The sequence below is a fragment of the Polyangium sorediatum genome (genome assembly GCF_029946465.1).
GTDB classification, from domain to species: Bacteria; Myxococcota_A; Polyangia; order Polyangiales; family Polyangiaceae; genus Polyangium; species Polyangium fumosum.
In genome coordinates, this window is the sequence record NZ_JARZHI010000016.1 from 57,672 (window position 1) to 173,014 (window position 115,343).

At 68.9% G+C, this 115,343-nt stretch carries 96 protein-coding genes and 3 pseudogenes (1 of these 99 only partly in view); 46 read left to right on the forward strand and 53 right to left on the reverse strand.

The features are described from left to right. From QHF89_RS19630 to QHF89_RS19645, 4 genes are all read left to right on the forward strand, one after another. Positions 1-3,689 carry the 3' portion of an AAA family ATPase gene (locus QHF89_RS19630; RefSeq protein ID WP_136966435.1) on the forward strand. 955 nt of this gene lie to the left of the window's left edge, so the window shows 3,689 of its 4,644 coding nt (coding positions 956-4,644); the start codon falls outside the window, past its left edge; it ends in the stop codon at positions 3,687-3,689. A 109-nt stretch (positions 3,690-3,798) separates the two neighbouring features. Further along, the gene (locus tag QHF89_RS19635; protein WP_136966434.1) at positions 3,799-5,940 is read left to right on the forward strand and encodes an alpha-amylase family glycosyl hydrolase; all 2,142 of its coding nucleotides are present in this window, start codon (positions 3,799-3,801) and stop codon (positions 5,938-5,940) included. A 23-nt stretch (positions 5,941-5,963) separates the two neighbouring features. Next, complete coding sequence (locus QHF89_RS19640) at positions 5,964-8,003, forward strand: alpha-amylase family glycosyl hydrolase (RefSeq protein WP_284720703.1); 2,040 nt, start codon at positions 5,964-5,966, stop codon at positions 8,001-8,003. 47 nt (positions 8,004-8,050) lie between these two features. Next, complete coding sequence (locus tag QHF89_RS19645) at positions 8,051-9,274, forward strand: cytochrome P450 (protein ID WP_284720704.1); 1,224 nt, start codon at positions 8,051-8,053, stop codon at positions 9,272-9,274. A 3-nt stretch (positions 9,275-9,277) separates the two neighbouring features. Here the strand turns inward: QHF89_RS19645 and QHF89_RS19650 are convergent, their stop codons facing one another. Then, positions 9,278-11,455, reverse strand: a complete 2,178-nt coding sequence (locus tag QHF89_RS19650) for a hypothetical protein (RefSeq protein ID WP_136966431.1) — start codon at positions 11,453-11,455, stop codon at positions 9,278-9,280. A 211-nt stretch (positions 11,456-11,666) separates the two neighbouring features. On the opposite strand from QHF89_RS19650, the gene QHF89_RS19655 reads away from it, so the two are divergent. Next, on the forward strand, positions 11,667-12,224 hold the full coding sequence (locus tag QHF89_RS19655) for a protease complex subunit PrcB family protein (protein WP_136966430.1): 558 nt from the start codon (positions 11,667-11,669) through the stop codon (positions 12,222-12,224). Positions 12,225-12,316: 92 nt separating this feature from the next. On the opposite strand, the gene QHF89_RS19660 is transcribed toward QHF89_RS19655, so the two are convergent. The 3 genes from QHF89_RS19660 to QHF89_RS19670 all read right to left on the reverse strand — a co-directional run bounded on the left by QHF89_RS19660 (position 12,317) and on the right by QHF89_RS19670 (position 16,155). Beyond that, the gene (locus QHF89_RS19660) at positions 12,317-14,545 is read right to left on the reverse strand and encodes a MopE-related protein (protein WP_136966429.1); all 2,229 of its coding nucleotides are present in this window, start codon (positions 14,543-14,545) and stop codon (positions 12,317-12,319) included. 128 nt (positions 14,546-14,673) lie between these two features. After that, positions 14,674-15,639: a hypothetical protein gene (locus QHF89_RS19665; protein WP_284720705.1), complete on the reverse strand. Its 966-nt coding sequence runs from the start codon at positions 15,637-15,639 to the stop codon at positions 14,674-14,676. A 60-nt stretch (positions 15,640-15,699) separates the two neighbouring features. Next, positions 15,700-16,155: a hypothetical protein gene (locus QHF89_RS19670; protein ID WP_136966428.1), complete on the reverse strand. Its 456-nt coding sequence runs from the start codon at positions 16,153-16,155 to the stop codon at positions 15,700-15,702. 128 nt (positions 16,156-16,283) lie between these two features. Here QHF89_RS19670 and QHF89_RS19675 point away from each other — a divergent pair, with 128 nt between their 5' ends. After that, complete coding sequence (locus QHF89_RS19675) at positions 16,284-16,967, forward strand: hypothetical protein (RefSeq protein WP_136966427.1); 684 nt, start codon at positions 16,284-16,286, stop codon at positions 16,965-16,967. Positions 16,968-17,271: 304 nt separating this feature from the next. Here the strand turns inward: QHF89_RS19675 and QHF89_RS19680 are convergent, their stop codons facing one another. Next, the gene (locus tag QHF89_RS19680) at positions 17,272-19,464 is read right to left on the reverse strand and encodes a tetratricopeptide repeat protein (protein ID WP_136966426.1); all 2,193 of its coding nucleotides are present in this window, start codon (positions 19,462-19,464) and stop codon (positions 17,272-17,274) included. Then, positions 19,461-20,792, reverse strand: a complete 1,332-nt coding sequence (locus QHF89_RS19685; RefSeq protein WP_136966425.1) for an AAA family ATPase — start codon at positions 20,790-20,792, stop codon at positions 19,461-19,463. Before QHF89_RS19685 ends, QHF89_RS19680 begins: the two co-directional genes overlap by 4 nt. Positions 20,793-20,938: 146 nt before the next feature. On the opposite strand from QHF89_RS19685, the gene QHF89_RS19690 reads away from it, so the two are divergent. Genes QHF89_RS19690 through QHF89_RS19700 form a run of 3 tightly spaced genes read left to right on the forward strand, consistent with a single transcriptional unit; the run spans position 20,939 to position 22,797 of the window. After that, positions 20,939-22,027, forward strand: a complete 1,089-nt coding sequence (locus QHF89_RS19690) for a MaoC family dehydratase (protein WP_284720706.1) — start codon at positions 20,939-20,941, stop codon at positions 22,025-22,027. Positions 22,028-22,058: 31 nt separating this feature from the next. After that, positions 22,059-22,472, forward strand: coding sequence for a methylmalonyl-CoA epimerase (mce, locus tag QHF89_RS19695; RefSeq protein WP_284720707.1), 414 nt, complete (start codon positions 22,059-22,061; stop codon positions 22,470-22,472). 10 nt (positions 22,473-22,482) lie between these two features. Beyond that, a complete protein-coding gene (locus QHF89_RS19700) occupies positions 22,483-22,797 on the forward strand; it encodes a cupin domain-containing protein (RefSeq protein ID WP_136966423.1) in 315 nt (104 codons plus the stop codon). 75 nt (positions 22,798-22,872) lie between these two features. Here QHF89_RS19700 and QHF89_RS19705 read toward each other — a convergent pair whose 3' ends face one another. Beyond that, positions 22,873-23,301 carry a hypothetical protein gene (locus QHF89_RS19705; RefSeq protein ID WP_136927094.1) on the reverse strand — a complete coding sequence of 143 codons (429 nt, stop codon included), beginning with the start codon at positions 23,299-23,301 and terminating at the stop codon, positions 22,873-22,875. A gap of 107 nt (positions 23,302-23,408) precedes the next feature. On the opposite strand from QHF89_RS19705, the gene QHF89_RS19710 reads away from it, so the two are divergent. From QHF89_RS19710 to QHF89_RS19745, 8 genes are all read left to right on the forward strand, one after another. Further along, complete coding sequence (locus QHF89_RS19710) at positions 23,409-24,377, forward strand: quinone oxidoreductase family protein (protein WP_136966422.1); 969 nt, start codon at positions 23,409-23,411, stop codon at positions 24,375-24,377. A gap of 45 nt (positions 24,378-24,422) precedes the next feature. Continuing rightward, entirely contained in the window at positions 24,423-26,102 is a 1,680-nt protein-coding gene (gene hutU, locus QHF89_RS19715) for a urocanate hydratase (RefSeq protein ID WP_136927096.1), read from the forward strand. Positions 26,103-26,109: 7 nt separating this feature from the next. Next, positions 26,110-26,535 carry a SpoIIAA family protein gene (locus tag QHF89_RS19720; protein WP_136966421.1) on the forward strand — a complete coding sequence of 142 codons (426 nt, stop codon included), beginning with the start codon at positions 26,110-26,112 and terminating at the stop codon, positions 26,533-26,535. Positions 26,536-26,548: 13 nt separating this feature from the next. Continuing rightward, on the forward strand, positions 26,549-28,759 hold the full coding sequence (locus QHF89_RS19725; protein ID WP_136966420.1) for a prolyl oligopeptidase family serine peptidase: 2,211 nt from the start codon (positions 26,549-26,551) through the stop codon (positions 28,757-28,759). A 111-nt stretch (positions 28,760-28,870) separates the two neighbouring features. Then, positions 28,871-33,667, forward strand: a complete 4,797-nt coding sequence (locus QHF89_RS19730; RefSeq protein WP_136966419.1) for an AMP-binding protein — start codon at positions 28,871-28,873, stop codon at positions 33,665-33,667. After that, positions 33,664-34,665: an NAD-dependent epimerase/dehydratase family protein gene (locus QHF89_RS19735; RefSeq protein WP_136966418.1), complete on the forward strand. Its 1,002-nt coding sequence runs from the start codon at positions 33,664-33,666 to the stop codon at positions 34,663-34,665. Before QHF89_RS19730 ends, QHF89_RS19735 begins: the two co-directional genes overlap by 4 nt. A 65-nt stretch (positions 34,666-34,730) precedes the next feature. Beyond that, positions 34,731-35,783 (forward strand): hypothetical protein, encoded by a 1,053-nt coding sequence (locus QHF89_RS19740; RefSeq protein ID WP_136966417.1) that lies wholly within the window; start codon positions 34,731-34,733, stop codon positions 35,781-35,783. 21 nt (positions 35,784-35,804) lie between these two features. After that, positions 35,805-36,662, forward strand: a complete 858-nt coding sequence (locus tag QHF89_RS19745; protein ID WP_136966416.1) for a CvfB family protein — start codon at positions 35,805-35,807, stop codon at positions 36,660-36,662. Positions 36,663-36,681: 19 nt separating this feature from the next. Here QHF89_RS19745 and QHF89_RS19750 read toward each other — a convergent pair whose 3' ends face one another. The 4 genes from QHF89_RS19750 to QHF89_RS19765 form a co-directional block, all read right to left on the reverse strand. Continuing rightward, entirely contained in the window at positions 36,682-37,680 is a 999-nt protein-coding gene (locus QHF89_RS19750; protein ID WP_136966415.1) for an energy transducer TonB, read from the reverse strand. Then, positions 37,677-38,303 (reverse strand): RNA polymerase sigma factor, encoded by a 627-nt coding sequence (locus tag QHF89_RS19755; RefSeq protein WP_136966414.1) that lies wholly within the window; start codon positions 38,301-38,303, stop codon positions 37,677-37,679. The genes QHF89_RS19750 and QHF89_RS19755 overlap by 4 nt, the downstream gene beginning before the upstream one ends. Positions 38,304-38,407: 104 nt before the next feature. After that, a complete protein-coding gene (gene mutL, locus QHF89_RS19760; protein WP_136966413.1) occupies positions 38,408-40,429 on the reverse strand; it encodes a DNA mismatch repair endonuclease MutL in 2,022 nt (673 codons plus the stop codon). Continuing rightward, on the reverse strand, positions 40,426-41,118 hold the full coding sequence (locus QHF89_RS19765; protein WP_136966412.1) for a hypothetical protein: 693 nt from the start codon (positions 41,116-41,118) through the stop codon (positions 40,426-40,428). The genes mutL and QHF89_RS19765 overlap by 4 nt, the downstream gene beginning before the upstream one ends. Before the next feature lie 96 nt (positions 41,119-41,214). Between QHF89_RS19765 and QHF89_RS19770 the strand changes: the two genes are divergently transcribed. From QHF89_RS19770 to QHF89_RS19780, 3 genes are read left to right on the forward strand one after another with little or no spacing between them, the layout of a single operon-like run. Beyond that, positions 41,215-42,381, forward strand: coding sequence for an RNA polymerase factor sigma-32 (locus QHF89_RS19770; protein ID WP_136966411.1), 1,167 nt, complete (start codon positions 41,215-41,217; stop codon positions 42,379-42,381). A gap of 3 nt (positions 42,382-42,384) precedes the next feature. Continuing rightward, positions 42,385-43,245, forward strand: coding sequence for a 16S rRNA (cytidine(1402)-2'-O)-methyltransferase (gene rsmI, locus QHF89_RS19775; RefSeq protein ID WP_136966410.1), 861 nt, complete (start codon positions 42,385-42,387; stop codon positions 43,243-43,245). Then, the gene (locus tag QHF89_RS19780; RefSeq protein WP_136966409.1) at positions 43,242-44,126 is read left to right on the forward strand and encodes an alpha/beta fold hydrolase; all 885 of its coding nucleotides are present in this window, start codon (positions 43,242-43,244) and stop codon (positions 44,124-44,126) included. Before rsmI ends, QHF89_RS19780 begins: the two co-directional genes overlap by 4 nt. A 7-nt stretch (positions 44,127-44,133) precedes the next feature. On the opposite strand, the gene QHF89_RS19785 is transcribed toward QHF89_RS19780, so the two are convergent. The 11 genes from QHF89_RS19785 to dapA form a co-directional block, all read right to left on the reverse strand. Next, complete coding sequence (locus QHF89_RS19785; protein WP_136927110.1) at positions 44,134-44,403, reverse strand: hypothetical protein; 270 nt, start codon at positions 44,401-44,403, stop codon at positions 44,134-44,136. Between the two features lie 54 nt (positions 44,404-44,457). Continuing rightward, the gene (gene rsgA, locus QHF89_RS19790) at positions 44,458-45,543 is read right to left on the reverse strand and encodes a ribosome small subunit-dependent GTPase A (protein ID WP_136966408.1); all 1,086 of its coding nucleotides are present in this window, start codon (positions 45,541-45,543) and stop codon (positions 44,458-44,460) included. 52 nt (positions 45,544-45,595) lie between these two features. After that, positions 45,596-47,680: a glycine--tRNA ligase subunit beta gene (gene glyS / locus QHF89_RS19795; RefSeq protein ID WP_136966407.1), complete on the reverse strand. Its 2,085-nt coding sequence runs from the start codon at positions 47,678-47,680 to the stop codon at positions 45,596-45,598. A 93-nt stretch (positions 47,681-47,773) separates the two neighbouring features. After that, positions 47,774-48,199, reverse strand: a complete 426-nt coding sequence (locus QHF89_RS19800; RefSeq protein WP_136966406.1) for a hypothetical protein — start codon at positions 48,197-48,199, stop codon at positions 47,774-47,776. Beyond that, positions 48,199-48,876: a hypothetical protein gene (locus QHF89_RS19805; RefSeq protein WP_136966405.1), complete on the reverse strand. Its 678-nt coding sequence runs from the start codon at positions 48,874-48,876 to the stop codon at positions 48,199-48,201. The genes QHF89_RS19800 and QHF89_RS19805 overlap by 1 nt, the downstream gene beginning before the upstream one ends. 60 nt (positions 48,877-48,936) lie before the next feature. Beyond that, positions 48,937-49,716 (reverse strand): tetratricopeptide repeat protein, encoded by a 780-nt coding sequence (locus QHF89_RS19810; RefSeq protein WP_136966404.1) that lies wholly within the window; start codon positions 49,714-49,716, stop codon positions 48,937-48,939. After that, a complete protein-coding gene (locus QHF89_RS19815; RefSeq protein WP_136966403.1) occupies positions 49,686-50,513 on the reverse strand; it encodes a hypothetical protein in 828 nt (275 codons plus the stop codon). Before QHF89_RS19815 ends, QHF89_RS19810 begins: the two co-directional genes overlap by 31 nt. A 318-nt stretch (positions 50,514-50,831) precedes the next feature. Beyond that, positions 50,832-51,509 (reverse strand): ankyrin repeat domain-containing protein, encoded by a 678-nt coding sequence (locus tag QHF89_RS19820; RefSeq protein WP_136966402.1) that lies wholly within the window; start codon positions 51,507-51,509, stop codon positions 50,832-50,834. Between the two features lie 74 nt (positions 51,510-51,583). After that, the gene (locus QHF89_RS19825; protein WP_136966401.1) at positions 51,584-52,711 is read right to left on the reverse strand and encodes a hypothetical protein; all 1,128 of its coding nucleotides are present in this window, start codon (positions 52,709-52,711) and stop codon (positions 51,584-51,586) included. A 138-nt stretch (positions 52,712-52,849) separates the two neighbouring features. Next, positions 52,850-53,599: a 4-hydroxy-tetrahydrodipicolinate reductase gene (dapB, locus tag QHF89_RS19830; protein ID WP_136927192.1), complete on the reverse strand. Its 750-nt coding sequence runs from the start codon at positions 53,597-53,599 to the stop codon at positions 52,850-52,852. A gap of 29 nt (positions 53,600-53,628) precedes the next feature. Then, complete coding sequence (gene dapA, locus QHF89_RS19835; protein ID WP_136966400.1) at positions 53,629-54,540, reverse strand: 4-hydroxy-tetrahydrodipicolinate synthase; 912 nt, start codon at positions 54,538-54,540, stop codon at positions 53,629-53,631. Positions 54,541-54,753: 213 nt separating this feature from the next. On the opposite strand from dapA, the gene QHF89_RS19840 reads away from it, so the two are divergent. From QHF89_RS19840 to QHF89_RS19850, 3 genes are all read left to right on the forward strand, one after another. Then, the gene (locus QHF89_RS19840) at positions 54,754-54,990 is read left to right on the forward strand and encodes a hypothetical protein (protein ID WP_232379325.1); all 237 of its coding nucleotides are present in this window, start codon (positions 54,754-54,756) and stop codon (positions 54,988-54,990) included. Between the two features lie 129 nt (positions 54,991-55,119). Continuing rightward, complete coding sequence (locus tag QHF89_RS19845) at positions 55,120-55,722, forward strand: hypothetical protein (RefSeq protein WP_136966399.1); 603 nt, start codon at positions 55,120-55,122, stop codon at positions 55,720-55,722. A gap of 105 nt (positions 55,723-55,827) precedes the next feature. Then, positions 55,828-56,616, forward strand: a complete 789-nt coding sequence (locus tag QHF89_RS19850; RefSeq protein ID WP_136966398.1) for an RMD1 family protein — start codon at positions 55,828-55,830, stop codon at positions 56,614-56,616. Here the strand turns inward: QHF89_RS19850 and QHF89_RS19855 are convergent, their stop codons facing one another. From QHF89_RS19855 to efp, 8 genes are all read right to left on the reverse strand, one after another. Then, positions 56,617-57,084, reverse strand: a complete 468-nt coding sequence (locus QHF89_RS19855; protein ID WP_136966397.1) for a hypothetical protein — start codon at positions 57,082-57,084, stop codon at positions 56,617-56,619. It abuts the gene before it with no gap. Beyond that, positions 57,081-57,389, reverse strand: coding sequence for a hypothetical protein (locus tag QHF89_RS19860; protein ID WP_136966396.1), 309 nt, complete (start codon positions 57,387-57,389; stop codon positions 57,081-57,083). The genes QHF89_RS19855 and QHF89_RS19860 overlap by 4 nt, the downstream gene beginning before the upstream one ends. Continuing rightward, positions 57,373-58,563 (reverse strand): radical SAM/SPASM domain-containing protein, encoded by a 1,191-nt coding sequence (locus QHF89_RS19865; RefSeq protein WP_136966395.1) that lies wholly within the window; start codon positions 58,561-58,563, stop codon positions 57,373-57,375. Before QHF89_RS19865 ends, QHF89_RS19860 begins: the two co-directional genes overlap by 17 nt. Continuing rightward, on the reverse strand, positions 58,547-58,843 hold the full coding sequence (locus QHF89_RS19870) for a hypothetical protein (protein WP_136966394.1): 297 nt from the start codon (positions 58,841-58,843) through the stop codon (positions 58,547-58,549). Before QHF89_RS19870 ends, QHF89_RS19865 begins: the two co-directional genes overlap by 17 nt. Next, positions 58,840-59,853, reverse strand: a complete 1,014-nt coding sequence (locus QHF89_RS19875; RefSeq protein WP_136966393.1) for a hypothetical protein — start codon at positions 59,851-59,853, stop codon at positions 58,840-58,842. Before QHF89_RS19875 ends, QHF89_RS19870 begins: the two co-directional genes overlap by 4 nt. Before the next feature lie 106 nt (positions 59,854-59,959). Beyond that, positions 59,960-60,958, reverse strand: coding sequence for a hypothetical protein (locus QHF89_RS19880; RefSeq protein ID WP_284720708.1), 999 nt, complete (start codon positions 60,956-60,958; stop codon positions 59,960-59,962). A gap of 262 nt (positions 60,959-61,220) precedes the next feature. Further along, a complete protein-coding gene (locus tag QHF89_RS19885) occupies positions 61,221-61,463 on the reverse strand; it encodes a C1orf53 family protein (RefSeq protein WP_136966392.1) in 243 nt (80 codons plus the stop codon). A 105-nt stretch (positions 61,464-61,568) separates the two neighbouring features. Then, positions 61,569-62,135: an elongation factor P gene (efp, locus tag QHF89_RS19890; protein WP_136966391.1), complete on the reverse strand. Its 567-nt coding sequence runs from the start codon at positions 62,133-62,135 to the stop codon at positions 61,569-61,571. Between the two features lie 104 nt (positions 62,136-62,239). Between efp and QHF89_RS19895 the strand changes: the two genes are divergently transcribed. Both QHF89_RS19895 and QHF89_RS19900 read left to right on the forward strand, forming a co-directional pair. Beyond that, entirely contained in the window at positions 62,240-63,100 is an 861-nt protein-coding gene (locus QHF89_RS19895) for a tetratricopeptide repeat protein (RefSeq protein WP_136966390.1), read from the forward strand. A gap of 494 nt (positions 63,101-63,594) precedes the next feature. Next, positions 63,595-64,026, forward strand: coding sequence for a hypothetical protein (locus tag QHF89_RS19900; protein WP_136966389.1), 432 nt, complete (start codon positions 63,595-63,597; stop codon positions 64,024-64,026). Positions 64,027-64,104: 78 nt separating this feature from the next. Here the strand turns inward: QHF89_RS19900 and QHF89_RS19905 are convergent, their stop codons facing one another. Then, positions 64,105-65,472 (reverse strand): alpha/beta hydrolase, encoded by a 1,368-nt coding sequence (locus tag QHF89_RS19905; protein ID WP_136966388.1) that lies wholly within the window; start codon positions 65,470-65,472, stop codon positions 64,105-64,107. 78 nt (positions 65,473-65,550) lie between these two features. Next, a complete protein-coding gene (locus QHF89_RS19910; protein WP_136966387.1) occupies positions 65,551-66,912 on the reverse strand; it encodes a serine/threonine protein kinase in 1,362 nt (453 codons plus the stop codon). Between the two features lie 119 nt (positions 66,913-67,031). Between QHF89_RS19910 and QHF89_RS19915 the strand changes: the two genes are divergently transcribed. Further along, entirely contained in the window at positions 67,032-68,267 is a 1,236-nt protein-coding gene (locus QHF89_RS19915) for a vWA domain-containing protein (RefSeq protein WP_136966386.1), read from the forward strand. 6 nt (positions 68,268-68,273) lie between these two features. Here QHF89_RS19915 and QHF89_RS19920 read toward each other — a convergent pair whose 3' ends face one another. From QHF89_RS19920 to QHF89_RS19940, 5 genes are read right to left on the reverse strand one after another with little or no spacing between them, the layout of a single operon-like run. Further along, entirely contained in the window at positions 68,274-69,119 is an 846-nt protein-coding gene (locus QHF89_RS19920) for a hypothetical protein (RefSeq protein WP_136966385.1), read from the reverse strand. 50 nt (positions 69,120-69,169) lie between these two features. After that, a complete protein-coding gene (pxpB, locus tag QHF89_RS19925) occupies positions 69,170-70,675 on the reverse strand; it encodes a 5-oxoprolinase subunit PxpB (RefSeq protein WP_136966384.1) in 1,506 nt (501 codons plus the stop codon). Beyond that, positions 70,672-71,382 (reverse strand): LamB/YcsF family protein, encoded by a 711-nt coding sequence (locus tag QHF89_RS19930; RefSeq protein ID WP_136966383.1) that lies wholly within the window; start codon positions 71,380-71,382, stop codon positions 70,672-70,674. The genes pxpB and QHF89_RS19930 overlap by 4 nt, the downstream gene beginning before the upstream one ends. 20 nt (positions 71,383-71,402) lie before the next feature. After that, positions 71,403-72,458: a hypothetical protein gene (locus tag QHF89_RS19935; protein WP_136966382.1), complete on the reverse strand. Its 1,056-nt coding sequence runs from the start codon at positions 72,456-72,458 to the stop codon at positions 71,403-71,405. 28 nt (positions 72,459-72,486) lie between these two features. Further along, positions 72,487-74,523, reverse strand: a complete 2,037-nt coding sequence (locus tag QHF89_RS19940; RefSeq protein WP_136966381.1) for a hypothetical protein — start codon at positions 74,521-74,523, stop codon at positions 72,487-72,489. A gap of 47 nt (positions 74,524-74,570) precedes the next feature. Here QHF89_RS19940 and QHF89_RS19945 point away from each other — a divergent pair, with 47 nt between their 5' ends. After that, a complete protein-coding gene (locus QHF89_RS19945; protein ID WP_136966380.1) occupies positions 74,571-75,752 on the forward strand; it encodes a class I SAM-dependent rRNA methyltransferase in 1,182 nt (393 codons plus the stop codon). A 49-nt stretch (positions 75,753-75,801) separates the two neighbouring features. Here the strand turns inward: QHF89_RS19945 and QHF89_RS19950 are convergent, their stop codons facing one another. From QHF89_RS19950 to QHF89_RS19980, 7 genes are all read right to left on the reverse strand, one after another. Continuing rightward, positions 75,802-77,466: a serine/threonine-protein kinase gene (locus QHF89_RS19950; RefSeq protein WP_136966379.1), complete on the reverse strand. Its 1,665-nt coding sequence runs from the start codon at positions 77,464-77,466 to the stop codon at positions 75,802-75,804. Positions 77,467-77,596: 130 nt separating this feature from the next. Continuing rightward, positions 77,597-78,787: a M20/M25/M40 family metallo-hydrolase gene (locus QHF89_RS19955; RefSeq protein WP_136966378.1), complete on the reverse strand. Its 1,191-nt coding sequence runs from the start codon at positions 78,785-78,787 to the stop codon at positions 77,597-77,599. Between the two features lie 544 nt (positions 78,788-79,331). Further along, positions 79,332-80,096, reverse strand: coding sequence for an acyl-ACP--UDP-N-acetylglucosamine O-acyltransferase (gene lpxA / locus QHF89_RS19960; RefSeq protein ID WP_284720709.1), 765 nt, complete (start codon positions 80,094-80,096; stop codon positions 79,332-79,334). A gap of 119 nt (positions 80,097-80,215) precedes the next feature. Then, on the reverse strand, positions 80,216-81,034 hold the full coding sequence (locus QHF89_RS19965; protein WP_284720710.1) for an SIMPL domain-containing protein: 819 nt from the start codon (positions 81,032-81,034) through the stop codon (positions 80,216-80,218). A gap of 213 nt (positions 81,035-81,247) precedes the next feature. Further along, the gene (locus QHF89_RS19970; RefSeq protein ID WP_136966376.1) at positions 81,248-82,984 is read right to left on the reverse strand and encodes a serine/threonine protein kinase; all 1,737 of its coding nucleotides are present in this window, start codon (positions 82,982-82,984) and stop codon (positions 81,248-81,250) included. Positions 82,985-82,992: 8 nt separating this feature from the next. Continuing rightward, positions 82,993-83,634, reverse strand: coding sequence for a hypothetical protein (locus tag QHF89_RS19975; protein WP_136966375.1), 642 nt, complete (start codon positions 83,632-83,634; stop codon positions 82,993-82,995). 116 nt (positions 83,635-83,750) lie between these two features. After that, positions 83,751-84,458: a hypothetical protein gene (locus QHF89_RS19980; protein WP_136927147.1), complete on the reverse strand. Its 708-nt coding sequence runs from the start codon at positions 84,456-84,458 to the stop codon at positions 83,751-83,753. A gap of 243 nt (positions 84,459-84,701) precedes the next feature. On the opposite strand from QHF89_RS19980, the gene glgC reads away from it, so the two are divergent. The 7 genes from glgC (at position 84,702) to QHF89_RS20015 (ending at position 91,859) form a co-directional block, all read left to right on the forward strand. Next, positions 84,702-85,967: a glucose-1-phosphate adenylyltransferase gene (gene glgC / locus QHF89_RS19985; RefSeq protein ID WP_136966374.1), complete on the forward strand. Its 1,266-nt coding sequence runs from the start codon at positions 84,702-84,704 to the stop codon at positions 85,965-85,967. Between the two features lie 9 nt (positions 85,968-85,976). After that, entirely contained in the window at positions 85,977-86,666 is a 690-nt protein-coding gene (locus tag QHF89_RS19990; protein ID WP_136927149.1) for a metallophosphoesterase, read from the forward strand. Between the two features lie 57 nt (positions 86,667-86,723). Next, on the forward strand, positions 86,724-87,626 hold the full coding sequence (locus tag QHF89_RS19995) for a hypothetical protein (protein ID WP_136966373.1): 903 nt from the start codon (positions 86,724-86,726) through the stop codon (positions 87,624-87,626). A gap of 50 nt (positions 87,627-87,676) precedes the next feature. Further along, on the forward strand, positions 87,677-88,573 hold the full coding sequence (locus QHF89_RS20000; RefSeq protein WP_136966372.1) for a 50S ribosomal protein L11 methyltransferase: 897 nt from the start codon (positions 87,677-87,679) through the stop codon (positions 88,571-88,573). Further along, a complete protein-coding gene (locus tag QHF89_RS20005) occupies positions 88,570-89,298 on the forward strand; it encodes an RsmE family RNA methyltransferase (RefSeq protein WP_136966371.1) in 729 nt (242 codons plus the stop codon). Before QHF89_RS20000 ends, QHF89_RS20005 begins: the two co-directional genes overlap by 4 nt. 84 nt (positions 89,299-89,382) lie before the next feature. Further along, positions 89,383-90,930, forward strand: a complete 1,548-nt coding sequence (locus tag QHF89_RS20010) for an ATP-binding protein (RefSeq protein ID WP_136966370.1) — start codon at positions 89,383-89,385, stop codon at positions 90,928-90,930. Positions 90,931-90,935: 5 nt separating this feature from the next. Further along, a complete protein-coding gene (locus QHF89_RS20015) occupies positions 90,936-91,859 on the forward strand; it encodes a response regulator (RefSeq protein ID WP_284720718.1) in 924 nt (307 codons plus the stop codon). 7 nt (positions 91,860-91,866) lie between these two features. On the opposite strand, the gene QHF89_RS20020 is transcribed toward QHF89_RS20015, so the two are convergent. Together QHF89_RS20020 and QHF89_RS20025 are read right to left on the reverse strand one after the other, a co-directional pair. After that, positions 91,867-93,345, reverse strand: a complete 1,479-nt coding sequence (locus QHF89_RS20020) for an STAS domain-containing protein (RefSeq protein ID WP_136966368.1) — start codon at positions 93,343-93,345, stop codon at positions 91,867-91,869. A gap of 99 nt (positions 93,346-93,444) precedes the next feature. Continuing rightward, positions 93,445-95,100 carry an FAD-dependent oxidoreductase gene (locus QHF89_RS20025; RefSeq protein ID WP_136966367.1) on the reverse strand — a complete coding sequence of 552 codons (1,656 nt, stop codon included), beginning with the start codon at positions 95,098-95,100 and terminating at the stop codon, positions 93,445-93,447. Between the two features lie 277 nt (positions 95,101-95,377). Here QHF89_RS20025 and QHF89_RS20030 point away from each other — a divergent pair, with 277 nt between their 5' ends. From QHF89_RS20030 to QHF89_RS20040, 3 genes are all read left to right on the forward strand, one after another. Beyond that, entirely contained in the window at positions 95,378-96,706 is a 1,329-nt protein-coding gene (locus tag QHF89_RS20030) for an amidohydrolase family protein (RefSeq protein ID WP_284720711.1), read from the forward strand. 66 nt (positions 96,707-96,772) lie between these two features. After that, a complete protein-coding gene (locus QHF89_RS20035) occupies positions 96,773-97,894 on the forward strand; it encodes a Type 1 glutamine amidotransferase-like domain-containing protein (RefSeq protein ID WP_136966366.1) in 1,122 nt (373 codons plus the stop codon). A 5-nt stretch (positions 97,895-97,899) separates the two neighbouring features. Continuing rightward, positions 97,900-98,871 carry an alpha/beta fold hydrolase gene (locus QHF89_RS20040; RefSeq protein WP_136966655.1) on the forward strand — a complete coding sequence of 324 codons (972 nt, stop codon included), beginning with the start codon at positions 97,900-97,902 and terminating at the stop codon, positions 98,869-98,871. Positions 98,872-98,875: 4 nt separating this feature from the next. Here the strand turns inward: QHF89_RS20040 and QHF89_RS20045 are convergent, their stop codons facing one another. The 4 genes from QHF89_RS20045 to QHF89_RS20060 all read right to left on the reverse strand — a co-directional run bounded on the left by QHF89_RS20045 (position 98,876) and on the right by QHF89_RS20060 (position 104,769). Next, on the reverse strand, positions 98,876-99,469 hold the full coding sequence (locus QHF89_RS20045) for a hypothetical protein (RefSeq protein WP_284720712.1): 594 nt from the start codon (positions 99,467-99,469) through the stop codon (positions 98,876-98,878). Positions 99,470-99,530: 61 nt separating this feature from the next. Continuing rightward, the gene (locus QHF89_RS20050) at positions 99,531-100,103 is read right to left on the reverse strand and encodes a hypothetical protein (protein WP_136966364.1); all 573 of its coding nucleotides are present in this window, start codon (positions 100,101-100,103) and stop codon (positions 99,531-99,533) included. A gap of 13 nt (positions 100,104-100,116) precedes the next feature. Then, on the reverse strand, positions 100,117-103,197 hold the full coding sequence (locus QHF89_RS20055) for a serine/threonine-protein kinase (RefSeq protein ID WP_136966363.1): 3,081 nt from the start codon (positions 103,195-103,197) through the stop codon (positions 100,117-100,119). 144 nt (positions 103,198-103,341) lie between these two features. Beyond that, positions 103,342-104,769: a hypothetical protein gene (locus QHF89_RS20060; protein ID WP_136966362.1), complete on the reverse strand. Its 1,428-nt coding sequence runs from the start codon at positions 104,767-104,769 to the stop codon at positions 103,342-103,344. A 72-nt stretch (positions 104,770-104,841) separates the two neighbouring features. Here QHF89_RS20060 and QHF89_RS50205 point away from each other — a divergent pair. From QHF89_RS50205 to QHF89_RS20075, 4 genes and pseudogenes are all read left to right on the forward strand, one after another. Beyond that, a pseudogene (locus QHF89_RS50205) lies at positions 104,842-105,285 on the forward strand (protein kinase domain-containing protein); the annotation flags it as partial. A 67-nt stretch (positions 105,286-105,352) separates the two neighbouring features. Further along, a pseudogene (locus QHF89_RS50330) lies at positions 105,353-105,802 on the forward strand (sigma 54-interacting transcriptional regulator); the annotation flags it as partial. Between the two features lie 57 nt (positions 105,803-105,859). Next, complete coding sequence (locus QHF89_RS50335; RefSeq protein WP_483880024.1) at positions 105,860-106,000, forward strand: helix-turn-helix domain-containing protein; 141 nt, start codon at positions 105,860-105,862, stop codon at positions 105,998-106,000. A 170-nt stretch (positions 106,001-106,170) separates the two neighbouring features. Further along, a complete protein-coding gene (locus QHF89_RS20075; protein ID WP_136966359.1) occupies positions 106,171-106,527 on the forward strand; it encodes a hypothetical protein in 357 nt (118 codons plus the stop codon). A 12-nt stretch (positions 106,528-106,539) separates the two neighbouring features. On the opposite strand, the gene QHF89_RS20080 is transcribed toward QHF89_RS20075, so the two are convergent. The 3 genes from QHF89_RS20080 to QHF89_RS20090 form a co-directional block, all read right to left on the reverse strand. Further along, positions 106,540-107,478, reverse strand: coding sequence for a hypothetical protein (locus QHF89_RS20080; protein WP_284720713.1), 939 nt, complete (start codon positions 107,476-107,478; stop codon positions 106,540-106,542). A 73-nt stretch (positions 107,479-107,551) separates the two neighbouring features. Continuing rightward, positions 107,552-108,226, reverse strand: coding sequence for a DUF2490 domain-containing protein (locus QHF89_RS20085; protein ID WP_170228780.1), 675 nt, complete (start codon positions 108,224-108,226; stop codon positions 107,552-107,554). Positions 108,227-108,272: 46 nt separating this feature from the next. Then, entirely contained in the window at positions 108,273-110,402 is a 2,130-nt protein-coding gene (locus tag QHF89_RS20090; protein WP_136966357.1) for a protein kinase domain-containing protein, read from the reverse strand. Between the two features lie 892 nt (positions 110,403-111,294). On the opposite strand from QHF89_RS20090, the pseudogene QHF89_RS50210 reads away from it, so the two are divergent. The 5 genes and pseudogenes from QHF89_RS50210 to QHF89_RS20110 form a co-directional block, all read left to right on the forward strand. Then, a pseudogene (locus QHF89_RS50210) lies at positions 111,295-111,552 on the forward strand (RCC1 repeat-containing protein); the annotation flags it as partial. Between the two features lie 96 nt (positions 111,553-111,648). Continuing rightward, positions 111,649-112,407 carry an RCC1 domain-containing protein gene (locus QHF89_RS20095; RefSeq protein WP_284720714.1) on the forward strand — a complete coding sequence of 253 codons (759 nt, stop codon included), beginning with the start codon at positions 111,649-111,651 and terminating at the stop codon, positions 112,405-112,407. Positions 112,408-112,701: 294 nt separating this feature from the next. Continuing rightward, positions 112,702-113,313, forward strand: coding sequence for a DUF6896 domain-containing protein (locus tag QHF89_RS20100; protein WP_136966355.1), 612 nt, complete (start codon positions 112,702-112,704; stop codon positions 113,311-113,313). A 54-nt stretch (positions 113,314-113,367) separates the two neighbouring features. Further along, entirely contained in the window at positions 113,368-114,288 is a 921-nt protein-coding gene (locus QHF89_RS20105; protein ID WP_136966354.1) for an ATP-grasp domain-containing protein, read from the forward strand. A 90-nt stretch (positions 114,289-114,378) separates the two neighbouring features. Then, positions 114,379-115,155, forward strand: coding sequence for an alpha/beta fold hydrolase (locus QHF89_RS20110; RefSeq protein WP_136966353.1), 777 nt, complete (start codon positions 114,379-114,381; stop codon positions 115,153-115,155). Positions 115,156-115,343: the final 188 nt, after the last annotated feature.

The following is a 115,343-nucleotide window of genomic DNA, read 5'->3' on the forward strand; positions in this document are numbered from 1 at the left end:
TCGAAGACCTCGCGTCCGTTGTGGCCCTCGTCCTCGGGCCATCTCCATCGCTGCCCGATCTCGGGGCCGCCGAGGCGCGCCGCCGCGTGGGGCGTGCGGTTTGCCTTTTCCTTCGGGTCTTCTGCGAGCACTGGCCCCTCGTCGCCGTTTTTTTCGACGACCTCGATCACGCCGACGCCGACACGCTCGCCATTCTCGCCGACGTCCTCGCCGACGAAGGCCTCTCGCGTCTGCTCGTCCTCGGCGCAGCGCACGAGGAGGACACGGCACCCGCGCGGCCGCTCGGCGCCTTCCTCGAATCCATCACCTCGCGTGGCGTCTCCCTTCAAAAAATCGTCCTCGGCCCGCTCGAACCCGAGGACGTCGGGCGTATCATTGCGGACGTCCTCTCCGTGGCCGAGCACGAGGTCGCGGCGCTTGCGCGCCTTTTGCACCGCAAAGCACGCGGCAATCCATTTCTCGTCCTGCACGTGCTCGACGCCCTCTTTTCCGAAGGCCTCGTCGATCGGGATCCCACGACGAACGCCGTTTGCTGGGACGAACGGCGTATCCTCGAAGTGCCGATTCCCGACGACGCCGCCCGTTTCGTGGCCGACCGGCTGAGCAAGCTCTCGCCCGGGGCGCGCCGCGTCCTCGCCGCCGCGGCCGTGCTGGGACAGGGATTCGAGCAAAACAAACTCCTGGTGATCCTCGGCGCACCCGAGGCCGACCTCTCCGAGCCGCTCGCCGAGGCGATCGATCTGGGGATGATCGTCCCGGGGACCGGCACGTACCATTTTGTGCATGAAAAGGTGCGTGAGGCGGCCCGAGCGCTGCTCAAAGGGGACGCGCGTGCGCGCGTGCACCTCGCCATCGGCCGCGGGATGCGCGCCGAGACGGGCGCCGAAGGCGATCGTCTCTTCGAGATCGCCCACCATTTTCGTGAAGGCGCCTCCCTGCTCGACGACGGGGACGAACGCCTCTCCGTCGCGCACCTGCTCTTCGAGGCGGGCCGCAAGGCGCAATCGCAGGCTGCGTTCCGCGTCGCCGTCGATTTCTACGACGCCTCGGCTGCGCTCCTCTCGGCGTCCGCGCTCGCCACCGATCCCGCGTTTGCCCTCGTGCTTTTTTCCTCGTGGGCCGAATGCGTGTACATCGAGGGACACGCCGAACGCGCCGAGGCGCTCTTTTCCGAGGCGCTCTCGCACGCTCGAACGCCGCTCGAACGCGCGCGCGTGCACGGGCAGCGCCTCGCCCTCCAGGTCTCGCGCGGCCGGTACATGGATGCCATTGCGGCCGGGCGAGAAGGTTTGTCCGAGCTCGGCGTCCTTTTGCCTGAGCGAGGGGCCGAGGCTGCTTCGCTCCCTGCGGCGCTCGCCGATATCGCGCGCCTCGTCGGCGGGCGCACGCCGGTAGACCTCGCCCGCGCCCCGCGCATCGCGGATCCGCGTGTCGTCACGCAGCTCGATCTGCTCACGGCGCTCGTCCCGCCCACGTACATCGCCGATCAGGCGCTTTACCTCGTCGTCATCGTGCGGCTCGTCGCCGCTTGCGTCGAGCACGGCCATGCCGACGTCGCGTCGTACGCGTATGCCAGTTACGCGCTCATGCTGGCGATGATCCTCGGCGACGGGCCAGCCTCGCGGGCGTTTTTCGACCTCGCGGTGCTGCTCGAAGATCGCATCGAAAACCCGGCGCTCCGCGGCAGGACATCCTGGACCCTCGGCGCGTGCTCCACGCCTTTTTTGCCCGTCCGGCGCGCGCTCCCGTTCGTCGAGCGCGCGCTCGTCCATAGCCTCAGAATGGGCGACGTCCCGTACATCTCGTATTCGCTCTACCTCGGCGTCGCCCTGCGGTACTGGGCGGGCGAGCCCCTCGCCTCGGTGCGCGAGGCCTGGGCCAAGGCCACGGTGATCCTGCCGGACGTGCGGGATCCGCTCGCCACATACACGCTCGCCGCGTTCGGTCGGATGCTCGCCGCCCTCGACGGGCGCACCCGGGCGCCGGCCTCGTTCGACGGCGAGACGTTCGACGATGCGTCGTTCGTCGCGACAATCGAACGCAACTTCGGATTTGCGGCGTGTATGCACCACGCCCTGCGGACGCAGCTCTGCTTGCTCCACGGCGATCTCGACGGCGCGCTCGTATGGGCCGAGCGCACCGAGGGGCAGATGGCCGCGGGTATGTGGCTTTATCTGGAGACCTTCGCCACCTTCCTCGTCGCCCTCACATTCGCGGTGCGTCTCGCCGGCGCGGACGAGGCCGAGCGCGCGCGCTTGAAAGAACGCCTCGCGCCGTACCACGCGAAGCTCGGTGCCTGGCTCGGGCTTTTTCCGGACAACTGTCTCCCGTTGCATCGCCTCATCTCCGCGGAGATTCACGCGGCAGAAGGGCTTCATGGCGAGGCCCGCGAGCTTTACGACGAGGCGATCGAATCATCCCGGACAAACGGCTTCGTTCACCATGAGGCGCTCGCCTCCGAGCGTGCGGCGCATTATTACGCCAGCCGCGGGCGGCACGAGCTCTCGCGCCCCTACCTCGAAGCTGCGATGCGCGCGTATGCGCGCTGGGGCGCGACTGCGAAGGTGCGTGACCTCGAAGCGCGGCACCCCGACGTCTTCGGAGGCACATCGTCCGGACAGGGAGGGAGCGGTCCCGCGGACAAACCGGCGCGCGTCACCGATCGCCCCTCGCGCGGCGGCAGGTCGCTCGACGCCATGGCCATCGTGCGGGCGGCGCAGGCCATTGCCGGCGAAATGGACCTCGATCGCCTGCTCGAACGCCTCCTCCGCACGGTGCTCGAGGTCGCGGGCGCCGACCGCGCCGTGCTTGTCCTCGCGCGTGAAGGAGAGCTTTTCATCGGCGCGAGCTTGACCGTCGACGGCGCGGAGGTCGGCGCCATGCGCCCGCTCGCCGGAGCCTCCGGCGTTGCGCCGAGCGTCGTGCAATACGTCGCGCGCACGCGCTCGCCGGTCGTCATGGGTCGCGGCGCGGCCGGCACGCCGTTCGAGGCCGATTCGCACCTCGGCCTCGCTGCGCCCCGTTCCTTCCTCGGATTGCCGCTCGTCCACCGCGACGCCCTCTCGGGCGTCCTCTATCTCGAAAATCGCCTCGTCGAGGACGCATTCTCGGAGGACCGCGTCGAGCTGCTCTCGCTCCTCGCGTCGCAGGCGGCGATCGCCCTCGAGAATGCGCTCCTCCTCGCAGACGTGCGGCGCCGGACGGACGACCTCGCGCGGGCGAACGACGGGCTTCAGGCCGAGCTTTTGCGCCGCGCCAAGGCCGAGGCGGAGCGCGCCTCGTTCGAGCAGGCGATGATCGAAATGCAGCGCGCGCGCCTCGCCGAGCTTTCTGCGCCGCTCGTTCCGATCACCGACAAGGTCATGGTGATCCCGCTCATCGGCGCGATGGACGCCGGGCGCGCCGAGGATCTCCTGCGCGTCGCGCTCGAAGGCGCGAGCAAGCGGCCCTTGCGCGCGCTCATCATCGACATCACGGGCGTCCGTGTGGTCGACACCCACGTCGCGAGCCGCCTGCTCGACACGGTTCGCGCGGTCGAATTGCTCGGCGCCGAGGTCGTGATCACCGGTATCCGGGGCGACGTCGCGCAGGCGCTCGTGAAGCTCGACATCGACTTCGGCGCGAAGGTCCCCACGCGGAGCACGCTCCAGGCGGGGATCGCGTATGCTCTTTCCCGCTGTCGGCGCTAAAATCGATTCGAACCAGGAACCCCGCCGATCCGTCCCCGCGCTCGGGCGTCGCTTCGTGCTCCATGCATGACGAACGGCCGTCCGGTGTGGTAATGCATAACGAGGAGCCATGCGAACGACGTCCTTCCTTCACGCATGGGTTTTGGTGCTCGGGCTTGCCTCCGCGGGCTGCGGCGGACCCGAATTCCCGCGGCGTGATTGCGCGACCGTGATCTGGGCCGAACCCGGCTCGGGAGACGACATCCGCGTCGAGGGGAGCTGGGACGGCTGGGCCGAGGCGAAGCCCCTGGAGCAACGCGACGACGGATGGTTTCTGCTCCCATTGAATCTTTCCCCCGGGGAGTACGGATACCGCATGGTCCAGGGGGGCAAGCGCTCGATCGACAGGCTCAATCCGCTGACCACGTGGAAGGGCGAGGAGGAGGTCTCGCTCGCGATCGCCGAGAGCTGCGGCGCGCCGGAGATTCGTGTCGACGCCGTGGATGTCTCCGGCGACGAGGTCACCGTGAGCGGCGTCTTTCTGGCGTCGCCCGAGGGATCCGCGCTCGACCCTGCGTCGCTGCGGGCCGAGCATCGGGGCGGCGGCGAGATATTGCCCTGGAATGCCCAGGCGGCAGACGGGCGATTCACGTTCGTCGCGCGCGGGCTCGGCCGTGGCAAGCATACGTTCACCCTTCGCGGCGCCGACGAATCCGGGGCCGAGGCGAGCCCGAAGATCGCCGTCGCGTGGGTCGATCCGGCGCAGAACGCGTGGCACGAGGGGCTCCTGTATCACCTCATGATCGACCGTTTCCGCGGCGACGGGGGCGCGCCGCTCGCGCCGTTGCCTCCGGACAAATCCGGCTCCCGCGCGGGCGGGACGCTCGACGGCGTGCGTACGGAAATCGAGCGCGGCACGTTCGACGAGCTCGGCGTCACGGCGCTATGGATCTCGCCGGTCTACACGAATCCCATCGAGATCCGCGAGGGCCGCGGCGACGGCCGGCCTTATGAGGGATATCACGGCTACTGGCCGCTCGAATCACGCGGGGTCGAGCCGCGCATCGGCGGCGAGGACGCCCTGCACACCATGGTCGACGAAGCGCATCGGCATGGGATCCGCGTGATCTTCGACCTCGTGCCGAATCACGTCTACGAGCACAACGAGCGATATCTCGCGAACCGGAACAAGGGCTGGTTCAACGACGGCCTCGACAAATGCGTGTGTGGCTCGCCCGGCTGCGGCTGGGGCGAGAAGCTCTCCACGTGCTGGTTCACCTCGTACATGCCCGACGTGCGATTCGAGCACCCCGATTCGATGCGGGCCCAGGTCGACGACGCCGTCTTCTGGATGAAGGAGTTCGACGCGGACGGCGTGCGTATCGACGCGGTCCCCATGATGCCGCGCGCGGCCACGCGCCGGATCACGCACGCCTTCGGCCGCCTTGCGGCCGGCAAAGACGCGCTCTTTTCGATCGGCGAGGTCTTCACCGGCCCCGGCGCGGTCGGCATCGAGAGCATTCGGTATTTCCTGGGCCCGCATAGCCTCTCCGGTGCCTTCGATTTCCCGCTCATGTGGAAGCTCCGTGAGGTCTTTGGCCTCGACCGCGGAAGCCTCTCCGAGCTCGAAGACATCCTCGTCTCGACCGACGCGGCTATTGTTGGCTCGGGCGCGGTGCTCGGCCGCATGATCGACAACCACGACACGTCGCGGTTCGTCTCCGAGGTGACGGGCGACGGCGCGAACGACCCCTGGTACGACAAACCCGCGCAGCCGACGGATCCCATCGTGTATGCGCGCGCGAAGATGGCGCTCGCGTTCATCCTGACGCTCCACGGCCTGCCCGTCCTCTATTATGGTGACGAACTCGCGCTCGCGGGCGCGGGGGATCCGGACGCGCGCCGGGTGATGCCGGATCCCTTGGCGATCGGGTCTTTGCAATCGGAGGTGCGGGATCTCGTCCGAAGGCTCGGCCATTTGCGCCGTTGCTCGCCTGCGCTCCGTACGGGCACGCGCAGGCCCATCGTGGCGACCAAGGACGAATATGCTTATTTGCGGGACGCGGGGGATGGGGATCCCGTGCTCGTGTTTTTCGCGCGCAAGACGGCGCTCGTCTCCGTGCCGACCGGCGCCGTGCCGCTCGGCAACTACATCGACGTCCTCTCCGGCGAGACGATCGAGATCACCGCCGGCGGCGCCGTTCCGCTCGAAGCCCACTCCTTCCGCGTGCTCGTGCGCGCGGGGAGCCCTTGCCGCAACCCCTCACCTTGACGGGCCTCCGAATGAAAACTTCGATGAATACGTTCACAGCGCTCGCCCTCTCGGGCCTCCTCGTCGCGCCACTGCTCGGCGCGGCGTCCTGTTCGAGCGACGAACTCAATGGTTATCAGCCGCCCGATGGATTGGGCGGCTACGATCCCGGGGAAAAACCCCCGGTGCTCAGCGGCTCCGGCTCCGGCGTCGGCGCGGGCGGCCCTACGGGCCAGGGCGGCGCGGGCGGCGGCGAGCCTCCGGGCCCGCCCATGTGTGACGATAGCTTGAAGCGCTGCGAATACATCTTCACGCTCGCCGACATGGGCCAGACCAGCGTGGTCGTGCGCGGCAATTTCGCCGCTGACGGCTGGGACGTGGGCGTCTCCATGACGAAGGCGAACGGGCAATGGGAAGCCACCGTCCCGATTCCCTACAACCAGCCCGTCCAGTACAAGTTCGTCATCGACGGGAACAACTGGATCAATGACCCGGGAAACCCGAACACGATCGACGACGGGTTTGGTGGGAAAAACAGCCTCGTCTCGCCGACGACCTGTGACCCCTGGACGTGCGACGATCCGCCGGAGGACAGCCCCGTCGAAGCCTGGCGCGACGCGGTCCTTTATTTCGTCTTCGTGGACCGCTTCCTCGACGGCGACCCCTCGAACAACGGCGCGGCCGTGCCGAACGTCCCGACGGCGTCCAATTACCAGGGCGGCGACTGGCAGGGCGTCATCAACAAGATCAAGGACGGGTATTTCACGAAGCTCGGCGTGAACTCCCTCTGGCTCACGGTCCCGATCGACAACACCGAGCTCGCCGGCTTCGGCAACGACGGCAAGAACTACAGCGCTTACCACGGCTACTGGCCGAAGGATTTTTACAAGGCCGAGGAGCGCTTCGGCACGATGGCGAAGCTGAAGGAACTCGTCGACGAGGCGCACAAGGTGAACATCACCGTCCTCATCGATTATGCGGCGAACCACGCGCACGACTCGGCGCAGGTCTACAAGGACAACACGAGCTGGTTCTGGCCGAACACGAACGGCAGCGGCGGCAACTGCGTCTGCGGCGAGGGCTGCTCCTGGGACGGCGCGACCACCGAAAAATGCTGGTTCACGCCCTACCTGCCCGATTTCAATTACGAGAACGCGGCGGCGCGCAAGTACAGCATCGACAACATGGTCTGGTGGTGGCAGCAGACAGGCATCGACGGCTTCCGCCTCGATGCGCTGAAACACATGCACATGTCGTGGCTCACCGATCTCCGCTCGCGCGTCACGGCCGAGATCGACTCCGTCACGGGCAAGCATTTCTACATGGTCGGCGAGACGTATACGGGCGACAAAGCGCTCATCAAGAAGTACGTCAATCCGTCGACCATGCTCGACGGCCAGTTCGATTTCCCGCTCCGCGCCGAGATCTGCTCGAAGGTCCTCATGCGCCAGGGCACGATGCAGCAGCTCGAAGGCTTCTTGAATGGCAATGACGACGCCTACGGGAACGGCGTCATGAGCACGTTCATCGGCAACCACGACCTGCCCCGTGTCATTCACCTGGCCCAGCAAAACCCGCTCTGGAGCGATTCCTGGGACGGCGGCAAGAACATGAACTGGCAAAACCAGCCGGGTCTGCCCGCCGGGCAGGACGCATTCGAGCGCATGGCGAACGGGTTCACGCTCATCATGACCACGCGCGGCGTCCCGCTCATCTATTACGGCGACGAGATCGGCTTGCCCGGCGCGGGTGACCCGGACAACCGGCGGTTCATGCAATGGAACGGGTACTCCGCCGGCCAGACCCTGCTCCGCACGCACCTCGAAAAGCTCGGGCAGATCCGCAAGGATCACGTCGCGCTCCGGCGGGGCAAGCGCTCGTCGTTATGGGCCTCGAACGATACGATGGCCTACAAGATGGTGCACTCGACCGAGACGGTTTACGTTGCCATCAACCGCGGCGACACGCAGGGATCCGTCGGAAACCTGCCGAGCGGCAACCTTACGAACTTGCTCACGGGTCAGGCCGTGAGTGGACCCACCGTAAACTTGCCGCCGCGCAGCTCGATGATTCTCGTGCAGTAATTTTCCACGTCCGGCGGGCGTCGTCATGGCGTGCTATGCATACGCTCATGACGACGCCCGCACCTCTGCGTTACGATCCCATGGATCCTTCGTTCACCAAGGATCCGCACCCCTTGCTCGCTCGCTTTCGTGAAGAGTCGCCCGTCTACCACTGGGAACAGGGAGGCGGGTACATCTTCTTCCGCTACCGGGATTGCATGGCGCTCCTGCGAGAGTCGAGGCTCGGAGTCGATCCCACCCTCGGTGCCGGCTTTCCTCCTGAATTGAAGTCCGCCTTCCCCGAATTCGCGGCGCTACGCGAAAACGACCTCTTCATGGTCCCCCCGGCGGCGCACGCGCGGCTGCGCAAGCTCCTGAACCCAACGTTCGGCCCCCGCGCGGTCGAGGCGCATCGCCCGAAGGTGAAGGCGATCATCGCCGCGCTGCTCGACAAGCTTCCGAAGGAGGGCGAGGTCGACATCTCCACCGAATTCACCCGGCAATATCCCGTGCGGGTGATCGCCAGCATCCTGAACATCCCCTCGGACCACGTGCCGGAGTTCGTGGCTTTCGCCGAGGCCCTCATCTCCACGATCATGCCGGGGCTCTCGCCCGAGCAATTCGCGGCGTGCATGCCGATCATCTCGCGCGGCATGGCGATCGTGCGCGCCGTCATCGCCGATCGCCGGGCGAACCCGATGCCGAACGACCTGACGACCGAACTCATCAACGCGTGTGATGAGCAGGATCGGCTCTCCGACGCCGAGCTCGTCTCGCTCGTCGCGGGTCTGCTCGTCGGCGGCACCGACACCACGTACCACGGGACGAATCAGGCGATCCTGACGTTGCTCCAGCACCCCGAGCAGCTCGCGATCTTGCGAGATGACCCGAGCCTCGCGCGGAATGCCTTCGACGAGACCCTCCGGTTCAACATCTTCGGCCGGGTGCCGATGGTTCGGTATGCAACGGAGTCATTCGCGTACGGGGACGTCCACCTGGAGCGGGGCCGACCCGTCTTCCTGTTCCTGATGTCGGCGTTCCGGGATCCGGAGTATCTGGCCGATGCGAACACGTACGACATTCGCCGCCAGCACACGGGGACCCACTGGTTCGGGCTGGGCCCCCATTTCTGCCTCGGCGCCTCGCTCGCCCGCATGGAGGCTGAGATCGCGCTCCAGAGCCTGTTCGCGCGGTATCCGACGATCGAGATCGCGGGCGAGCCGGTCTATGGGATGCACCCGATCATGCGCACCATGGACCAGTTCCCCATCCGCGTCAGCGCTTCGGCCTGACGTTCATTCAGGACAAACTGTCCGCTCCGCGAGCGTCTGCCCGTCGATCCCGAAGACCACGATGTCTTTGCCGGTCACCGCGGCGCCGAACGCGCCATACCCATAACTCGACAGGAGCTTCCGCTCGGGCCGGCGCACCTCGCCGTTCGGCCCGAGTTCGATTGTGACGACTTCCCGCGCGAAAGGCCCGGTCGCGGCAATCAAGAAGCCGTCGGCCGTGCCGATCACGGACGGATTCCGCAGCAAGGCGTAGGGCCCGGATGCGAGCGACGGGGCGCCGATCGCCTTTCCCGTGTCGTCGAGGCGCGCCACGCGGATCACGCTCGTCTCGGTCCGCTCGGTGCCGGTCACGCACGCGACGAGCAGCCCCTTCGGGCCATGGCCGAGCGCGCAATCGCCGGGCTGGAAGGGGAATCGTGCCGCCGGGGCGGGCTGCGAGACGATACGCGCGGCGCCGTCGAGTAGCGCCGTCACGACCGCGCCCCCGCGCGCGTAGGCGACCACGAGGCCCTTGCTCGTCCAGGCGAGGCCAGGCCGGCTCGTCATGGGGTCTCCGGGCAGGCGCGTCGTTTTCCGCATGGCGCCGGCCTCGTCGATTCTCCCGACCTCGACGCCGCCCTGTTCGTCGATCCACGCAGCCGCGAATCCCCCGGGCACGCGCGCGAGCGTTGGCTCGCGTCGACCTGCCGCCGCGGGAAGGACGGCGCGCGTCGTGGTTTTTCCTTCGCGATCGACGCGCACGAAAATCATCTCCTCCTTTTCGAGGCGGAGCGCAGCCCAACCGCCGTCGTCGAGCGAAAGGACGGACGCCGCGCCCGTGTTTGGTTGCAGGCGCAAGGCTTCGGGCGCGGGACGCGTGCGCGCATCACACGGGCCCGCCGGGGTCGTCTCGCTCGGCGCCGGGGCTTCACGGCAGGCGAGGCGGGCGGCCACGACCTCGGGCGTTTTCCCTTTCTGCAATCGATCCCGGTTGTATACGACGAGCCATTCTTTCCCGATCCAGAGGACGGCGGGCATTTCTCCGGACGAATCCTTGTCGTGCAGGGTCAGCGGCGGCGCCGCGCCGCCATTCGGATCCACAATCGTGATCAGCGCCTCCGGATCCCGCGCGACGATGACCGACGCGTGGAAATGCGCCTCGTAGGCCACCGCGAACCGCACGCCGTCCCAGGCGAGGACGGGCTTGCGCGGCGACGCAATGGGGTCGGGGTGTGTCGCGACGACCCGCGGCGCGAGCTTGGGATGGCCCGCGGCGTCGAGGACCGCGAGCCATATCTTGTGGTCCTGATCCCAGGCGACGGCGAGGCCCGCGGGCGTGGGCAAGAGGAAAGGATTGACCCCGCCCTGGAGCGTCGCGCCCACGCCCGAGAGCCCATTCTCCGTGAGGCGACGGATCTCGATCGTGCCGCGCGTCTCGCGCGAATGCCAGCCGACCCAGTACGCCTCGCCGTCCCACACGATCGAGGGGACGCCGGGATTCTCGCCCGTGGAGAGCTCGAAGGTGCGCTTGACCTTGCCCGTCTTCGCGTCGACGAGCGCGACACGCACCGACTCGTGCATGGGATAGGGGCCGCGTGTCCAGGCGACGGCGATCTCGTCCTTGCCCCACGCGATCGCGGGCGTGCCGTCGAGCCGCGGCGAAGGATCGACGCGCGCCGACCAGAGCGGGCGATCCTGCGCGTCGAGCCGCACCAGCTCGATATCGGCCTCCTGCTGCGCGTGATACACGACCGACGCGACCACGACGTCGCTCCCGCGGAAGGCCCCCACGACGTGCGAGCGCTCGTGTTTGTCCGGGAATACAATTTCGCGCACGCTCTTCGCCGCGCCCGAGGCTTCGAGCCGCGCGACGAATGCTTTCTGGCTGTCGTGATCGAGGTACACGTACCCCGCGCCCGCATCCAGCCTGCCGAGCGAGGGCCGGTCCTCGTAGAAAAACGCGGACGCGCCGCGGGCGACGTCCACCGAGGCGCGCGCCTCGAGCCCGTGCGCGCACGAGGCCGGCGGCGCCTCGGCCCCCGGGACCGACGGCGTGGGGCCCTGGTCCGGCTCGGGCGTCGTGGGCGCCGGGACCGGCTCGCTCTTCGTGGGCACGACAGGGGTGCCACATCCGAGCCAAAGACCCATGAGCGCAGCCGGGAGGCCGAGGGAAAGGCGCTTGCCTCGCGAAATCGTCATCATCGTGCTCTCCAGACCAGGCGACGAGCAGGCTGAGCCTAGCGCGCGGCCCGCCGCCCGTCCATGGCCCAGCGCCGCGCCCGCCGCCCCGAACCTGGGCTTTCTTCGAATTCGGAATGCCGAGTGATTCCACCTTCGGGGAGCTGGAAAAGCGGAATGCGTGGTCCAGCCTGGTCGGCCCGGCTCTTGCCGGGCACCTCGCCCTGGGGGAATCATGAAGACGTTTTCCCGGAAGAACGTGCTCGGCTGGGCTCTCGTGGCGATCGTTTCGTGCACGGCCCTCGGTGACGCCTTGGCCAGGGAAGGAAGCAGACGTGCGCCGCGGGCTCCGAACCCGGGCGAGATCGCCGTGCCTTTCACGGAGCTGGAAGTGCGCGCCTCCGGCCGGCCGCGCGGCGAGCTGCGGACCCTCCTGACGTCGCCGCGGATGTACCAGGCTTTCGTCGGCAGCCGGCCGCCGGAAGACCTCGATTTCCAGCGTGAATGGGTGATCCTGTACGCGCCCGGCACGATGCCGACCGGCGGCTACGAGGCCGACATCTCGTACATCGGGCAATCCACGGACGGGCGTACGCTCACGATCGAGACCCGGCTCTTCGAACCGGGCCCCCATTGCTTCGTGACGCAGGCGCTCACGAATCCATACGTGCTCGTACGATTCCCGCGGCCGGAGACCGCGCGGCGCGTGGTCTTCAGCCACGTCACGGAGGAGCGCGACTGCACCTCGGAGCCGATGCTCTCGCGCCCCGGCGACGAGGCGTCGAGCGAGTGAACGCGTGAGCGGATGAGCGAGGCGCGCACGCCCGCGGCCCTCTGCGAGCCGCGGGCGTGCGTTGAAGGGTGTGTCCTTCCGTTACATTCGGATCACTGCGCGAGCTTCATGACGACCGCGTCCTCGCCGCCCGCGTTCGTCGTGAAGGTGCCGTCGCCGAAGAGGACGTTGTTGCTCCGGTAGCTGCCGCCGATCCACACGTTGGCCGAGCTGTCCGCGGCAATGGTCTCGCCCGACTCCGTCAGGCCGCCGCCGAACTTTTTGGTCCAGGCCGCGGTGCCGGCGGGGTTGTACTTCGCGACGAAGATGTCGTGCTCGCCGTTCGACGAGACGTCGCCCTTGCCGAAATTGGTGGTGGCCCAGAATTGGCCCGTGACGAGCACGTTGTTGAACGCGTCGACCGCGATGTCCTTGCCGCGCTGCGTGCTGATGCCGCCCATGGTCTTGCTCCACATGTGGAAGCCGGAAGGGCTGTACTTCGCGATGAACACGTCCTCCGCGCCGCCGCTCGTGACCGTGCCATTGCCGAGGTCCATCGAGCCGTTGTACTCGCCGGTCACGAGCACGTTGCCCGCGCTGTCGATCGTCACGGCGTTCGCGCGCTGGAGCTCCGCGTCGCCCGCGCCGATCACGAAGACGGGGTTGCCCATGGTGTCGAGCTTCGCGACGAAGATGTCATAACCGCCGACGCTCGTGAGCGTCTTGCCGCCGCCGAAATCGAGGCTGCTCTGGAACGCGCCGGCGAGCGCGATGTCGCCGGCGGGCGAGACCGCGAGGTCGTAAATGTATTGCGTCCCCGGCCCGGTGTACGCCTTCGCCCAGAGCGCCGTGCCATTCTTGTCCATCTTCGTGACGAAGAGCTCGAGCCCACCCCCCGCGCTCGGGGAGATGACGTGCGCGCCGATCGTGAGGTTGGCCGAGAACGTGCCGGAGACGTAGACGTTGTCCGCCGCGTCGACCGCGACGCTCGCCTCCTCCTGCGTGTACGCGTTCGCGATGGCCTGGCTCCAGACTTGGTTCCCCGTGGCAGCGGCGAGCTTCGCCACGAAGATATCACGCGAGCCCATGTTGCTCGTGAGCGCCCCGTCGCCGAAATCGATGGAGCCAAGGAACTCGCCCGTGATGAGCACGTCGCCCGCGCTGTCGATGGCAACGCTGGACACGTCCTGCCCGGCCGCGGTGCCGTACTTCTTCGCCCATACGACGGTGCCCGCCGAATTGTATTTGATGACGAAGAGGTTGTCGTTGCCCGTGCTGGTCAGCGTGCCGATCGGCGCGGGGAGGGTGATCGCCCCCGAGAACCTGCCGGCGACGACGCCATTGCCCTGCGTATCGGTCGCAGAGGCCAGCACGATCTGGGCCTGGTTGTTGCCGAAGGTCCGCACCCAGCTCGTGTCGCCGGTGCACGCAGGCGCCTGGCCATTGCAATCGTCGTCGCCGCTGGTCGCGCAGTTCTCCGGCGTCGGCACGATCTCGCCCACGCACGGCCCGTATCCGGAGCCGTTCGGCGCGCACGTCTCGATGCCCATCTTGCACAGGCCCACGCCTGCCGTGCCATTCGGCCCCGTGTAGCAGGCCTTCGTCGAGTTCGGCGCGCACGCGCAGTTCGCGCCGTCGTCCACGAACATGTCGCAATCGTCGTCGACGGCATTGCAGGTCTCGGCCTGCGGCAGGACCTGGCCCGCGCACGCGCCGTACGAGAGGCCGTCGGGCGCGCACGTCGCGGTGCCGCCCTTGCAAATGCCGACGTTTTGCGTGCCGTTCGGGCCCGTGTAGCAGGGCATCGAAGCGCCCGGCGAGCACAGGCAGCCCGCGCCGTCGCCGACCACGCCATTGCAGTCCTCGTCGGTCAGGCCGCACGTCTGGGGCCCCGGGACGACCTCGCCCACGCACGGGCCGTAGCTGAGGCCGTCGGGGTTGCAGGTCTTCACGCCCGCCATGCAGGCGCCGACGCCCATCGTGCCGTCGGGGCCCGTGTAGCAGGCCTGCGTGCTGCCCGGCGTGCAGCAGCCCTCGTCGACCTCGCCGTCGCAGTTGTTGTCCTTGTTGTCGCCGCAGACCTCGGGCGTGGGGACACACGCCATTCCGCCGCCGCCGCCCATGCCGCCGCCGCCCATGCCGCCGCCGCCCTGGCCGCCCACGCCGCCCTCCCCGCCCACGCCGCCGGTGCCGCCGCCGCCCTGCCCACCGGTGCCGCTCGAGCTGCTCGACCCCGTGATGTTCGGAAGCGGCTCGTCGCCGCCGCAGCCCGCGAGTCCCGCGCCGAGGACCAGCGCGAGGGACGAAAGTGTGAACGAAGCAAGATGACGCCGATGCAACATGGAACGAACCTCCGGAATGGAACGGGCTGCGAAGCCAAATGCAGCGCATCATCTACGAAATTGGGGCCCGCGCACAATAGGTCAGGCAAGAAATGCGCGCCGCGGCAAATTTGGAGATGTGGTCGGCGTTACTGATCTGTCGTCGGGAAGATCAGCACGAACGAGCCCTTTGCGGGTCGAAAGACCGTGGTCTTCGTGGGATGGGCGTCCCGCTTGAAATGCGGCATCCAGGGCAGCGCCTTCCACGCGTCGTTGTCCTGAATGAACTCGGGCACCACGAGGTCGAGCTCGACGTACCGGTCCGCGGTCGCGGCCGCGAGATCCGGCCCGAACGTCCACTTCTCGCGCCCGGGGCGCGCGGTGAGGTCGTTGTGAATGGCGCCGCCGTACGTGAGGACCATCTTGCCCGCGCCGGCGTTCGCGTTGCGGGAGGCGAGGGCCTTGGCCTTTTCATCCATGAGCCGCGTGATCATCTCCAGCATGACGATGACCGAATCCGGCCCGGCCTTCACGATCGCGTCGTAATCGGCGCAGCTCGCACGCAGGATATGGGGCTTCACGCCGAGCGCGTACGCCGCGTCGCCGAGCGTGACGAACTCGTTCTGGTTCGTCTTGGCCTGGCCTTGCGTGACGGGCTTCTGCTGCTCCGCGACCTGCGCCTCTTTTTCCTTCCCGCATTTGCCTTCGGACACCCAGATCTCGAGCACGATGTCGCTCGCCTTGCCGGCGAGCATGGGCAAAAACGTGTCGGTGAAGCGCTTCGTGGCCGTGGGGATGCCCTCCTTGCCCTTCTGCGCGTGCGACTCGCCGATGCCGAGGATGAGCGGGTTTTCCGCGAGGATCGCGGCAAACGCGGCCTGGGGCGTGTCGTAGAGCAGGCACCCCATCTCGCCACAAGGCTCGGGCGGAGCCGCAGGAACGGGCGCGGCGCTCGTGGAAGGGGCCGGGGCGGCGCTCGCGATCGGGGCGGGCACGGCGCTCGGGGTCGCCGCGGCGGTGGCCGTCGCGGGCGGCGGAGGCGAAGCGCTGTCGGGCGTGCGGCACGCGGCGAGAGAGACGAGGCAAAGGAGCGGGAGGAGGCGAGCGCTCAGCATGGCGGCAGGAGTGACGCGAGGACACGGAAGTTCCTCGGCGCTGTCAAGCGCTTCCGCGGCTCAGCGGAGGCCGGCGATTCGTTCGAGCTGCATCTGGTACGATTTCGAGAGCTTCGACTCGTCGACCCGCGGCCGGAGCGCCTTCAGCGCCGATCGCGTCGGCACGTCGACGTCGGCGCCGAGCCGCGCCGCTTCGAGGTGCAGCTCGAGCGCGCGCTTGTAGCCCGTCTGCGCCTTCCACACGTCGCCGCGCAAATCGTCGAGCTCGGCCCGATGCTGGGTGAGCATTGCGCACGCAGAGACCTTCTCGCGGCTGCCGAGCATCATCGCCGCGCTCGATGCGTCGTGCCGCGAGAGCGTCTCCCACATCGGGCCGAAGAGATGGATGGCCGTCGTGTGGACGAGCTCCACCGCTTCGTCGAGCCGTCCCGTCCGCTTCAAGCCGACGACACGACCGAAGACGTCCGCGAGCTGCTGGACCATACGGACCTTCAGGTCCTTGTGCGTGCTCGACATGCGCTTTTCCCCCGCACCCCTGGCGGAACGTGAACGTTACCAAACGGAAGTCCGCGGGTCGATATTCCGGCGGACGTTGACGGCGCGGCGCCCGTGCATGGTAGCTTCGACCCCGCAGGGAGGAGCCTATGGCCACACATCTCCGCGAAGACATGGCGGCCCAGACCGCCGCGGACATCTGCGCCGCGATCACGAGCGCGCTCGACAGTGATCCGATCACGCGGCCGCTCGCACCGTTATGGGACGCGCTGGCGCAGAAGGGGGACGGGCTCGCCGCGCAGCGCCGCGCGCTGGAGCGCGCGCTCGGGCGGGCGAGGGCGCGTCTGTCCGTGGCCGACGCGCGCTGGGACGCGGAGACGGCGAGCTTCGGTCGAGATGTCGTCAACGAATCGGAGGGGCGGCGCGATCGTCCGCCCTACACGCGGTTCTTCGTGGGCGTGACCCCTTCGGACGCGCAGGCATTCGGGGTCGATCGGGAGGTGAAGCAAGGGCGCGCGTGGATCGAGGAGCTCGGGCGCGAGCCGGGCGCGGCGCTCGCGACGAAGTGGACGCCGCGCCTTTCGAACGCGACAGACACGCTGGAGACGAACAGCAAGGAGCGTGAGGCGGCGATGTCCGCGCTCGCGCTGCAAGGGACGTCGGAGTTGCTTTACATCGGGGAGATCAACGTGGAGATCGACAAGCTGGAGGGCGCGTTGCTCCAGCACTTCCCCGGGCAGCCGAAGCGCGTCGCATCGTTCCTCGCGGCGACGAAGCCGCGCCGGAAGCGAAACGACGACGGAGACGAGGGGCCGTCGGGCAGCGAAGGCTGACGGACAGCGAGAGGGCGTCGCTCGAAGGGGGGAGCGAGCGACGTGGCTCACGCGAGAGGGGGGATCGACGCGGGGAGGAGGGATCTTGCGTGGCGCATGTGGGGTGCCCGGCGCGGGGGTGACAGGGGCGTGCGTGACGCACGGAGGTCCCTCGGCGCGGCGAGTGAGCATCTTGCGTGGCGCGCGGGGGTGGATCCTCACGTCGAGGAGGGGTCGTGCGTGACGCACGAGGGGGCGCGGAGGCGTCGAGGAAGGGCCGTGCGTGTCCCGGGGGACGAGGCATGGGGTGAGTGCGTTGTCAAGCTCACGAGGCGGGCGGAGGTTCGCCGAGATCCCGGTCGCGTTGCGCTTCGACCTCGGCGGCTTCGAGGTGGCGACCTTGGGAGCGGAGGGCGGCGGCGAGCTCGTTCCAGAGTTCTTTGCGGTTCTGGGGGTGAAGCTGGATGCGAAGCTCCGTGTCGCGCACGAAGGCAAGGAGCGCGTCGCGGGACGCGAGGCCGAGGAACCGAGATTCGAAGTCCGGCTCGACCGGAAGCGCGAGGAGCCTACGGAGCAAGACCTCGGCGTCTGCGGCGCGTCCGGCGCGGTTGAGCGCGATGGCAACGAGCGGCACGCGGTGAATGCCTTCCGGGGCGATAGCCGAGGAATACGGGTGCTCTCTCTTCAATGCGGCATCGGCGATCGTGAGAGCTTCCCGCGGCTCACCTCGCTCGAGGCGTAGCCGGGTCCGGAAGTGGTCGATGTCGAATCGCAGGTCCTTGTAGGAAGACGTATTGTGATCGTTCGCCAGACCTTCAGCGATCGCATCAGCTTCCTCGAAGCTCTTCCGCGCGTGTGCGCACTGAGCGAGCGCAAAGCAGATCTGCGCGCGCTCCTTACGATCTCCCGTTCTTCCAAGTGCCGACGTCAGGATCGCCTCAGCACGCTCCACGTCGCCAGTGCGCCGCAGCAGTTCCGCGATGCGCCTCAGATCCTTTGGCCGGGCTCGCGGCTCGTCCACGAGCATGACTGCGCGCTGGATCTGCCAGACGTTCCCTGGTGCAATGCCGCGACTTAACTCCATTTCAGCGAGCCGCGAATAGAGCGTGAGCATGTCCTCGGGCGGCACGTCGGGGTCGAGCATCTGCTCGGCACGGAGGAGCGCGTTCCAGGCTGTCGGCATCAACGTCGTCGCCTCTGTAAGACCGGCCTCCCAGGTGATGCGTCCAAACTCCAGCAGTGCGATACCCTGCAGAAAGTAGGCGTTCGCGTTCTCCCTTATAGTCAGCGATCGCGTTGCCCATACTGCAGCGGCTTCGAAATCACCGTGTTCGTAGGCGAGTCGCGAAAGGTCGATCCAGCGCTCTGGCAGCCGCTCACCTTGACAGAGGAGGAATTCGATCCGCAGTGCGCGGCCTTGGAGGAGAGAAAAGGGGCCGTCTCTATCCGCGAATTCCCACCCTTCGACCTCTCGAGCTGGGCGCCGAGAGGGACGCCACAACCCGATGCGTTTGCCGAGGTAGCGCTGGACCGAAGGAACGATGAAATGACCCTGGATGGGTGCCCGCTCCAGGCCAGCGCTTAGAATCCTATCGCTGAGCCTCGCGCCCGGGTCCGCGGAGCAGAGCATTGCTTCGAGGAGTTCATGCTCTGGATAGCCCCTCCGTAACAGTTCGATCAGGTATCCGATTACGACCGTCTCCTGTCCCGAGACCGCTGCGAGCCGTCCTGGATGTGTGGCGCCCGCATTCGCCAGCAGCTTTATCACTTCGTCGAGCTGGCTCCACACATCGTCCAAGATGTTCCAGAATCTATCCTCGTAAGGGTAGGGGACGAGCAGGATTGCCCTCGTCTTGCGCCGCGCCTCCATGAGAGCCAGCCGAAACCGCTCGGCTTCTTTGCGCCTAGTGACGTCACACGCGACCCACGCTCGCCCTGCATGTTGGATTTCGAGAACGATCTCCGCATAGGGCTTCGTCGCATGGATCCACCGGAGGCTCCGTCCCGGCAAAGCCTCTCGAAAGATCCGCTCGAACCGCTCGATTCGCGCCTGCTGATTCTGCAGGGACCGATGCTCGTTCCCATACGCAAACAAGATCCCCGGCGCCCGACACCGCAGCGCCTGCCGGATCCCAAAGACCGCATGCTCCGCCACGCCCGGCGGACACTCGTGCCGCTGCGCGATCCAATCGTAAAAATCGGGCGCCTCCCGGGCCAGCACCTCCGTGACCTCGCGCCGACAGAACAGCACGACCTTCAGCGATTTTCGCGCGAAGACCGGGCGGTTCATGTTCAGCCAGGACGCGTCCTCGGCTTCCGGTACGAGCACCACGACCGAGCCGTCGGCGAGCGTGGGCAGCTCGGCGGGCCTTGCCAGCACTTCGAGATCGGGATGGTCGACGAGCAGCGCGCGCACGAGCCCGCCGAGTCGCTCGGGCACCGCTTCGTCCACCAGGATGAGGACGCCTCGCGGGCTCAGCCGAAGGCCCAGGCGGATCTCTTCGATCCAGTCGTTCACAATTTGATCATGTGCCGGAGCAGGAGCGGGTGCGGGAAATACCACTCCGAGTCGTTCGGATACGGCAAGAGCGTGCCGTACGTGAGGAGTTCCTGCGCCAGGTTGCCCTCGGGGAGCCGATGATCCTGATCCTTCGCGATCTCCTCCAACGTCCGGATGTGGCCCTTGTTGAGCCCCGTCTCGCGCTGCCGCCGGGCCTCTTCGAGCACGCGCTCCACGAGCTCGTCCGTGGCCTGCACGAGGTCTTCCCGATGGGCGAGGCCGGCGATGCGAAAGACGAACTTCACGAACTCCCGCGCTCGGCCGCCGGAGTAGTAGGCGAGGTTGTCGATCTGCTCTGCCGTGAAGAGTTGATGCCCGCCCGGGAGATCCGCCACACGCCGCGCGAAGAGCTCCCGGAAAAACGCCACCCCAGGCCCCCGTTCCTTCGGGTTGTCCTTGCGGAGGACCGGCTCGTTCACGAGCGATGGGACATCGTGAAATCCCCGGATGGCTGCCGTCGCCGGATGATGCCGCAGCGCGAAGGGACCGCAGACGACCATGGGGCAGGCGAGCTGCGAAATGAGAACCGAATCGAGGAAGAGCGCCCTTGCGCGGTTGAAATCGCGGATCCTGTCGAGCCCGTCGATGATGAAGAGCACGCGTGATCCGCGCTGCTGCACGAGTCCGATCAGCGTATTGACACAATCGAGCAATGCCTGGACGTCGGACTCCTGGTCCGCGAGCGATTCTCGCGTTCTGCCAAAGGGCGCCGTCCACTTCACGGCCTCCGCGCCGGCCTTGAGCACCTGGAGCCCCGTACCCACGGCCCCGGGCGCGCCAGCGGCGGCGGAGGATGCCAGCACGACCATCGATTTCGCGAGCGAGGCGATGTCGATCTGCGGCGGCGCATCCGCGTTCGTCCTTTTCGCGAGCGCCGCCCATCGTTTTTCCAGGTCCTTGCGGTGCGCCTCGGGGAGCTCGTAGGCGAGGCGCTCCTCGGCCGCGCGAAGAAGCGCGACGCCCATGAGGAAACACACCTCCCAGGGGCTCACGCGCTCGATCGCCTGCGCGTCGTGCACGACCTCAGAGCAATGGCGCTCGAGGTCCACGAAGACCACGAACTCCTTGCCGGTCCGCTCCTCGGCGATGCGCTGGAGCTCCGTGGTTTTGCCCGTCCCGATCGTGCCCGTCACGAGGAGCCGCGGGATGCCACGCGGAATGTCCAGCCACTCGCAGATCGTCCCCGCAGGGCTCCGGCTTCGCGGCGCGCGCCACGCAGGGTTTCGTGGCGAGAGCTCTGGATCGAACCGATCGATCACCGTGAGCCATGTGTCGCGCCGGGACATGCGTGGAAGGGCTCCTCCGACGCGCACTTCTGCACGAAGGTCCGGCGGACGTCAAGCAAGCGGCAGAGCGCGCTCTCCCTTCGCATCCGCCCCGAACTCATGCCATGCTCGCCCCCGCTTCGTCCTCGGCACTCCTCCGATCCCGAATGCTCCACACGATCCGCTACGGTAGGCTCTTCGACGATTTCGTTCCCGGGTCGATCTACGCTCATCCTTGGGAAGTGACGGTCGACGAGGGCATGCTCGCCTTCTTCGCCGCCTCCTTCCAGGACGCGATGCCGACCTACGCGAGCCGGCGCGCGGCGCAGGAGCTCGGCCTCCGCGACAGGCCCGTCCACCCGCTCTTGCTGCTCAACCTCGGCCTTTCCTTCAGCGTGCACGACGTGAGCGAGCAGGCGATCGCTCACCTCGCGTACATGGACGTGCGCTTCCCGAACGCCTGTTACCCGGGCGATACCGTGGTCGCCGCGTCGCGGGTCATCGGCACGCGGCCCGTCTCGACCGGCGACAAAGGCGTGGTCCACGTGCGCACCGAGGTCTCGAACCAGGACGGCGAGGTCGTCTGTTCGTTTGAACGCAAAGTGCTCGTGCGCGTGGGCAAGGTCGCCGGGCGGGCCGCGATCGCCCCGCAAAGCCCGGTGGACGAGCGCGCCGCCGTGTCGGCCACGCCCCGCGCGCCCGCCGCGCTCCTCGGGGATCTGCCGGCGCCGCGCCGGGCGGTATTTCCCACGTTCTGGGACGATTTCGAGGTCGGCGACGTGTTCGCGCACGAGGGCGGACGCACCGTGAGCGAGGCCGAGCACATGCAGCTCACGACGCTCTTTCGGAACTCGCATCCGATGCACGTGGACGAGCGGTATTGCCAGAAAAGCTCGTTCGCCAAGACGCGCGTCGTCTTCGGCGGCCTCGTGCTCGCCTGGGTGCTCTCGCTGTCGAGCCGCGACACCGCGGGCAATGCCGTGTGGGACCTCGGCCTCGACGATGGCGCGCACCCGAGCGGCGTGCTCGCCGGTGATACGCTCTACGCGGCGTCGTCGGTCGTCGCCAAGGAAGAGCGCGGCAAGGACACGGGGGTCGTGGTCCTGCGCGTGATCGGGCTCAAGAACACGCCAGCGCGGATCCTGCTCGAGCGCGGCGCGGATCTGTTTTCGCCCGAGCTCGGCAAGACGGCCGGCCGCGTGCCCGAGAAGGCCGTCGAGATCACCCGCACGCTCCTCGTGCGGCGTCGCACGTGAATTGCATTCACTCACCGGCCCGGAGAGCATCATGATCAAGATCAAGCGCATCGATCACGTCGCCATCGCCGTCGACAACATCGATCACGCGCTCGTGAAGTGGCAGCAGGCGCTCGGCCTCGAGCCCACCGTGCGGGAGCTCGTCTCCTCGCAGAAAACCGAAGCCGTGCTGCTGCCCGTGGGCGAAAGCAACGTCGAGCTCATCGAGCCGAAGGGCAACGAGGGGCTGCAAAAGTTCCTCGAAAAAAGAGGGCCCGGCCTGCACCACATCGCCGTGGAGGTCGAGGGCCTGGAGGCCGCGCTCGCGCTCTTGAAATCGCTCCACGTCCCGCTGATCGACGAGACCCCGCGCATCGGCGCGCGCGGGCACAAGGTGGCGTTCGTGCACCCGCGCGCGACGGGCGGCGTGCTCGTCGAGCTCGTCGAGCCCGAGGCGTCGCATTGACGAGCACGCCATGACGATCACCCCGATCCGGCTCGGCGAGGCGCTCCGCGGCGAGGGCGATCGCGAGGTCCGCACCGTCCTCGCCGACGAGCGCCGCAAGCTCGTGCTCATCGCGCTGCGCGCGGGCGCGGTGCTCGCCGCGCACCACGCGATCCACCCGATCACCATCCATTGCCTCGAAGGCCAGGGCGAGCTCCGCGTGGGCGAGGAGGTGTTCCCGATGTCGCCGGGCGTCGTCGTGCCGCTCGACGCCCACGTCGTGCACGAGGTGGAAGGGAAACCCACGCTCGTGCTGCTCGTGACGATGTTTCGCGACAAGAAGTGAGGTCGACGCGTTCGTCGGGGCCGATCGAATTGCCCGGACGAACGTCGTTTGTCCAACCCTACGATTGTCGTTCGGCTACTTGCGCCTCTCGGCGGCGGCGACGGCGGCGACCACCTCGGAAAAGTCCCACTTGTCGGTCGCGGCGTCCGCGCTGCTCGGCGGCGGTGGCGGGAACGCGCTCTTCCGGGCGACGGCGGCGAGGAGCTGCCCGAGCGTCACCTCGGCCTCGCGTGGGCTGCCCGCGACCCCGAGCTTCGCGCCCACGTCCTTCGCCACCATGTCGAATGCCTCGGGGTCGAAGTCGTAGAGCTCGGCGTCCACGAGGAGCACGAGCGGCCGATACTGCGCCGAGTCGCTGCGCAGATCGAGCAGGTTCGACTCGCGCAGGCCCACGCCGGAGGGCTCGAGCACCACGCCCGCCCGCGTGAGGGTGTCAGGCGGCAGACCCACGGCGAGGACCGTCGGGGCATGGAAGCTCACGGGGGTCGGGCGATCGAAGGCCATGGCTCCCCCGCAATACCAGAATCCGATCGGCTTTGGAATGTGGCCGCTCGTTCTCGGCCACCCATCGAGCCCTTGACGCTCGGGGCCACCTCGGCGAATTGCAACGCATGCGCGCCATCGCCGTTTCCACGCCGGGCGGCCGGGAGGTTCTCTCCCTCGCCGAGATCGACACCCCCACCCCAGGACCAGGTCAAGTGCGCGTCCGCGTCGAGGCCGCGGGCGTGAACTACATTGACGTCTATCAGCGCACCGGTCTCTACAAGATGCCCCTTCCTGGGCGGATCGGCCTCGAAGGTGCCGGTGTGGTCGAGCTCGTGGGCCCCGAGGTCACGTCGCTCGCGCCCGGCCAGCGCGTCGCCTGGTCGAGCGTGCCCGGCTCCTATGCGAGCCACGTGATCGCACCCGCGGACAAGCTCGTCGTCGTGCCCGACGGCGTCGACACGAAGACGGCCGCGGCCGTGATGCTGCAAGGCATGACCGCGCAATACCTCGTGACCTCGACGTACGCGCTCGGCCCGGGCGATACGTGCATCGTGCACGCGGCCGCGGGCGGCGTGGGCCTGCTTTTGTGCCAGCTCGCCGATCACGCGGGCGCATTCGTGTTCGGCACCGTCTCGACCGCGGAGAAGGCCGCTCTCGCGCGCGCCGCGGGCGCCGACGAGGTGATCCTTTACCGCGAGGTCGATTTCGCCGCCGAAGCCCGGCGTCACACGGATGGCGCAGGCGTCGACGTCGTGTACGACTCCGTCGGCAAAGACACCTTCGATCGTAGCCTGCTGGCGCTCAAGCGGCGCGGCATGCTCGTGCTTTACGGGCAATCGAGCGGCATGGTCCCGCCCTTCGATCCGACGCGCCTCTCCACGGCGGGTTCGGTGTTCCTGACGCGGCCGAGCCTCAACGACTATACGGCCACGCGCGAGGAGCTCGCTTCCCGCGCCGCGCAGCTCTTCGCGCGGATCGTCGAGGGCGCGCTTTCCGTCCGCATCCACGCTGAGCTTCCGCTCGCGGACGCCGCCGAGGCCCACCGCCGCCTCGAAGGCCGCGAGACGACGGGCAAGCTCCTCTTGATCCCGTAGCGCCGAGCGGTCCCCATTCTCCGGCTGTCGTGGTAAAGCGGGGGCATGTCGACCCGCCAATCAGGTCCCCGTCCGGTCCGCGCGCCCCGCGGTTCCACCCTTTCTTGCAAGGGCTGGGTGCAGGAGGCCGCGCTGCGCATGCTGCACAACAACCTCGACGCCGAGGTCGCAGAGCGGCCGGACGATCTCGTCGTGTACGGCGGCACGGGCAAGGCGGCGCGCTCGTGGGAGGCGTTCGATGTCCTCGCGCGCGAGCTTCGGGATCTCGCGGACGACGAGACGCTCCTCGTGCAGTCGGGCAAGGCCGTGGGTCGGTTTCGCACACATCCGGACGCGCCGCGCGTGCTCATCGCGAACTCGAACCTCGTCGGCCGCTGGGCGAACTGGGACGAGTTCCGCAAGCTCGAGCAGCTCGGCCTGACGATGTACGGCCAGATGACGGCGGGCTCGTGGATCTACATCGGCACGCAGGGCATCTTGCAGGGCACGTACGAGACGTTTGTCGCGGCGCGCAAGGCGCACGAGGCGCGCTCGGGCCGCGAGGGCGGGCGCTGGGTGCTCACGGCGGGGCTCGGCGGCATGGGCGGCGCGCAGCCGCTCGCCGCGACGATGGCCGGCATGTCCTGCCTCGCGGTCGAGATCGATCCGCACCGCATCGAGCGCCGCCTGGAGACGAAGTACGTCGATCAGCGCATCGACGACCTCGGCAAGGCGCTCGCCGCGATCGAGGCGGCCGTCGAAAAGAACCAGCCCACGTCGATCGCGATCTGCGCGAACGCGGCCGACATCTTCCCCGAGCTCGTGCGGCGCGGGGTGGTGCCGGACCTCGTCACCGAGCAGACGGCCGCGCACGATCCGCTGATCGGCTACATCCCCGACGGCCTCTCGCTCGCGGAGGCGGCCGCGCTCCGGGCCTCGAACCCGAAGGAGTACGTGACGCGGGCGAAGCGCTCCATGCGGATCGAAGTCGAGGCCATGCTGGAGATGGCGCAATGCGGGTCGGAGGTCTTCGACTACGGCAACAACATCCGCACGTGCGCGCAGGAGGCCGGCTGCGAGCGCGCCTTCGACATCCCGGGCTTCGTGCCCGCGTACATCCGTGAGCTCTTTTGCCAGGGCAAGGGCCCGTTCCGCTGGGTCGCGCTCTCGGGGGATCCGGAGGACATCCTGGTCACGGACCGCGCGGTGCTCGAAGCCGTGCCGAACGATCCCGACCTCGCGCGGTGGATCAAGCTCGCCCAGGAGCGCGTCAAGTTCCAGGGTTTGCCCGCGCGCATCTGCTGGCTCGGGTATGGTGATCGCGCCAAGGTCGGCCTCGCGTTCAACGAGCTGGTTCGTCAGGGCAAAGTGAAGGCGCCGATCGTGATCGGCCGCGACCACCTCGATTGCGGGTCGGTGGCGAGCCCGTTCCGCGAGACGGAGGCCATGAAGGACGGCTCGGACGCGATTGCGGACTGGGCGATCCTGAACGCGCTGGCGACGACGGCGGGCGGCGCGTCCTGGGTGAGCTTCCACCACGGCGGCGGCGTGGGCATCGGCAATTCGCTGCACGCGGGCATGGTCATCGTCGCGGATGGAACGGACGCGGCGGCGCGGCGGCTCGAACGAGTATTGACGATCGACCCTGGAATGGGCGTGATTCGCCACGCGGACGCGGGGTACGAGACGGCGCTGCACGTCGCCGAGGAAAAGGGCGTCCGGGTGCCACACCGGGCGAGAGGCTGAGGGCGTCGTGAGGGCGGGGGCGCACGACATCGATATAGAAAAGCCGGATCTCGTGGTTCTTCGTATCCGCGGTGAGATCTTTCCCGCGGATGCGGAGGCCTTCGGCACGGCCATGAAGTCGCATGCCGTGGGGGGGACCGGCTTCATTCTCAGCATCGTCGAGGGCGAGATCGCGATGAACGCGACGAGCCGGAAGACGTTCATCGCGACGATGCGCGGCGTGCCTCGCCTCGTCGACGCCGTGGTCGGCGCGAGCTTCGGCGCCCGCGTGCTCGCGCAGCTCGTCGCGACCGCCGCGCGCGTGCTCGTGCGGAGCGGGTTCGACCTTGGCTTTTTCGACGACGAGCCGAGCGCACGGGCGTGGCTCCGCGCCCAGGGGTGTGTCGCGTGCGGGGCGACATCCGGACCTGACAGATCGTCCGGATCGTCGTAACCTCCGCCCCGACATGACCTTGGTCCGTTCGTTCGCGGCGCTCGCGCCCCTCGCGCTCCTCCTCCTCGCCTGCCCCGGCACCTCGCCGGTCACCGGCCCGAAGGATAAGGCAGGCCCGTCCCCGTCGGCCTCAGCGTCCGTCGAGGCGCCGGGACCCGAGCTCGACGCGCCCCCGCCCACGCCCAAAAAGGCCGTGTTCAAGGAATACCACGGCGAGAGCGTCGCCGACGATTACCAGTGGCTCGAAGACGGCACGAGCTCCGACGTCAAGAGCTGGGTCGGCGACCACAACCGGCGGACGCGGGCCTTCCTGGACATCCTCCCCGGCCGTCAGGCGCTCTACACGAGCGTGCGCAAGTTCGTCGAATACGGCACGCCCGCGTTTTACGCGTTCCAGCACAAGGGCGGCGTCCTCTTTTCGATGCGCTGGCGCCCGCCGAAGCAGCAGCCGTTCCTGGTCACGCTCACGCCCGTCGACAAGCCGAACGCCGAGAAGGTCCTCCTCGATCCGAACACGGTCGATCCTTCGGGCAATACCTCGATCGATTATTACGTCGCCTCGCCCGACGGCGGGAAGGTCGCGGTCTCGCTCTCGAAGGGCGACCGCGCAGGCGGCTCGATCCGCGTCTTCGACGTGGGCTCGGGCCGCGAGATCGCCGAGGTCGTCCCGCAGGGCGCCGGCCGTTACAAGGGCAAGAGCATTGCCTGGAATGCGGGCGGCACCGGATTTTTCTATACGCGGTATCCCGCGGAGGGCGAGGGCAAACCCGAGGATCGCGGGTTTTTCCAGAAGGTCTATTTCCACAAGCTCTACACGCCCGTGAAGGACGACGCGCCGGCCATCGACAAGCTGCCGCGCCTCGCGCAGATCGACCTCGAGACGAGCGGCGACGGCAAATTCGTCACGGCGCGCATCGAGAGCGGCTACGGCGGGCCGAAAGAGCACCACGTCTTCCGCCAGGGCGGGGGTTTTTCCAAGGTCGCGGACGCCGCCGACGAGGTCGAGCGCACGGTCGCGGGGCCCGACGGCGACCTCTACATCATCTCGAAGAAGGACGCGCCGCGCGGCAAGCTCCTGCGCACCTCGGCGTGGAAGCCGCAGCTCGCGAAGGCCACGGTCGTCGTGCCCGAGGGCGAGTCGGTCCTGCTCGACGTGCTCCCCACGCTCCAGCGCATCTACGTGCGCAGCAGCGCGGGCGGGCCCTCCGAGATGCGCTGGTTCGACCTCAAGGGCAAGCCCGGCGGCGTCGTCCCGACCTTGCCCGTCTCCGCGGTGCACGAGGTCGTGCTGCTCCAGGAGGACGACCTCTACTTCGAGAACGAGAGCTTCACCGAGGCCTCGGCCTGGTATCGCTTCCGCGCGTCGAGCGGCAAGGTCGAGAAGACCGCGATGGCCCAGCCCGCGACGGCCGATTTCGGCGACGCGACCGTGGTGCGCGAGACGTGCACCTCGAAGGACGGCACGAAGATCCCGCTCAGCATCCTGCGCCGCAAGGACGCGAAGTTCGACGGGCAGAACCCCACGATCCTCACGGGGCAGGGCGGCTTCGGTGTGGTCGTCTCGCCGGACTACGACCCCACGCGGCGCGCCTGGCTCGACGTCGGCGGGATCGTCGCGGTCGCGAACCTGCGCGGCGGCGGCGAGGGCGGCGACGGCTGGCACAAGGCCGGCATGCTCACGCAGAAGCAGACCGTGTTCGACGATTTCTTCGCCTGCGCCGAGCGATTGTTCGAGCTCAAAGTGACGAAGAGCGACAAGCTCGCGCTCCTCGGCGCGCCGCAGTCGCCCTTGCTCATGGGCGCGGCGCTCACGCAGCGGCCCGACATGTTCCGCGCCATCGTCGCGCGCGGCGGCATCTACGACATGCTCCGGCTCGAAGGCACGCCGAACGGCGCGTACGACGTCCCCGAGTACGGCTCGATCGCCGACGAGAAGCAGTTCAAGGCGCTCTACGGCTACTCGCCGTACCACCGCGTCGAGGACGGCAAGCCCTACCCCGCGACGCTCCTGCTCACCGGTGAAAACGACCCGCGCGGCGATCCTTCGCACGCCCGCAAGATGGCCGCGCGCCTGCTCGCGGCGACGAGCGCGAAGGCGCCGATCCTCCTGCGTTCGAGCGGCGACACGGGCCGCGGCGTCGGCACGCCGCTCGACCACGCGGTGCTCGAAGCCGTGGACGTCTACACATTTCTATTTCACGTGCTCGGCATCCGGAAGCCGTGAACGTGGTGCGAATCGAGTGCGAATCGATCTTCGCGCCACGTCGAGCTTGACTTGATCGGCGCGGGACCCGAAATCCTCTCCCTCTCACGGGGGGGAAACGAGGCGAATTCCATGAGCGAGACGGAGACGACTGGGGGTTTGGGGGCGGCGCAGCCCGGCACCGCCGGGCATAGCCCCCAAGCGGTGAACGGAGCTGCACAGAGCACCCCGCTGCTCCCTTCGCGTGTCCTCTCCGGCAAGCGGCTGGTGGTCGTCGGCGGGACGGGCTTCCTCGGCAAGGTCTGGGTCTCGATGCTGCTGCATCGGTTCCCCGAGATCGGCCATCTCTACCTGCTCGTCCGGCCCAAGGCGGGCCAGACCGCCGAGGAGCGGTTCTGGTCGCAGATCGCGACCTCCGCCTCGTTCGACCCGATCCGCGAAGCGCACCCGGGCGCCGAGTTCGAGGCCTGGGTGGCCCAGAAGATCACGGCGATCGCGGGCGACATCGTCCACCACGAGTGCGGTCTCGACAAGGACCTGCTCGCGCGCATCGACGGCACGATCGACGCGGTCGTCAACGTCGCGGGCGTCGTCGACTTCAACCCGCCGCTCGACGAGGCGCTGGAGGTCAACGCGTTCGGCGTGACGAACCTCGTCTCGCTCGCCCGCCGCCTCGGGGCGCCCGTCCTGCACACGAGCACGTGTTACGTCGCCGGCTACCGCTCCGGCCTCATCGAGGAGGTCGACCCGCGCGAGGTGCCTTTCCCGCGCGCCGAGGGCGAGACCTGGTTCGGCGCGGGGATCGCCGAGCGCACGCTCGAACGCTCGCACTGGGATCCGCAGCGCGAGATCGACGAGTGCCTCGACCTCATTAAGCAGGCGCGCCACCGCTGCGAGGACGCGTTCCGGCAGAGCGCGTTCCTCGACGAGGCCAAGGAGAACCTCCAGGCCCGCGGCGAGCCTTGCCGCGGCACGGCGCTCGACGCCGAGCTCGCGAAGGTGAAGCGCCGCTTCATCGAGAACCAGCTCACCGACGCCGGCACCGAGCGCGCGCATTTCTGGGGCTGGACGAACATCTACACGTACACGAAGAGCATCGGCGAGCAGGTCCTCGCGGCGAGCGGCGTGCCGTACACGATCGTGCGTCCGGCCGTCATCGAGTCCTCGTGCGTCTATCCGTTCCCCGGCTGGAACGAGGGCATCAACACGAGCGCGCCGTTCATCTACATGGCCATGCAGGGCCAGGTGCAGATCCCCGGCGACCACCGGGTCCACCTCGACATCATCCCCTGCGACATGGTCACGAGCGGCATGATCGCCTCGCTCTGCGAGCTGCTCGAAGGCAAGGCGCCGGCCGTGTACCAGTACGGCACGACGGACACGAACGGCTGCCGCATGACGCGGTACTACGAGCTCATGGGCCTCTACAAGCGCAAGCTCGCGTACGAGGGCAAGCGGAGCGCGCTCTTCGACTGGGTCAAGGCGTACTTCGAGCCCGTCGGCCTCACGAAGAAGCAATACGAGCAGCACGGCTCGCACCAGATCGCGAAGGCGATGAACACGCTCGGCGGCGTGCTCGGCAAGCTCGCGGGCGGGCCGGTGCGGCCGCTGCTCAAGCCTGCGTCGGACATGCTCCTCAGCGCGGCGAAGGCCGAGGAGAAGATGGCCGGCGTGATGGACATCTTCCTCCCGTTCGTCGCGGAGGCGGACTGGGTGTTCTCCTGCGCGAACACGCGCGCGGCGATGGCGCGCATGCCCGAGGACGAGCGCGCGAAGTTCTACTGGGAGCCCGAGAAGCTCGATTGGCGCTGGTTCATGTGGGACATCCACATCCCGGGCCTCGAAAAGTGGGTCTTCCCGCTCATCGACGAGAAGCAGAACAAGCAGCTCAAGGCCCTGCGCAAATACGACCAGCTCATCGACCTGATCGAGGAGATGGCCGAGCGGCACGACCACGCCGTCGCGCTGCAGCTCCTCACGGACGAGGGCCTCACGCGCACCACGTTCCGCGAGTTCCGGGACGGCATGCTCGCCACGGCCGCGCGCCTCGCGGCGGTCGGGGTTCAGCCGGGGGATCGCGTGCTGCTCGCGGGCGAGAACCAGCCTGCGTGGCCCGTCGCGTACTTCGGCATCCTGCGCGCCGGCGCGGTCGCGGTGCCCGTGGATCCTGCGCTGGAGGAGCGCCAGCTCGCGAACATCCTCCGCTCCTCGGGGGCGCGCATCGCGCTCTGGGATCCGTTCGTCGAGGGCAAGGGCGGCAAGGGCGCGCGCGCCTCGTTCCCCGAGCTCCGCGTCTACGATCTCCCGAGCTTCGCGGACCCCGATGTACACGAACAACTGCCCCCGCCCGAGGTCACGATCAAGGGCGAGCACATCGCGAGCATCATCTACACGAGCGGCACGACGGGCGATCCGAAGGGCGTCATGCTCTCGCACGACAACTTCACGGCGCTGCTCGCCTCGCTCGCGCCGATCTTCCCGCTCGCCCAGCACGACCGCATCCTGAGCGTCTTGCCGCTGCACCACACGTTCGAGTTCACGTGTGGCTTGCTCCTCCCGATCTCGCGCGGCACGCGCATCATCTACATCGGCGAGCTCAGCGGCGAGCGTGTCTCGAAGGGCCTCGCGGAGGGACGCATCACCGCGATGGTCGGCGTGCCCGCGCTCTGGCAGATGCTCGAGCGCCGCGTGACCGCGCGCGTGAAGGAGCAGGGGCCCGCGGCCGCGGCGGCCTTCGATTGGGCCCTGGAGCTGAACCGCTTGCTCGGGGAGAAGGCCGGCCTGAACCTCGGCCGCCTCTTCTTCGGCACGGTGCACAAGGCGCTCGGCGGCAACGTGCGTTTCCTGATCTCGGGCGGCGCGGCGTTGCCCAAGGACACGGCGAACGTCTTCCGGGGCCTCGGTTTGCCGCTCAGCGAGGGCTACGGTTTGACCGAGGCGGCGCCCGTGCTCACCGTGGCCAAGGCCGCGCCGGGCCTGCGCCCGGGCACGGTCGGAAAGCCCATCCCGAACGTCGAGATCAAGATCGACAAACCCGACGCGGGCGGCGTCGGCGAGGTGCTCGCGCGCGGCCCGAACGTGATGCTCGGGTACGCGGGCAACGAGGAGGCGACGAGCGCCGCGATCGACGAAGCCGGGTGGCTGCACACGGGCGATCTCGGCAAGCTCGACAAGAAGGGCCGCCTCGTCATCGTCGGCCGCAAGAAGGACGTCATCGTCACGGCGAGCGGCGAGAACGTGTACCCGGACGACGTCGAGAATCTCCTCGGCGGCACCCCGCACGTCCGCGAGATCGCGATCGTGGGCATCGATGACGGGCAGGGCGGCGAGCGCGTCGCGTGCCTCGCCGTGCCCGAGCGGGACGAGGGCGAGCCCGTGGAAGGCGAGAAGCGTCCTTCCCGCGCGGAGCGCCACGAGCGCGCGATGAAGGCGTTGCGCGAGGCGTTCCAGAAGTTGCCGAAGGTCGCGCAGCCGTCGGTCGTGCACCTGTGGGATCACGACCTGCCGCGCACCGCGACCCGCAAGGTCAAGCGCAGCGAGGTGAAGAGCGTGCTCGCGAAGCTCGCGAGCGCGTCGGCCATGCCCGCGGGCGAGGGCGCGGGGCAGGCGACGAGCGCGTCGGCGCGCCACGCGATCGCTACGATCGCGAACAAAAAGTCGGCCGATCTCACGCCGGGGATGAACCTCCGGGGCGATCTCCGGTTCGACTCGCTCATGGCGATGGAGCTCGCGGCGGCGCTCGAAGCGCAGACGGGCCGGGCGATCGACACCGACCGGCTCTCGCGTTGCGACACCGTGGGCGACGTGGAGGCGCTCGTCGTCGAGATCGGCGGCGAGGCGGCGCACGAGGTCGAGCTCGCGAAGGTCGACGAAGGCGAGGACGAGCCGATCAAGTTCCCGAAGCCGCTCGCCGACATGGCCAAGCAGCTCCTCGGGAAGGCCCAGATGAACTTCTACGACCGGGTGATGCACCCCAAGGTCTACGGAAGGGCCTACATCCCGCACAACCGGAACACGATCGTCGCCTCGAACCACGCGAGCCACCTCGACATGGGGTTCGTCAAGTACGCCCTCGGCGCGTACGGCGACGAGCTCGTCTCGCTCGCGGCGCAGGACTATTTCTTCGAGTCGGGGAAATGGCGCCGCGCGTATTTCGAGAACCTGACGAACCTCGCGCCCTTCGATCGCAAGGGCGGCCTCCGGCAGGCGCTCCGCCAGGCGGGCGACCTGCTCGATCAGGGCAACACGATCCTGATCTTCCCGGAGGGCACGCGGAGCACCGACGGCCAGATTCACGAGTTTGGCGCGGCGATCGGCCACCTCGCGCTGCACCACGAGGTGGACATCCTGCCGGTTTGGCTGGGCGGAACCTACGAGGCGCTGCCCAAGGGCGCGAATTTCCTGAAGAAGCGCGACCTCGTGGCGCGCGTCGGGCCGCCGCTCGAGGTGCGTGAGCTAAAGCGCCTCACGGCCGGCATGAAGACGACCGTGGCGTGTCGCAAGGTCGCGGAGCTGACGCGGCAGGCGGTGGTCCTCCTCAAGGAGGGCAAGGTGCTCGACATCCGGCACATCGACCGGATCGAGGAGGCGACGCCGAAGCAGGAGCACCCGCTCGTGCTCCTGTTCCGCGACCTCGAGACGAAGTTCGTCCCGAACCGCGTGACCGCGCCGGTCACGTATTACTTCACGCTCGGCAACGAGAACGAGGCCAAGTGGACGCTGCGCGTCGAGCCGAACAAGTGCGAGGCGAAGATTGGCAAGCCCGAGGGCGCCGCGGCCGATTGCGTGCTCAAGACGTCGCCGGAGATCTTCCTCAAGATCGTGCGTGAGGGCTACACGCCGAGCCCGATGGAGTTCATGTCGGGCGCCGTGAAATCGAACGACATCTCGCTGCTCTTGACCTTCCAGAAGGTATTCGATCTCGTATGAGCCGCTATCTCGTCACGGGTGCCACGGGGTTTCTCGGACGTCACCTCGTCTCGGTGCTGCTCTCGGGCGGTCACCAGGTGGTGGCGCTTTGCCGCAAGGAGCCCGCGGGCTTCGCCGGAAAAGAGGGTTTTTCCGTGGCGCGCGGCGACGTGCTCGACGCCGAGAGCGTCAAGCGCGCGGCCGAGGGCTGCGAAGGGCTCTTCCATTGCGCGGGCCGGGTCTCGCGGCGGCCGGAGGACGCGGAGGCGCTCTTCCGGGTGCACGTCGAGGGCACGAAGATCACGCTCGACGCGGCGCGGGCCGCGGGCGTGCGGCGTGTCGTCCTGGCGAGCACGAGCGGCACGATTGCCGTGAGCCGCGAGGCGAAGATCATCGACGAGACGGCGCTCGCGCCGCAGGACGTGATCGCGCGCTGGCCGTATTACCGGTCGAAGCTCTATGCCGAGCGCGCGGGGCTCGACCGCAGCGGGCCCGGGTTCGAGGTCGTGTCGGTCAATCCCTCGCTCCTGCTCGGCCCCGGGGACGTGCTCGGCTCGTCGACCGGCGACGTCGTGAAGTTCATGGAGAAGCGCGTGCCGATGATCCCGAGCGGCGGCCTCTCGTTCGTGGACGCGCGCGACGCCGCGGCGACGATGGTGGCGGCGATGGAGAAGGGCCGGGCGGGCGAAAAATACCTGCTTGGCGCGAAAAACCTGACGTTCGAGGCGTTCTTCGGGATGCTCGAGCGCGTGACGGGCGTGAAGGGCCCGAGCGTGAAGGCGCCGAAGAGCTTGCTCCTGGCGCAGGCGGGCGCCGAGATCATGGAGCGGATCGCCAAGCGGATGAACACCGAGAGCCCGATCGATCGGGTGAGCGCGGAGATGAGCCAGCATTATTGGTACCTCGACGCGAAGAAGGCGACGCGGGAGCTCGGCTTTTCGCCCCGGGACGCGATCGAGACGCTCTCCGACACGGTCAAGGATCTGCGCGAGCGCGGGGTCGTTTGGCCGAAAGACTAGGTCGAGGACGGCCCCACGGGGACCATTGCGACGCACGCAGCCCTCGACTAGGGTCCGCGGGCGACATGTCCCACAGCAAGCTCGTTTCTCCTACGATCCTCGCAAGCCTCGTCCTCACGGTCGCCGCATGCGGTGGCTCCACCGCGGAAAACCCGCCCCCGGCGGACCCGGCGACGGCCACGTCGACCACGCCGAGCGCCGCTCCTTCGGCCGCTCCGACGGCGACGCCGACCGCTACGCCCGAGGCCAAACCCGAGGCCAAGCCCGCGGCCGAGCCCGAGAAGCCCAAGGGCCTCGTGCACGACGCGGATGGCCCGGATGGGGTTCGTCGCTGGGCGCTCTGGGATGGGCCGAAGACCGGCGCGGCCATTACGACGCCGAAGGCGTGGGTCGTCGCGCCCAATATGGGCAGCCTCAAGGAGACGAAGGATTCGTTCGGCGCGGTCCGGATCAAGCTCGTCACCGTCGCGAAGGCCGACGCGAACGAGGTCGTCTACGAGGAGCGGGGGAACAAGTACGCGGTGCCGGCGGCGCTCGCGCGGCCCGCGGCGCCGCCGAAGGGGCTCAAGAAGGGCGCATTCGCGATTTGCAACTTCGGGCAAAGCCACTGGGTCGGGCGCATCGAGGCGGTGGACGCGAAATCGGCGACGTGCGCGCTCCGGTTCATGAAGAAGCTGCGCAAGGAGAAGCTCCCGCTGGAGGAGGTGCTCGCGTTCGAGGCGCCGCTCGGCATGGGGAGTTACGCGATGGTGCGCTTCGAGGGCGGCCCGGACACCGATACGTCGTATGCCGCGCAGGTCTTCTTGGTGAGCGGCGAGGACGCCTGGGTCACGGTCGAGACGCAGTTCGGCAATGGGTACGGGGCGCGCGAGGGGCGGCGTGTGCACAAGGTCAAGGCGTCGAACCTGACGCCCATCGATGTCTCGAAGCCCCTCGCGGTGGGCGCGCCGTGTCTCACCGAGGATGTCGTGCGCTTCGGGGCCTGCACGGTCAAGAAGGTGTTCGACGGTGGCCTCGCGTATGTGCTGGCCTTCAAGGACAACGAGTCGCCGATCCAAGAGGAATGGGACCTCGGCACCGTGGCGCCGCTCCCGAAGGAGGCGAAGCCGGCCAAGTAAAGGCCGTTCGCGACAACCCGCATGCCTTACGACGATCTCCTCGGCCGATTCGTGACCCTGCCCGTGCGGCGCCTGGGGCCGCCGGGCGTATTCCTCGCCGTCGATTCGACGGATCCGCGCCCGAATGCGCCGGTCTTGCTCCTGCCGCGCAGCGAGGTCCCCGAGGGCACGAAGGAAGGGGACGAGCTCCACGTCTTCGTGTATCTCGATTCGGACGACCGGCCCATCGCGACGTTGCGCACGCCGAAGGTGACGCTCGACGAGGTCGCCTTCCTGCAGGTGACGGACGTCAATCGGTACGGGGCGTTTTTCGATTGGGGCCTGGTGAAGGAGCTGCTCGTGCCGTACGGCGAGCAGACGCGCGACGTGCGCGTGGGCGAGCGGCATCCGATTGGATTGTTTCTCGACGATCGGGGGCGGCTCGCCGGGACGATGCGCGTGAGCGAGCTCTTGCGCGATCAGGGCGAGTACGATCTCGACGCATGGATCGACGGGGAGGCGTGGCGGAACGATCCTGACATCGGCCTGTTCGTCATTCTGGAACGGCGGGTCGTCGGATTGGTCCCGGCGTACGAGCCGCACGGGCTTTCTCGCGGGGAGGCGGCGCGTTTTCGCGTGGCGAACATCCTCCCCGATGGGAAGCTCGAGCTCTCGTTGCGGGGACATGCGCACGAGGAAATCGAGAACGACGCGGCGTGCGTGCTCGCGGTGCTCGGGCGCCCCGGTGCGCCGCGCGTGGGCGATCGGTCGAGCCCGGACCAGATTCGGTCCCTTTTTCAGCTCAGCAAGAAGGCCTTCAAGCGGGCCGTGGGGCACCTCTTGAAGGAGCGCGCCGTCTCGATCGACGCACAAGGGTTCCTCGTGCCAAACCGGCGTTAGCGGCGTCAGAGCGGCGGCGTCAAATCCCGTTCTTCCAGCGCACGAGGGGCACGCCGCGGGCCGTCGCCGGTTGGTCGTTCCCTTCGCGCAGGGTGATCGAGATGCGCCAGATGTGATCGCTGTTGTCGACGGGCCGACCGTCGACCGTGATCGGATCGGACCGGCTCGCGCTCAAGGCCTGGAGGATCGGCTCGTCCAGGAAAGGCAGGCCCCGCAGAATTCTGCAATTCGTGTTCCTGCCGTCCGCGCGGATCGTGCACTGGACGCTGACCTCACCCTGGACACGTTCATACGCAGCCATGCGCGGGTACTTCAAATCGAACCCGTAGAGCTTGGCAGGACGAACGATCTTCGGGGCATAGCTGCGCGCACGGCTCGGCGTCTGGACCGGCTCGGCGTTCGTCGCGGGCTCCGGAGCGGGCGCCTTTGCCTCGTTGCGCGCCTCGGACTCGGCGCGGGTCTCGGGCGCCGGCGGCGGCGCGGGCTCGTCCTGCCGCGACGGCGCCCTGGGAGGCGCGGGCGCGACGGGCCTCGGGGCGCGCAGGGGCTCCGCGTTTTCGCTCTCGTCTCCGGTCGGTACGGCGAGCGCGAGGGGCTCGGGCGTGGGCAAAAGGGTGTCCGGCTCGTTTTCGAGGACCGTGACCCTCGGCTCGACGACAGGCTCGCCCGTCACGTCCACGGCCACATCGCGGCGGCCCACGCCGAGGCCACCCGCAAGGAGCAGCGCCGCGACGCCGAAGGAAATGGCGATCTCCGGCGCGAGGGGGCGCGACGCGGGCGCCTTTCGCGGGGCAGGCTCCGCATTCGTATCGCTCGCGCGGAGCACGCGCGCCTGCCACCCGATCGGCGGCTGCACCTCGGGCTCGGCGTGGGGCAACGCCGCGAGGATACGCTCGTATTTGCGCTGCGCGGTCGCGCAGGCGGCGCAATCGATGAAATGCGGGTCGAGGGGCTGTCCCCGCTCGATCTGGAGGATTCCGTCACGCTCGAAGCGGTCGCACATGGCCATGGTGTTCATCGCGGATCGACCCCTTTGTTTTCGAGGCATTGACGGAGCAAGGGCATGGCGCGCGCAACGCGCGCCTGGAGCGTGGCGGGTCTCTCGCGGCAGATACGCGCCATCTCCTCGTACGAAAAACCTTCCTGATACCGGAGCACGACGGCGACGCGCACGTGCGGCTTGAGCTTGCCGAGGCACGCTTCCAGGGCCTCAGGCAGGTCGCGCGCGGCCACCTGCGTCTCGGCCGACGGCGCCGCGTCCATTTCTTCGGGCGGCTCTTCGCCGAAGACGAAGCGCGCGAACCACCTGCGGTTCGCCTTCAAGGCGTCGAGGCATCGGTGGTTCGCGATGGCATAAAGCCACGGCCGGAATCCGTTCGAGCCGGAGAACGTGCCGAGGTCCTCGAAGGCCTGGATGAAAACGAGCTGGTGCACGTCGTCCGCGAGGGGGCGGCTCCGGAGCACCTTGTGGCAATACCGGTGGATGGCGGCGCCGTATTCCTGCATGAGAAGGACGAGCGCGCCGCGGCGATCCCCGCACGCGAGCGCCTCCTGGGCGCGTTCGTCCGGGCCGAGCTTCCGAGGCGCGTCGTCCACCGCCTCCCACCCGTGGGCCCGTCCTGCAGCGATCACGTGTGTCATCGGTTGCCCTCCCCTCCATGGGCGACGGAGGGCGGCCGGGGACAACAGAAAAAATTCGGGCAGGCGCTACATGCGCGAAAGAGCTTGGTTCTTCGTCCGGCCGGTCAGCGCCGCCCGACCTTCTGTTCGAGCTCGGCCCACCGGATCCGCATCACGACGGGGCGGCCGTGCGGGCAATGGCCGGCGAAATCGACTTCGTCGAGCGCGCGGAAGAGCGCCTCGGCTTCTTCCTTGGAGACGGCGTCGCCGGCCCGGATCGAGCCGTGGCAGGCCATCGTGGCGAGGGCGAGGTCGATCGCGCCGGAGAACGCGCGCTCGCCGACGCGCGAGAGCTCCGAGAGCAGATCGCGCAAGAGGACGGCGGGCGTCGCGCGAGCGGCGAGGATCTGCGGGACGGCCGTGATCGCCGCGTCGCGGATGCCCCGCAACGAGACGTCGAGGCCCGTGCGGCTGATCGCGTCCTGCGCTTCCTCGATGATCGCCGCCTCTTCGGCCGTGACCGTGACCATTTCGGGGATCAGGAGCCGTTGCGAGGCGACGGCGCGTGTTTCGTAAGAGCGGCGCAGGCGTTCGAAGGTGACGCGCTCGGCTGCCGCGTGCTGGTCGAGGACGAAGAGGCCATCTTGCCCCTCGCAGACGAGGAACGTGCGGCGGACCTGCGCGACGAACGAGAGCGAGCCGAACGCGCCCGGTCGGTCGGCCGTCTGCGCGCGCTCCTCGGCCGTCGGATACGGCATCGCGCGGGGAGGGGCGGCGATCGGCGGCGGCGTCGGGGTCGGAACCGGCGGAGGCGGCGGCGTGTCTGCGGCGAGGCCCCACGGGTCCGGCTCGGGCGCGGAAGGAATGGTTTGTCCCGAAGGATCATTCCGAGGCTCCGGCAGCGGCAGCTCCCCCGAGCCATTCCAGGTCGTGACCGGCGGCGTGGCCTCGTCGACCGGCTTTTGTTTTCGCTGGCCGAAGGGGGCAGGGCCGGAAGCATCGGCAGGGGCCGATGCGGGGCCCTTGCCGAAGAGCCCGGGCAAAAATGCCGTCGCCGGCGGCGGGGGCGTGGCGGGCTCGGGCGGGAGGTTGCGCTCTTCCGCGCGATTCTTGTGGTAATGCGCCCACGGCGAGGCGCCGGGCGCGGGCAAACCAAAGGCGCGGGCCAGCGGCGCGGCGATGATCTTGTAGAGCGCGTCCTGGATCGCGCGGCCGTCGGCGAATCGGACCTCGGCCTTCTGCGGGTGCACGTTCACGTCGACGAGCTCGGGCGGCAGGTCGAGGTGGACGACGCCGACCGGATAACGGCCCGGCTCGAGCACGCTGCCATAGGCATTGGCGACTATACGCGCGAGCGTGCGGTCCTTGACCGGACGGCCATTCACGAAAAACAGGAGCCGCGTCGCGCCCGCGCGCGCTCGCTCGGGACGCGAGAGGAAGGCTTCGACCGCGAGCGGGCCGCGCTCGCCCCGGCACGCCGCGAGGGGCTCGTCGTCGAAGACGTCGAGCGCGCGCTCTTCGCGGCTCTGCGTGCGCAGCCACTCGCGCGCGACACGCCCGTCCCGCGCGAGGACGAGCGTGACGTCGGGCCGGCAGAGCGCCGCAGCCTCGACGACCTCGGTGACGTGCGCGCTCTCCGTGCTCACGGCGCGCAGGAACTTCCGCCGCGCCGGGACGTTGAAGAAGAGGTCGCGCACCTCGATGCTCGTGCCCGCCGCGACGCCACACGGGCCGACGTCCGCGGGGCTCCCGCCCTCGATCCGGACGAGCGTGCCCTCGTCGTCCTCGGACTTGCGCGTGCGCAGCGAGAAGCGGCTGACGCTGGCGATCGAGGGAAGCGCCTCGCCGCGGAAGCCGAAGCTCTGGATGCGGCGCAGGTCGTCGATCGATCCGATCTTGCTCGTGGCGTGACGGAGGACGGCGAGCGTGGCGTCCTTGCGGTCCATGCCGCTGCCGTCGTCGGTGACGCGCACGAGCGTGACGCCGCCGCCCTCGATGTCGACGCGGATCCTGCGCGCGCGGGCGTCGAGCGCGTTCTCGACGAGCTCCTTCACCACGCTCGCGGGGCGCTCGACGACCTCGCCGGCGGCGATCTGGTTGGCGAGGTCGTCCGGAAGAACGTGGACACGCCCGAGCGGCTGCGTCACGAGTCCTCGGTCTGCTCTTGCGCGGCCGCGACCGCTTCGAAAAACGCCTTCGTGCGCGGGCTCGTGAGCGTGATCGTCGCGAGGACGAGCGCCCCCACGTCGAACAAGATCAGCCGCGCGCGCGGCAGCCAGAGCCAGAGGCGCCGGTCGAGCAGGAGCGGCCACGCCTCGCGTTGATCCGCAGGCGCGGTCGAGGGGAGCGCCGGCAAGACGTCACCGACGCGCATGACGGAGTCGACCCACGCGTACCGCGCGTCCCGGAGGAGCCAGAACGTCACGGTCGCGAGCGCGGCGTTCGCGAGGAGCGCCTGGATGGCGAGCATGCGCGCCCCGGGCCTGCCGCTCATGGCCATGCCGCTCGCGATGACGAGGAGCACGGAGAGCAGGAAGCGGCCCACGGAGAGCGGGAAGGCGAGGTGGCTCATCTCGCCGAGCGTCCGCAAACGCGCGGCTTCCTGCAGGGCCATGAGCGACTCGATCGGCTCGGCGGCGTCCTTCAGGTTCGACGTCAAGGTCGCGACGTCGGGCAGGTTGCCCTCGCGCAGGTACACGAGTGTCGCGAACGCTTCGGAGAGGCCTTGTACGCCGATGAGCCATGCGAGGATCATCGCCGCAACGAGGTACCAGGGCCGAAGCGTGCGCTTGCGCGCGGACGAGGACGGGGGCGGAGGCGGCGCGGAAGTGCTCACGCAGGGGGGGCTCTAGCACGTTCCTGCGATGCCGCGAACCACAGGTGGCGCGCCGCCGCCCACGTGTACTAAGAAAATGCCCGCAAGAGGTACTGGGTGGCCACCAAGAAGACCGAGCCGGGTAAAAAGACGACGAAAGCCTCGGCGGGCGGGGCGACCAAGCGAGGCAAGCGGAGCGACGCATCCGCCGCGGCGAAAGCCGAACGCCAAGCCTCCGCCACGAGCGCCGAGCCGGCCGATGGCGCCGATGGCGCGGGGGACGACGAGGATCGCGCGGCCGAGCCGGAGGGCGCGGACGGCGAGGTGGTCGAGGCCGACTTCGAGATCGTCGACGACGATGCGGATGCGGGTTCGTTCGGCAAGATGCCCCTCGCGGAGCGCAAGGGCTCGCAGAAGAGCGACGCCGCGCTCTCGCGCACCGATCCGCTCCAGGCCTACCTGCGCGAGGTGCAACGCCATCCGCTGCTCACGCCCGAGGACGAGCAGAAGCTCACGCGGCACTACGCCGAGACGCAGGACGTGAAGACGGCCGCGCGCCTCGTGACGGCGAATCTCCGGCTCGTGGTGAAGCTCGCGTACGAGTATCGCCGCGCCTACAAGAACATCATGGACCTGATCCAGGAGGGCAACATCGGCCTGATGCAGGCCGTGAAGCGCTACGATCCGTATCGCGGCGTGAAGCTCTCCTCGTACGCGGCGTGGTGGATCCGCGCGTACATCCTCCGGTTCATCCTGAACAACTGGCGGCTCGTGAAGCTCGGGACGACGCAGGCCCAGCGCAAGCTCTTCTTCAACCTGAACAAGGAGAAGGCGCGGCTCTCGGCGATGGGCATCGAGCCCACGGCCGGCGAGATCGCGCGGCGGCTCTCCGTGGACGAGAGCGAGGTCGTCGACATGGATCGGCGCCTGTCGAGCGGCGAGGCTTCGCTCGACGCGCCCGTCGGCGACAGCGAAGGTCGCTCCGTGTCGCGGATCGATCTCATGCCCTCGTACACGACGGGCCCGGATGCCGCGTTCGAGTCGCAGGAGATGGCCGAGATGGTGCGCGAGCGGCTCGCGAAGTTCCGCGAGACGCTGAAGGGCAAGGACGTCATCATCTTCGACAAACGCATGGCCGCCGAGGATCCGCTCACGCTCCAGGAGCTCGGCGATGAGTTCGGCATCTCGCGCGAGCGCGTGCGGCAGCTCGAAGCGCGGCTGACCACGAAGCTACGCGAGTACCTGCGCGAGGAGCTCGGCGACGCTGTCGGCGGCGCGAGTTAGGCCGTGAGCGGCGCGCCCGAGCGAGGGGTGCTCTCCGTGGTGGCCACGCCGATCGGCCACCTCGGTGATCTGTCGCCACGTGCGGCGGAGACGCTCCGCAATGCGGCCCGCGTGGCCGCCGAGGATACGCGCAGGACGCGCGGGCTGCTCACGCACCTCGGCATCACGGGCAAGCCGATCGACAGGCTCGACGCGCATGCCTCGGCGCACGACGTGGCGCGCGTGGTCGAGCGATTGCTGGCGGGGGAAGACGTCGCGCTCGTGACGGATGCGGGCACGCCCGTCGTGAGTGATCCGGGCACGGACCTCGTGCGCGCGGCGGCCGAGGCCGGCGTGCGTGTCGTGCCGATCCCGGGCCCGAGCGCGGTGATGGCGGCGCTCTCGGCGTCGGGCCTGTGCACGGGCGCGTTTCGGTTCCTCGGCTTTTTGCCGCGCAAGGGGCCCGAGCGGCGCGACGCGCTCGAGCTCGTGCGCGCGACGCCCGAGTCGGTCGTGCTCTTCGAATCGCCGGAGCGCACGGCCGAGACGCTCGCCGATCTCGCGACGAGCATGCCGAACCGGTCCGGCGCGGTCGCGCGCGAGCTGACGAAGGTGCACGAGGAGATTCTGCGTGGCCCGCTCCCCGAGCTTGCGCGTATCGCCGCCGCGCGCGAGACGCTCGGCGAGGTGACGATCGTGATCGGGCCGGGCGAGGCGCCGAAGGGCCCGCTCGTCGGCGAGGAAGAACTCGATCGGCTCATCGACGAGCACCTCGCGCGCGGCCGGCGGCCGAAGGACATCGCCGACGAGCTCGCGCTCGTGTCAGGCCGTCCGCGGCGCGAGCTCTACGCACGTGTGCTCGCGCGGAAGAGGGACGAGCGGTGACGGACATCCACGCGGTGGTGTCGCGGCCGGGCCCGGTCGAGGCGGCGATCCTCGCGTCGCTCGGCGATTCGTTTGAGGTCAAGCGAAGGGCGCTGCCGCCGGTGACGTTGCGGACGCTGGAAGGCGGGCAAGGCGCGCCGGTGCTCTTCCTGCACGGGCGGGGGGATGCGGGGACGATCTGGGCGCCGGCGCTCGTGGAGGTCGCGCGCTCGCATCGCGTGATCGCCGTGGATTTGCCCGGGTTCGGTCACTCGTCGTCGCTGCCGTTCCGCGGCGAGGATCGCGACGCGGCGGTGCGTTTTTTCGTCGAGCCCATCGCCGCGCTCGTGCGCGAGCTCGGCCTCGCGGAGGCGTCGCTCGTCGGGCACTCGCTCGGCGGGCTCGTCGCGCTGGAACTCGCGCTCGGCGGGCATGTGCGGCCGCCGAAGCTCGCGCTCGTCGCTTCGATGGGGCTTGGTCCCTTTGCGAGCCTGCGGTCGCGCGCGTTCTTTCGCCTCGGGCCGGAGCGCATCGCGCGGACGCTCGGCGCCCTGGCGTTGCCGCGCGCCGCACAGGGAGATGCGTGGAGCGAGCGCCTCACGCGCCTCGAAGTCGAGCTCTTCTCCGTGCTCGGTGGCAAGGCGCCGCCGGTGCGGGCGTTCGACGCGCTCTTGCCGATCGTCGGCCCCGCGTACGAGCGATCGTCGGAGCTCCAACGGATCGACGCCGACACGCTCCTCGTGTGGGGCGAGCGTGATCCGTTCTTGCCCGCGCCGATCGCGATCGGCGCCGCGGCCGCGATGCCACACGCGCAACTCGTGATGTTGCCGGGGCTCGGGCACACGCCGCACATCACAGACGCGGCGCGTGTTACCGACTTGCTTTCGTCGTTCCTCGCGTAGGAGCGCTTCAGGCGAGGTTGACGTCGACCTCGTGGAAGCCCGCGACGTGGTCGTGGGCCTCGATCTGACGGCGGACCCAGGGCGCGTCGCGGCGCGCGACGATGATGATGTTCACCTCCTGGCCGGGCTTCGCCGTGATTCCGGACGTGGAGAAGCCCATCTTGCCGGCGTCGTCGAGCGACATCACGACGGCCTGCGTATCGCGCTTGGTCTCTTCCGAGAGGAGCGTGTCGGCGTCTGCGCCCTTCACCATGTGCACCACGAAGGCAACGTGCATGGGCGGTATGGTCGCCTCGATCGTGGGGCGAGCGCAAGGGGCAGCGAATGCGGGTCAGCCGCGCTTTTTCTGGAGGTGCGCCCGCAATGCGCGCGCCTGCACGCGGTTTTTGCGAATCTCCTCGGTACGCGCCCGCGGGTCCGAGGCCATTTCGAGCCGATCGCCCTCTTTTTGAAGATTCTTGTAACTCGCGAGCCGATCGGCCGAGAGCGCGCCCTCCGCGACGGCTTTCTGCACGGCGCATCCAGGCTCTTTTTCGTGACGGCAATCGCTGAAGCGGCAATGGGCCGCGAGAGCCGCGACGTCGTCGAAGGCCTCGTCGAGCCCCGAACCCGTGTCCCATAGGCCGATCTCGCGCATGCCCGGCGTGTCGATCACGATGCCGCCCGTCGGGAGCACCACGAGCTCGCGCCGCACGGTCGTGTGGCGGCCCTTGTCGTCGTCGTCGCGGACCGGCGAGGTGGCGAGGCGATCCTCGCCGAGCAGGCGATTGATCAGCGTGGATTTGCCGACGCCGGAGGAGCCGAGCAGCACGCCGGTCGTGTTGTCGCGCAGGTAGCCGTGCACGATCTCGATGCCCTCGCCCGTCAGCGAGCTCGACGCATGAATGGGCACGCCGCGCGCAATCGCCGCGGCCGCTTCGATCGCAGGGCCGGGGTCGACGAGGTCGGCTTTGCTCAGGAGGATGACGGGCTCGGCGCCGCTCTCGCGGGCGAGCGCGAGGTAACGCTCGAGCCTGCGCGGGCTGAAGTCGCGGTTGAGCGAGCTCACGAGGAAGACGTGATCGACGTTCGCCGCGACGACCTGCGGCTTCTTGTCGAGCCCCGCCGCGCGGCGAACGAAGGCGGTGCGGCGCGGCAAGATCGCCTGGATGACGGCGCGTCCTTCCGTGTCCGGCGTCTCGTCGAGGACGACCCAATCGCCGACGGCCGGCATGTCGAGCGCGCTCTCGGCTTCATGCCGCAGCCGGCCCGTGATGACGGCCCAGCGCTCGCTCGTCCCGTCGTGCACGCGGTAGGCGCCCCGGTGCTCGGTGACGATGCGGGCAGGCCGCCGCGCGGACGCATGCTCGGCGGCGTGCGCGGCGAAATGGCCGGCGAAAGGAGGGGTGAATCCGAGTCGGACGAGGTCGGGGTTCATGCGGGAGGTGTCGCTGCCCCGAGACCTTAGCAGAGGAGAGGACGGCCTTCCGTCAGGCTTCTTTCCGTTCGCCGAGCAGCTCCAGCCGCGCGATCGTCGCGCACGTCTCGCTGATGGCCCGCATGAGGCGCAGGCGATTCTCGCGAACGGGCAGGTCGTCCGTCATGACGTACACGTCGAGGAAGTAACGGTGAAGCAGCGGCGCGAAGCTCGCGACCTCGCGCAGCGCGCCCGCATAGTCGCCCACGCGGCGCAGATCGACGAGCTTGGCCGCGAGCACGAGGTAGCCGTCGTGCACGGCCTTCTCGCTCGCATGATCCTCGGCCCGCGGCGGGGTCGGCGTGCCGGCCGACGCGCCGCTCGCGATGTTGGTGGCGCGCTTGAAGACCTCGCCGACCCGCGCACGCGTGTCCGCGTCGAGGCCCGCGAGCGCCGTCGCCCGCGCCCGCGCGTCGAGCGGACGATCGGAGGCAACGGGCAACGCCGCCGCGACCGCGTCGCTCGGCAGCTTCGCTTCGAGCAGGCCGCGCAGGCGCTCGGTGAAGAAGTCGCCGAGTTTGTCGCCGAGCTCGCCGGGCCCGAGGTCGAGCGAGACGCCGCCGTAGCCGTCGTACGCCGCGCGGAACGCGTCCGAGAGGCGCAGGTCGAACCCTCGATCGAGCACGGTGCGCAGGATGCCGAGGCACGCGCGCCGCAGGCCGTACGGATCGGCCGCGCCCGTCGGCGTGAGGCCGATGGCGAAGCAGCCGACGATGGTGTCGAGCCGATCCGCGATCGACACGAGCGCGCCCGCGTCCGACGGCGGCGTCGCTTCCTGCGCGCCCTTCGGCTGGTAATGCTCGCGGATCACGTCGGCGACCTCGGGGCTCGTGCCTTGCGCGAGCGCGTAGGAGCGCCCCATCTCGCCTTCGAGCTCGGGGAACTCGCCGACCATGAGCGAGACGAGGTCACACTTCGCGATGTGCGCGCCGCTCACCGCGGCCATGATCGTAGGCTCGGGGAGCTGGAGCAAAAGGCCGAGCTCACGCGCGAGCCGCTCGACGCGCTCGGCCTTGCCGAGCATCGTGCCGAGCCGCTTCTGGAAGACGATGCCGGCGAGCTTCGTGCGCCGCTCGGCGAGGGGCACCTTGACGTCTTCGCGGTAGAAGAAGCGCGCGTCCGAGAGCCGCGCCCGCATCACGCTGTCGTTGCCGCGCCGGATGTTTCCCGGGTTCTCGGCGGTGTTCACGACCGAGAGGTACTTCGGCAGGAGCTTGCCGTCTTGCCCTCGCAGGCCGAAGTACCGCTGGTGGCCCTTGGCGACCGCGAGGATCACGCGCTCGGGCAGCTCCAGGAACTCGTCGCCGTAGCCGCCCACGATCACGTGCGGCTCCTCGACGAGCGAGAGGTTCTCCTCGATGAGGAAGTCGTCCTCGATGAGCGTGCCGCCCGCGGACTTCGCGGCTTCGAGCAGGCGCTCGCGCATCCTCCGCGCGCGCTCCTCGGGATCGACGAGCACGTGTGCGGTGCGGAGCGCGTCCACGTATGCGCCGGCCGAGCCGATCGAGATCATGCCCGGCGCGAGGAAGCGGTGGCCGTAGGTGACGCGCCCGCTCTTCACGCCGGCGACCTCGACGTCGAGCACGTCCTCGCCGAAGAGCGCGATGATCCAGTGGATCGGCCTGCCGAACGCGAAATCCCCCGCGCCCCAGCGCATCGATTTGCGGAAGGGGATCGACGTCGCGATCTGCGCGAGGGCCTCGGGCAGGAGCGCGGAGGCGGCCTTGCCGGCTTCGCGCCGCGTGCCGACGAGGTACTCGCCTTTCGGCGTCTCGACGCGGCGCAGATCTGCCACGGCGCCGCCGATCTTCGACGCGAACGCCTCGGCCGCCTTCGTGGGCACGCCGTCCTTGAACGCGGCTTTGACGGGCGGACCCGTGACCTCTTCTTCGAGATCCGGCTGGCGCTCGGCGACGCCGGAGACGAGCACGGCGAGCCTGCGCGGCGTACCGAGCGCGTGGATCGCGCCGTGCACGAGGCGCAGATCCGAGAGGCGTTTCTTCAGGAGATCGGGGAGCGCGCGGAGCGCGGCGTCGACGAACGAAGCGGGCAGCTCCTCGCAGCCGATTTCGAGCAGGAGGTCGCGGGTCTGGGACATGGGGCGCGCAACGTAGCGCAAACGGGCGGCTTGGGGCAGGGGAAGCGTGGGGGACGGCTGGGCGCGGCTGGGTACGTCCCAGGCGCGTGCCGGTTACTCCGCCAGACGCGCGAGCCTGCCCTCGGCGGTGAGCTCGCAGGTCCCCGTCAAGGCGCCCGAGAGCGTCGCCGTCAACGCGAGCTCCACGCGCAGCGACGTGTCGGTGAGCGTGAGGGTCCCGTCTTGGATGGTCAGGCTTCGTGTCGTCCCGTTGACCGTCTCGGCGGGGCAACTGGTTTGACGCACCCGCGCGGTATCCCCCTCCACGTCGGCGATGACCGTGGCGCCACACGCAGCGTCCCACGCGACGGTGTCGCCATTGTCGTACAAGGTCAGTTCGAGGGTCTCTTCCGTTTCGGGGACGGACGAACCATCGGAGCAATCACCGCTCTGCGAGAGGTCCCCGACGAAGGTGCCATTCCAATCGGGACCGCAGGCGACGAGGCAGAGGGCCAGGACCGAAATCGAAAGCTCCTTCATCACCCCTCGCTCGTGGCGCCCTTCTTCTTTCGCGGCTTTGCGAATCGGCTGAAGTACGACTCCACCCGCGCGGAGTCGTTCGGAAACTTCTTCGTCAGATCCGCGTGCAGCTTGATTCGCTCCTCCACCCAGCGGCGCTTCACGTCCGCGAGCGTCTTCTCTTTCAAGAACGCGAGCTCGTCCTCGACCTTCGTGCACGCGGCGTCCGCGGCCTCGACGGCCTCCACGGCGCCGAGGAGCCGGGCGAAGTATTCGCCGTGGAGTGGCGTGAAGCCGGGCTTGTCCTTGTCCTCGTCGAGGGCCTTGAGGAGGGCGCGGACCCTCTTGGGCACGACCTCGCGCGCGTCGGCCTCCGTCACGGAGCGGAGACCTTCGGGGAAAGAACGCCGATAACGCGGATCGTCCCGGTTCTTGTTGCAGAGGTCGAAGAGGCGCAGGTCGAAGGAGCGGACGAGCCGATCGACGACACGGTCGCAGCCGGAGATCACGGCCTCGTGCACCTGGACCTGCTCCTCCAGGTCCTCTTGCTCGCGATGTTTGGTCTTCAGCTCGGCGTGGACGGCCGCGAAACCGGCCTCCATCCCCTGCGTCTCGGCGTCCGCGCGGACGGCGGAGAGGGTGAACGCGCCGCGCGTGCGGTACTGGTCGGTCGGGGTGTCCTCACGAGGGTTGTCCATCCGTGCAGAGTACGTCCGCCCACTACACGAGGGCAAGGCCGTTGGTGTGCTCGGTGTAGTTCACGGCTCACCTTCGCTGGTTCCGCCGCCGTGTTTTGCTTCCCACTCCCTCTGCCTCTTCGACGGCATTTCTCGGGTCATCTCCGCGAGCGCGAGCATGCTCTCGCCGAGCGAGCCCCGGACGGGCATCTCGACGGCAAAGTCCTCCGCTCCCGCCTCCGCGACGCACCGCCATTTCTCGTCGACCGGCTGGCCGACGGCGTCTGAAAAATCGACCAGCCAATGCAGGTAATAGGGAATGGCCGACGCGTACCTCGGATCCTGATGGCTGAACGCCTCCTCGAAGATCGAAAGGGCTTCTTGAGGCCTCCCGAGCGCCTGCACGATTTGCGCTTTTACGCTCCCGTGGAACCATCGATCCGTGACGTTATCAAAGGGGAACCGCCCCCACGCATCACACGCCTCGTCGGCCTCTGGGTAACGGCCCGCCTCGAACAGGACCGAGGATCGATCTCGGGTGATGCTTCGAGCCAGCCACTGGTCGTGATCGCGGTGGCGGTTCGCCTCCAGGAAGGCACCGATACCCGCGAGCACTTCCTCGTATCGCTCCTCGTCCTCCAACACCAGGAAATGGAGCCATGCGTGCTCGTAGGCATCTTGCACCTGCAGCCGGTCGAGGCAGGTCGCGCACACCCTTTTGGTAGACTTGGGCTGGATGTAAAGTTCGGTCGCGGGCTTCTTCCGGCAAAACCAGCAGAGCGGATGGGGTTCGTCGACGGACGGCATGTCGTCTCCCTCCTGCATCGGATTCAGTTCGGTTTCCAACCCGGCGGCGGACATTTGTAGTTTGGCCATTGGCCCTTGTCCTTTTTGCACTCGTCAAAACATGAACGACAGTCCTTCTTTTCTCCGAACATTTCCTGGTTCCAATCCGGCTGAGATTTATTTCCGAGACACTCGTCGAACCGGGGCTGGCACTTTTCCAGGACCTTCCTGGGCCACCTCTTGATCGCCTCGACCACCTCCTCCTGCGGCTCGTCCTCCGACAACACCACAGCCGCGATGACCACGACGACCACGACCACAACGATCGTCACCCCTCCGGGGGCCGCGACGACCACCTCGGCCAGCTTGACGATCTCGGGCAGCACCGTGACGTTCGCCAGCACGCCTCGCGCGGGCAGGTGCCCGCCGTAGGAGACCAGCTCGGTCCTATCCGTCGAGAACCCCGCGTCCGCCATCGTCCGCAGCGCATTCATCATGCACCGTTCGAGCCCGGCGTCGTCGAGCCGCGGGCCCTTGGGCGCCACCGCCTGCACCCGGTCGTCCGTGAGCTCGACCTTGAAACCGATCTCGTACGCCTGGCGCCGAAGCCGCCCGGTACCCTCCTCCGCGCACGCTTGCAGCGCACGGACCGTACGCGCAGGGAGCGAACCCTGCGTCCGCTCGGGCGCGACCGCATGTTCCTCGCTCGACCCGCACCCCATCGGCGCCACGCACACAGCTACGCATGTAGCCAGGAGCGCTGCCCACGCAAACCGCCCACCGCTCGCCCGCTCGCGCCGGAAGGCGGAGAGGGCGAACGCGCCGCGCGTGCGGTAGGGGTCCGTGGGCGCGTCCTCACGAGGGTCGTCCATCCGTGCAGAGTAAGTTTGCTCGCGTTATGGGTGCAAGGCTCCGCACTTCGAGGACGGCGCAGAGGGGCTTTGGAAGCTTCCGCGGCGTGCAGGGATGTGCACCGAGGGCGCTTGGCGCAGTCCGCGTCGTTCAGCGGAAGCGCACGAAGGGGGTTCGGTGCGCGTCCTCGCATGCAGCGATCCGCGCGGCGGGCGGTTCGTGTCGTTCCCCGCATGCCGAGGAAACGTCCGAATGCCCGAAGTGCACGGCGTGGCATGAAGAGGACGGCGGGCAGGGGCCTTGGAAGCGCGCGTGGTCCGCGAGGGGATGACGTCCCCTCACGGCTGCGCGGCGCCGTGGCGGCGCAAGAGCTCGACCCCGTCGGCGCACCTTGCCTTCGAGGCGATGTGCAGCAAAGAATCGTAACCGGCGGGCGGCTGCATGTCGGCGCCGAATGCAGCGAGCAGCAGGTCGAGCACGGCGAGGGACTTTTTTTCCGATCGCGTGACGAATTCGGCCGTCACAAAGAAGCAGGTCTCATGCACGGGCGGCCGGGCGAGCAGCGCCTTCACCGCCTGGGTGCGGCCGAGCTCGCAGGCGATTTGGAGCGGCGTGAAACGCGTGGGGGGACGGTCGCAGATGGCATTCGGATCGGCCCCGGCGTCGAGCAGCGCCTTGAGGACGGGCGGCCCCGCATTCGCCGCGGCGAGGTGGAGCGGCGTGCCGCCCGGCGACGCGAGGTTCACGTCGCCGCCCGCGGCCACGAGCATCCGAACCATCTTCGCGTCCCGCACGAGGTGGAGCCCGGCCAAACCATCGACGCGGGTCTCGTTGGCCGAAAAGCCTCGCGAGAGGAGCAGATCGAGCGACCGGTGGGCTTTCATCAATGCCGCCATCGGCACGAGCGCCGGGCTCTTCGCGGGGAGGTTGTCGAGGAGCGCGGCGAGCGCGCTCGGATCATCATGACGAAGGACGGCGACGAGGGCCTGGGCGGAGCCGGCGGGCGTGATCGTCATACGTCATCGAACCACCCGTAGCTCCGGGGGTCAACGATGCATCCGCGCGAACGGTGATCGCAGAACTGCGACGGTCAGAGCAGATTCGCGGCCGCGAGCGAGAACATCGGGCCGTCCGCGCCGGTCGCGCCGCTCTGGCTCTCCAGGCCTTTGACGAAAAGCGTCCCGGTACCGACCGCCACGGGGTACTTGTAGACGACGCTGTTGTCACGCGCGTCGAGCAAGAGCGGCGTCGTGGTCTCGTTTTCGAGGTCGTAGGCGAAGAGCCCGAAGTTGCCCTCGTAGACGATCTTGTTCTTGAATTTGCACCACGTCATGTCGTGGCCCGGGTGATGCGCCTCGATGAACGTCTTGTTCATCGAATAACTGGCCTTGATCTTCTCCGTGATGTTCTCGCGCGTGTCGGTGGCCTTGTCATAGCGGAAGAACTCGCGGTCCTGCGAGTAGACGGCCCCGCCGGGATAAAAATCCGCGCCGCCGACGCGCTTGTCGTTCTGCACCCATTTCGCCTTCATGTCGGTGAGCTCCGCGAGCCAGAGGCGGCCCCCTTCGCTGAACATGAGCGTCGTGCCGTTGACGGCGAAGTTCGTGAATTCACCCATCACGTTGGGCGCGATGAGGTCGTCGAGCGCGAGCACGTCCGTCGGGTTCGCCTGACCGGGCGTCCACTTTTGAAGGACGTACTTGCCGGTGTCGCCGTGGATCACCGTGACGTAGAGATCGTCGCCCGTCACCGAATAGGCCCACCATTTCTGGCCGAAGGGCGGCGCGGGCAGGACGAGCTTGCCGCGTGGCATTTCGGGCGAACCGGCGGCGTAGGTGTTCGCGCCGTCGAGCTGGTTCATCGAGGCGACCATGGTGCTCGACGCCGCGAAATTGATGTTGTCCACCGGGTTCGGGCTCGAGACGCCCGTGAGGTAGGGCTTGAAGGTGTAATCGGTGCGCTGCTTCTTGCTGTCGTCGAAGCTGCGGAGGAGCGGGTTTCCGCTCCCGACCTCGACCCAGTAGAGGGTATTGCCGGTGGCGAAGAAGTCCTGCGCCGGCGTCTCGATGAAGACGTCGCGTCTCCCTTCGAGCTCCTCGCGCAGGGCCTCGAACTCGGCGAGGTCCTCCTCCTGCGTCTGCTCCTCGCCGCCATTGGCTCCGCAGCCGGCGAGGAAGAAGGCCGTGAGGCAAGCGGCGACCGTTCGAAGACCGTTCATGAGAGGCTCCTTTTTCGGGAGCAGAGGATAGGAAATTCGCCCGAGGCATCAAGGCATTGTTCACCCCGGAGGGGATGAACAATGTCCGAGCACGAGCAAGGGGAGGAAGGGCTCTCGTGGAAGGGGGCGCGACGCCGGTTACCCGAGCACGTCGGCCATCGAATACCGGCCCGCCGGTTTTCCGAATAGATACCGCGCCGCGCGCAAGGCCCCGCGGGCAAACAGGTCCCGGTTCGTCGCCCGGTGCGTCAATTCGAGCCGCTCGCCCGGGCCGAGGAGGTGCACCGTGTGATCGCCGATCACGTCGCCGCCCCGCACCGCAAAGACGCCGATTTCATCCGCCGCGCGAGGCCCCACGTTGCCCTCGCGCCCCGTGACCGTGCGCAATCCTTTTCGGGCGTCGCGCGCCGCGTCCGCGAGCCGCGTCGCCGTGCCGCTCGGCGAATCCACCTTCGCCTTGTGGTGCGTCTCGACGATCTCCACGTCGAACCCGAGGCCGAGCCGTCGCACCGCTTCGGCCACGATCTCGGCGAGCACCTGCACGCCGAGGCTCGTGTTCGGCGCCCAGAGCACGGGGATCGTCGCGGACGCCTCGTCGAGCTTCTTTTCGGTGTCCGCGTCGAGCCGCGTCGTTCCGCTCACGACCGCGACGTTCTTCCGCCGCGCCACCGTGAGCACACGCGAGAGCGCCTCGGGGCGCGAGAAGTCGATCACCACGTCCGCCCCGAGGAGCGCCGAGGCCACGTCGTCGCCGATCGCCACGCCGAGGATGCCCGCGCCGGCCACCTCGCCCACGTCACGCCCGAGGTGGGGGGATTGTGGGGAGGCAAGGGCCCCGACGATCGAAAACCCCTCCTGCGCGGCGAGGCGCACGATGCTTTGCCCCATGCGCCCCGTGGCGCCCGCGATCGCGAGCTTCACGAGGCGGCCTTCGGGAAGCTCGCGTCGAGCTGCGCGAGCGCCTCGGCCACCTTGCGTTGCGTGGCGTCGCTCGCCGGCAAAAGCGGCTGCCGCACCGCGGGCGTCATGCGGCCCATCGCCGCGAGCGCCGCCTTCGCTGGCGCCGGATTGGGTTCGAGGAACATCGTGTTGTGCAGCTCGACGAGCGCGAAATGGCAGGCCCGCGCCCGCGCGAAATCGTTCGCCTGGAGCGCGCGCGTCACCTCGCTGACCTCACGCGGGCGCACGTTCGACGTGACGCTGATGACCCCGCTCGCGCCCACGGCGCCGAACGCCAGCGTGAGCGCGTCGTCGCCCGAGAGCACCGTGAGCCTGTCGCCGAGCTTGCGCTTGAGCTCCTGGCAGCGGAGCACGTTGCCCGTCGCGTCCTTCAGCGCGACCACGTTCGGCGCGCGCTCGCAGATCTGCGCCGTCGTCTCCGCCGAGAGGTCCACCACGCAGCGGCCCGGGATGTTGTAGAGGACGATCGGGGCGGGGACCGCGCGCGCGATCGAGAGGACGTGCTCGCGCATGCCGTCCTGCGAGGGCTTGTTGTAGTACGGCATCACGACCATGACGGCGTCGGCGCCCGCCGCGAGCGCCGCCTTCGACGCGCTGATCGTCTTCTTCGTGGAGAACGATCCCGTCCCGGCCACGACGGGCACGCGTCCCTTCGCGACCTCGACGACACGCTTGATCACGAGGACCTGCTCTTCGTCCGAGAGCGTCGGCGATTCGCCCGTGGTGCCACAAGGCACGAGGCCCGAGACGCCCCCCGCGATCTGCGCCTCGACGAGCGCGTCGAGCGCGGCGAGATCAACAGCGTCGCCATCCGTGGTGAACGGCGTGACGAGCGCGGTAAACGTGCCTGAGAACGTGAGGGTTTGCATCTGCGCGCGACCTTGGATGCCTTCGCGAGGCACGTCAAGTTTCCGCGGCCCCGGCCGCACGTCGTGATGAGGACGGACGGAGGAACGCGGAAAAATACGGGCAGGGAAGCGGATGCGGCGCCGGATCGCGCGCCGGATCGAGCACGCAAGGGGCGCGGACGCGACCTTGCCAAGCGCAACGCAAGGACCCACGTTCCGACCATGCAGTCGCTGATGGACAAAGCTCTGATGGGATATGTCGAGCTCCAGGTGGGCTCGCTGAAGGTCGAGATCCCGATCCGCGCGGCTGGGGAGGCTTCCTCGGCAGAGCCGGCTGCGAGGTTCGAGATGGAAGGCGACGCGTGCGCGATCGTCGTGCGAGGGGACGCGACGTCGAAGCAGGTCGAGCGCGCGATGCAGCGGGCCGCCCGCGAGGCCGTGCGCCAGTTGTCGCGGAAGCTGCTGAACTAACGAGGCAGCACGAGCATTTCGAATACCATGCTAGGCTCGCGCACCGGATGAGCTAGCTGCCCGGCCTCCGGCGGACGGGCGCGGGAGAGCATGGCTTTGGGTCGAACGGCACGAACGGGAGTGGGGTCTTTGCCCCACGGTCGGACCAGGATCGGCACGTGGGTGACGGCGGCGGCGCTCGGCGTCGCGACGCTCACGGGAGAGCCGAGCAAAGCCGCGGCCGAGCCGGTCGTCGGCACGGCAAAGGGGATCGTGGGTGGCGCCCTGCTCGGCGGCGAGATCGTCGCGATCGGGATGGGCGCGTTCGGCGTGAGCAAGGGCTGGCCGTACCTCGTGTTCCCCCCGCTCGCCGCGGTCGGCGGCGGGATCGGTGGGTACTTCATCGAGCAGTCGGCGCCGCCGGCCGAGGTGCCGCTCTACATGCTGGCGGGCGGCATGGCGCTCGTGATCCCGACGATCATCGTCACGTTGAACGCCACGCTCTACAAGGCGCCGGAGAGCTACCCGAACGAGCCGGTGCAGAACCAGCCGGCGGGGGAGCCGGCCTTGCCGCGGACGAGCAAGCGTCCGGTGCACGTGCCGATGTCGTTCGTGGACGTGCACGAAGGGCGGCTCGCGCTCGGCGTGCCCGCGGTGGAGATTCGCCCGGTGTACACGCAGGAAGAGATGGCGAAGTTCGGGGTCGCGCAAGCGCGCGAGGTGAAAATCCCGGTCTTTCAGGCGAGCTTCTGAGAACGACAGAGCGCCCGGGGCGTGCCGCGGAGGCACGTTGCGCGGGCGCTCCCGGGCGGGGACACTGAGGCAGGCGGGCACGCGCGGCGCGGGCCCGAAACCGCCATGTCCCGCATCTATCCGGTCGAAGCCTACTCGTACGCGTCGCGCTTCAACCTGCGTGAGGTCGAGGCCTGGTTGCCGCCCGACCGCGGCATGCGCTCGACGAAGACGCAGCTCATCGTGTCGCTCGACGGCGACCGGCTCGCCTACCTCTTCGACTTCGGGGCGATCGTGTTCGTGAACGTCCCCGACGCCGAGCGCGAGGGCATCGTCGAGACGTTCAACAACAAGCTCCAGCAAGAGCCGCATCCGCCGCTGCGCGAGAGCTTCCTCATCGAGGTGCGTCCCGGCTCCGCCGTCGAGGTCCGCTTCGATCGTGTCGTCGTGCCGGACGTCGATTCGGCCACGCTCGACGTCATCGCCACCGTGCTCGCGCAGTCGGTGGCGATCGACTACTACGACGAGGACGTGCAGGCGATCCTGGATCGCGTGGGCGCGGTGGCCGGCGAGGTGGGGCGGCAGGGGCGGCCGCTCGGCAGGACGCGTGATTTCGTGCGGTTCGTGGGCACGGCGATGGCCTCGCAGGTCGAGATCATCACGGCGATCTCGCTGCTCGACAAACCCGACCTCACCTGGGAGAGCGAGGCCGCCGATCGTCTGCACGACAAGCTGCGGAACAACCTCGAGATCCAGGAGCGGCACAAGGCGCTGGAGATCAAGCTGTCGACGATCCGCGAGACGCTCGGGACGCTGATCGAGTTCAGCCAGACGCGCCGCATGCTCTTCCTCGAAGGCTCGATCGTGGTGCTCATCGTGTTCGAGATCCTGCTCAGCTTGATGAAGCTGAACTGATCAGAACCGAGCGCGCATGGCGACGAGGGTGCCGATCACGCACGCGGCGAGCGCGAAGATCGCAGCGGCCACGTAGCCAAGGCGCGCGGCGCGGCAGAGGGCGCGCGAAAGAGCGTCGTGGCGCGCGGGGTCGGCCGCGAGGAGGGCCAGGAGCGCGACGCAGGCAAAGACGAGCGCGCCGAAGGAGAGGTGCAGCTTGCGCTCGAAGAGCCAGCCGAGCGCGCGCGAGGCGAGGAAGAGGCGCTGGCGGAGGTGGACGCGGTACGGGAGATCGAGGAAGGCGCCCGTCGCGAAGGAGGCCACGACGAGGGAGGTCGTCGCCGCGGATGCGAGGCGGATCCAGCGCGCGGGCGGCGCGTCCTTGCGGAGCCGTACGAGGGCGACGGTGAGCGCGACGAGGGCGAGGGCCGAGATCCAGGCGACGACGGCGTGGACGAGCGCGACGCGGCGGAGGAGCTCGGACGTCATGGGACGAGCGCTCCCTGGAGGGCCAGCGCGATCGCGGCGGCGAAGGTGATGCGCCCGAGCCAGACGGCGGCGGCCTCGATCGATCGGGAAGCGAGCGCGTGGCCGCCGAAGACCGCCGCGCCGCCGGCATACGCCGCGAGGAGCGCGCGCCACACGAAGCGGCTGCGATCCGACCAGACGACGATCGCCGGATCGGGCTCGGGGAACCACCGGGACTCGATCAGCCGAAGCACGACGTAGGCGAGCGCCGCTCCCGCGAAGCCGAACGCGAGCGCCACGAAGAGCCGTCTACGCGCCGCCGGCACGCGTGCGCTCCTCTGCACTCTGCGTCCGCGCGCGATGGGCGCGGACACGCGGGCACTCCGGATCCGGGCCGAGCGCGCCGCCGAGGTGCGTCGCGACCACGCGGCATCCGCCCCGGCACACCGAGCGGATCTCGCAGGACCGGCAAGGCTCGGCGTCGTGCGGCGCGCGCCAGGCTTCGAGCGTCGTGTCCGTCGCCCACGCCGCGCTCGCGCCGCCTTGCCACGCGTCCTCGGCCCGCGCGTCCGCGGCCGGCGCGAAGCTGCACGGCGCGAGCGCTCCGTCGATCCGCACGGCCGCGAGGTAACGCCCCGCCTCGCAGCCGAGCACGCCGAACCGCGCGAGCGCCGCCGCGTCCCGCACGTGGCCCGAGAGGAGCGGCACGAGCGAGCAGTCGACGCGGATCGCGAGGTTCGTCGCGGCGAAGAGCGCTTCGAGCGTGGGCCCGAGCGCGTCGACCTGCGCCGGCGAGAGCCGCGTCGCCAGGTACGAGACGTCCGCCGCGCGCCCTGCGGGTTTGTACCGGAGGAGCTGAAGCTCGCGCGCGCCGAGCGACGCCGCCCGCCGCGCCGTCTCGGGGAGCGCGTCGAACGTCTTCTGCGTGAGCACCACGTTGATCCCGAACGGCACGCCGGCCTCCGCGAGCAGCCGCATCGCCCGCTCCGCGACGCGCGCGCCTTCCCAGCCGCGCACCTCGCCGTACGCCGCGCCCTCGCCGTCGTAGCTCACGTTCACCTGCGCGAAGCTCGCAAGCTCCTGCGCCCGCTCGTTCGTCATGCCGATGCCACTCGTGGTGAGCACGGGGACAAGCCCGAGGCGCCGGGCGGCGCGGCCGAGCTCGCCGAGGTCGGGCCTCGTGAGCGGCTCGCCGCCCCCGAACGCCACCGTGAACACGCCCGCCGCCGCGAGCGCCGCGAGCCGCGCCGTGATCACCTCGAACGGCGGGCTCTCGCCGTCGGGCCGCGCGTCGAGGTAACACCCCTTGCACCCGGCCCCGCATCGCGACGTGACCGCCACGTGCGCTTCGAGGGGCCTCGTTCGGCGCGTCGTCTCCGCGTCTCGCCAGACCGCGCCGCCCGCGAGCCCGAGCCGCTCGGCCGCGCTGCGATCGATCGCCACGAGCGTGCCGTCGTCGAGCCGCACCCACGCGCCGAACGGTTCAACGCGCGCCCGCATCGCCTCCCTCGTCACGCTTCCCGTTGCGCTCGCCGCGCGCCTTGTCCTTGCGCTCCTCCGCGTCGCCCCCGAATGCCGCCGCGATCCCCGCCATCACCACGCCCGCGGCGACGGCCGAGAGAAACAAGAGATCGAGCGCGCTCCCCACCGACGAGCAGTTCGCCCCGGGGCCCCTGCGCACCACGAGGATCTCGTCCGCCGCGATCGGCCCCGGCCCGATCTCCACGGCGCCCTCCGGATCACGGCGCGCCTCGTCCCCGTCGTCCCGCTCGTCTCTCACAACCCGAAGCTCTCCAGGTAGCCCGCGTTCGCGCCTTCGAGCGACAGGAACGCCGCGGCGAGCACGCCGATCATGCACACGATCGCTCGACCGATCCGCGCGGCCGTGCGCCCATCTCGCGACCCGAGCCGCCACGCCCGCGCCACGATGTCCACGCCGAGCACGCCAAACCCGAGCCACAAAAACGGCCGCACGTCGCCCTCGCCGTGATGCCGGACCAGGATCGCCGCCGCGCCCCCGAGGTAAAGCGCGAAGGCCACCGACGAGGGGCGGATCACGGCGCGCACGATCGCCTCGGGATCACGCCCCGGCTTCCGGAAGAGACGCACGATCGACAGCGCGCCGATGAGCCCGAGCGCGCCGAGCACGCCCGACGCGACCCGCGCGATCTTGGCGCGACGCACGAGCCGCCCGATCTCGGCGTACAAGCTCGGAACGAGGTCCGGAGCCTGCGACACCGCGCGGTAGGCCGCCGCGAGATCCCCCCGCTCACGCTCGAGCGCCGCGAGCTCGTTCAGCGCGAGCGCGCGTGTGAGCTTGTCGGCGGCGGGATCCGCGATCGCTTCGCCGAGCGCGGTTGCGGCGCGGCTCGGATCGTCGAAGCGATGCCAGAATGCTTCGGCCACGATGAGCCGCGCCTCGGCGCGCACGCGGCCGGGCGGGAACGTCGCGGCGTCGCGTGCGAGGGCTTCGATCGTGGCGCGGTCCGGGCTCGGCGTCCTGCGCACGGCTTCGAGGCGCGCGAGGGGCGCGAAGTCCCCTTCGGCGTGGGCGCGAAGATCGGCGGCGCGCGTGCGGGCCATCCGGGCGAACGGCGCGGAGGGATCGATCGACAGGACCGTCTCGTACCCCGCGAGCGCCTCGCCGAACCTGAGCTCGGCGGCGGCTCGTTCGGCTTGCTCGTACGTCGCCTTGGCCCTCGCGCGCTCGTCCGGCGCGGCCGGCTCGGCGGACGCCACGGAGGCGAGACCGAGCACGACGGCGAGCACCCCCGCGCGGAGCGTCATCACGACGGCAGCCTAGCGCGGTTCGTCTTGTTGGAAAAACGCATCGGCCTCCGAACGCGCGAGGCGCCCGGAGGCCGACGATCCGATCAGAGCGAGTTATCCCGACGAATCAGGGCATGCCGCCCATGCCGCCCATGCCGCCCGTGGCCGCGCCGCCGGCACCACCGGCGCCGCCGGCACCACCGCGGCCGCCCATGCCGCCCATGCCGCCCGCGCCACCGGCACCACCGGCGCCGCCCATGCCGCCTGCGCCGCCCGAGCCGCCCATGCCGCCCTGGCCGCCTGCGCCACCGGCGCCGCCCATGCCGCCCATGCCACCCTGGCCGCTGCTACCGACCTGGCCGATGCAGAGGCCAGCGCCGCCGGGGTACTCCCCCGACGTGTCGCACGTCGCGCCGTTGCCGCCGCAGTCCTCGTCGGTGCAGCAGTAACGCGCGCACTTGCTGCCGCTGCACGTCTTGCCGCCCTCGCAGTAGGGCCCGGCCGAGCCGTCGCAGTCACCGCAGAGCGTGGCCGTGTTGGGCGCCGGCCAGCACTGGTAGCCGCCGCCGCTGTTGATGTCGCAGGCCTCGCCCGCGGCCGTGTTGCAGGGCTCGTTCGTGACCGGGTTGCACTTGAACGTCGCGTCGATCTTGATGCAGGACCCGCCCGAGGGGGCCGCGGCCGGCGGGTTGCACGTCCAGTCCGGCGGAGGCGGGAAGCACTCCGTCGGGCAGGACGTCTGCAGACACATGAACAGGTTGTCGTAGTACTTCGGGTCCATGTCGTTGCAGGCGACGTCGTCGCCCGTCAGACAGTCGAAGCACCCCGCCGCGCACTCGCTCCCGGCGCACTCGGCGAGCTGATCACAGCATTTCGCCTCGATGCACGTGCCGCACTCGTTCGGGTTGAGCAGGCCGGTGCAGGTCGGGTCGAAGGTCGGGTCGCACATCCCGCCCGACGACGAGCTCTGCGCGACCGAGCTCGACGAGCTCGACGACACCGAAGAGCCCGCGCCGCCCATGCCCCCGCTCCCGCCGGTGTTGCCCCCGGGGTTCGTCTCGACAGTGCAGGCCCACATGGACAGGGCACCGAAGCCCGCCATCACGAGGAATCCGATCGATCGCATCCGAAAAGCTCCTACTTCACCGACAACGGACGTCGCCGGGTCACGAGAGACCTGGGGGTTGGCCGCGAGTGCGGGCCGGGCAAACGCGTGGTCGGCAGACGACCCGAGCGTGCGCCACTCGTTCGCCTATAGCCGAACTCGTGGTGGGAGCGAAGCAGATGTCGCCGGAATTCGCTGTTTTTCGGGGGGCGAAGCGTTGCAACAGAGCCAAACCGCCGCGCGTCGCGTCGCGTCCGGGACGGGAAACCCGAAAAACGCGGACCTAAGGTTTGGTTTCTCCCTTGTCGGCGGCGCCCTCGGGCGTGCACGCGAGGCACTCGAGGCCCTGGATCTCCACCGAGACCTTCTGCGCCACGCCGAGCCCGTAAGGGCAGTGCCGGCACTTCGAGTGGCAGCAGTAGCCGCGCTTCAGGTGGTAGACGGACGTGAAGACGACCTTCTGGGCTTCCTTGTAGAAGTCCACGCCTTCGAGGAGCTGGCTGAACTTGGGGAGTGCTTTCGACAAAGCCGCCGCCTCACGGATCCACGTCGCTCGTTCGATCAAAGCACGAACGACGACGCTGCGGTAGCTCTGTCGAAAGCTCGGTCTCTTCCGCGGGGAAGGACCTTTTCAGCGGTTCACGCGCTCGAGGTACTTGCCGCCCTCGGTGTCGACCTTGACCCACTCGCCTTCCTTGACGAAGAGCGGGACGTTGATGGTCGCGCCGGTCGAGAGCGTGGCGGGCTTGGTGGCGCCGCTCGCGGTGTCGCCCTTCACGCCCGGCTCGCAGCTCGTGATCTGGAGGACGACGCTCGGCGGAATCTCGATGCCAATCGGCTGCTCGTTGAAGAGCGTGACGTCGACGTTCATGCCGTCGGAGAGCCACTGGGCATCGTCGCCGATCTTGTCGCCGGGGACGTTGATCTGCTCGCCCGTGTTCTGGTCCATGAACACGAAGTCGGAGCCTTCCGGGTAGATGTACTGGTACGTGCGCGTCTCGACGTTCGCCGGCTCGAGCTTCTCGCCCGACTTGAACGTCCGCTCGAGCACGTTGCCGTTTGCCATGTTCTTCAGCTTCACCCGGGTGAAGGCCTGACCTTTGCCAGGCTTAACGAACTGGAACTCGATGACGGAGAAGGGGTCCTTGCTCCCATCGAGCATCATCTTGAGGCCTTTACGGATGTCGCTCGTGTCCATGCGGGGCGCTTCCTGGTAGCTTGACTTGGGCGCCCCCCTTAGCACAGGCAAGGGGGTGGCGCACAAGGGGCGAGGCGACTACCCCACCCTGCCGACGCAAGATCATGGATCAATTCGACGACGAGTTACGGGAGATCAAGCGTGAGATCGTCGAGTCCCGCGGGCTCATCATCAAGACGAACAACCTCACGAACGCCCTGGCGGCCGACCTCAAGACGATCTCCAAGCGCCAGCTCGGCTTCGAGCGGCGGGCGTTCTGGAACAGCGCCAGCGCCAACTTGCTCTTCGTCCTGGTCGTGATCGGCGTGGTGAAGCTCGCCTGGGATGCGCGCATCGACTCGGTGCAAGCCGAGACCAAGCAGGCGCAGGACAAGATCCTGAAGCTCGACACCGACGTGAAGGAGATGCAGCGGCGCGCGGACGACCGGACGCGGGCGGAGTCGGCGGCGGCGGCTTTCTACGAGCTCGTACGAGCGGGCCGGCGGCAGGAGATCATCGACGGCTTCGAGGCGCTGCGGAAGGAGCCGCTCTCGCGGGCCGAGATCGCCTTCTTCACGGACGCGGTGGACACGGCGCGGGCCGAACTCGGCATCAAGAGCTACCAGCTCGGGCTCGACCACCTGCGCACGGGCCGCTGGCACGAGGCGGCCGTCGCGTTCGAGGACGCGATCCGGATGAAGGAGAACGCGGCGCACACGCCCTCGGCGCGGCTGAACCTCGCGCGCGCCTACCGCAAGCTGAACCGGCAGCGCGACGCGATCCCGATGTTGATGCAGCTCTCCGAGGCCTCGGCGGACAAGGAGATCACCGACGACGCGATGTTCCTGCTCTGCGAGTGCCTCGTCGACATCCAGGCCTGGAACGATGCGAAGACCACGCTGCGCGCCTTCATCCGCCGCTTCCCGGACAGCCCGTTCCTGAACGACGCGCGGATGGAGCTGGCGGACATTTCGCTGAAGCATTGAGGGGAGGACGCCCAGGGGCGCCCAAAGACCCTGCCGGCCGATCGGACCTGGCGTTGGGGCCTCCCCGAAGACCATGCCGGCCACCCGGACCTGCTTATGGGGCCTCCCCCAAGACCATGCCGGCCACCCGGACCTGCCTTTGGGGCTTGCCCATGACCGCTCCCAACCGCCCGGAGCTGTCTATGGGGCGTCCCCAAAGACCACGCCGGCCACCCGGACCCGTCTTTGGGGCGTCCCCAAAGGCTACGCCGGCCACCCGGACCCGTCTTTGGGGCGTCCCCAAAGGCTACGCCGGCCACCCGGACCTGTCTTTGGGGCCTCCCCATGACCGATCCCGACCGACCGGACCTGTCTTTAAGGCCTCCCCATGACCGATTCCGGCCGACCGGATCTGTCTTGGGGGCGTTTCCGCTCCATTTTGGAGCACCTCGCCGGTCCCGGGAGTGACGTTGCTCCCAGGCTGGGGACAGCGTACGTGGGGAGCATAGGCCGACGTGCAAAACCTGCTCGATCCGAACCCGAGGCTTCGTTCAGAGGCCGAGTGGCGTGCGCTGCTCGGCGGGTTGGTCGAGTCGCTATCGGCGTTCACCGGCCTCCGGTTCGAGCCAACCTCGTGGTTCGTCAGCGACGACCAGCCGGGTCACGCCTGCGCATCCAATTGCGTGAATGTCTGCGGGGTGGTCAGCCCGGCCTTGCGGCTCGAGGTCTGCGGAGTCGTTTGCGTCACCGTCAACTTCGGGGAGTCTGCCAGGGCATCCTGCGACCTACTCCTGTTCGTCGATGGCCAGCGAATCCGAGGGCCGGGTGCTCTGGACTTCGTGTTCCTGCCCTATGGCGAGGCCGGATGGTCGAGTCGGGGGTGGGTGCAGGATGAGACCGGGGAGTGGGAGGCAACGACCACCGACGCCAGGTGGCGCTCGACCTGACCGCGCGTTCGTGTTCGCGATGCGGCCCTTCATGACGTCGACGCCGCCGAGGTGTCCGTGATGAGGACGTGGCTTCCCTCAAAGCCCCTTGAACAGATCCATCGGCCGGAACACCCGCGCCCGCCACGCCGCCTCGTTGTGCGGCGCCCCCGCCTCCCACCAGTGGTACACGTCCGATTGCAGCGTGTAGCCCACCGAGACCAGGACGTCCCGCATCTGCGCATTCTCGCAGGCGTTGTCGCCGAGCCCAACGTCGTCCTCGATCCCGTCGCCGTCCGTGTCCTTGCACTTGGCCTCATTTTCGGACTGGCCCAGCGCCGGGTCCCCGCCGCCCGAATCGAGGTAAAGCACCGTCGCGCGATGGCCGTGCGCCTCGTATCGCTCGATCATCGTCTCGTTCGTCGACGTCTCGCCCATCTTGCCCCAGCCCATCGTGCCCGACAGGCTCGCCGCATACTCGTATTCGCCCGGGAACCGGTCCGCGATGTGGAATGAAATGAGCCCGCCGAGCGACGAGCCCATCGTGCCCACCTTCGGCGGCTCGCCGTAGCGGTCCGCGACGAGCTTGCGGACCGTGCCGTTCACGAAGTCCGCATACGCGTCGCCCTTGCCGCCCCAGGGCTCGACCGTGCCATCTTGGTCGAGATCGATGACGTCGGGCACATGCGTGTACTCGTCCATGCGACCGATGCCCGTGTTGTCGATCCCCACGAGCATCATCCCCGCCGGCGCGCTGTCCTGGAGCCTCCAGCCGCCCCAGGCCGCCTCCGGATCGAACAGGTTTTGCCCGTCGTGCACATAAAGCACGTGCGTCGCCGCGCCCTCCGGCAGCCACACGTTCACCGTGCGCTCCGGCATTTGCGCGTCGCCGATCCGGAAGAAACGATCGAGGTGCGCCGTCTTCGGCGCGACGAGGCTGATCTCCCCGTTGTCGTCGTACGTGTACGAGCGCGCCCACGGGTCGGCCTCCCATATCGTCTTGTTCGTGAACTTGTAGCGGCTCCCCGCCGCCACGTCTTTCACATGCAGCCAGCGAAAGCCCGCATTGTCGATCTGCATCGGGCTGCCCACCCAGCCGTCATGATCCCCCGCGACGAGGTCCAGGCTCGGGTCCGTCGACACGAAGAGATGCCCGCCCTCCACCCCCACGGGCCATCCGTCGCTCCCGGCGTATTTGTCCATCGTGCCTTCGAGGTCCGCGCGAAGCTCGGCGAGCAGGCCGTCGAGGCTCGTCGCGCTCGAACCGCCTTGCCCCGCGCCGCCCGTCCCGCCGGCCCCGCCGCCGCCCGCGCCTCCGAGGCCGCCGCCGCCTTGCCCGGAGCCTCCCGTGCCTCCGCCATTCCCACCGTCCCCACAGCCGACGATCAGCGCCGCGAGCGCGACGAGCGTGGAGAACAGGCGCCCCGACCCGCGAACACGATCACCCAAGGAACGAGCGTTCGTCATGACCTACCGCCTCCCGAATCCGCAAACGAAGCGCGGGAGTGTGGACGTGTGGCTCCGCAAAGGCAACGGCCCGCCGCGTCAGCGTCGTTTCCTTTGGCGCCCCTCGCGCTCCGCCTCCGCGGCCTCTTCCTCGGCGAGGCGCTCGTCGTCGGGCGCGTCCGTCGTGTCGCGCACGTCCACGCGGACGCGCTTCGACGCGTTCGGATCCTTTCCGTCCTGCACTTCGATCCGGGCGTCTTCGTTCCCCAGCGCCTCGGCGCGCCTGCGGATCACGCCCTTCGCGCGCTCGAGCGCGTCGTGCGCCTTCCTGCCCGCCTCGCTCACGTTGGCCGCCGCCTCGCGCAACGCCTTGCCGAAGAAGAGCGACAAGATTTGCAGCACGAAAGGCGCGACCACGCGCACGCCCACGAAGACCGCGAGCTGCGCGAACATGAGCCCGAACTGGATGAGCCCCGCGATCGGACCGGGAATCATGTCCGAGGCCGGGTGCGACTCGTATTCACGCGCCCAGCGCTCTTGCCGCTCTTCCCAGCGCTCTTGTCGCCTCTCCCAGCGCTCTGCGCGCCGCTCCGCTCTGCGCTCTTGCTTGTCGGCTTTGCGCTCGGCCTTCGCCTCGCTCTTCGTCGCGTGCGGGGCCGCTTTCTTCGAGGGCGCCTCGCCGAGCTTCTGGAGGAGCGGCGCGAGCCGGCCCGCGCGCTTGTCCGGGTCGGGTTCGAGCATGGCCACGAGCGTGGCCACGAGCGCGGGGCGCGCCGATCGACCGAGCGCGGCCTCGACGTCGATGGCGAGGCCTTTGTGCGGCAAATCCTCGGGCTGCCGGCCCGTGAGCATCGAGACGGCCGTCGCGCCGATCGCGTACACGTCGGAGGCGGGCATCGCGCGGCCCTGGAACTGCTCGGGCGCCATGAACCCGAACGTGCCGACGACCGTGCTCCCGCCCTCGGGCTTCATCTTGTCGCGCACGGCGCCGAAATCGATCAGGGCAAACGATCCGTCGGGCCTCCGGAGCACGTTGCTCGGCTTGATGTCGCGGTGCACGACGGGCGGCGCGCGGCCGTGCAGGTAGTCGAGGATCGCCGACGCGTCGTGCAGGAAGCGGAGCACGTCGGCTTCACTGAGCGTCGCGCCGCGCTTCTGCATCGCGGCGAGGCTCTCGCCCTCGATTTTCTGCGTGACGAGGAAGAGCTCGCCGCCCTCCTCGAAGTGCTCGACGTAGCGGGGCAGGCCCGGATGCGAGAGGCTCGCGAGCACGCGCGCCTCGCGCTCGGCGAGCTCCACCTCTTTCCAGCTCTTCGCGCCGCGCACGCGGAATCGTTTGACCGCGACCGGCTGGCCTTCCTTCTTGTCGACGGCCTCGAACGTCGCCCCTTGCCCGCCCTCGCCGAGGAGGCGCACGACCGCGTATCGACCGTCTCGCAAGTTGTCCGGTGCGTCGCTCATGGAGTTCGCAGGCACCGACGATAGCGCGGAACCGCGGCCCGGGTGGAAGAGATTCTGTGTCGTCCGCACGATTCGCGCGCATTGTTCACCGTCGCTCCGACTCGTGATAGGAAGGATCCATGCGAGTACGGAAAAAGCATTGGCTTGGGATGGTGGTAGGTGGTTTGTCGCTCGGGCTCGCGCTCGTGGGGGCGTGCTCGGCGTCGGGCGGCAGCGGGAGCGGGAGCGGCGCGAGTGATGGCGCGGGCGCGTCCGGCGCTTCGGGGCAAGGCGGCGCGGGCGCATCGGGTGGCAATGGTCCCGGCGCGAGCGGGAGCGGCGGCGACATCTTCGTCGGGTCGGGCAGCGGCGCGGGCGGCGCGCTCCCGGACGCGGATACGTGTGCGAGCGTCTCGTCCGAGGCGACGGCGGGCAAGCAACCGGCGGATATCATCATCGCCGTCGACACCTCGGGCAGCATGGACGAGGAGATCGCCCAGGTGCAGGCGAACCTGAACACGTTCGCGCAGCTCATCACCGCGAGCGGGATCGACGTGCACGTCGTGATGATCGCGGACGCCACGATGTGCATCCCCGCGCCGCTCGGCAGCGGGAGCTGCAATGGGATGGACGAGAAGCTGCCGAACTACCGGCACGTCGTGCAGACCGTCGCCAGCACGGACGCGTTCCAGCAGATCCTGAGCACGTACCCGCAATGGAAGGACGTGCTCCGCCCGAACGCGGTGAAGACGATCGCCGTCGTGTCGGACGACGACTCGGACATGGCCGCGAACACGTTCACGAACCAGCTCCTCGCGCTCGACCCGACGTTCCAGGGCTTCAAGTTCGACGCGATCGTCTCGTTCGAAGGCGGCGACCAATGCATTTTCCAGTGTGCGTTCAACTGCGGGGCTTGTCCGTTCACCTGCTGCAACAAGCAGTCGTTCGCGTGTGAGCCCATCTCGGCGGCGGAGGGCAAGGTCTACAAGCAGCTCGTGCAGCAGACGGGCGGCGTGCTCGGCAACCTCTGCATCCAGGCGTTCGGCCCGGTCTTCAACGACATGGCGACCGCCGTCGTCTCGGAGGCGAAGATCTCCTGCGATTACCCGATCCCCGTGCCGCCCGACGGCACGACGATCGACCCGACGAAGGTCAACGTCGTGTACACGAACAGCAATGGCACGAAGACGACCATTTACAACGTCCCGGCGGGCCAGGGCGGTTGCGGCAATACGGGCGGCTGGTACTACGACGTCCCCAACGCCCCGACGAAGATCTCGATTTGCCAGAACACCTGCGCGGCCTTGCAGGGCGACGCGGGCGGGAAGCTCGAGGTGCTCTTCGGCTGCGAGACGCAGATCAAGCCGCCGGAATGAGCGGCCTCAATCCTCCAGAGGCGCCCACGCGTGGCGCCGGACCCACGTGCCGAAGAGCGATGCTTGCACGACCGCCGCGGTCGTGATCACGAGCCCCACGAAATACGCCCCGAAGAACGGGATGAATCCCACCGTATAGGCTGCGAGCAGGGCGGCCATCACGCCTGCCGCGGTCGACGCGACGAACTGCCCGAGGAGCCTGCCGTAGGCCCGCGGATCGTGCGCGACGATCTTGTACCAGACGATGGGCCAGAGGCCATTGAGCGTGTGCCCCGTCAACGAGATCGCAAGAATGACCGCGGGCGTCATCGCGACCCCGATGAGCACGAGCGCCAGCGTGAGCCACACGTTCCCCGGCAGGAAGATCTCCGAGACGATCGCCGGCCAGAAGCCGCCGAGCACGCAGACGAACCCCCGCAAGAACGAGAGAAAGAGATCCCAGCGCGAGGTATAACGCGCCGAGAAGGGCAGCCCGGGGGCGTCGCGGCCCACGTGCTCGACGATCTGGAAATACACGGTGGAGAGCGTGCCCAGGTAGATCACGTTGAAAAACGTGGAGATCTGGGGCACGGGGAGCGCGGTGAGCCAATAAGGCGCGGCGAGCGCCGCGAGGAGGAGCATACCCTCCTCGTCGAAGGGACGGCGCAAGGCGAGCATGAGGTCCTCGCGCTCCGGGCGCTCGGGCGCGGGCAGGGGCCGCGCGAAGGCGCCGCAGCGCGGGCACTTCGTCATGGGCCGCGCGTCATGGTCCGTGACGAGGAGCTCGAGGCAAGGCGTGCAATGGAGCGCGCCGCATAACGTGCATTCGTGCGTCGCGTTCGTCCCGGGGTGTGCTTGGCAGGGGCCCGCCATCGAAGGAGGAATCCTTACCCGACCCAGGCGACGATGGCAATCGCGAGGCGTCAGGCGCCACGCACGAAACGCAATGTTTTTCCCGGTCGAAGCCGCGCGAGCGCGCCGAGTGACGCGCGGCGAACGACGGCGAGGACCGGATAACCACCCGTCGTCGGATGATCCGGCCCGAGCACGATGGGCGTGCCGTCCGTCGTGACCTGCACGGCGCCCCGGAGCATGGGAATGGGCAGCGCGAGATCGGGTCGATCCCGCGGGATGCTCGCGCCTTCGAGCCTTTGCCCGACGCGATCGCCGAGCCGCGAGACGGTGAACGTGGACGAGAGGAGCACGTCGAGCGCGTCCGCGGGAAAACGGCTCCGGTGCGGGCCTTCGTCGATTGCAATCGCGGCCATTGCGTCGTCCGCGGGCGGCGCGGGAGGGCGCGAAGGCTGCGCGGCGGCTCGATCGGGATCCCCCACGGGCACGATGTCCCGCCGCCGGAGCGCGCGTCCATTCGCGCCGCCGAGCCGCGCCACGAGCAAGGTCGCCCGCGCGCCGAGCGCCGGCGGCACGTCCATTCCGCCGCGCGCCGCGAGATACCGCACGGCGCGCGGGCCTTCCTCGACACGGAACGAATCTCCATCTGCGAGATGAACGGGCGCCGCGCCGTCCACCGAAATCCACACGTCGCCCCGGGCCCGCACGAGCAGCGCGCCGAGCGGCACCTCGATCGCCGCTGCATCGGGCTTATTGCCGACGGCCTCGTTCGCGGCCGCGTGTGTCTCCGGATCGAGCGGCCCCGACGGCGGGAGGCCCCGCGCGAGTTGCCCCGCGCGTCCCCCGTCCTGCACCGTCGCGCACGCCGGCGCAGCTTCGACGACGAGGGCGCGCGTCGATGGTTCCTTGGGGACAACCTCTTTCCGCGCTGGCTCCGTTTCCCCTGCATTCACCGGCTCGAACCGCAGCCGATCCCCCGGCGCGAGCAACATCGGCGGGTCGCGGCTGGGATCAAAGAGCGCCACCCCATGCGCGCGGCCGAGCAGGTTCCAGCCTCCGGGCGAATCAAAAGGATAGATCCCGGTGAAACTCCCCGCGATGCCGACGCTGCCCGCCGGCACGCGAGGGCGAGGGGAGGCGCGGCGCGGCAACACAAGCCGCGGATCGATGGGCCCGCAATACCCGAATCCCGGCAAGAACCCGACGAGCTCGACCGTCACTTCGCGCGCAGCATGGAGCCGCACGACCGCTTCTTTCGAGACACCGAGCGCGCCCGCGACCGATTCCAGATCCGGCCCGTCGTACACCACGGGGACCACGTGCATTCGTCCGGGCGCATGCGCGCGTGCCGCGCCGGACGTCGCGGCCGTGATCGCCTGGACAACCTCGTCCGACCACGCGACGTTTGCCACGACGACCACGCCGCCGCCCACCACCACGTCGCTCCCCGGAAACACCTCGCGCAGGGCCGCTGCCGCCGCGTGCGTTCGCGCGGCGCGATCCGGGGCATTCTCCACGCCGAGGTCGACGTACACCGCCGATTCCCCGTACGGCAGGACCGCTGCTTCGCCGCTCACGCGCGCCCCTGCGATTCGAGATGCCCCGCCGACACGAGCGCGTCGCGCACCGCACGCGCAATCGTGAGCGCGCCGGGCGTATCGCCGTGCACGCAAAGCGTCTCGAACGTGCCCGCGCCCGCGAGGCGGCAGGCCTGCGCCCGCGCCGCCGCCGGATCCGTGATCAACGCGCCCTTTTGCGTGCGTGGCACGAGCTTCCCATCCGGCCCGTACGCCCGATCGGCAAACCCCTCCCGCACATAAGCCCGCCCCTGCGCCGCCGCGAGGCGGGCGAGCGCGCCCTCGGGCGGACCCACGAGCGCGACCGGAATACCGAGCGCCGCGTCGATTCCCTCGACCACGGCCGCCGCGATCGCCGGATCACGCGCCGCGTCGTGATAAAGCGCGCCGTGTGGCTTCACGGCCTCGATCGGAATGCCCACCCGCCGCGCCACCCGGGCGAGCGCCTCGACCTGCGTCCGCACCGACGCCGCGAGCTCCGCGCTCGGCATCCCCACGCTCGTCCGGCCAAACCCGGCGCGGTCCGGGTACGAGGGATGCGCGGCGAGCCGGGCGCCTGCCTGGCGCGCGAGCGCGCACGCCCGCTCCATCGAGGCCTCGTCGCCCGCGTGCCCGCCACACGCGACGTTGACCATCGTCGCGATCGAATAAAGCTCCTCGGGCTCGCCCGGTAGCTCCCCGAGGTCCACGTTCAGCGATACGGCCATGACGCCCTCACCCTGCCATTCTAGGGATCCGACCGTACCACGGTCCACGTGAGCGCGTGCCAGAACGCGCCCGCCGCAATGCCCGGCTGCGCGCCCACCGCGACGAACGTGAACGCCCGCCCGTCCTCGAAATCGGCCTGCGTGAGGCCGCCCCGCGCGAGGGCCGCGTCGAGCGGCGACGCCGAGGTCTTCACGAACTGCCCCGGCACGAACGTGAGGATCTCCGTCTGCGCGATCGATCCCAATTCGAACCGCGCGACCTGCCGGAACGGCGGAAACGGCCCGACGGCGCCCGCCGTGAGCGAGGGCGCGACCTGCTGCGGCATTCCGCCCTCGGTCCCGGGCACGAGCCGCACGTCGACGGAAGGCATCGGCTGCGCTGCATGCGCAGCCTGGAGCGAAAGATGGCCCTCCGCCGTCACGCGCGACATGGCCGCCGCGAGGAGGCCCGGATTCGGTGCGTCCGCCGAATACGTCGGGCCACAGGCTTCTCGTTCGAGCGGATCGGTATGGCCCGGCCCGCCGACGCAGCCCGTCGGCACGAGCAAGAGGCTCCGCTTGGCGACGAACGCCGACGCCGGGATCACGGCAACCGGCGCGACCACGACGCCCGCCGGCGTATTGCCCTCGGTGAGCGTCGCGCACCCGAGATCCTTGGTTTTCGTGAGATCCCCGGCGATGACGTACAGATACACGTCCTCGTCCGCGGGCAAGAGCATCGCCGGATCCACCCGCGCGGCCGCCGCAAACGCGAGCCCTGCCGGGTCGGCCGGATAAGGCGCGGGATCCCCGCCGTCGGGGTAGGGGACGAAGCAGAGCCGGATCGCCTCGTGATCGTTCACGCCATTGACGATCGTGAGCACGGGCGGCGCATCGGGCTCGGGCACGACCTCGCCGCCGCCCGCGCCGCCCGCGCCGCCGCCGCCCACGCCGCTCGACGACGACGCGCTCGAAGAGGCGCTCGTCGTGGGCGGGAGCGGGGCGTCCGTGCCCTCGGCGCAGCCTGCTTCGAGGCCAAACGCGAGGGGCACGAGGGCGGCGAGGAGGATCTTTGTCTGGCGAGGAAGGGCGGTCATGCGCCGAGTTTAGCGCGCGCCGGGGGATTCAGCGTCGGATCGAGTAGACGAAGCTCGCCTTGGGCTGCCGGAGCCACCGCTCGGTGATCGTCTTCTTGAGATCCGCGTACGCGCCGGGCGCATCCACGTATTTCGCGACGAGCGCCTCGGCGCCGGGTTTGTCACCGCTGCCCTTGATCTTCGCCACGATCCCCATGAGCTTCTTGCTCGCGGCCGGGAACGCGTCGAGCTTGACCGCGAAGCAGCCCGTGTCCGTGCCATTTTGCGCTTTTTCGCCCGCGTTCCAGGTGAGGACGCCCTCGTCGAGCAAAAAGCCCACCTGGATCGCCGCGAGCTGGCTGTAGTTCAGCGGGTGCTTGGTCTCGTCGTACATCCCGCGCGAGATGTGGCCGAAGGCCCAGGCGATGTCCCGCACGTGCGCGAAGTTCGCCTTGTTCTTGTCGATCGTGCCCCGCTCGACGAGCCAATCCGTGAAATAAAGCGCCGCCGATTGCGCCTTCAGCTCCTCCAGCGTGCTCGCGAGCGGCCCGCCGAAGATCTCGCTGTCGATCTTGCCGTTCACCGCATACTGGTGCGAAGGCCCGAGGTTGTGCGCAGCCTCGTGCAGGACCGTGCTCATGAGCTGCGGCCCCGGGTCGTCCGTGTACGACGCCATCGTCGCGCCGCAGAACAACGAAGCCGCGAGCCCCCGCTGCGAGGCGATGCTGTCCGGATCGGTATAAAAATTCGTCATCGCGACCGTACGGCCGCGCCCCTCGTTGCCCACGGGGCCGAAGTTCGGCAGGCTCTGGCCGATCGTCGCGCCAAACGCGTCCCGCGAATCGCCCGCGTTCAAGATGACCGTGATGAAATCGGGCAGCTTGAAGGAGACCTTCTGCGCCGTATACGGCGGCCCGGCGAGCGCCGCGAGCGCCTGCTCCATGTCCTGCTTCAGCGGATCGAGCTTCTCCTTCCATTCGATCGAGCCCTGGTCGATCCGCGCGAAGCTCACGTGGAAGCCCGCCTTCTCGCTGCACGGCTCGAAATACGTCTCGTCCGGGCCGATGCGCAGGTACCACTTCGAGTTGAACGTGCTCATCCGCGCCCAGGCCTCGTCCGCCTCGAACCAGCTCCCGTCCCGGAACGCCTTCGCGGCAGCACGCAGATACGCCTGGAATGAGGCCTCGTCTGGATTCGTGATCGCCTCGGCCGCCGCGTCGAGCTCACGCGCCACGGCCTGCATGTCGTTCTCGTAGGCCCGCTGGTACGGCACGGGCTTGAGCGCGTCGCCCTCGCCCGTCACGACGACGAACGGATTCATGAGCGCGCGGGCGTCCGGGCGCGCGGCGAGCGTCTTGCAGAAATCGGGCTTCGATTGCAATTCGGCGGGATAAAGCCCCGAGGGGACGCGCTTCTCTTCGCCCGGCGCCCGCGGGATCGCGTAACAATTGACGTCGCCCTTCGTGGGCGGCGCCTCGCATTGCGGGCCCTGGTTCCGGTAGAAGAGCCGCCGGCTCGCCGGATCGTCCGCGGGGACCTTCGACGCGAGCGAGAGCGTGCCTGTCTGCTTCTGGTAGAGCTTCTCGACGAGCCGCGCCGCCGCGAGCACGTGGTTCACGATCGCCCGATCCTCGTCGGTCGCAGCGCCGCCGCGGAAATCCGAGGCGACGAGCGTGGGCCGGCCCGCGTCGAGCTCGCGCAGGACGGCCTTGCGGCGCTCGACCTCGCCGGGCGCGAGGCCCGCGAACTTCGGACCGTTCTTCACGAAGTCCACGATCGAGGCGTACGCGCTGCCGAACGTCGGGTTGAAGGCGCCGGACGAGACCCAGGAGGACTCCTCCGTGGGCGCGGCGGCCCAGAGCACCGCGAGCTCGCTCGGATCGAGCGTGCCGTCGCGATCGGCGTCCTCGGTCCAGAAGAGCGGCAGATCGAGGGCGACCGCAGCACGATTGAAGTCCGCGCGAGGCACCGCATCGAACGTCGCCAGCCAGACCCCGTCCGGCGAGACGGCCGGCGGCGCGCCGCCGCACGAGGCAGAGAGCGCGAGGACCCACGGAAACGCGAGGCGAGGCCAGGAAAAACGCATGCGCCCTTCTATCACGAGGGGCCCGGAAGTAGGCTTCCCAAAGCCCCGTGACCGCACGTGATTCGAAGACACTCCGCCTCACCCGTTCCGCCGCCGCCTCCGTTCGTCGAGGTCATCCCTGGGTATTTCGAGAAGGCCTCGCCCGGCCGCCGAAGCTCGACTCGGGCACGGCCGTCTCGCTCGCGAGCGAGGAGGGCGAGCCGCTCGGCGTGGGCCTCTGGGACGAGTCCTCCCCCATCGCCGTGCGCGTCTTCGGCAAGAGCGGGCGCCTCGACGAGCGCGCGTTGCTCGAGCGGATCAACCGCGCCTTCGCCCGCCGCGAGGCGTTCGTCGGGCCTGACACCGACGCCTACCGCCTCTGCAACGGCGAAGGCGACCACGTGCCCGGCCTCGTGATCGACAGGTACGCGCACGTCGCGATCGTCCGCCTCGACGGCGATCACCTCGACCCCTGGATCGAAAAGCTCGCGCCGAAGATCGCGCGCGTCCTCGCCGGGCGCGGCGTGCGCAGCGTCGCGCTCCGCCGCGCCCGCGACGAGGCCGGCGATCGTCGCATCCGCCCGCTCGCAGGCGACGAGCCCGAGGACCGCGTGATCGTGCGCGAGAACGGGATGGCGATGGAGGTCGACCTCGCGCACGGGCAGAAGACGGGCGCGTTCCTCGATCAACGCGACAACCGCGCCCGCGTCCGCGCGTTCGGCGCCCGCCGCGCCCGCGCGCTGAACCTCTACAGCTACGCGGGCGGCTTCTCGGTCGCGGCCGCGCTCGGCGGCGCCGCGCACGTGACCTCGGTCGACGTCGCCGCCGCCGCGCACGCGACCGCGCAACGCTCGTTCCGCGCGAACGGGCTCGACCCGGCGAACCACGCGTTCGTCACGGCGGACGCCTTCGCCTTCCTCGAAGCGGCAGCGCGACGCGGCGACAAGTTCGACCTCATCGTGTCGGATCCGCCGAGCTTCGCGCCGAACGAGCGGACGAAGCCGCGCGCGCTCACCGCGTACCGCAAGCTCCACGGCGCGCTCGCGAAGGTGCTCGCCCCGGGCGGGCTGCTCTGCGCGGCTTCGTGTTCGAGCCACGTGTCGGCCGAGGACTTCCTCGACACGCTCGACGACGCCGCGCTTGGTCGCGACGACCTTTCGCTCGTGGCCATGCACGGACAGCCGCCCGATCACCCGACGCTGCCTGCGTGGTTCGAAGGCCGGTACTTGAAGTTCGCCGTCCTCGCCTGAGGGTTCGTCCGCGCGAACCCGTTGGGCGTGAAACGATCAGGCGCGCCGATCAGAAGCCGGGGTCACGCACGCTGGGCAGGTTGTCATGGCCGCCCGGCTTCGGGGTGCCGGTGCTCTTCGTGTTCGGCGATTTCGTGGTGCCGGCCCCGGTGGGCGTGGTCGTGGCCTTCGTCGTCGCGCCGCCCTGGTTGTGCGTCGCGGGGGGCACGGCGGCGCTCGTCGAGGGCGCGGCGCTCGTGACGGGCGAGGGGAGGGGGGTCGGCGTGGGCGCAGGCGTGGTCGCCGCGGGCGCCATCGTGGTGACGGCAGGCTGCGTCGCCGGCTCGGGCGTCGTCGAGCCTTGCGAGAAGGCGAGGACCGCGCCGCCGATCGCGAGCACGCCGATCGCGCCGAACACCACGGCGAGCTTCTTCTTTCCGCCTCCCGTAAAGGCCGCGATGTCGTCGTCGACGTCGGCGACGATCGCGGCCGCCGTCGGCGACGAGGGCGCGCCTTGCGCGTGGAGCGTGCCGGGCACGAGGCTCGCGCGGCCGTGCGCGATCGTGGCGATGTCGGGCATCGATCCGGGCGGCGGCGGGATCGACTGCAGGCCCGGCGGGATCGTGGGCATGCGATTGCCGAGCAGGCCCGGCGGGATCGTCCCGCCGTTCGCCCGCGCCTGCGCGAGGAGCGCGGCGCGTTGCGCCTTGAGCTGCTCGCGTTGCTCGGCGCGCTCGTCGGCGACCTTGAGGCCATCCCGAATCGCCGCGCGGCGCTTGTCGGCGCGCTCGCCGAGCATGGACCTGACGAACGCGACCACGTCCTCGTCGGGCTGCCCCGCGAGCTTGAGCTCCGCGATCCCACGATCGAGCGCGCGCGCGAACTCGGCCATCGACGGGTAGCGTTTGTCGGCTTCCTTCTCGAGCGCCTTCATGACGATCTCGTTCAGGAGCGTCGGGCAGTTCGGCATCGCCGAGAGCAACGACGGCGCCGGCTCTTTGTCGCAGATCCGTCGCAGCGTGATCATGTCGTTGTCCCCGCGGAACGGGTGCTTCGAGGCGAGGAGCTGGTAGAGCACGATGCCGAGCGCGAAGACGTCCGTGCGGCGATCCACGGCCTTTCCGAGCGCTTGCTCGGGCGACATGAACGGCACCTTGCCCTTGAGCTGGCCGTCCTTCGTCGCGCCCGTATCCGAGACCGCCGTGGCCTTGGCCACGCCGAAGTCCACGATCTTCACGACGCCGTCGTACGTGACGAGGATGTTCTGCGGCGAGACGTCGCGATGCACGAGCCCCACGAGTTCGCCGGCTTCGTTCTGCAGCTCGTGCGCGGCGTGCAGGCCGAGCGCGGCGTTGAGGCAGACGCGGAGCGCGATGAGCATCGGGACGCCGCCCTTCTGCCGGGCCGCGCGCGCGAGCTGGCTGAGCGGCTCGCCGTCGATCCACTCCATCACGATGTAGATCAGCCCGTCCTGCTCGCCGAGATCGAGGATCTCGCAGACGTGCGGGTGGCGGATGCGCGAGGCGAGGCCCGCCTCCGCGAGGAACATGTCCTCGAACTGCGGATCCTGCGACAGCTCGGGCAGCATCGTCTTGACCGCGACGATCTTCTGAAAGCCGCGCGTGCCCTTCATGCGCGCGGCCCACACGACGGCCATGCCGCCCTGCGCAATCGGCACGAGCAGCTCGTAGCGCCCCAGCGTATGCCCCGCCCCCACGTCCCCGAGCGAGCTCATGCGTCCCCCCTCAAAGCCCCGCACGCGCACAAAACGCGGCCGTCCAAGCTCCTCGCCCGGTCTCGCAGCTCGTACCTCGCCGGACCCTGCACGATGTCGTCCGTCAGGATCGCAGAAGGACGGCCAAGCCTCAAGAAGATCGCATCAAGCCGTCCGGGTCGAAACTCTCCATGCAGCCCAGCAAAAACCGCACGATCGCCTCTGCCTTCGGCACGAGTGTCGCCACCTCGATGTGCTCGTCGTGCGTGTGAAAGCCCGCGCCGCGCGGCCCAAGGCCGTCGATCGACGGGATGCCGAGCGCCGCTGTTGTTGCCGCGTCCGAGCCGCCCCCCACGAGCGGCGCCTCGCCGTCGCCGAGTCCTGCTGCGCGCGCGCACGCGGCATACGCTTCGTAGAGCGCTGCAGAAGCCGATGTACGTTCGAGCGACGATCGCGCGATGCCGCCCATCACCGTCAACGTCGTCCCCGCGATCGCCGTTTCCTTCGCCACGTTCGTGAACTTTGCGAGGAGCGCCTCTCCGTCGGCGCGCCGCTCGTAGCGGAAATCGAGCTCGGCCTCGGCGTGATCGGGCACGGTGTTTTTCGACTGTCCGCCACGGATCGTTCCGACGTTCACGGTCACGCCGCGCGTGGCGTCGGTGAGCTGTTGCGCGTGATCGATGAAGCGCGCGAGCGCCCAGATCGCATTCGCGCCGTCCGCGTGCGCATTGCCCGCATGCGCGGCTTTCCCTGCGGCGACGACACGCGCGCTGCCCGTGCCCTTGCGCGACGTGATCACGAGGTCCTTCGCGCGCCCCGCCTCGAACACGAGCGCCGCGCGCGCGCCGGCGAGCTCCTCGGCGATCACACGTTGTCCCTCGGGAGAACCGACCTCCTCGTCCGACACGATCACCACGCGCATCGGCACACGCGCGAGCACGCCCACGTGCGCGAGCGCGCGCATCGCTTCGAGCACCACGACGAGCCCGCCCTTCATGTCGAGCACGCCGGGCCCACGCGCGATCGGCCCCTCGCGCCGGAACCCCTCGAAGGTCCCCGGCGGAAACACCGTATCGAGGTGCCCCACGATCGCCACGCACCCCGCGGCCGAGCGCTCCGCCGCCTCCGTCCGCGCGACCCAGTGCGGCGCATACCGATCGCTCGCGTGCGCGCGCACCGAGCTCACGCCCTCGATCCCGCGAAGCTCCGCCGCGAGCATCTCGCCCACGCGCGACCCGCCCGGCACGTTGTCCGTGAACGAGTTCACGCCGACGAGCGCTTCGAGCAGCAAGAGCGCCGCTTCTTCCCGCGCCCGGAGGTGCGTCTTCGCCGCCTCGATCATGCGCGGAGCTTCGTCCAAAACGCACGGATTGACGAGCCCTCCGCGCGCCTTGCCCGCGTGATGGCGTGCGCTACATGACAGGGAATCTGGACGAGGCGCGGTTGTTGGTTGGGGCAGGGTGCGCGGCCGGATGAATTTGCTCCACACGCTGGAAATCCATGCGTCCGAGATCTTCGTGGGCATGGGTGTCTTCGGGTTGAGCCTTGCGCTCAGCCTGGCCGCGGTGGCGCTCGTGGTCGTGCGGCTCGACGCCGCGCACTTCGAAGAGGCGCGGGGCCCAGGGCGCTTCCTCGCCGGCCGTCCGGCATGGCAGCGCGCCCTCGGGATCGCCGGCAAGAACCTGCTCGGGTTTTTCCTGGTCATTCTCGGGATCCTGATGTCCCTGCCCGGCGTGCCGGGACAAGGGCTGCTCACGATCTTCATCGGCCTCGTCCTCCTGGACGTCCCCGGCAAACGCGCGATCGAGCGGCGGATCGTGGCGATTCCAGCGGTGCTCCGTGCGTGCAACCGCCTGCGCGCTCGTTTCGGCAAGCCGCCGTTCACCTTAACGGCGGGGCAGCGCGCGGAGGAAGGCGACGAGCTCGCGGACAAACGGATCCGAGACGGATTCGAGCCGCGCGAGGGCCTCGGCGCGCGGAAGCTCCCCCACGAAGAGCGCCCGAAACGCCCGCTTCAGCGCGACGCGTGATTCGAGCGGCACGCCCGTCCGTTCGAGCCCCACACGGTTCAACGCACGCACGCGCGCCCGGTTTCCCTCGGCGATCACGAACGGCGGCACGTCACGCTCCACCATCGACCCGCCCGCGAGGAACGCGCGCGCGCCCACGCGGACGAAGGGCGCCACCGCGACGTGACCACCCGTCACCACGTGATCCCCGAGCACGACGTGTCCCGCGAGCAACGTGCCGTTCGCGAGCGTGACCCGATCCCCGACGACCACGTCGTGCGCGACGTGCACGCCGACCATGAAGAGCCCCGCGCTCCCGATGCGGGTCACGCCGCCGCCGTGCCCGGTGCCGCGATGCGCCGTCACGTGCTCGCGAAACACGTTGTCGTCGCCCACGACGAGCGTGGTCGGCTCGCCCGCATACCGCCGATCCTGCGGCGCGCCCCCGATCACCGCGAACGAGTGGACCACGTTGCGGCGCCCGATCCGGCTGCCCGCCGCGATCACCGCGTGCGCCTCGACGCGGCAGCCGTCGCCGATCTCGCAGTCGCCCTCGATCACGGCGAAGGGGCCCACGACGACGTCCACGCCGAGCTTCGCCCCGGGATCGACATGCGCGAGCGGATGGATCGAGACGGCCACGGGCGGCGCATTGTCGTGACGGGCGCCGCGCTTGGCAAGGCGAACCCCCTCGAAAGAAGCGCCGCGCGAGGCCGGCCGGCCGAAGCCTGCGCCAAAACCTCGCGCGGCCGCGGGATCCGTCAGTGGTTCGAGAAGTGGTACCGGGCGGTCACGCTCGCCGTGATCGTGAGCTCGCCGGGCTCGATCGTCGTCTCGATCTTGAGCGAGGCCGCTGCGATGCCCGCGTCGAGGAAGAGCGGCGACAGGCGGCCCTGGGATCCATCCAGGCTGTGCAGCCCGAGCAGACGCACGCCCGACGTGGCCGCGAGGATCTTCGCGTTCCGCTCCGCGTCCACGGCCGCGAGGTGCAGCGCCTTGGCCTGCGCTTCCTCCGGGCGCGCGAGGAAAAATGAGATCCCCTGCACCACGTTCGCGCCCGCGCCGACGCCCGCGTCCACGAGCTTCGCCGCCTGCGTCCCGAGCTCCGTCACCTCCGCGGGGCGCAGCGTGATCGACAGCGTGTTCTGCGCGCGATAGCCGACGATCTTCGCCGCGCGGCCGGCCTTGGGCTCGTCGTGGAGCGGCTGGATCTGCAGCGCCGCCGTTTGCAGCGTGAGGCCGTCGAGGCCGAGCTTCTCGATCGCGCTCGTCACGTGCGCCATCTTGCGGGCGAGCTCGGCCTGCGCCTGCTCCAGCGTCTTCGCCCGGACCTCGACCCCGAGCTCGGCGCGCATCGCGTCGGGCTTCGCGACGATCTGGCCCTGGCCGCTCGTCGTGATGAGCTCCGTGAGCTGCTCTTGCAGGACGATGCTCGCCTGCCCCTTCGCGCCCTCCTGCGCCCCGGCGCCGCCGCTCTTCGCCTCGGCCTTCGCATGCGCGGAAGCGCTCGGGGAAACGAACGACAGGACTCCGAGCACCGCGCCCGCGAGACGCGAGCTGGTCTGGAGAAGTTTCGCCATGGCCATGATGTCCCCCCTTTTCCCGCGCGGGGAACGTGTCTCCGCGCGCGATTCGCGACATGGCGGACGAACCGCCACGTGCTCCGAGGCGAGCATGGGGCCCGCGCCGTGCTTTGGCCAGATGGGGACGGACGGACGGTTCGGACGCGAAAACGGCCCGCTACGAAGGGAAAACGCTGCGGGCCGTGGGAGGGGAAAACGCGCGCGGAACGATTACTTGCACTTCTTGAAGAGACCGACGCCCGTGCATTTCTGGCCGGTCTTCGCCGTGCTGGTCGGCTTCGTCGTCGCCGTGGGGGTCGTCTTCGCCGTGCTGCCGCCGCCGCTGCCGCTCGACTTCGCGGTGCTCGCGGTCTGCGCCGTCTCTTTCGGGGCCTCGGCGAGCTTGAATTCCTTCTCGAACTTCTTGCCGGCCTCGATCGTGATCTCTTCGCTCTGCGTGACGTACCCGGCCTTCGAGAGCTCGATCTTGTGCGCGCCCGGCGCGAGCTTGAGCTTCGACGGATCCTCGATCGCCTTGTCGTCGACCTTGATCGTGTCGCAGCCCGGGCTGCACTTGATCGCGACCTCGACCTCCTCGGCCGCGGGAGGCGGCGTCGGCGGCGGCGCCTCGCCCGTGCCCGTGGGCGCGCCGCTCTCGCTGCTCGTGGTGGGCGCGCCCGTCGGCGTGATGGCGATCGGCGCGTTCGGGTCGTCGCCCTCTGTCTTGTCCTTGCCGCCCATCACGATGAACGCGCCCACCGCGCCGCCGATGAGCAGCACCGCCGCGACGCCGATGATGATCGGCAGCTTCTTCGAGCCGCCGCCGCCATCCATCGGCAGGCGCGGCGCCGCTGTCGTCGGCGCCATCGGGCCGGGGCCCATGCCCATGCCCATGCCCATGCCCATGTCCGCGTTCGCCGGCACGCCAGCGCCCTGACCACCCATGCCAGCCCCGCCCATGCCCATGCCTGCGGGCGGAGGCGGCGGCGGGTAGCCTGAGCCATCATTCTGGCCCACCGGCTGGTAAACCGGCACGGCGGCCGTCGGGCCCATCGGATCGGCGCCGCCGATCGCGGGGAACGCGATGGTCGCGCTCGTGGCCATCTCGGGCATGTTCGCCGCGGCCGAGAAGGCCACCGCGAGTTCGCTGGCCTGGCGGAAGCGCTCGTTCGGATCGATCGCGAGCGCGCGGTTGAACACGGCGTCGAGCACCGGCGAGACCATCGCGCCGAGCTCCTGGGCGCGCTGGGACGCGGGCTGACGCGGGCCGACGAGCTCGTGTTGCCACGACGCAAGGTCGGGCTGCGCGCCCTGGCACGAGCGCCAGTATGGCCGGCCCGTGAGCGCGTAGAAGAGCACGAGCCCCATCGCGAACACGTCGGCCGCGGGGCCCGCGGGCGCGCCGCCTTGCATCTGCTCGGGCGCGACCCAGGGCGCCGCGATCCCGTAGCCCTCGTTCGTCTGCACGTAGCTCCGCGCGAGGCCCGCGCCGAAGTCCATGATGCGCACGGCGAAGCCTTGCGGCGCGACGAACACGTTCGTCGGCTTGAGCGCGTGGTGCATGAGCTGCCGCACGTGGGCGTTGTCCAGCGTGCGCGCCATGTTCTGCGCGATCTGCGAGACCTCTTGCGGCGAGAGCGGGCGCTGCGAGACGAGCTGCGCGAGCGACGGCGTCGGCGAGAGCTCCGTCACCGTGAAGGGCGCGGCGGTCTGCGGATCGTAGCCCGCGTCGAGGACCGGCAGCACGGCGTCGGGCGGCAGCCCGTTCGTCGCCGTGTAGATCTGCTCGATCATCGTCATCACTTCGGGGCGCTGCGCGATGGTCGGCGCGTAGATACGCACCGCCATCGCGCGCCCCGTCGCATCGACGACGCGGTAGGTGGCCGAGGAGCCACCGTTGCCCAGGAGAGCCTGGACCGAGTATTTCTGCGCGATGACGTAGCCGGTGGAGAGCTGGGGCGCGGTCACGACGTTCCTTATTCGGCCTTGATGGACTCGATCGCCTTGCTCACCGCGCCCATGCCGGCCTCGTCGTCATCGGCCGCGAAGCCCAGGCCGAGCAGCGCCGGTTCGCCGTCCTTGAGCGGCGCTTGCAGCACGAGCAGCGTGCCCTTCTTCTTGCCGCGCTCCGAGCCCGCCGCCGTCCAGACGTTGAGCTTGACGCCGTTGACCTCTTGCACGTTGTCGGGCTTCTTCCAGTTGACCTTGTAGCCCTTCGGCAACGTGACGGTGGTCGTCTTGACGAGCTCCGCCAGCGCCGCTTCGCGCGCCGCCGTGTCCTTCTTCGCGTCCTTGTCCGGCGTGTACGAGCCGAACACGACGACCGCGCCCTCTTCCGAGGCCTGCGCGATCGTCTGCGACTCACCCTGCGCGTACACCCACTTTTCTGCGGGCTGGAACAGGACCTTGGCGCTCTTGACCTTCGCCGTCGTGTCCTTCTTGGCGGCGCACTTCTCGTCGAGCGCCTCGCACTTCGGCGGAGGCGGCGGGGGCTTCACCTCGGCCGTCTCGCCGCCCGTGTCCGACGGGTCCTTGACTTCGGTTTGGTTCCCTCCGCAGGCCGCGGCGACGAGGAGAAGAGCGAGGGGGGCGATTGCTTTGAAGGTGCGGTTGACCATGCGCAAATCCGAGCGTGTCAGATGCCAGCCGGCGTCCGCAAGTATTTCGGGTCTCGCCCCCCCCACCTTCGCCGCCGGATCCTGGGGCGCGGGGAGCGCACGGCAGAAAAAAAGCGTCAGGGCTTCTTCTTCATCCCGGGCAGGTAGGCTTTTTCGGGTGCCTGCTCGAGGAACTCGATCTTCTCGGCCGTCATGATCCCGTACTTCGGGTTCGCGGCGGCGCCCGAGCTCGCCTTCGTGAACGTCACCGAATAGGTGCCCGTCACCTTGACCTTCGCCCCGATGTTGGGGATCGGGTTCGGCAGGTCCGCGCCCCAGAACTCGTCGGCGAGCTTCGCCTCGCCTTCCTTGCCCTTCGGCTGCTTGTCGATCGCCTCGATCAACGTGAAGACCTGCGCGAAGTTCGACGCCCAGCCCATGACGTCGATCATGTCCTTCGTCTCGCCCTTCTCGTCCGCGATCGCGAAGGTCGGGATCGGCGCCTTGCAGTCCGGCGCATCCCCCTTGCCCGTCTTGTGGATCGAGCACGCCGGCGCGTCGGCGTAGTTCGTCTTGACGATGTAGCCGACGATCGACACCTGCTTCGCGTTGACGTCCTCGAAGTGCACGCGGCTGCGGAGATCGTGCGTGATGCCCCAGATCGTGAACGCGCCGTCCGGCGTCTTCTTCTGCTTCTGCGGGAGCGTCGGCACGGCGGGCAGCGCGGCCTTCTTGCCGCTCACGGCGGGCTTGGCCTTGTACGGCTCCTCCGACGGTCCGCAGCCGAGCACGGCCGAGCCTGTCAGGGAGGCGAGGGCGAAAACGAGTGCATGTCGGACGTTCATGGGTCTCTCCGGGCCGCTCGAGGGCACGCCCTCGGGCACAGGCAGCCGCCCTGGGTAGGGGGATTGGGCTGGAAAGGGCTAACACGATGGCGCACGGCGCGTAAAGAGATTCGCCGAAGGAGAGGGGCGCGGGAGCCTCGACCCCTCATAACGAGGCGCTCGAGCGGCCCAACAGGCCCGTCCAAACCCGTCGGCGTCGTGAGCGTCGCGTAGGCCACGAAGGTAGGGTAGTCTCCACGAACCATGCGCGAGACGAAGCTGCGCGCCCCGTTCGAGACCTCACGTGTCCTCGTCATGATCCTGGCGGGTGGGGAGGGCCGAAGACTCGGCCCTCTCACCTCGGATCGCGCCAAGCCGGCGGTTCCGTTCGGCGGGCGCTACCGGATCATCGACATCGTGCTCTCGAACTTCGTCAACTCGGGGCTGCACAAGATCAAAATCCTCACGCAGTACAAGAGCGCGTCGCTCGACGAGCACATCGCACGGGCCTGGCGCCTGTCGCCGATGCTCGACAACTTCATCGAGACGATCCCGGCGCAGCAGCGCACGGGCAAGAGCTGGTTCAAGGGCTCGGCCGACGCCGTCTACCAGACCCAGCACGTCATCACGGACGAGTCGCCCACGCACGTCGGCATCTTCGGCGGCGACCACGTCTACAAGATGGACATGCGCCAGATGCTCGACGAGCACCTCGAGCGCAACGCCGAGGTGACCGTCGCGGCCATCCCCGTGCCGCGCAAGGAGGCCCGGGAGTTCGGCGTGATCGAGGCCGACGCGAACGGCCGGATCATCGCCTTCCACGAGAAGGTCGCCGATCCGCCGCCCATGCCCGGTCACCCCGACCTCGCCCTCGCGTCGATGGGCAACTACATCTTCAACACGGGCAACCTCCTCGACGCGCTCGAGCAGGACGCGAAGAACGAGCAGAGCGCGCACGACTTCGGGCGCGACATCATCCCGTACCTGGTCAAGAACGGAAAGCGCGCGTTCGTCTATGATTTCCAGACGAACCGCGTGCCCGGCGAGGACGAAGGCTCGAACGCGTACTGGCGCGACATCGGTACGATCGACGCGTACTGGGCCGCGCAGATGGATCTCATCAGCGTCCAGCCCGCCTTCAACCTCTACAACCAGCGCTGGCCGATCCGCACCGCGATGAGCCATGATCCGCCGGCGAAGTTCGTCTTCCGCGACGAGTGGAACGCGCGCGTCGGTATCGCGACCGAGAGCCTCGTCTCGCTCGGCTGCATCATCTCTGGCGGTCGCATCCATCGGAGCGTCCTTTCGAACCGCTGTCGCGTGAACTCGTTCAGCCACGTGGAGGAGAGCGTGCTCTTCGAGAACGTGGTGATCGGTCGGCACGCCAAGATCCGCCGCGCGATCATCGACAAGGACGTCGAGGTCCCGTCGGGGGCCGAGATCGGCTACAACCTCGAGGAAGACAGGAAGCGCTGGTACGTGAGCGAGGGCGGAATCGTCGTCATCCCCAAGCGCGCCAAGATCGGCTGAACGGGAGAGATGGGTCGAACGGTCGTGGTCGGCGACCTGCACGGATGCAGGGGTGAACTCGAAGATTTGCTCGGCCACGTCGGGTTCTGCGCGGACGATCGTCTGATCTCCGTCGGCGACCTCGTCGTGCGCGGCCCCGATCCAGCAGGCACGATCGAGCTGCTCCGCAAGCTCCAGGCGCGCGCCGTGCGCGGCAACCACGAGGATCGGCTCCTGCGTTACCGGCAAGCGCCGCCGGGCATCGGCCCGCAGCTCGGGAGCCTGCAACGCGAGGTCGTGCGCGCGCTGCGCCGCCGGCACTGGGAGTACCTCGCGTCGTTGCCGCTCTGGCTCGACCTGCCGGAGCACGGCCTGCGCGTCGTGCATGCCGGCGTCGATCCGACGCTGCCGATCGAACAACAGAGCCCGCGTACGTTGATGTACGTGCGTTCGCTCAACGTCGGCGGCACGCCCGAGGAGCGGCGCGGCGCCATCTTGTGGGGCGAGCGGTACGTGGGACCGCCGCACCTCGTCTTCGGGCACAACGCCCTCGAGCAGCCGCAGATCCACCGTCACGCGACAGGCATCGACACGGGGTGCGTGTACGGCGGCCGCCTCACGGCGATGGTGCTGCGCGCGGGTGAACACCCGCCGCCGCCCGAGGATCGCCGGAGCGTGCTCGTGAGCGTGCCGGCGCGAAGGACCTACTACCCGCGCTGAAAGAGCGATCAAACCGGCTCTCGCCAACGGCGCGCGTTTCCGGCTACCCTCTCGCCCATGCGCTCCGTCTGGCCTCGCCTCGCCGCGATGCTCGCCCTCACGGCTGCTTGCCATTCTGCGTTCGTCGTCGCGACGCCCTCCCTCGCGTTCGCACAAGCCGCTGCCAAAGGCGACAAGGCCAGCGTCACCTCGCTCATCCAGCGCGGCAGCGCGCTCTTCGACGACGCCGAGTACGAAGAGTCGATCCAGACCCTCTCGGCCGCGCTCCTGCGCCCCGGCACGAGCAAGCAGGAGAAGATCGAGATCTACCGCCTGCTCGCCTACAACTACATCGTGCTCAAGCGCGCGGACGAGGCGGACGCCGCCGTGCGCGGGCTGCTCGTGCTCGACGAGACGTACAGCTTGCCGCCGACCGAGTCGCCGCGCTTCAAGGACTTCTTCAAGGCGACGCGCGAGAAGTGGGAGGCCGAGGGCAAGCCGGGCCGCGAGAAGGTCGACTCGCCTGCGGCCGAAAAGCCGATCCGCATCATGCACACCTCGCCCGCGCAGGTCCCGCCGGGCACGTTGATCAAGCTCACGGGCCGCGTCGAAGATCCGGACGGCCGCGTGCGCGCGATGCAGCTCGCGTATCGCGCGGGCGCGGAGGGCAAGTTCATCCTCGTGCCGGCGAGCTACACGCTCGGCGAGTTTCGCGCGCAGATCCCGAGCGACGCGGTCAAACCTCCGCTCGTCGAGTACTACCTGCAGGCGATCGACAAGGGCGGCTTGCCGCTCACCTCGCGCGGCGACGCGGCCACGCCGCTGCGCATCGCCGTGCCTGCGGCGCAGAAGGGCGGCGTGCTGACGAGCCCGTGGTTCTGGGTGCCCGTCGGCCTTGCGGTCGTGGGCGGCGGCGTGGCCGCGACGTACATCCTCCTCAACCAGAGGACCTCGACCGTGACGATTCGCGTGACGGAGTAGCCGATCCCGAGTGGCCAAGAGGCCCGATCCGCGCCAAACCTGCCTCACCCATGACCGAGCCCGTTTATCCGTTCGTCGCCGTCGACGTCCCTCGCGATCGAGCCGAAGAGCTCGGCGCAACCCTCTTCGATCTCGGCGCCATGGGCGTCGAGGAGCGCGACGAGCAGACGCTCGCGAAAGGCGCGGGCTCCGGGAAGGTGACCCTCGTCGCGAGCTTCTCCACGCGCGAGGAAGCCGACCAGGCGATCGCGGCGCTCGTCGAGGAGGATGCCTCGCTCGCGCCGCGCATCGAAGAGATCGTGGGCGACGCCTGGCGCGACGCCTGGAAGCAGCACTTCGAGCCGTTTCAGTTCACGCCCGACGTGATCGTGGTGCCGCCGTGGGTCGCGTACGAGAAGAAGCACGAGGACGAGCACGTGCTCGAGCTCGAACCGGGCCGCGCCTTCGGCACGGGCTTGCATGCGACGACCGCGCTCGTCGCCGAGATGCTTCACGAGCGTAAGAGTTCGCTCTCCGGCGCGCGTGTGCTCGACGTCGGCACGGGCAGCGGGATCCTCGCGCTCGTCGCGCTGATCTATGGCGCCGCGAGCGCGCTCGCGATCGACAACGACGCCGAGGTGATCGACGTCGTGCGCGAGAACGCCGATCGCAACCACCTCGCCGATCGCATCGTCGTGCGCGAGCAGACGATCGAGAGCGTGACCGAGCCGTTCCCCGTGGTGCTCGCGAACATCGAGACGCGCGTGCTCCGGCCGATCGCGGAGGATCTTGCGCGCGCGGTTTCGCCTTCGGGCCTCTTGATCCTCTCGGGCATCCTCGCGGCCGAGCACGACGAGATCGTCGCGCGGTACACCTCGCTCGCGCGCCCGCTCCGCCACCTCGAGACGCGCCGCCGCGGTGACGGTACGGGTGACGACTGGGTCGCGATCGCGTTTGCTGCGTCATGAGAGGCCCGCTGCGTGTCCCCGTCGCCCGCGTCGAAGCGGGCCCTTCGATCCTCGACGAGGACGCCTCCCGCTACGTCGCGCGTGTGCATCGAAAGCGCCTCGGGGATCGCGTGGTGCTCTTCGATCCCGACCGCGCGATCGAGGCCGACGCCGAGATCACCGCGATCGATCGCGCGAGTGTCGCCGTCGTCGTCGAAGCGCCGCGCGCGGCCACGTTCCTCCCGGCGCGCCGCGTGACGCTCCTCCAGGCCACGTGCAAGAGCGACAAGTTCGACGCCATCGTGCGCGACGCGACCGAGCTCGGCGCGAGCCGCGTGGTCCCGATCAACGCCGAGCGATCCGTGGGCCGCCCTGCGGACGGCCGTGCTGCGCGGTGGCGCCGCATCGCGGTCGAGGCCGCGCGGCAATGCGGACGCGGCGATGCGCCTGCGATCTCGTCGCCGATGGAGCTCGTCGAGGCCGTGCAGCTCTTCGCGTCGGGCGAGGGCGTGAACGGCTTCTGCCTGGATCCCGCGGCCGACACGCCGCTCGGCCCGGCGCTCCGGCGCCTCGGCCCGGAGGTCGAGCTCGCGTTCGTCGTGGGCCCCGAGGGAGGTTTGTCGCCGGCCGAGATCGAGGCCTGCACCTCGGCTGGCCTCGCGCGTGTCTCGTTCGGCCCGCTCACGCTCCGCGCCGAGACGGTATGCGCGGCGGTGCTCGGGGCGGTCGTGCTGCTCTCCCGATAACGTCCCCGCCGGGGACAAACGCCCGCCGGGGACAAACCTTGCAACGGACTTGACAAACCCGGGCGCCCGGCATCACCTTCCGGCGTGTCTTTCCTCGACGACGTGCGCCGCACTCTCGACCGCCCGGAGGGTTCTTCGTGGGCGCTCTCGGGGCTCGGCGCGCATCGAAAGACGCTGCTCGACGCCCTCGAAGCGCTCGAAGCGCGCGGCGAGCCCGAGGAGAAAATCGAGCGCCTGCACGACGTCTGGTCCGACAAGCTCGGGGCGTTCGTCCAGGAAATGCAGCGATGGCTCGAAGGCGGCCTCGCGTTTGGCGCGAGCGCCGCGGAGCTCCACGCGCTCATCGACGTCGCGCTCCGCCGCCGGCTCGGTTTGTCCGACTCGGCCGGCTCGCGCACCCGCGATCGCGAGCTCGATCGCCTCTCCAGCGAGGTCCTCTTTTCCATCCAGCGGCCCGAGCGCACCCCGAGCCTCTGGCCCGAGCGATATGCGCTCGAAGTCCGGGCATTACGTCGCGCCGAGGGCGAGACGCTCCTCACGCCCATTGGCCGGCTCGTCCTCAGCCTGCCCGAGCGGGACGCCGTCCGCTGGCTGCTCGCGGTCGAGGTCGCGCAATCCCGCGGGCCCTCGGATCCGTGGCGCCTCTCGCGCGCGGCGGCGGCGCGCCTCGTCGCGGCCCGCAGGCTCCGCGTCTTCTGGTATGGCAGCGAGGTAGCCGCGCATCCGCAATCGCTCGATCGCCTCGCCGCGCTGGGCCTCCTTTCTTTCGAGGACGAGGCCGAGGAGGCGCTCACCACGTACGAGCTCACCGAGAATGGCGCCGAGCTGCTCGCCGAGGTCGCGTCCGGCGATACGCCGATGGTCCTGCTCGCCGGCGCGCTCATTCAGGACGAGACGGCCGCCGTCCTCGACCGCATTCGCGCGGCCACCGCATTGATCCAGCGCGAGAGCGCCGCCTTCGCCATGACCCGCCATGCGCGCATGGTCGCGCACGAGATCCGCAATGCCCTGGTCCCCGTGCGCGAGGCCATCGACGACCTCTTCGCCGCGCTCCAGCGGGATGGCCGCGGGCCGCTCGTCGATCGGCACGGCGCCACCATCACGGGCGGCGTCGACCGCATTTTCCGGTTCATGACCGAAATGGCGCAGGTCGTCGAGCGCGCCGGCCCGCCGCCCGAGCCTTTCGACGTCGCGGCGGCCATCGAGGACGCGCTCGCCGCCCTCGCCGAGGAGCTCGGCCGCGTGGCCTTTTTCGATCGGCCCCGCTTCCTCCCGCCCGTCCGTGGACGCCGCGACCGGTTCGTCCTGGCCATCGTCGATTTGCTCCGCAATGCGGCGCGCGCCCGCGACGACCGACCGGCTGAAATTCGCGTCGCCGCCACGCTCGACGCGGATGGCGCCATCGTCGTCACCGTCGACGATGACGGGCCGGGCGTCCCGCCCGAGTATCGAAAAGCGATTTTTGCGCCCGGATTTTCCTTGCGGCCGGGCGGGACGGGGCAGGGGCTCGCGCTCGTGCGTGAGGTCGCGCGGGCGGAGCTCGGCGGCGAGGCGTATTGCGAGGAGAGCCCGCTCGGCGGGGCTCGATTCGTCCTTCGCCTGCCGGTGGACGCCGGAAGGAGCGCCGCGTGAGACCGATGGGCCGCATCTTGATCATCGACGACGACCCGAGCTTTTTGCAGCTCTATCGCGCTCGGCTCGGCGCCGAGGGGTATCTCGTCGAGACTGCGGACGAGATCGAAAAGGCGCTCGCGCGGCTCGACCAGGGCGGCTGGGACGTCGTGCTCGTCGATCAGAAGCTCGACGGCAAGACGGGCCCGGACACCGGCCTCGACCTCGTCTCCGAGGTTTCCCGTCGCGCGCCGCTCGCGAAGACCATCCTCGTCACGGGGTATGCCACGGAGGCCGCGGTCACGCGGGCTTTCCAGGACGGCGCCTATGATTACCTCGAAAAAGGCCCGATCTTCCGGGTCCTCTTGCTGGCAAAACTGCGCAATGCGCTCGAAGCCGTGCGGGCGCACCATTTCGGCGAGCTCTCCTTGGACGAGGCCGAGGCGGCAATTCGCGACACCTGGGTCGCGGCCGAGAGCGAGACGGATCCGAACCGCAAGGGCAAGCTGCTCGAAGACCTCATGGTCCTCGTCTTCAAGACGATCCCCGGCTTTCGCCACGCCTCGGCCCGTCGCCGCAACGAGGAGGAGGAGATCGACCTCGTCATCCGCAACGAATCCACCGATCCCTTCTGGGTGAACGAACGCACCTCGTACATCCTCGCCGAATGCAAGAACTGGACGAGGCCCGCGGGCGCCACGGAGATTCGTAGCTTTTTGTGGAAGCTCTCGCGTAAGTTCAATCGCTCGCGCCTCGGCCTTTTCATCGCGCCGGGCGGGTTTTCCGCGCCCCTCCGCAGCGATCTGCACGGCGAGCGCCGGGATGATTACCTCGTCCTTCTCATCAACAAGGCGGATTTGCGGGAGCTCGTCCACGCGCCGGATCGAAATGCCTTCCTGAAGAAGCTGCACGAGCGGGCCGTGCTCGAATTGCACGGCGAGAACCGCTGAAGCGCCTTCACCTCTTGCGCGCGCCGATCAGCCGCCGCAGCGCCTCGGCGAGCGTCGGGTAGGTGCGGCGCGATTGCATGTCGACACCGAGGTCCACCATCGTCTTCGCCACGCTCGGCCGGATTCCTGAGAAGAGCCCCGTCGCGCCGACGAGCTCCACGCTCCGCATCACGTTCGAGACGTGCTGCGCCGCCTCCGCGTCGACCGTGTCCACGCCCGTCAGGTCGAGGATCACCGCGCTCGATTGCCTACCCACGACCTCGGTGAGCAGCCGTTCGAGCAGGATGCTCGCGCGGGCCTGGTCGATCGATCCGATCAGCGGCACGACGAGCACACCCTGCCAAACCTCGATCACCGGGCTCGACAGTCCGACGATGGCTTGCTGCTGCGATTGGATCAGCGCGAGCTGTTCTTCGAGCCGACGGTGGTTCTCCACGTGATCGGTCACGTTTTCCGCCACGGAGTAGATACGCACCACGCGTTCGCCAAACGTATCGCGCACAGGAATGATCGTGTTGCGCCAGTGCGTCGTGGCAAAGGACGTCCCGGAGACGAACTGCTCCCCGGCGAACGCCCGCTTCATGTCCGCCTTGAAATCCTCGCGGTTGCTGTAAAGCTCGTAGAGGTTTGTCCCAACGAGTTCGCCTGGCATGATGCCGAGATCCTTGAGGCCATTGCCCAGGGACATCTTGCACGTCCCGTCCACGTCCATGGCCCAGATCGCGAGGGGCAGCTCCGCGAGCGCCCGGATCAAGGCCTTGGCCTGGAGGGTCTCTTCCGAGTTCTCATTGGCGCGGAGAGAGAATCCGACGATCGCGCTGACATTGCCGGCTGCGTCTCGCACGGGCGTGAGGCGGCGTATCCAGTAGGACATGCCCTCGATGCTGTCCCCGTAAAGCTCCTCCCCCGCGAGGGCGCGTTCGGTCTCCTCCCGGGCGACCGATCCGGGGGGATAGATCTGGAGCGCATTCATGCCGACGATCGCGCCCGGCGCGAGTCCGAAATGGGCGAGCCCTTTCCCTTCGGAGACCAGGATCGTCCCATCCTTGGCGATCGCCCAGAGGATGCCCTCGAATCGATCGAAGATTTTGCCGAGGAGCACGGTCCGAAGCGGGACGGGCTCGTCTTTTTCGACGAGGGGAGAAAGCGGCGCTGGAATGTCCGCGCGAGGCTCCGCGGGGCCGTCCATCCGGACGCATACCCCACCATGACCGGTGGGCCATGTGGTCCAGCGGTTCGCCGTGCCTGTCGCGAGACGCGCGAAAAACGTCGATTTCTGCGATTGCCCGCTCGCCACGGCCGCGCAGGCCGACGACACGACGCTCCGATCCGCCGCGTCGAAGAGCGTGAGCAGCGACGAGGCCTCGCCGAGCGCCAGGCGCGCGGCTTCATTGTGCGCCACGACCACGTCGCCTTCGACGAGCAACAGCGGATCCGGGCACCCGTCGAACATTCCGCCGAGATGGCGGTATATGTCGCCGATCATGAGAGCGGCTCTAACAGAGAAGGGAGAAAGGCACAACCCGAGGCGTCATCCAGGTGCCTCTTCCATGAACATTGGTAATGTCTGCACGTATTCGGCCTCTCAGAGCGGGTGCACGGGCTCGTGCGCCGCCTTTTTTCCGGCGAGGAAGCCAAAGACGAGGGCCGGGCCGATCGTCCCGCCCGCGCCCCAGTATCCGCGGCCGGCCGGGGATGCAATGCAATTGCCGGCGCCGAAGAGGCCCGGGATCCCCGTGCCATCGGGCCGGAGCACACGCCCGTCCGTCCCGGTGATCGGGCCGCCGCAGGTATCGAGCGTCCCGGCGCCGAGGATCACCGCATAATAAGGCCCGCTCGCCGACATCGGATGCATCGTGCGGTTCGCCGTCACGCTGCGCGACGGCCCTTGCCAGGCATTCTCGAACGACGTGGCGCCGCGCTGGAAATCGAGGTCCACGCCCGTCGCCGCGAAGCCATTGAAGCGTGTGATCGTGGCATCCAGATTCGTCACGAAATTCGGATCGAGCTTCACGGAGGGCACGACGCCGCTCGCCGCGAACCGCTGGCCGCGCAGCGCGTCGAGGCGCGCGTCGATCGCCGCGGCGAGCGCCGCGCGGGTATTCGCCTTGATCACGAACGGAGGCAACGTCCCCGGGGCGGGCACGACGCCGCGCCAGGGCCAGGACGTCGGCTCCTGGGCCACGGCCTCGTCCCAGATCATGAACTGAACGAGGTTCGGCTCGTCGGTCCCGAGCGCCAGGAAATGGCTCTGCGCCCGGACGTGATAAGGCATTTTCTCGTTGACGCACCGGCGCCCGTACTTGTTGACGAGGATCGTGCTGTCGCCATAGACTCCAAAGGCGATCGCGCCGACGTTCGTGACATGGCCGTTCTGCGCCGCGGCTTCCTCGATCGCGAGCTGAAAATAAAATCCATTCGACAGGTTCCCGATCGCGGCGCCGAGGCTCGCGGCGATATCCAAAAAGTCGCCCTTGCCCGTGGGCACGCTGCCCGTGCCGAAGAGCGGTCCTCGTTGCAACCCGAGCACCTTCCCGCGCGCGTGCGAAAAGCCGCCCGTCGCGAACACGACCGCGCGCCGCGCCCGCGCCCGCTTGCGCGCGCCGTGGTGCTCGATCTCCACGCCGACCACCTCGCCGTCCTTCTTCTGGATCGCGCCGACGACCCGATGGTTCGTGCGAATGGGGACGTGCCTCGCTTGGAGCCAATCGATCATCGACTGCGTCAGGAGGTAGCCCGGCCATCCGACCAGGCCCGGGGGCGCATTGCCGAGCACGCGCCCATACGGTGATACGTTCTCGGGCAGGCCGGCGTGGTAGTCCGGGTCCGAGATCGGGCTCGGGGAGAAGCCAAACCCCGGGTAGATGATGGGGAACAGGGCGCCGAGCTGGGTGAGCTCGTCGATCACGTCGGAGCCGTGATCATAAAACGCCGCGAGCAGATCGTACTCGCGCTTCGGCAGGCCGAGATGCGACGCCGCCGGGTCGTAGAGCGACGGATAAGAGAGGCGGGCCATGAGCTTCAGCGCGTCGGGGCGCGGATCCATGAGGCCCTGCGAGCGCATCAGCGAGTTGTTGGGGATCCAGAATGCGCCACCCGATATCGAGGCGGTGCCTCCGGGCTGCGGGCCCGCCTCCAGCAAGAGCACCGATACGCCCTCGTGCACGCCCGCCACCGCCGCCGCGAGCGCCGCGCCCCCAGCTCCGACGATCACCACGTCCGCATCATAATGCCAAATCATACAGGTGCTCCTTGTTTGAGGAGCGAATCGATGATCCGCCCACGATTACCCAATCTAACCGATCCCGCCCCCATGCCGCGCAGAATTTCCGTTCGAGGAGCACGTTTTTGTCCCCTTGGCCATTCTGTGCCAGGGGGCGCGGCCCGGCGTGGCAGGGGAGTTGCCGTGCTCGCGCTTTCCGCATGAAGCGCGGACGGTGGGCTCGCGGGTCCGGCTCGCCGGCTTAGATTTCCTGGGCGAGCGCGCTATCGTGGCGCGTTGGCCCAGGAGGTCCATCATGCCCCGGATTGCCAGGATGTTGTGCATCACCGCCGTCGCGGGCGGGTGCGTCGGGACCCCGGCGATCGCGCAGTACGATATCGGTGGACGGATGGATTTCCTGCCGCCCGCGCGGGAGATCAATCGCGTCGCCGAAGCTCCCGCCGGCCGAACCCTGGCCATCACGGGCGCGACGCTCTTCGACGGGCGCGGCGCGCCGCCCGTGCCCGACGCGGTCGTCGTCGTCCGGGAGGGGCGTATCCTCGCCGTCGGCCCGCGCGATTCCGTGGACATCCCCGCGGGCGCGGAGATCGTCGATGCCACGGGACAATCCGTCATGCCCGGCCTCATCGACGCCCATTTTCACCTCGACGGCGACATTCCCCTGCCGTCCCTGTTTCTCCAGCGCGGCGTGACCTCCCTGCGCGACCCGGGCGCATGGATCGAGGCGTATGACCCGGTGCGCTCTTCCGCCGCCCCGATTCCACGCCTCTTTTTGACCGGTCCGCACCTCGACGCGCCCCCGCCCGCGCACCCGAAGGACGCGCTCCTCGTCCTCGATCCAGCCGAGGCGCGCGCCGCCGTCCATCGCCTCGCGGACCAGGGCGCGTCGGCCATCAAGATTTATTATCGATTGCCCCTCGGCACCATCCGCGCCGTCAACGAGGCTGCCCACGAGCGGGGCCTCATCACCACGGCGCACCTCGAAATCGCGGACGCGGGCGACGCCGTGCGCGCCGGGCTCGATGGCGTGGAGCACGTCACCTCGTTCGGCACCGCGATCGTACCGCTCCGTGAGGCAGAAGATTTTCGACAGGCCGTCCTCGCGGACAACGCCGCCCGTGGCCCGACTCGTTATGCGCTCTGGAGCAACGTCGACCTGGATTCCCCGCGCGTCCGGGCGATCCTCGACCTGCTCGTCTCCGAGGGCACCTTCTTCACGCCCACGCTCGCTATTTTCGAACGCCGCCCGGGCGACCCCGGGAGCAACGACGTCGAGGCCCGCGCTTTCAGCAACATGCTCGGCTTCGTCCGCCGCGCGCACGGCGCCGGCGTGCGTATCGTGGTCGGCTCCCATTCTGCGGTACCCCACGCCGAGCGCGGAGATGCTTACGTCCGCGAAATGGAGCTCCTCTACGAGGCCGGCCTCTCCCGGGGCGAGATTCTCTCGGCCGCCACGCTGGAGAACGCGAGATTCTTTCGTATCCAGGACCGGCTGGGGACCCTCGAACCCGGCAAAATCGCCGATTTGATCCTCGTCCGTGGCAACCCTGGCGAGGACCTCTCCGCCCTGCGCGACGTCCGTCGGGTCATGCTGAACGGGGTGTGGGTCGGGCCTCCCCGCTGAACCGGGTCGCTCTTCGCGCGCACGGGCCTTCGCCTCGCCGCCGCTTTCGTGTACAATCCGCCCCGCATGCGCGGCGCCATCCTCTTCAACGGCAATGCCGAGTCCGATGAATGGCTCGTTCGGGCCGCGGCCCCATTCCTCGCGACGTCTCGCCACAAGGATCCGGCCGTCGCCGCCACGCGCCGCACCCTGCTCGTGACAGCCGGCTGGGCCGAGCACGAGTACGACGAGGCGCACGTCAAGCGCGCGCTCAACACCGCGGGCTTCCCCTCGGTCTTCGAGGAGGGCTTCGACCGCGCGCACGAGAACCTTTCCTTGCTGTACGAGCTCGACGGCGTCCTCGCCGAGGCGCCCGAGCTCGCCGAGGCGTTCCGCGAGCTGCGCCGCGCCGAGGCCACCGCGCGAAGGTTTTACCTCGAGCACAACGCACATACGATCGACCTCTTCCGCCGCACGCTGCGCGAGGCGAAATCCGAGGCACCCGACACTGATCTCCAGAGCTTGCTCGCCGACATGATCCACCCCACGGGCCCGCGCGCGCTCGCTCGCCACGCCCTCGCGCGCGAGCTCCGGCGCGCGTTCCGCACGCTCGAATCGAACGACGACCACCTCTTCGAGCTCTTCGGCGATATCGAGCGCCGCGCCTTCGACGCCGCCGGCGCCCTCTACCACCCGGCGTTTCGCGCCGCCAAGGAGCGGCTCGAAGCGCGCATCCTCTCCGCGAGCAACATCTTCCTCTTCGGCGGCCGCCTCGACCTCCTGCTCGGCGCGCTCCGGTTTTTCCGCCTGCGCGACGTCTTCGTCGAGGCCTTGCGGCGCGGCGCGCAGATCGTCGCCGTCTCTGCGGGGGCGATGGTCCTCTGCGAGCGTGTCATCGTGTATGACGATTTCGCCGAGACCCCGCGTGATTTCCAGCTCTACGACCGCGGCCTCGGCATCGTGCAGGACATCCAGATCTTCCCGCATTGCATGGAGCGCATTCAAACGGACGACCCCGACAACCTCGCGTACCTCGCGCGGAGGTTCCGCCATCATGCGTGCGTCGGCCTGAACCAGCGCTCGCTCCTCCTGCTCGACCTCGCGCCGCGCCGGGCCGTGAGCGTCGGCGCGGGCGATGGTGTGTACGCCTTCGGCCCCGACGGGAGGAAACGCTGCCATCGCGCCGGTGAGGAGGTCGCGCTCTCGTGAATGGCATGGGCGACGGGAAAAACCGGGTGTTTTCGTTCCTCGGTCATTGGTTCACCATCGCGCCGGTCGCGCGGCACACGCTCGCGCCGCGCCGCGTCTCCGCGTCGGTGCCGTTCCGGCTGACGGTCCCGGACGCGAAATACGGCGACGTTCGCCTCTCGGGCCGCTTGCACCACGCGCCCTCCGAGACGCTGCTCGTCGTCGTCCACGGCCTCGGGGGCGACGTCCGCAGCCATTACGTGCTCTCGGCCGCGCGCGCCGCCGAGGCGGCCGGGATCGCGAGCCTACGCGTGAATCTGCGGGGCTCCGACCGCACGGGCGAGGACATTTACCACGCGGCCATCACCCAGGACCTCCACGCGACCCTCGCGAGCGTGGACCTCGCCCGGTATTCGCGCATTCTCCTCCTCGGATATTCGCTCGGCGGGCACATCGTCCTCCGCGCCGCGACCGAATCGACCCTCGACGCCCGCGTCCGCGCTGTCGCCGCGGTTTGCCCGCCGCTCGACCTCTTCGTCGGCGCGCGCGCCATCGACGAGCCTGGGCGGCTCTTGTATCGACGCCACGTCCTGTCGGCCATCAAAGAGATTTATACTGAGGTCGCCGGCCGTCGCCCCGTCCCCTTGCCGCTCGCCGAGGCGCGCCGCATCGCCACGATCCGCGACTGGGACGAGCATATCGTGGCACCGCGCTTCGGCTTCCGCGGCGCCGACCATTATTATGGGGAGTCGAGCGTCGCGCCGCGCCTCGCGACGCTCGCCGTCCCCTCGCTCGTCGTGGCCGCCGAGCATGACCCCATGGTCCCTGCCCACACGCTGCTGCCCGTTCTCTCCGGCGCGCGTCCGCCGCTCGATGTGCGCTGGATCGATCGCGGCGGACACGTCGGTTTTCCGGCGCGCGTCGACCTCGGTTTTCCCGGGCCGGGCGGGCTCGAAGATCAGGTCGTCGCGTGGCTCCGGGACCACGCGGGCGGTTGAGCGGTCAGAGCTTGCACTGCCCCAGCGTGTCCGGGGTGAAGCACATCTGGCCGCACGGGCAGATGCTCGCGCCTTCGCACGTGCCCCCGACGCAATTCGCGTCGGACCAGCACTGCCCCACCTGCGGCGGCGCCCCCTTGCAGCGGCCCCCGGCGCACGTATGCAGGAGCGGGCAATCCAAATCGATGTCGCAGCAGCCGTCCACACCCGGGCACTCCGAGACATCCTTCGTGCCCGGAGGACACTCCCACTTACCACTCACGCAGAGGGGAGCCGTGGTCTCCGAGGATTGGCAGTGCGGCGCGCACTTCGGCTTGTCTACGCCACACGGGATGGAGCCTCCGCCCGCGCCACCGCTGCCCGCATTGCTGCCCCCTTGACCACCCCCGATGCCGCCCGTGCCGCCATTGCCGCCGCCTACGCCGCCCGTGCCGCCGCTGCTGGAACTGCTGCCGCCCTGGCCGGCGCTGCCGCCTTCCCCTGTGTCTTCACCCCCTTCGCCGCCGTTCCCCGAGGGCGGCTCGTAACTTCCGAGCCCGCACGCGGCGAACCCCAACGAAACGATCGCGATCGAAACAAAGCCAAGTCGATGGTCCATACCCCCGATTGTATCACGGAACCGAGGGCAGGCCCATCCCGTGCATCGACCGCGATACGGGTCACTGTGGCATGCATGTACCCGGCGTGTCCGACAGGATGCACTCCGCCATGCAAGCGCATACCTGGGCTCCGATGCAATACGGCATCGAGGTCGGGCAGTCATTGTCGATGAAGCAGGACGGGAATGACAGCCGCTCCTTGCAGCGGCCATTGATGCATCTGGTCTCCTCCGGGCATTGCGGATCCACGTTCGCACAGCATCCGCCCGCGGATTTGCAGATGTCACGAGAGATCGTGCCCATGGGACAAACCCACGTCGAGCCCTTACAGAACGGCTCGACGACCACATCGGAGTCGCAGTGCTGCACGCAGCCCGGCTTGCCGTCATTGCAAGTCGGCATGCTGCCTCCGCTGCCCCCGCTGCCCCCGTTGCCGCCATTTCCGCTGCCGCCGACGCCGCTCGAGGTGACCGTCCCGCTGCCCCCGTTGCCGTTGCCGCCTGTACCCCCACCGCCCGCGCCCTCACCCCCTTCGCCGCCGTTCCCCGTCGGCGGCTGATAACTCCCGAGACCACACGCGGCGAACAGCACGGAGAGAATCGCGATCGAGCCGAAGTGAAGTCGATGGTTCATGCCATCGCTTGTATCACGGAATGGCGAACGACCATATCACCGTGAACGGCTTGCCTTCGAACGGCTGCACATTCACCTGCCGGAACGCCCGATCCACGCACGCCCCGACCTTCGTCCCCACGAAACGCTCGTCGAGCGAGACGGCCGAGACCGTGCCGTTCGGGTCGAGGACGAGCGCGACCTTGCCATTGCCCTTCGGCTCGGACGCGTCCTCGCGCTTGCAGGACGACGCGACCACCTTGGCCTGTGACAGCTTCGAGTACGCCTCGCCGGGCACCACCGACCGCGCCACGGGGCCGCCGCGCGGCTGCGGCGGCAGCACCGTCACCGGCCCCGTGAGTCCGGGCTCCACCACGGGCGGCGGGATGTTTTCGGTTTCTCGCAAAAGATCTTCGAGCGGCTCGGGAAGCTTTGCGTTGTCGCGCTCCTGCTTGACGATGTACTCGTCGAGCTGGCGGACGACGCTCGAATCGAGCGCCGTGGGCTCTTTCGGCTCGGAGGCCGATGCCTTCGCCTGAAGCGCGAGCGAGCCCTGCACGAGCTTCAGCGCCGTGAGCGCTGCCTTCACCTCGGCCTCGCGTTTCTCGGCCTCTTTTTGCCCCGAGACGGCCCGCTCCCGGTCGGCTTGCGCCTTCGACTCCCGCGCGAGCGCGAGCGCCGCCTCGGCCTTCGCCATCGCCGTGTCCGCCTCGGCCTGCGCGCGCTTGGCCTCCAGGTCGACGTACACCGTCCCCGCCCCGAGCGCGATCGCGCCGGCGAGGATACCGACCACGCCCACGATGATGCGGCTCCGCTGCGCGGCCGCGACGCTGGCCGTGTAAAACCGTTTCGCCGCGCCTTCGAGGCGAAGCTGCCGCACGCGCAGGATCTCTTCGAGCAGCAGCAGGCGGCGCCTGCGCCAGAGCAGCTCGGGGTCTGGTTTGTCGTCCCAGACCTTGGCCGCGTCCTCGAAATCCTCGATGACGAGCCGCTCCTCCCGCTCGCTCGCGACCCAGTCCCGGAGCCTGCCCCAGTGCACGAGCAGCGCCTCGTGGGCGAGCGTCACGAGCTCGACCTCGCCGTCCTTGCGCCGCTCGGTCTCGCGCAGGACGAGCCGCGCCTCCGCGAAGACCTGCACGACCGCGCGCGCGGCGGGGCCGATCTCGCGCACGAGGTCACCGATCGGCCGCGTCATGCGCGCCCCCGCGGGTGTCGTCAGCGAGAGCAGGACGCGTTGCACCACGCGCTCGGTGCCCGCCTCCTTCACTGCGCGATCCAGCGTCTCGTTCGCGTGCCGCGAGAGCGCGCCGGAGAACTCGATCGCGCGGAGCGACGATCGCGTGACGAGCTTGTTCGCGCGATCGCGGCTGCGCCAAAGCTCGCGCAGCGCGAACTCGACGAGCGGCATCGATCCGGCCGTCGTCTCCAGCGCTTCGATGAGCTCCTTGCGCAGCCGCGGATCCTCGAACGAGTAGCCGTAGCTCTCGAACGCCGCGTCGACGACCTCGCCCCACGCGGCCGATCCGAGCGGCGAGACAAGCACCGCGCCGCGCGTGATCACGCGGCCCACCTGCTCGTGCGCGAGGATCGGATCGAGCAGGTCGCGCCGCGCCGTCACCACGACGCGCAGGCCCGGCCAGGGGCGCTCACCGAGACGCGAGAGCAGGTCGAGCGTCCACGTCTGGCTCTTGCCGGCGGGGCCCTGCGCGAGCGTGGCGATCTCTTCGAGCTGATCGACGAGCAGCACGAGCCCGCGCTTGCTCTGCGCGAGCCACGCCTCGACCTGCGCGGCCGCCTCCTCGGGCGAGCGCCGCGGATCGATGCCCATGTGAAAGAGCGCCGTCGTGAGGACCTGCCGCGGGTCGGTGCCCGGCGAGATCAGGACGGTCTCCCATTGCCGCGGACCGCCGAGCGCGCCGTCGGCGATCGCGGGCAGGATGCCGGCGCGCGCGAGGCTCGATTTGCCGCTCCCGCTTGGGCCGAGCAGCGCCGCGAGCCCGCGCGTGCGCAAGACTTCGAGCGCCGCCGCGACCTCGACCCTGCGGCCGAAGAACACGTCGCGGTGCTCCTTCTCGAAACGTTCGAGCCCGCGAAACGGCCCGTCTTCCTCCGGCGGGAGCGCGCGCCTCCGACCGACGAGCGCGCTGCGAATACGTTCGAGCTCGATCGCCACGATCTCGGCCGAGCGGGGCCGCTCCTCCGGCGCGGGGGCGAGCAGCGCTTCCACGAGATCCCCGAGCGAGGCCGGGAGTTCCGACACGAGTTCGGCGAGACGCGGCGGCCGCTTTCGCCCGTGGAGGACCTCCTCGTCGAGCGAGCCTCGGCCCGCCGCGGGCGTCCGACCGACGAGGCACACGAAGAGCACCGCGCCGAGCGCATAGAGGTCACTCGCGCTCGTCGCGGGCGAGAGATCCCGCCAGCAGACAGGATCGACGAACCCGCGTTTGCCTCCGATCGCCTCGAGCGGCGAACGAAACCCCCGATCACTCGGGCGATCACCCGGCGTACCGGGCGCGCTCGGGATCTTCGATCGCATCGAGGGAATGGTTTGTCCGGGCGTCGACGTCGGCGACGCGGCCGAGATGCCGAAATCGATCAACTTGTACGCCGCGGGCGTCCCGAGCAGCGCGACGTCGACGACGACGTTCGCGGGCGAGATGTCGCGGTGCACGAGCCCGGCGCCGTGAACCGCGACGAGGGCGGAGGCGATCGCGATGCCGGCGTCGATCGTCTCGCGCACCGAGAGCGTTTGCTTGTCGCGCAGCCGTTCGCCGAGCGACTCGCCCGCGACGTACTCCATCGCGAGCCCGATGACGCCACGCGCCTCGTCGACGGGGAGCTGGTAGAAGCGAACGACGTTCGGGTGCTCGACGCGGCAGAGCCGCGCGGCCTCGTCGATGATCGCTTGCCTTCCGGCCTCGCCGCCCGCGTCGAGCGCGAAGAGCTTCACCGCCGAGAGCCGGAGCTTCGTCGTGCCCGCGGTCTCCTCGGCCAGCCAAACCGGCGCGAAGCCACCTCGACCGAGCTGTCGCACGAGCCAGAACGCCCCGATGCGCCGCTCGGCATCGGGGAGATCGGTCAGCCGACGGACAGCTTCGGGCAGGGCGCTCGACATGCCAGGGAGGACATTCTCGCGAGGCCAGGGGGGCGTGTCAAATGGAGCCGACGCGAGCTCGAAACGACGTACGAGAGCGACGGAAGAGCCAGCGCGCGGGGCCCATCGGGTGCTGCGCGGCCGCCTGGAAATACCGGGGCATGATCACAGCTTCGTGAGCACACCCTCGATACGCACGGTGACGGGGAACTCGAACACGCCGGAGAGGCCGCCGCTGGTGTAGGCGTAATGGCGCATCACGAACGCGCCCTCGTCGTCGGTGCGCGTGACGAAGCGGGTCGTGACCTTGCCATTCTGGTTGAGCTCCGCGGTCATCCAATCGGGCCCTTCGAGGCCGCCGCCGAGGGCGCCCGGGAACGTGTCTGCGCCGGCTCCGACCATGACGTGAAACCACCGATATCCCTGGGGCGGGTCGAACGGCGGCAGGTCGAAGACGAGCGTGCCGACGACCCCCACGGCCTCCGGCAGGCCGGTGGTGAATCGCAGATCCTCGTCGTTGTGGGTGATCACGGGGGCGGGGGTCTCGAGCGGCGTTTCGAGGGGGCGATACACGAGGCCGTCCGCCGGGGAGGGCGAGAGGAAGCCGACCGCGTCGATCCATGGCTCGATGCCGCTCTCGGTGCCCAGCTCGGTTTCCGAGCTGCTGCGGAGCTCGACCTCGCCGCCCGCTGCGCCGACCATGAAGAGGCTCGTGTACCGCCAGGGAAAATGCGCATCGGCGGGGGCGCTCGCCCAGCGCGGGAGGGCATTGCCGGACCCCGACGGCTGCGCGGGCCCCATGTGGAACGTGACGGGTGCGTCGCGCCAGACCCCCGGGCCGAGGTGAACCGCGCCAAACATGCCCGTGGCCCCCTGATCGGCGCCGAGGACCGGATAACGATGGACGGTGTCGAGCGTCGGCCACGGGTCTTTCCAGCCGTCGTCGTTCGGGTTCGCCGCGTAAAACCGCAGAGGTTGATCGAGCAGATGCACGTAATGCCCGCCGGCCGCCTCCGGGACGAGGAATGCGCCGAGCTCGATGAGGACGTGCGCGCTCGCGCTTCCGGGCACCTCGACCGCAAACGCGCCGTCCGCGCCGCGCATCACGACGAAGCCGTGCGTCGCCGAGACGAGCGGACCGACGGTATGCGGTGCGCCGGGGGTCGCCGCGTCGCTCGGCTCGACGCGCACGTCGATGGACTCCGTGGACGTCGTGTGCACCATGACCGAACCGATCACGCCCACGACGTCCGCTGCCGCGCTGCCGAGACCACAATCGTCGATGTTCACCACAATCCGCCTGGAATTGCCCTGAATGGGCGAAACCACGCCGCATTGGGCGCCTGCGGGGTTCGTCGTATCGACCAGGACCACGGGCGCTGCTTCGCGGAACACGAGCGGCGCGCCGAGCGCGGGGGGCGTCGGGGGGCCACCGCCTGCGCCGCCGCCGCCATTGCCACCGCCTGCGCCGCCGATTCCCCCGCTGCCGGCGCCGCTGCTGGAAGGCGCGCCCGCAGCGCACGCCGCGAGGAAGATGCCGAGCGCGATGGAAGGGAACGAAGATACAAGGTGAGACAGACGATCGTTTCGCATGACGAATCGCCATTGCAACGGCAATGCCACGTTCTCCGGAGCCTCCCTGTCCCTGCGCCGCGCGCGGCGCGCATGGGCCACGTGAGCAACCTTTGGCCCGGCGATGGGCAACACGTTGCACACCCGTTCCCGCGGTTGACCGCGGCGCAGAGGGACGGCTACCTTTCCGGAGAGCCGAAACCCGAAGCGAGACGCTTGTTTGGAGGTTGTCTGGGCCACGAGTTTCTCCCCGGCGACCGTTTGGGGCGATACGAGCTCCTGAAGGTCATCGGCCGCGGCGGCTTCGCGGTCGTGTGGCGCGCTCGCACCGTGGGTCCGGGCGGATTCGAGCGCCTCGCGGCCGTCAAGGTGATGCAGCCGGCGCGCGCCAGCCTGAAGCGCTTCCAGGACATGCTGCTCGACGAGGCGCGCCTCGTCGCCCGGATCCAGCACCCGAACGTCGCCCAGATCTGGGAGGTCAGCGAGGACCCGCGTTCCCTCTATTTCGTGATGGAGCTCGTCGACGGCGCCTCGCTCGACGAGCTGCGCTACCGAGCCGAGGCCGAGGGCAAAGCGCTGCCGATCCGCGCGGTGTTCCGCGTGCTCGCTTTTCCTCGACGAGATCGGCGAGCTCCCCCTCGCGCTCCAGGCGAAGCTCCTGCGCGTGCTCGAAGAGCAATCGGTCCGCCGCGTCGGCGCCAACGTCGAGCGCAAGGTCGACCTTCGTATCGTCGCCGCGACCCACCAGGACCTCGACGGCCTCGTCCGGGAGCGCCGCTTTCGCCAGGACCTTCTTTTCCGCCTGAATGGCGCGCTCGTCCTCTTGCCGCCGCTCCGCGAGCGCCGGGACGAGATCCCGGGGCTCGCGCGGCAGATCTTGGAGGAGCTCTCGAACGGCGCTCCGCCGCTCCTCTCGGCGTCCGCACAAAGCGCTCTCTCCGGGTATGGGTTTCCTGGCAACGTCCGTGAGCTCAAGCAAATGCTCTCGCGCGCGCTCGCGTTCGCCGATCACGGCGTCATCGAGGTCGAGCACCTCCCGCAGGCCGTCCATGCCTCGTCGCGTCCGGCGGCGGCGGGGCCGCCCGTCGCTCTTGCCGACGTACGCGCTTCCGTGCGTGATTTCGAGCGTGACCGCATCGTCGAGGCGCTGGCGCAGGCGGGCGGCAACCGCACGCGTGCCGCGGAGATCCTGGGGCTCCCGCGGCGAACGTTGCTCTACAAGCTCTCCAAGATGCGCCTCTCGCAGGAGTGAAGGCGCTTTGGGTCCGCAGGTCGGTGTGCAAGGTCTGGCGCACCGACCTGTGCAAGCCATTGCATACCGCGGCCGATTTCCCCGGCAAACCAGCCTGCGGCGTCCTGGTACGGATCGTGTTCATGGGAGGGCCAGCGCCTCGAACGGCGCTCGCACCAAAAGGGAAACCCATGAGCCTGTATTCGAAGACGCTTGCACTGGTATTCGCCTCCATGATCCTCGCGACGGTCACGCCGGCACTCGCGGATCAAGCAGACAAGGACGCGTGCATTGGCTTCGCAGAGGGGGACGATTGCACGGACGGTAATGGCCGTGCCGGCTATTGCATTCCCGATGAGAGCGATCCGGGCGTGCTCACCTGCGAGGACCTGCGTTCGGGCGGCGCGGGTGGTTCGGGCGGCGACGACAGCTCGAAGCAGCCCGTCATTGCGTGCTCGACGACCCCGGGGGTTCCGGCGCCGTTGCCCCTTTCGCTCCTCGCCGCGGCGACGCTCGCGTGGGGACGTCGGCGGGCCCGCCCGCGCTGAATTCGCGGGTCGTCAGCGCTCGTCGTCGACCACGAGCCAGGCGCCGAGCGCCTCCGCCGACAGGTCGAGGATGAGGTCGCTGACGCGGTCTGCCCCCTCCTCGCGGACCCGCGTGGCCAGCCGCGTGTGTTCCTCGGGGCTCAGGCGACGGCGCAGACGGCGTTCGAACAGATGCACGAGCGGGACGAGTTTGCCTTCCTCGCGTCCCTCCTCGCGTCCCTCCTCGCGTCCCTCCTCGCGTCCCTCCTCGCGTCCCTCCTCGCGACCTTGCTGGACATACCTGCGGACGAACTCGCTCTGATACTCATAGTTCGGAATCGTCATGAGTTCCTCCAGGGCCGTCCGGGCTGCCTCGCTCAGGGAGGTTAGCACGAGATCCTCGTACAGCGTGGCGCGTTCCGGATCGAGCCCGACGCTCGCGGCCAGCGCCGCTATGGCCACGGCGAGTCCTCCCTCGCTCCGCCCGTGCGCCATCACCGAGAGCACGGACAGCTCCGGCCTTGCCCGCGCTTCGGGGATGTCTTTCACCACCGGAACGCCGTCCGGCCCGAGCACGAGGGGTGTCACGGAGGCTTCGCCAGGGCCGAGCACGATCGGCTGCGAGAGACGCGCCGCCAGCGCCGCGTCCGGCGTGATGACCAGCAAGCACGCAGGACAGCGGTAACGCGCCCTCGCTCCCGCCACGTAGGCCGGCCACGCAAAGCGTTTGTCCGGGTCCCATTGGAGCTGCGCCTCGACGATGATGACCAGGACCGGCCGATCGTCGAGCAAGAGCACGAGGAGATCGGCCCGAAGCTCCCGCGGGATGATGTCCGAAAGCTCCGCGGGCGCGATGCGCGCTTCGGTGAAGCGTGGCAATGGCACCCCGAGCGCCTCGTGGAGCAGCTCCGCGGCCATCACGGGCCGGTTCCTGAAGAGCTCGACGATCGCCTCGTGCAGCAGGGAAGGCACCGGCGCGTGCGTACGCCGGGGCGACGGTTCGGTCAAGAAAAACGTTTTCCCGGGAGCACACGCGCTCCCCGCATCACTTCCCCGGCGGCTGCACGTCGAAGAAGAGCGCCATGAAAAACACCCTATCGTGCGTCCATCCCGAAGCATCCTCCCGGCTTCGGAGCATGAAGCCCGCGTCGAGGCGCGTCTGGGGCGAGAGCATGCGCGCAAGGCCGATCAGCGCGCGGTTCTGGTTCAGGCCGAGCCCCGAGAGGTCCACGAGCACCTCGTCCCAGACGAACGGGATCCATTTGGCGCCCTTCGGCGCGTAGTTGATCCGGAGCTGATTGCGGTACCGATACCTCGTCTCCGTATCGCGAAACCTCGCCTCGAAGCGGTTGCGGTCGTTCCACGTGAAATCGCCGATCCGCCCGAAGAAATTCGGCTCGAACTCGAAGCGCGCCTCCTGCGCGAATGCCCCCGTCGGCAAGCGATCGGCGTAAATCGTCCCGTGGACCCCCACGAACAGGAAGTCCGTCAGGAAAAACAGCGGCCCCGTCCGGAGGAACGACTGGTGCAGCCCCCCGCTTCGACCGTTCATGCGCGACTCGGCGTACACGCGCAGGTCGATGCGGGGGAACGTCGGCTTGTCCGTCCGGACGATCGGCACGCGGTTCTCCGACCAGAGCCAGACTTCGTAATCAGCATGCGCCTCGGACGCGAGGCCGAGCGTGAGGAGGGCGGCGGGGACGGCGAGGGCGCGCTTCATACCCCGAGTCGAGCCACAGGTTTCGTTGGTGGTCAAGCGATCGGGCCTACGCGCCCTGATCGAGCACCGCGGACGTGCTCTGCCAGCTCCCGATGTCGCGCGGCACGAGGTTCGCCCCGCCGCCGCGCGCGTCCATGACACGCGCCCCCTCGTGCGTGAACGTGATGCCGACGAGCGGCGGCGCGCCCGCATCCTTCTCGTACATCGTCCGCCAGACCGGCGACGTCGAGCCCGCTTGTCGCCGCATCACCGAGGACATCGTCACGAGCCACGGCAGGCCCACCGGATCGAGCGCCATCGCCACCGGCCGATCCTTGGCCTCGACCTCCTCGGGCATCACCGCGCCGCGATCCAGGCCGAGCACGAAGCCTTCGCCCGCCGCCCACGCGAGGCGCTCGCCGCTGCAAAGCGCCGCAAACAGCGCGGGTTTGTCCTGCACGCCCGTCGCGTACACCGTCGTCTGCCCGTCGTAGCTCGCGAACAACGCGCGCCCACGCGTGCCCTTCGCGTTCGCGCCCACGACGAGCATGCCATAAGGGCCCGAGGAGAGCGCGATCACGTGGCCCGAGAGGGGCAGCGCGACGGGCTTGGACCACGCCTCGTCGTTCCACAACCAGAGCTCGGGCAAGCTGTCCTCGTCGCCCTCGACGGCTGCCGTGACGACGGCGAACGTCTGCCCATCCCCGAGCGCGGCTTCGATCGGGCTCTCGCGTGGAGGCAACACGAGCGGCACGATCTGACCGGGTCGCACGAGCCGTACGTGCGAGGGCCCGACGAGCGCGAAGCCCGCGTGAGGACCACGCACGACGAACGTCGTCGCGGCGACGATCGGCGCGTCCGTGGGCCCGACGGGGATGGGCAAGGCGCGTGGACCCCAGAGGTACATCAGCCGCCCGCCGAAGCGCGCGAGCGCGCGGCCGTCGGGCTGGAACGCGATGTTGCCGGGCCGGAGCGGCGGCAGCAGCACGCCCTTGATCTCGACGGGCTGGAGCTCGACGATCTCCGCGGTCGGCTCCAGCGTCACCGCGGGGGCCGCGAGCGCCTGCGTCGTGCGGAACGCGGTCGTCGCGCGATCCTCGCGGGCGGCGCGGGCCTTCCAGCGCGAGGCCGCCGATTCGAGCAGCGGCAAGAGCGCATCGGCGAAAGCGCGGGCCGAGTCGAAGCGGGAAGGCGCCTCGCGCGGGGCGAGCGCATGCGCGGCCTCCTCGTTGCGTAGCGGCTCGGGCAGGGCCGGTGAAGCGCCCTTGCCGAGCACGCGATCGAGCTCGGTGAGCGTCGCGCGATCGGTGGCGAAGCCGGGATGCAGGCGCGGCGCTGTCACGAGCGATCGGCGCTCGCCGGTGACGAGAAAGCCGTTGTCCCAGGGCCCGCGGCACCAGTGCTCGCCTCCGAGGACGAACCACACGACGGCGGCGAGCGCGTGCACGTCGGTCCACGGGCCGATGAGCGGGTTCTTCTCGCCGGGGCGCGAGAGCCACTGCTCGGTGCCCGCGTACTCGCGCGTGAGCGCGGCGATCGTGTAGGTCGCGTCGGCGACGCGGGCGATGCCGCAGTCGGCGATCTTCGGCGTCTCGTCGCCGATGGGCCCGACGATGAGCACGTTGTCGGGCTTGAGATCGCGATGGATGATGCCCTCGTCGTGGAGCGCGAGCACGCCCTCCACGATGCCGCGGCAGAGGCGCAGGGCGCGGATCGGATCACAGCCGTCGGGCGCGCGCGTGACGCGATCGGCGAGCGACGATCCATCGGGCCCGCCGTCGACGTATTCGAGCGCGAGCCATGGCAGCTTCACGGTCCGACCGCGCACGTCGACGGGCGCCTCGCCCATGCCGTAGAAGCCCACGACGAACTCGGTGGGCGGCGTGCGGTCCATGATGCGGCTCAGCGCCGTGGCTTCGCGCTCCGCGAGCTGACCCGCGAAGATGCCCTCTTGCATGAGGTCCGACACCATGGCCGGCTTCATGACCTTCACGGCGATGCGGGGCGGACAGAGCGGCGAGAGCGCGCTCGATCGCCTTCCGGGATCGACCTCGGCGAGGAAGACGCTCGACATGCCACCCACGCCGAGCAGCCTGGCGAGGCGTGCGCCGGTGGGGCTGCCCCACGCGTCTGAAAGTGTGGGCGCGCCGCGCGCGAGGTCGCGGAGATCGACGTCTTGGGAGCGCAGGAGCGGCATGCTCGGGGAGCGATGGTAGGCGCGGATGGTGCCTGCCGTCAAAGTGCGCGACGAACGAGCGGAGGCAGAGGCGGAGGGCGCGCACGTCGCAGGGCTTGAAGGGGAAGGCGCGCCCGGGTTCCAGAGTGCCTGCGCGCGTTCGGCGCGCTTGGGTTCGTCGGAGAGATCAACGACGCAATCGACGCCGTGATCAAGGAGCTACCCCCGGCTCGCCGGATTCGGAGGAGGCTCGCCACGGCTATCCTTGAGCGGTGCGCGAACGGGCGCGGAGCATCGGCAGGGCCCAGAGGGTATGATGTGTGGTGCCGAAGGGTTCTACATTTGTCTTGCGGATTGGGGCCGTGTCGTGAGAACGATACTTTTGTGGGCCTGGGTGATGCTGGGAGCTTCTGGTCAACGAGCCACGTTCACGCCGCGGGGTGGTGAGCCGTAGCGCCGATCCGGGGCGCGAAGAGTTGCGTGTCTGAGACTTGAAACGTGCATGGTCACAACGTACCGCGGCCTCCTCCGAGCGCGTGGTTGCTGGCACGGATCTCATGCCGCCGATCGTGATGCGCGGGCGCTGCCGAATCCCCGAAACAGGCGCGCTATGCAGTCGCTGTGTATTCCCTTGGATTGCGAGATTAGGCCGCAGGGGGCTAACCAGCGCGGAGAGGTGGTTATGCGGCGACGGTCTAATTACATGGTTGGGCGGGCGAAGACCCCAAGGCCGCACCCAGGTACCACGCCGTGAGCGGAATGCGCCTGCAGGCGAGGGCGTTCGAGCGCGATGAAGAGCTTCCATTTGCCCGTGGGCACAGCGAACGCCGTATCGTCGTGGATCCTCATCCTTTTGGCGTTTGGTCCGTCAGGATGCAGGAAGGCCGCCAAACCGGTTTTCGAGGAGGCTACCATGGAAGTATCGGCGCCTCGTGACGTGAAGAGCATCGCTTGTGGCGCTGCCTTCGCCTGCGCACTCACCGCCGATGGCAACGTGTGGTGCTGGGGCCGGAACGACAATGGACAGCTTGGGACGGGTGCACGTGCGAACAAGGTCGTTCCACCGCGGTGGCCCGTCGTAGCGCTCGCATCGGTGTCGGCGATCACTGCAGGAACCTCCCACGCGTGTGCGCTCGTCCAAGGCGGGAGGATCGCCTGCTGGGGATCCAACCCCTACGGTCAGGTCGGAGACGGCGCGGAGCTCGCCGGCGCGGATCCGTCCGGGATTATCCGCAACGACAGCGATCGACTCCGGGCCGTTTCTGTGGTGGGGCTTCCCGAACCGGCCACGGCCGTCAGCGCAGGGGGCGTGCACACGTGCGCTATCCTGGCGAGCAAGCGCGTGGTCTGCTGGGGCATGAATGACTATCAGCCGCACCTGCGGGAAGGGAGCTCCGTGCCTCGCGTGATCGAGGGACTGGCTGGGGTCGAGGAGCTCGCGCTCGGCGCCGAGCACACGTGCGCGCGGCTCACCACCGGTGAGGTGAGGTGCTGGGGCGAGGCCGTCAAGCCGTTCGGACCCAGGCCTATAGCCGGGCTCTGCGCGAAGCAACTCACCGCAGGCGACGAGTTCACCTGCGCGTTGAGCTGCAATGACGAAGTCCTCTGCTGGGGCTGGCGCGATGTCGCGCACAGGAGCCATTGGCTCGAGCACCCCACGCTGGTTCCGTCCTTGCCCGCGGATATCGTCGAGGTCCGCGCAGGTGGCAGTGGCGGACACGTGTGCATTCGCGATGGGAAAGGCCGTCTCTCGTGCTGGGGAAGTAACGAGTCCGGCCAACTGGGGGAAGATGGCCCCAAGCGCCGCCCTGAGCCGTCGGCGCCGTCGGTACGGGGAGCGGAGGCACGTCGCGTATGCGCTGGTGGGGCCGTGACACTCGGCGACGTGAAAGAGGATGGAGAGCGAGCGGACGGCCATTCCGGCACGACCTGCACACTCTCCACGTCCGGCGAGGTGCGCTGCTGGGGAGAAGCCATGGAGACGTACCGCCCCACGCTCGTCGACTTGCCACGTGGAACGAAATAAGGGCGCAGCACCGCCCAACGGAGGGTCTGCCCGCGGCCTCTTGGGCAAGCGTGCGGTGTGGCGGCCGCAACTGCGACCTATCCCTGACAGAGCACGTCTTGGCCGAGATTGTCGGCGAGACGTCGGTACCAAAGAGGGTGACCTGGAGGGCCGTTCCGTGCAGTGGATAGCATACGTCTCCGTGAGCACCGATAACTTGCACACGGAAAGCTGCCCAACCCGGCGCTGGTGCCGACGGCGCTGCGTGCCCGCGGCACACCGCAACGTTGGACCGGGAGAGCAGAGGCCACAGGGATGACCGAGCTTGCGTGCCAATTTTTGGCAGCGGCGGTCGAGCTGGTGGCTCGTCAGCGAGAACGGATCCCACTCGTTGCTCAGGCCATCGGCATCGATCCGTTCGAGTACTGGATCCTCGGCCGGCGCCGGGACGATCCGGGGCTCGTTGCCATCGACAGGACGGCGGATGGCGAATGGGGGTTCCACTTCCACGGGCTCGAGTTCGACATCAAGAATCTCCGAGATGGTCGCCGTGTTCGGGTCGATTTTGGTCCGAGAGGCAGGCGCGCGTTCACCTCGTTTGGGGTTGGAGAGTTCATCGTCAGCAGCCGACATCCGTGGCAGGTCTTCCCGGAGCTCAAGGAATACCTCTGTGGCCCGCACGAATGGGCGGATCCCCGGCGCTGCGTCCAACTTGCGGATGCATTGAGCGAGCAGGGTTATTTCGCGTTCGCAGAACCGCGCCTGATGAAGCTGATCACAACACACATACGTGAGGTTCCAGGCCGTGGACGAGTCGTCGACATCCCTGCGAACGAGATGCCGGAGGATCCGAGCGACCTTCTCGTGTGCGAGAACCTCGTGCTGACGGAGAAACCGTATGCCGAATGCAAGCCGAAGCCGGTCTAACAAGCCGGTGCTGCTGACCGTACGGGCAGCAGACCGTGTCGTTAAGCTCATTCTATGAACACGATCATCTTTTGCAGTCAGCCGTTCAATCCCCGCGAGGTCGATGCCGACTTTGCCGAGGAGCACACCGCGGCGAAGGGCGCGGGCTTCTCCACGGCCTTCATCGACCATACCAGGGCGTCGGAAGGCGACGCTTCGGGGGCGGTATGTCATGTGCCCACACAGCCGGCGACGGCGGTCTATCGAGGCTGGATGATGCGTGCCCAGCATTATGCAGCGTTCCATGCGGCGCTCACCGCACGGGGAGTATCCCTGGTGAACGACCCGGACGCGTATCGGTTCTGCCACCACTTGCCAGAAAGTTACTCCGCGCTCGAGGGAGACACCCCGCGGACCACGTGGCTTCCGCTGCAAGGACCGGTCGACTTCAGCCAAGTGTTCGAGCGGCTGCGGCTTTTCGGCTCGGGTCCGGTCATCGTCAAGGACTTTGTGAAGTCCCAGAAGCACTATTGGAACGAGGCCTGCTTCATCCCGAACGCCGAGGACCGACCCGCCGTCGAGAGAGTCGTCCGGCGATTCATGGAGCTCCAGGGCGAGGAGCTGAACGAGGGGCTTGTCTTCAGGGAGTACGTACCGCTCCGGATCGTCGGTCGTCATCCGCGGAGCGCGATGCCTCTGGCCGCCGAGGTGCGTACGTTCTGGTGCGATGGTGAACTGCTCCTGGTTCACCCCTACTGGGGCGACCTGGCTACGCCACCGGCGCCGCCGCCGAGCGACTGGATGCACCACGTGGCGAGCCGCGTCCGGAGTCGCTTCTTCACCATGGATGTCGCTCTCCGCGAGGAGGGTCGCTGGACCGTCATCGAGCTCGGCGACGGGCAGGTCGCCGGCCTACCCGCTCTCGGTTTAGCAAAGCACCTCTACGAAAGACTTCGCGGGGCGCTGGGCGGCAGCGTCTCAGCGCCAGGAGCCTAACAATACAATGCAGGTGACGAAGCTGCCAACCGCGCTTCGTGCGGCGGCAGAAGCTGGCGCTGGGCGTCTCTCGCCCAGAAACGTGCTGCCATGAACCCTGTTCCGGTGCCCTCAGATCTCGTCTACTTCACCGAGCGCGGATCGGGACCGCCCCTCCTGCTCATACATGGGCTGATGATCACGGGGGAGATGTTCGAGCCGGTCATCGAACATCTCGCAGCTCGGCATCGCGTGATTGTTCCAGACCTGCGTGGCCACGGGCGGAGCCGGGGACTTGCGCCGCCGTATACGGCGGCACAGCTTGCCTCTGACCTGTCGCGCCTGCTCGACCATCTGGGCATCGATTCTACCGCGGTGCTCGGCTATTCGCAGGGCGGTGCAATTGCGCAACAACTGGTCCTCGACCACCCCCGTCGATGCGACCACCTCGTGCTCGCATGCACCTACGCCTTCAACATGGCGACCTTTCGCGAGAGGATCGAAGGCCACCTCGTGCCATTTCTCGTCCTCGCCCTTGGCATGAGGCGGTTTGCGAAGCTCGTCGCCTCACAAGGGTTGAAGCAGCTTGCCAAGGAGCGTGCCGACTGGGTTGTCGGCCTCATGGCGAACCAGGACGACAAGTTGATGGTATCCGCGTGGAGGGAGGCGATGGCGTTCGACAGCAGGCGCCGCCTGGCCCAGATCAGATGTCCGACGCTCGTCGTCGCCGCCTCGAACGATGACGCGGTCCCATTCCACCACGCGAAGATGCTCCACGACGGAATCACCGGGTCTCGGCTCGTCATGATCGATGGCGCTGGTCACGCGCTCATCTGGACGCATCCCGACGAGTTTGTGCGGGTGACGAGCGAATTCCTCGGGGGTTGATCGCGCATGAAAGCCTTCTGCCGGTTGCATCCGCATGAACCGCCCAACGCACGGCTGCGCCCGACGGCGGTCAACTCCGTGGCGCCTGATGGCACCCTCCGTTGCACGCGGGTGAGCCGAGCGTTCGGCGGCGTGATCAAGGTTCGCAGATGACTACATCACACGTGTTGCCGGAAGCGCTCGCGGCG

Bases quoted from the DNA above. Each gene is read 5' to 3' on its own strand.
- dapB (WP_136927192.1), bottom strand. From the start codon at position 53,599: ATGGGGCAAAGCATCGTGCGCCTCGCCGCGCAGGAGGGGTTTTCGATC.
- QHF89_RS19730 (WP_136966419.1), top strand. From the start codon at position 28,871: ATGAGCGAGACGGAGACGACTGGGGGTTTGGGGGCGGCGCAGCCCGGC.
- QHF89_RS19980 (WP_136927147.1), bottom strand. From the start codon at position 84,458: ATGAACGTCCGACATGCACTCGTTTTCGCCCTCGCCTCCCTGACAGGC.
- QHF89_RS19785 (WP_136927110.1), bottom strand. From the start codon at position 44,403: ATGCACGTTGCCTTCGTGGTGCACATGGTGAAGGGCGCAGACGCCGAC.
- QHF89_RS19655 (WP_136966430.1), top strand. From the start codon at position 11,667: ATGAAGACGTTTTCCCGGAAGAACGTGCTCGGCTGGGCTCTCGTGGCG.
- QHF89_RS19645 (WP_284720704.1), top strand. From the start codon at position 8,051: ATGACGACGCCCGCACCTCTGCGTTACGATCCCATGGATCCTTCGTTC.
- QHF89_RS20100 (WP_136966355.1), top strand. From the start codon at position 112,702: ATGACCGAGCTTGCGTGCCAATTTTTGGCAGCGGCGGTCGAGCTGGTG.
- QHF89_RS19635 (WP_136966434.1), top strand. From the start codon at position 3,799: ATGCGAACGACGTCCTTCCTTCACGCATGGGTTTTGGTGCTCGGGCTT.
- QHF89_RS20050 (WP_136966364.1), bottom strand. From the start codon at position 100,103: ATGAACCATCGACTTCACTTCGGCTCGATCGCGATTCTCTCCGTGCTG.
- hutU (WP_136927096.1), top strand. From the start codon at position 24,423: ATGTCGACCCGCCAATCAGGTCCCCGTCCGGTCCGCGCGCCCCGCGGT.
- QHF89_RS19955 (WP_136966378.1), bottom strand. From the start codon at position 78,787: ATGATCGAGGCGGCGAAGACGCACCTCCGGGCGCGGGAAGAAGCGGCG.
- glyS (WP_136966407.1), bottom strand. From the start codon at position 47,680: ATGTCCCAGACCCGCGACCTCCTGCTCGAAATCGGCTGCGAGGAGCTG.
- QHF89_RS19865 (WP_136966395.1), bottom strand. From the start codon at position 58,563: ATGCGGGCGCGCGTTGAACCGTTCGGCGCGTGGGTGCGGCTCGACGAC.
- QHF89_RS20035 (WP_136966366.1), top strand. From the start codon at position 96,773: ATGCGCGGCGCCATCCTCTTCAACGGCAATGCCGAGTCCGATGAATGG.
- QHF89_RS19735 (WP_136966418.1), top strand. From the start codon at position 33,664: ATGAGCCGCTATCTCGTCACGGGTGCCACGGGGTTTCTCGGACGTCAC.
- QHF89_RS19725 (WP_136966420.1), top strand. From the start codon at position 26,549: ATGACCTTGGTCCGTTCGTTCGCGGCGCTCGCGCCCCTCGCGCTCCTC.
- QHF89_RS19915 (WP_136966386.1), top strand. From the start codon at position 67,032: ATGCGAGTACGGAAAAAGCATTGGCTTGGGATGGTGGTAGGTGGTTTG.
- QHF89_RS20000 (WP_136966372.1), top strand. From the start codon at position 87,677: ATGACCGAGCCCGTTTATCCGTTCGTCGCCGTCGACGTCCCTCGCGAT.
- QHF89_RS19965 (WP_284720710.1), bottom strand. From the start codon at position 81,034: ATGGCGAAACTTCTCCAGACCAGCTCGCGTCTCGCGGGCGCGGTGCTC.
- QHF89_RS19815 (WP_136966403.1), bottom strand. From the start codon at position 50,513: ATGGACGACCCTCGTGAGGACGCGCCCACGGACCCCTACCGCACGCGC.
- QHF89_RS19880 (WP_284720708.1), bottom strand. From the start codon at position 60,958: ATGCGATCGATCGGATTCCTCGTGATGGCGGGCTTCGGTGCCCTGTCC.
- QHF89_RS19750 (WP_136966415.1), bottom strand. From the start codon at position 37,680: ATGAACACCATGGCCATGTGCGACCGCTTCGAGCGTGACGGAATCCTC.
- rsgA (WP_136966408.1), bottom strand. From the start codon at position 45,543: ATGAACCCCGACCTCGTCCGACTCGGATTCACCCCTCCTTTCGCCGGC.
- QHF89_RS19840 (WP_232379325.1), top strand. From the start codon at position 54,754: ATGGACAAAGCTCTGATGGGATATGTCGAGCTCCAGGTGGGCTCGCTG.
- QHF89_RS20025 (WP_136966367.1), bottom strand. From the start codon at position 95,100: ATGATTTGGCATTATGATGCGGACGTGGTGATCGTCGGAGCTGGGGGC.
- QHF89_RS19690 (WP_284720706.1), top strand. From the start codon at position 20,939: ATGCTCCACACGATCCGCTACGGTAGGCTCTTCGACGATTTCGTTCCC.
- QHF89_RS19710 (WP_136966422.1), top strand. From the start codon at position 23,409: ATGCGCGCCATCGCCGTTTCCACGCCGGGCGGCCGGGAGGTTCTCTCC.
- QHF89_RS19675 (WP_136966427.1), top strand. From the start codon at position 16,284: ATGGCCACACATCTCCGCGAAGACATGGCGGCCCAGACCGCCGCGGAC.
- QHF89_RS20030 (WP_284720711.1), top strand. From the start codon at position 95,378: ATGCCCCGGATTGCCAGGATGTTGTGCATCACCGCCGTCGCGGGCGGG.
- QHF89_RS19640 (WP_284720703.1), top strand. From the start codon at position 5,964: ATGAATACGTTCACAGCGCTCGCCCTCTCGGGCCTCCTCGTCGCGCCA.
- QHF89_RS19810 (WP_136966404.1), bottom strand. From the start codon at position 49,716: ATGTCCGCCGCCGGGTTGGAAACCGAACTGAATCCGATGCAGGAGGGA.
- QHF89_RS20085 (WP_170228780.1), bottom strand. From the start codon at position 108,226: ATGAAGCGCGCCCTCGCCGTCCCCGCCGCCCTCCTCACGCTCGGCCTC.
- QHF89_RS19670 (WP_136966428.1), bottom strand. From the start codon at position 16,155: ATGTCGAGCACGCACAAGGACCTGAAGGTCCGTATGGTCCAGCAGCTC.
- QHF89_RS19755 (WP_136966414.1), bottom strand. From the start codon at position 38,303: ATGACACACGTGATCGCTGCAGGACGGGCCCACGGGTGGGAGGCGGTG.
- QHF89_RS20020 (WP_136966368.1), bottom strand. From the start codon at position 93,345: ATGATCGGCGACATATACCGCCATCTCGGCGGAATGTTCGACGGGTGC.
- QHF89_RS19825 (WP_136966401.1), bottom strand. From the start codon at position 52,711: ATGAACGGTCTTCGAACGGTCGCCGCTTGCCTCACGGCCTTCTTCCTC.
- QHF89_RS19650 (WP_136966431.1), bottom strand. From the start codon at position 11,455: ATGATGACGATTTCGCGAGGCAAGCGCCTTTCCCTCGGCCTCCCGGCT.
- QHF89_RS20005 (WP_136966371.1), top strand. From the start codon at position 88,570: ATGAGAGGCCCGCTGCGTGTCCCCGTCGCCCGCGTCGAAGCGGGCCCT.
- QHF89_RS19805 (WP_136966405.1), bottom strand. From the start codon at position 48,876: ATGGACAACCCTCGTGAGGACACCCCGACCGACCAGTACCGCACGCGC.
- QHF89_RS19665 (WP_284720705.1), bottom strand. From the start codon at position 15,639: ATGCTGAGCGCTCGCCTCCTCCCGCTCCTTTGCCTCGTCTCTCTCGCC.
- QHF89_RS20075 (WP_136966359.1), top strand. From the start codon at position 106,171: ATGAGCCTGTATTCGAAGACGCTTGCACTGGTATTCGCCTCCATGATC.
- QHF89_RS19850 (WP_136966398.1), top strand. From the start codon at position 55,828: ATGTCCCGCATCTATCCGGTCGAAGCCTACTCGTACGCGTCGCGCTTC.
- QHF89_RS19740 (WP_136966417.1), top strand. From the start codon at position 34,731: ATGTCCCACAGCAAGCTCGTTTCTCCTACGATCCTCGCAAGCCTCGTC.
- QHF89_RS20090 (WP_136966357.1), bottom strand. From the start codon at position 110,402: ATGCCGCTCCTGCGCTCCCAAGACGTCGATCTCCGCGACCTCGCGCGC.
- dapA (WP_136966400.1), bottom strand. From the start codon at position 54,540: ATGCAAACCCTCACGTTCTCAGGCACGTTTACCGCGCTCGTCACGCCG.
- QHF89_RS19920 (WP_136966385.1), bottom strand. From the start codon at position 69,119: ATGGCGGGCCCCTGCCAAGCACACCCCGGGACGAACGCGACGCACGAA.
- QHF89_RS20040 (WP_136966655.1), top strand. From the start codon at position 97,900: ATGGGCGACGGGAAAAACCGGGTGTTTTCGTTCCTCGGTCATTGGTTC.
- QHF89_RS20055 (WP_136966363.1), bottom strand. From the start codon at position 103,197: ATGTCGAGCGCCCTGCCCGAAGCTGTCCGTCGGCTGACCGATCTCCCC.
- QHF89_RS19855 (WP_136966397.1), bottom strand. From the start codon at position 57,084: ATGACGTCCGAGCTCCTCCGCCGCGTCGCGCTCGTCCACGCCGTCGTC.
- QHF89_RS19950 (WP_136966379.1), bottom strand. From the start codon at position 77,466: ATGAGCTCGCTCGGGGACGTGGGGGCGGGGCATACGCTGGGGCGCTAC.
- QHF89_RS19990 (WP_136927149.1), top strand. From the start codon at position 85,977: ATGGGTCGAACGGTCGTGGTCGGCGACCTGCACGGATGCAGGGGTGAA.
- glgC (WP_136966374.1), top strand. From the start codon at position 84,702: ATGCGCGAGACGAAGCTGCGCGCCCCGTTCGAGACCTCACGTGTCCTC.
- QHF89_RS19905 (WP_136966388.1), bottom strand. From the start codon at position 65,472: ATGACGAACGCTCGTTCCTTGGGTGATCGTGTTCGCGGGTCGGGGCGC.
- QHF89_RS20015 (WP_284720718.1), top strand. From the start codon at position 90,936: ATGGGCCGCATCTTGATCATCGACGACGACCCGAGCTTTTTGCAGCTC.
- QHF89_RS19930 (WP_136966383.1), bottom strand. From the start codon at position 71,382: ATGGCCGTATCGCTGAACGTGGACCTCGGGGAGCTACCGGGCGAGCCC.
- QHF89_RS19820 (WP_136966402.1), bottom strand. From the start codon at position 51,509: ATGACGATCACGCCCGCCGGCTCCGCCCAGGCCCTCGTCGCCGTCCTT.
- mce (WP_284720707.1), top strand. From the start codon at position 22,059: ATGATCAAGATCAAGCGCATCGATCACGTCGCCATCGCCGTCGACAAC.
- QHF89_RS20105 (WP_136966354.1), top strand. From the start codon at position 113,368: ATGAACACGATCATCTTTTGCAGTCAGCCGTTCAATCCCCGCGAGGTC.
- QHF89_RS19745 (WP_136966416.1), top strand. From the start codon at position 35,805: ATGCCTTACGACGATCTCCTCGGCCGATTCGTGACCCTGCCCGTGCGG.
- QHF89_RS20045 (WP_284720712.1), bottom strand. From the start codon at position 99,469: ATGGACCATCGACTTGGCTTTGTTTCGATCGCGATCGTTTCGTTGGGG.
- QHF89_RS19975 (WP_136966375.1), bottom strand. From the start codon at position 83,634: ATGGTCAACCGCACCTTCAAAGCAATCGCCCCCCTCGCTCTTCTCCTC.
- QHF89_RS19705 (WP_136927094.1), bottom strand. From the start codon at position 23,301: ATGGCCTTCGATCGCCCGACCCCCGTGAGCTTCCATGCCCCGACGGTC.
- QHF89_RS19685 (WP_136966425.1), bottom strand. From the start codon at position 20,792: ATGTCCCGGCGCGACACATGGCTCACGGTGATCGATCGGTTCGATCCA.
- QHF89_RS19910 (WP_136966387.1), bottom strand. From the start codon at position 66,912: ATGAGCGACGCACCGGACAACTTGCGAGACGGTCGATACGCGGTCGTG.
- QHF89_RS19935 (WP_136966382.1), bottom strand. From the start codon at position 72,458: ATGACCGCCCTTCCTCGCCAGACAAAGATCCTCCTCGCCGCCCTCGTG.
- QHF89_RS19940 (WP_136966381.1), bottom strand. From the start codon at position 74,523: ATGCGTTTTTCCTGGCCTCGCCTCGCGTTTCCGTGGGTCCTCGCGCTC.
- QHF89_RS19700 (WP_136966423.1), top strand. From the start codon at position 22,483: ATGACGATCACCCCGATCCGGCTCGGCGAGGCGCTCCGCGGCGAGGGC.
- efp (WP_136966391.1), bottom strand. From the start codon at position 62,135: ATGGACACGAGCGACATCCGTAAAGGCCTCAAGATGATGCTCGATGGG.
- QHF89_RS19800 (WP_136966406.1), bottom strand. From the start codon at position 48,199: ATGAAGGAGCTTTCGATTTCGGTCCTGGCCCTCTGCCTCGTCGCCTGC.
- QHF89_RS19660 (WP_136966429.1), bottom strand. From the start codon at position 14,545: ATGTTGCATCGGCGTCATCTTGCTTCGTTCACACTTTCGTCCCTCGCG.
- QHF89_RS19895 (WP_136966390.1), top strand. From the start codon at position 62,240: ATGGATCAATTCGACGACGAGTTACGGGAGATCAAGCGTGAGATCGTC.
- QHF89_RS20060 (WP_136966362.1), bottom strand. From the start codon at position 104,769: ATGCGAAACGATCGTCTGTCTCACCTTGTATCTTCGTTCCCTTCCATC.
- QHF89_RS19995 (WP_136966373.1), top strand. From the start codon at position 86,724: ATGCGCTCCGTCTGGCCTCGCCTCGCCGCGATGCTCGCCCTCACGGCT.
- QHF89_RS20110 (WP_136966353.1), top strand. From the start codon at position 114,379: ATGAACCCTGTTCCGGTGCCCTCAGATCTCGTCTACTTCACCGAGCGC.